Origin of the sequence: Roseovarius ramblicola, from assembly GCF_042430665.1 — a bacterium.
In the GTDB taxonomy this organism is placed as follows: Bacteria; Pseudomonadota; Alphaproteobacteria; order Rhodobacterales; family Rhodobacteraceae; genus Roseovarius; species Roseovarius ramblicola.
In genome coordinates, this window is record NZ_JBHMEC010000011.1 from 51159 (window position 1) to 132199 (window position 81041).

82 protein-coding genes, 6 tRNA genes and 1 pseudogene (1 of these 89 only partly in view) are annotated in these 81041 nt (G+C 67.6%); 31 read left to right on the plus strand and 58 right to left on the minus strand.

Features of this window, described 5'->3' with window-relative positions; all coding sequences use genetic code 11:
• Positions 1-160, plus strand: partial view of a DUF1638 domain-containing protein gene (locus tag ACFFU4_RS07380; RefSeq protein WP_377068614.1) — the 3' end only. It extends 485 nt beyond the left edge of the window; only the last 160 of its 645 coding nucleotides appear in the window; the start codon falls outside the window, past its left edge; the stop codon is at positions 158-160.
• Between the two features lie 283 nt (positions 161-443).
• Here ACFFU4_RS07380 and ACFFU4_RS07385 read toward each other — a convergent pair whose 3' ends face one another.
• On the minus strand, positions 444-1148 hold the full coding sequence (locus ACFFU4_RS07385) for a DUF1223 domain-containing protein (RefSeq protein WP_377068616.1): 705 nt from the start codon (positions 1146-1148) through the stop codon (positions 444-446).
• Positions 1149-1375: 227 nt separating this feature from the next.
• Between ACFFU4_RS07385 and acnA the strand changes: the two genes are divergently transcribed.
• Positions 1376-4123, plus strand: coding sequence for an aconitate hydratase AcnA (gene acnA, locus ACFFU4_RS07390; RefSeq protein WP_377068618.1), 2748 nt, complete (start codon positions 1376-1378; stop codon positions 4121-4123).
• 386 nt (positions 4124-4509) lie between these two features.
• On the opposite strand, the gene ACFFU4_RS07395 is transcribed toward acnA, so the two are convergent.
• Positions 4510-5157, minus strand: coding sequence for a hypothetical protein (locus ACFFU4_RS07395; RefSeq protein ID WP_377068620.1), 648 nt, complete (start codon positions 5155-5157; stop codon positions 4510-4512).
• An 82-nt stretch (positions 5158-5239) separates the two neighbouring features.
• A complete protein-coding gene (gene thyX, locus ACFFU4_RS07400; RefSeq protein WP_377068622.1) occupies positions 5240-6154 on the minus strand; it encodes an FAD-dependent thymidylate synthase in 915 nt (304 codons plus the stop codon).
• Between the two features lie 197 nt (positions 6155-6351).
• On the opposite strand from thyX, the gene ACFFU4_RS07405 reads away from it, so the two are divergent.
• Both ACFFU4_RS07405 and ACFFU4_RS07410 read left to right on the plus strand, forming a co-directional pair.
• The gene (locus ACFFU4_RS07405; RefSeq protein WP_377068624.1) at positions 6352-6780 is read left to right on the plus strand and encodes a VOC family protein; all 429 of its coding nucleotides are present in this window, start codon (positions 6352-6354) and stop codon (positions 6778-6780) included.
• The gene (locus ACFFU4_RS07410) at positions 6774-7451 is read left to right on the plus strand and encodes a DUF1194 domain-containing protein (protein ID WP_377068775.1); all 678 of its coding nucleotides are present in this window, start codon (positions 6774-6776) and stop codon (positions 7449-7451) included. The genes ACFFU4_RS07405 and ACFFU4_RS07410 overlap by 7 nt, the downstream gene beginning before the upstream one ends.
• On the opposite strand, the gene ACFFU4_RS07415 is transcribed toward ACFFU4_RS07410, so the two are convergent.
• The 3 genes from ACFFU4_RS07415 to ACFFU4_RS07425 all read right to left on the minus strand — a co-directional run bounded on the left by ACFFU4_RS07415 (position 7445) and on the right by ACFFU4_RS07425 (position 8697).
• Positions 7445-7951 (minus strand): MarR family winged helix-turn-helix transcriptional regulator, encoded by a 507-nt coding sequence (locus ACFFU4_RS07415; RefSeq protein ID WP_377068626.1) that lies wholly within the window; start codon positions 7949-7951, stop codon positions 7445-7447. The genes ACFFU4_RS07410 and ACFFU4_RS07415 overlap by 7 nt on opposite strands.
• A gap of 85 nt (positions 7952-8036) precedes the next feature.
• Positions 8037-8261: an FAD assembly factor SdhE gene (locus ACFFU4_RS07420; protein ID WP_377068777.1), complete on the minus strand. Its 225-nt coding sequence runs from the start codon at positions 8259-8261 to the stop codon at positions 8037-8039.
• Between the two features lie 34 nt (positions 8262-8295).
• Entirely contained in the window at positions 8296-8697 is a 402-nt protein-coding gene (locus ACFFU4_RS07425) for a helix-turn-helix domain-containing protein (RefSeq protein ID WP_377068628.1), read from the minus strand.
• A gap of 85 nt (positions 8698-8782) precedes the next feature.
• On the opposite strand from ACFFU4_RS07425, the gene ACFFU4_RS07430 reads away from it, so the two are divergent.
• Complete coding sequence (locus tag ACFFU4_RS07430; protein ID WP_377068630.1) at positions 8783-9985, plus strand: pyridoxal phosphate-dependent aminotransferase; 1203 nt, start codon at positions 8783-8785, stop codon at positions 9983-9985.
• A 9-nt stretch (positions 9986-9994) separates the two neighbouring features.
• Complete coding sequence (locus ACFFU4_RS07435) at positions 9995-10399, plus strand: hypothetical protein (RefSeq protein ID WP_377068632.1); 405 nt, start codon at positions 9995-9997, stop codon at positions 10397-10399.
• Here the strand turns inward: ACFFU4_RS07435 and ACFFU4_RS07440 are convergent.
• Together ACFFU4_RS07440 and ACFFU4_RS07445 are read right to left on the minus strand one after the other, a co-directional pair.
• Entirely contained in the window at positions 10382-11593 is a 1212-nt protein-coding gene (locus ACFFU4_RS07440; protein WP_377068634.1) for a pyridoxal-phosphate-dependent aminotransferase family protein, read from the minus strand. The two genes, ACFFU4_RS07435 and ACFFU4_RS07440, sit on opposite strands and share 18 nt — an antisense overlap.
• Positions 11594-11775: 182 nt before the next feature.
• Complete coding sequence (locus tag ACFFU4_RS07445; RefSeq protein ID WP_377068637.1) at positions 11776-12459, minus strand: TIGR04283 family arsenosugar biosynthesis glycosyltransferase; 684 nt, start codon at positions 12457-12459, stop codon at positions 11776-11778.
• A gap of 63 nt (positions 12460-12522) precedes the next feature.
• Here ACFFU4_RS07445 and ygfZ point away from each other — a divergent pair, with 63 nt between their 5' ends.
• From ygfZ to ACFFU4_RS07460, 3 genes are all read left to right on the plus strand, one after another.
• The gene (ygfZ, locus tag ACFFU4_RS07450) at positions 12523-13254 is read left to right on the plus strand and encodes a CAF17-like 4Fe-4S cluster assembly/insertion protein YgfZ (protein WP_377068639.1); all 732 of its coding nucleotides are present in this window, start codon (positions 12523-12525) and stop codon (positions 13252-13254) included.
• 122 nt (positions 13255-13376) lie between these two features.
• On the plus strand, positions 13377-13790 hold the full coding sequence (locus ACFFU4_RS07455; RefSeq protein ID WP_377068641.1) for a hypothetical protein: 414 nt from the start codon (positions 13377-13379) through the stop codon (positions 13788-13790).
• On the plus strand, positions 13760-14305 hold the full coding sequence (locus ACFFU4_RS07460; protein WP_377068643.1) for a Hint domain-containing protein: 546 nt from the start codon (positions 13760-13762) through the stop codon (positions 14303-14305). The genes ACFFU4_RS07455 and ACFFU4_RS07460 overlap by 31 nt, the downstream gene beginning before the upstream one ends.
• Here ACFFU4_RS07460 and efp read toward each other — a convergent pair.
• Positions 14268-14831 carry an elongation factor P gene (gene efp / locus ACFFU4_RS07465; RefSeq protein WP_377068645.1) on the minus strand — a complete coding sequence of 188 codons (564 nt, stop codon included), beginning with the start codon at positions 14829-14831 and terminating at the stop codon, positions 14268-14270. The two genes, ACFFU4_RS07460 and efp, sit on opposite strands and share 38 nt — an antisense overlap.
• Positions 14832-15046: 215 nt before the next feature.
• Here efp and ACFFU4_RS07470 point away from each other — a divergent pair, with 215 nt between their 5' ends.
• Positions 15047-15367, plus strand: coding sequence for a DUF6280 family protein (locus tag ACFFU4_RS07470; protein WP_377068647.1), 321 nt, complete (start codon positions 15047-15049; stop codon positions 15365-15367).
• 79 nt (positions 15368-15446) lie between these two features.
• A complete protein-coding gene (locus ACFFU4_RS07475; protein ID WP_377068649.1) occupies positions 15447-16925 on the plus strand; it encodes a cobyric acid synthase in 1479 nt (492 codons plus the stop codon).
• Here the strand turns inward: ACFFU4_RS07475 and ACFFU4_RS07480 are convergent.
• The 3 genes from ACFFU4_RS07480 to ACFFU4_RS07490 all read right to left on the minus strand — a co-directional run bounded on the left by ACFFU4_RS07480 (position 16910) and on the right by ACFFU4_RS07490 (position 20051).
• Positions 16910-17896: a hypothetical protein gene (locus ACFFU4_RS07480; protein WP_377068651.1), complete on the minus strand. Its 987-nt coding sequence runs from the start codon at positions 17894-17896 to the stop codon at positions 16910-16912. The two genes, ACFFU4_RS07475 and ACFFU4_RS07480, sit on opposite strands and share 16 nt — an antisense overlap.
• A 72-nt stretch (positions 17897-17968) precedes the next feature.
• On the minus strand, positions 17969-19372 hold the full coding sequence (locus ACFFU4_RS07485; protein WP_377068653.1) for a TolC family outer membrane protein: 1404 nt from the start codon (positions 19370-19372) through the stop codon (positions 17969-17971).
• A gap of 25 nt (positions 19373-19397) precedes the next feature.
• A complete protein-coding gene (locus ACFFU4_RS07490) occupies positions 19398-20051 on the minus strand; it encodes a protein-L-isoaspartate O-methyltransferase family protein (RefSeq protein ID WP_377068655.1) in 654 nt (217 codons plus the stop codon).
• A gap of 148 nt (positions 20052-20199) precedes the next feature.
• Here ACFFU4_RS07490 and ACFFU4_RS07495 point away from each other — a divergent pair.
• Positions 20200-20273 (plus strand) — tRNA-Cys (locus ACFFU4_RS07495).
• A gap of 120 nt (positions 20274-20393) precedes the next feature.
• Here ACFFU4_RS07495 and tnpA read toward each other — a convergent pair.
• Positions 20394-20699: pseudogene (gene tnpA / locus ACFFU4_RS07500) on the minus strand (IS200/IS605 family transposase); the annotation flags it as partial.
• A 178-nt stretch (positions 20700-20877) separates the two neighbouring features.
• Between tnpA and ACFFU4_RS07505 the strand changes: the two are divergent.
• Both ACFFU4_RS07505 and ACFFU4_RS07510 read left to right on the plus strand, forming a co-directional pair.
• A tRNA-Asp gene (locus ACFFU4_RS07505) sits at positions 20878-20954 on the plus strand.
• 481 nt (positions 20955-21435) lie between these two features.
• A tRNA-Asp gene (locus ACFFU4_RS07510) sits at positions 21436-21512 on the plus strand.
• 8 nt (positions 21513-21520) lie between these two features.
• On the opposite strand, the gene ACFFU4_RS07515 is transcribed toward ACFFU4_RS07510, so the two are convergent.
• The 3 genes from ACFFU4_RS07515 to ACFFU4_RS07525 are packed head-to-tail and all read right to left on the minus strand — an operon-like array spanning position 21521 to position 24254.
• Positions 21521-22006 (minus strand): flavodoxin family protein, encoded by a 486-nt coding sequence (locus tag ACFFU4_RS07515; RefSeq protein ID WP_377068657.1) that lies wholly within the window; start codon positions 22004-22006, stop codon positions 21521-21523.
• Positions 22003-22821 (minus strand): alpha/beta fold hydrolase, encoded by an 819-nt coding sequence (locus ACFFU4_RS07520; protein ID WP_377068659.1) that lies wholly within the window; start codon positions 22819-22821, stop codon positions 22003-22005. The genes ACFFU4_RS07515 and ACFFU4_RS07520 overlap by 4 nt, the downstream gene beginning before the upstream one ends.
• A gap of 44 nt (positions 22822-22865) precedes the next feature.
• Entirely contained in the window at positions 22866-24254 is a 1389-nt protein-coding gene (locus tag ACFFU4_RS07525) for a M20/M25/M40 family metallo-hydrolase (protein WP_377068661.1), read from the minus strand.
• A gap of 218 nt (positions 24255-24472) precedes the next feature.
• On the opposite strand from ACFFU4_RS07525, the gene hemA reads away from it, so the two are divergent.
• The 3 genes from hemA (at position 24473) to ispG (ending at position 28235) form a co-directional block, all read left to right on the plus strand.
• Positions 24473-25702 (plus strand): 5-aminolevulinate synthase, encoded by a 1230-nt coding sequence (gene hemA, locus ACFFU4_RS07530; protein WP_377068779.1) that lies wholly within the window; start codon positions 24473-24475, stop codon positions 25700-25702.
• Between the two features lie 114 nt (positions 25703-25816).
• Complete coding sequence (locus tag ACFFU4_RS07535) at positions 25817-27040, plus strand: RodZ domain-containing protein (RefSeq protein ID WP_377068663.1); 1224 nt, start codon at positions 25817-25819, stop codon at positions 27038-27040.
• Positions 27041-27110: 70 nt separating this feature from the next.
• Positions 27111-28235, plus strand: a complete 1125-nt coding sequence (ispG, locus tag ACFFU4_RS07540; protein WP_377068665.1) for a flavodoxin-dependent (E)-4-hydroxy-3-methylbut-2-enyl-diphosphate synthase — start codon at positions 27111-27113, stop codon at positions 28233-28235.
• Between the two features lie 135 nt (positions 28236-28370).
• Here the strand turns inward: ispG and ACFFU4_RS07545 are convergent, their stop codons facing one another.
• The 9 genes from ACFFU4_RS07545 to ACFFU4_RS07585 form a co-directional block, all read right to left on the minus strand.
• Positions 28371-28613, minus strand: a complete 243-nt coding sequence (locus ACFFU4_RS07545) for a hypothetical protein (RefSeq protein ID WP_377068667.1) — start codon at positions 28611-28613, stop codon at positions 28371-28373.
• A 40-nt stretch (positions 28614-28653) separates the two neighbouring features.
• Positions 28654-29016, minus strand: a complete 363-nt coding sequence (gene grxD / locus ACFFU4_RS07550; protein WP_377068669.1) for a Grx4 family monothiol glutaredoxin — start codon at positions 29014-29016, stop codon at positions 28654-28656.
• Complete coding sequence (locus ACFFU4_RS07555; RefSeq protein ID WP_377068671.1) at positions 29013-29270, minus strand: hypothetical protein; 258 nt, start codon at positions 29268-29270, stop codon at positions 29013-29015. The genes grxD and ACFFU4_RS07555 overlap by 4 nt, the downstream gene beginning before the upstream one ends.
• The gene (locus ACFFU4_RS07560) at positions 29270-29506 is read right to left on the minus strand and encodes a BolA family protein (protein WP_377068673.1); all 237 of its coding nucleotides are present in this window, start codon (positions 29504-29506) and stop codon (positions 29270-29272) included. The genes ACFFU4_RS07555 and ACFFU4_RS07560 overlap by 1 nt, the downstream gene beginning before the upstream one ends.
• Positions 29507-29572: 66 nt before the next feature.
• Complete coding sequence (locus ACFFU4_RS07565; RefSeq protein WP_377068675.1) at positions 29573-30160, minus strand: type III secretion system chaperone; 588 nt, start codon at positions 30158-30160, stop codon at positions 29573-29575.
• Positions 30161-30566: 406 nt separating this feature from the next.
• Positions 30567-30642, minus strand: a tRNA-Val gene (locus tag ACFFU4_RS07570).
• Positions 30643-30701: 59 nt separating this feature from the next.
• Positions 30702-31388: an SOS response-associated peptidase gene (locus ACFFU4_RS07575; RefSeq protein WP_377068677.1), complete on the minus strand. Its 687-nt coding sequence runs from the start codon at positions 31386-31388 to the stop codon at positions 30702-30704.
• Positions 31389-31450: 62 nt separating this feature from the next.
• Positions 31451-31525: transfer RNA gene (locus tag ACFFU4_RS07580), tRNA-Val, on the minus strand.
• 13 nt (positions 31526-31538) lie between these two features.
• A complete protein-coding gene (locus tag ACFFU4_RS07585) occupies positions 31539-31979 on the minus strand; it encodes an HU family DNA-binding protein (protein ID WP_377068679.1) in 441 nt (146 codons plus the stop codon).
• Here ACFFU4_RS07585 and ACFFU4_RS07590 point away from each other — a divergent pair.
• Together ACFFU4_RS07590 and ACFFU4_RS07595 are read left to right on the plus strand one after the other, a co-directional pair.
• Positions 31978-32319 carry a hypothetical protein gene (locus tag ACFFU4_RS07590; protein WP_377068681.1) on the plus strand — a complete coding sequence of 114 codons (342 nt, stop codon included), beginning with the start codon at positions 31978-31980 and terminating at the stop codon, positions 32317-32319. The genes ACFFU4_RS07585 and ACFFU4_RS07590 overlap by 2 nt on opposite strands.
• 206 nt (positions 32320-32525) lie before the next feature.
• Positions 32526-32993 (plus strand): tail fiber domain-containing protein, encoded by a 468-nt coding sequence (locus tag ACFFU4_RS07595; protein WP_377068683.1) that lies wholly within the window; start codon positions 32526-32528, stop codon positions 32991-32993.
• A 55-nt stretch (positions 32994-33048) separates the two neighbouring features.
• Here the strand turns inward: ACFFU4_RS07595 and lon are convergent, their stop codons facing one another.
• The 3 genes from lon to ACFFU4_RS07610 form a co-directional block, all read right to left on the minus strand.
• Positions 33049-35463 carry an endopeptidase La gene (lon, locus tag ACFFU4_RS07600; RefSeq protein WP_377068685.1) on the minus strand — a complete coding sequence of 805 codons (2415 nt, stop codon included), beginning with the start codon at positions 35461-35463 and terminating at the stop codon, positions 33049-33051.
• A 222-nt stretch (positions 35464-35685) separates the two neighbouring features.
• Positions 35686-36408, minus strand: coding sequence for a heme-dependent oxidative N-demethylase family protein (locus ACFFU4_RS07605; protein WP_377068687.1), 723 nt, complete (start codon positions 36406-36408; stop codon positions 35686-35688).
• Positions 36405-36809, minus strand: a complete 405-nt coding sequence (locus tag ACFFU4_RS07610; RefSeq protein WP_377068689.1) for a DUF6314 family protein — start codon at positions 36807-36809, stop codon at positions 36405-36407. Before ACFFU4_RS07610 ends, ACFFU4_RS07605 begins: the two co-directional genes overlap by 4 nt.
• 86 nt (positions 36810-36895) lie before the next feature.
• On the opposite strand from ACFFU4_RS07610, the gene purB reads away from it, so the two are divergent.
• Positions 36896-38209, plus strand: coding sequence for an adenylosuccinate lyase (purB, locus tag ACFFU4_RS07615; protein ID WP_377068691.1), 1314 nt, complete (start codon positions 36896-36898; stop codon positions 38207-38209).
• Positions 38210-38230: 21 nt separating this feature from the next.
• Here the strand turns inward: purB and ACFFU4_RS07620 are convergent, their stop codons facing one another.
• A complete protein-coding gene (locus ACFFU4_RS07620; RefSeq protein WP_377068693.1) occupies positions 38231-38656 on the minus strand; it encodes a cupin domain-containing protein in 426 nt (141 codons plus the stop codon).
• 106 nt (positions 38657-38762) lie between these two features.
• On the opposite strand from ACFFU4_RS07620, the gene ACFFU4_RS07625 reads away from it, so the two are divergent.
• Positions 38763-39686, plus strand: coding sequence for a LysR substrate-binding domain-containing protein (locus ACFFU4_RS07625; protein ID WP_377068695.1), 924 nt, complete (start codon positions 38763-38765; stop codon positions 39684-39686).
• Between the two features lie 470 nt (positions 39687-40156).
• Here the strand turns inward: ACFFU4_RS07625 and ACFFU4_RS07630 are convergent, their stop codons facing one another.
• The 3 genes from ACFFU4_RS07630 to ACFFU4_RS07640 all read right to left on the minus strand — a co-directional run bounded on the left by ACFFU4_RS07630 (position 40157) and on the right by ACFFU4_RS07640 (position 44380).
• Positions 40157-41317: a M20 aminoacylase family protein gene (locus tag ACFFU4_RS07630; RefSeq protein WP_377068697.1), complete on the minus strand. Its 1161-nt coding sequence runs from the start codon at positions 41315-41317 to the stop codon at positions 40157-40159.
• A 76-nt stretch (positions 41318-41393) separates the two neighbouring features.
• A complete protein-coding gene (gene argE, locus ACFFU4_RS07635) occupies positions 41394-42557 on the minus strand; it encodes an acetylornithine deacetylase (protein ID WP_377068699.1) in 1164 nt (387 codons plus the stop codon).
• Between the two features lie 2 nt (positions 42558-42559).
• Entirely contained in the window at positions 42560-44380 is a 1821-nt protein-coding gene (locus tag ACFFU4_RS07640) for an ABC transporter ATP-binding protein (protein ID WP_377068701.1), read from the minus strand.
• Positions 44381-44630: 250 nt separating this feature from the next.
• Between ACFFU4_RS07640 and ACFFU4_RS07645 the strand changes: the two genes are divergently transcribed.
• The 3 genes from ACFFU4_RS07645 (at position 44631) to ACFFU4_RS07655 (ending at position 48358) form a co-directional block, all read left to right on the plus strand.
• Entirely contained in the window at positions 44631-46337 is a 1707-nt protein-coding gene (locus ACFFU4_RS07645) for a peptide ABC transporter substrate-binding protein (protein ID WP_377068703.1), read from the plus strand.
• Between the two features lie 76 nt (positions 46338-46413).
• Entirely contained in the window at positions 46414-47421 is a 1008-nt protein-coding gene (locus ACFFU4_RS07650) for an ABC transporter permease (protein ID WP_377068705.1), read from the plus strand.
• Positions 47414-48358: an ABC transporter permease gene (locus tag ACFFU4_RS07655; RefSeq protein ID WP_377068707.1), complete on the plus strand. Its 945-nt coding sequence runs from the start codon at positions 47414-47416 to the stop codon at positions 48356-48358. The genes ACFFU4_RS07650 and ACFFU4_RS07655 overlap by 8 nt, the downstream gene beginning before the upstream one ends.
• A 344-nt stretch (positions 48359-48702) precedes the next feature.
• Here the strand turns inward: ACFFU4_RS07655 and ACFFU4_RS07660 are convergent, their stop codons facing one another.
• The 20 genes from ACFFU4_RS07660 to ACFFU4_RS07755 all read right to left on the minus strand — a co-directional run bounded on the left by ACFFU4_RS07660 (position 48703) and on the right by ACFFU4_RS07755 (position 67903).
• Positions 48703-52704 (minus strand): baseplate multidomain protein megatron, encoded by a 4002-nt coding sequence (locus ACFFU4_RS07660; protein WP_377068709.1) that lies wholly within the window; start codon positions 52702-52704, stop codon positions 48703-48705.
• A 2-nt stretch (positions 52705-52706) separates the two neighbouring features.
• Entirely contained in the window at positions 52707-53150 is a 444-nt protein-coding gene (locus tag ACFFU4_RS07665) for an NlpC/P60 family protein (protein WP_377068711.1), read from the minus strand.
• On the minus strand, positions 53147-54034 hold the full coding sequence (locus ACFFU4_RS07670; protein WP_377068713.1) for a phage/gene transfer agent baseplate hub protein: 888 nt from the start codon (positions 54032-54034) through the stop codon (positions 53147-53149). Before ACFFU4_RS07670 ends, ACFFU4_RS07665 begins: the two co-directional genes overlap by 4 nt.
• A complete protein-coding gene (locus tag ACFFU4_RS07675) occupies positions 54031-54663 on the minus strand; it encodes a phage distal tail protein, Rcc01695 family (RefSeq protein WP_377068715.1) in 633 nt (210 codons plus the stop codon). Before ACFFU4_RS07675 ends, ACFFU4_RS07670 begins: the two co-directional genes overlap by 4 nt.
• 13 nt (positions 54664-54676) lie before the next feature.
• A complete protein-coding gene (locus ACFFU4_RS07680) occupies positions 54677-55339 on the minus strand; it encodes an RcGTA-type gene transfer agent tail tape measure protein (protein WP_377068717.1) in 663 nt (220 codons plus the stop codon).
• Complete coding sequence (locus tag ACFFU4_RS07685; protein WP_377068719.1) at positions 55332-55541, minus strand: rcc01693 family protein; 210 nt, start codon at positions 55539-55541, stop codon at positions 55332-55334. The genes ACFFU4_RS07680 and ACFFU4_RS07685 overlap by 8 nt, the downstream gene beginning before the upstream one ends.
• Complete coding sequence (locus ACFFU4_RS07690; RefSeq protein WP_377068721.1) at positions 55538-55861, minus strand: gene transfer agent family protein; 324 nt, start codon at positions 55859-55861, stop codon at positions 55538-55540. Before ACFFU4_RS07690 ends, ACFFU4_RS07685 begins: the two co-directional genes overlap by 4 nt.
• A gap of 8 nt (positions 55862-55869) precedes the next feature.
• Complete coding sequence (locus tag ACFFU4_RS07695; protein ID WP_377068723.1) at positions 55870-56283, minus strand: phage major tail protein, TP901-1 family; 414 nt, start codon at positions 56281-56283, stop codon at positions 55870-55872.
• Positions 56284-56411: 128 nt separating this feature from the next.
• Entirely contained in the window at positions 56412-56825 is a 414-nt protein-coding gene (locus ACFFU4_RS07700; protein ID WP_377068725.1) for a DUF3168 domain-containing protein, read from the minus strand.
• Positions 56822-57160: a head-tail adaptor protein gene (locus ACFFU4_RS07705; RefSeq protein WP_377068727.1), complete on the minus strand. Its 339-nt coding sequence runs from the start codon at positions 57158-57160 to the stop codon at positions 56822-56824. The genes ACFFU4_RS07700 and ACFFU4_RS07705 overlap by 4 nt, the downstream gene beginning before the upstream one ends.
• Positions 57160-57759 carry a head-tail connector protein gene (locus tag ACFFU4_RS07710; RefSeq protein WP_377068729.1) on the minus strand — a complete coding sequence of 200 codons (600 nt, stop codon included), beginning with the start codon at positions 57757-57759 and terminating at the stop codon, positions 57160-57162. Before ACFFU4_RS07710 ends, ACFFU4_RS07705 begins: the two co-directional genes overlap by 1 nt.
• Positions 57760-57911: 152 nt before the next feature.
• Positions 57912-59090 carry a phage major capsid protein gene (locus tag ACFFU4_RS07715; RefSeq protein ID WP_377068731.1) on the minus strand — a complete coding sequence of 393 codons (1179 nt, stop codon included), beginning with the start codon at positions 59088-59090 and terminating at the stop codon, positions 57912-57914.
• A gap of 29 nt (positions 59091-59119) precedes the next feature.
• Positions 59120-59671, minus strand: coding sequence for an HK97 family phage prohead protease (locus tag ACFFU4_RS07720; protein ID WP_377068733.1), 552 nt, complete (start codon positions 59669-59671; stop codon positions 59120-59122).
• Between the two features lie 17 nt (positions 59672-59688).
• Positions 59689-59931, minus strand: a complete 243-nt coding sequence (locus tag ACFFU4_RS07725) for a GTA head formation protein, RCAP_rcc01685 family (protein WP_377068735.1) — start codon at positions 59929-59931, stop codon at positions 59689-59691.
• The gene (locus ACFFU4_RS07730; RefSeq protein WP_377068737.1) at positions 59924-61120 is read right to left on the minus strand and encodes a phage portal protein; all 1197 of its coding nucleotides are present in this window, start codon (positions 61118-61120) and stop codon (positions 59924-59926) included. Before ACFFU4_RS07730 ends, ACFFU4_RS07725 begins: the two co-directional genes overlap by 8 nt.
• Before the next feature lie 201 nt (positions 61121-61321).
• A complete protein-coding gene (locus ACFFU4_RS07735) occupies positions 61322-61867 on the minus strand; it encodes a sarcosine oxidase subunit gamma (RefSeq protein WP_377068739.1) in 546 nt (181 codons plus the stop codon).
• Positions 61860-64790, minus strand: a complete 2931-nt coding sequence (locus ACFFU4_RS07740; protein WP_377068741.1) for a sarcosine oxidase subunit alpha family protein — start codon at positions 64788-64790, stop codon at positions 61860-61862. The genes ACFFU4_RS07735 and ACFFU4_RS07740 overlap by 8 nt, the downstream gene beginning before the upstream one ends.
• Positions 64787-65047, minus strand: a complete 261-nt coding sequence (locus tag ACFFU4_RS07745; RefSeq protein ID WP_377068743.1) for a sarcosine oxidase subunit delta — start codon at positions 65045-65047, stop codon at positions 64787-64789. Before ACFFU4_RS07745 ends, ACFFU4_RS07740 begins: the two co-directional genes overlap by 4 nt.
• Before the next feature lie 58 nt (positions 65048-65105).
• Positions 65106-66359 carry a sarcosine oxidase subunit beta family protein gene (locus tag ACFFU4_RS07750; RefSeq protein WP_377068745.1) on the minus strand — a complete coding sequence of 418 codons (1254 nt, stop codon included), beginning with the start codon at positions 66357-66359 and terminating at the stop codon, positions 65106-65108.
• Between the two features lie 113 nt (positions 66360-66472).
• Positions 66473-67903 carry a Glu/Leu/Phe/Val family dehydrogenase gene (locus ACFFU4_RS07755; protein ID WP_377068747.1) on the minus strand — a complete coding sequence of 477 codons (1431 nt, stop codon included), beginning with the start codon at positions 67901-67903 and terminating at the stop codon, positions 66473-66475.
• Positions 67904-68220: 317 nt separating this feature from the next.
• Between ACFFU4_RS07755 and ACFFU4_RS07760 the strand changes: the two genes are divergently transcribed.
• The 3 genes from ACFFU4_RS07760 to ACFFU4_RS07770 are packed head-to-tail and all read left to right on the plus strand — an operon-like array spanning position 68221 to position 71074.
• A complete protein-coding gene (locus tag ACFFU4_RS07760) occupies positions 68221-69945 on the plus strand; it encodes a pilus assembly protein TadG-related protein (RefSeq protein WP_377068749.1) in 1725 nt (574 codons plus the stop codon).
• A gap of 20 nt (positions 69946-69965) precedes the next feature.
• Positions 69966-70478 (plus strand): TadE/TadG family type IV pilus assembly protein, encoded by a 513-nt coding sequence (locus ACFFU4_RS07765; protein ID WP_377068751.1) that lies wholly within the window; start codon positions 69966-69968, stop codon positions 70476-70478.
• Positions 70478-71074, plus strand: a complete 597-nt coding sequence (locus ACFFU4_RS07770; protein ID WP_377068753.1) for a TadE/TadG family type IV pilus assembly protein — start codon at positions 70478-70480, stop codon at positions 71072-71074. Before ACFFU4_RS07765 ends, ACFFU4_RS07770 begins: the two co-directional genes overlap by 1 nt.
• Before the next feature lie 31 nt (positions 71075-71105).
• Here ACFFU4_RS07770 and ACFFU4_RS07775 read toward each other — a convergent pair whose 3' ends face one another.
• Both ACFFU4_RS07775 and ACFFU4_RS07780 read right to left on the minus strand, forming a co-directional pair.
• Positions 71106-71609 carry a hypothetical protein gene (locus tag ACFFU4_RS07775; RefSeq protein ID WP_377068755.1) on the minus strand — a complete coding sequence of 168 codons (504 nt, stop codon included), beginning with the start codon at positions 71607-71609 and terminating at the stop codon, positions 71106-71108.
• 101 nt (positions 71610-71710) lie between these two features.
• Complete coding sequence (locus tag ACFFU4_RS07780) at positions 71711-73360, minus strand: site-specific DNA-methyltransferase (RefSeq protein ID WP_377068757.1); 1650 nt, start codon at positions 73358-73360, stop codon at positions 71711-71713.
• Between the two features lie 380 nt (positions 73361-73740).
• Here ACFFU4_RS07780 and murD point away from each other — a divergent pair, with 380 nt between their 5' ends.
• Positions 73741-75168 carry a UDP-N-acetylmuramoyl-L-alanine--D-glutamate ligase gene (murD, locus tag ACFFU4_RS07785; RefSeq protein ID WP_377068759.1) on the plus strand — a complete coding sequence of 476 codons (1428 nt, stop codon included), beginning with the start codon at positions 73741-73743 and terminating at the stop codon, positions 75166-75168.
• 71 nt (positions 75169-75239) lie between these two features.
• Here the strand turns inward: murD and ACFFU4_RS07790 are convergent, their stop codons facing one another.
• Positions 75240-76031, minus strand: coding sequence for a crotonase/enoyl-CoA hydratase family protein (locus ACFFU4_RS07790; protein ID WP_377068761.1), 792 nt, complete (start codon positions 76029-76031; stop codon positions 75240-75242).
• 112 nt (positions 76032-76143) lie between these two features.
• On the opposite strand from ACFFU4_RS07790, the gene ACFFU4_RS07795 reads away from it, so the two are divergent.
• A complete protein-coding gene (locus tag ACFFU4_RS07795) occupies positions 76144-77256 on the plus strand; it encodes a pyridoxal phosphate-dependent aminotransferase (RefSeq protein WP_377068763.1) in 1113 nt (370 codons plus the stop codon).
• Between the two features lie 45 nt (positions 77257-77301).
• Positions 77302-77472, plus strand: a complete 171-nt coding sequence (locus ACFFU4_RS07800; protein WP_377068765.1) for a hypothetical protein — start codon at positions 77302-77304, stop codon at positions 77470-77472.
• A gap of 15 nt (positions 77473-77487) precedes the next feature.
• On the opposite strand, the gene ACFFU4_RS07805 is transcribed toward ACFFU4_RS07800, so the two are convergent.
• Positions 77488-78843 carry an MATE family efflux transporter gene (locus ACFFU4_RS07805; RefSeq protein ID WP_377068767.1) on the minus strand — a complete coding sequence of 452 codons (1356 nt, stop codon included), beginning with the start codon at positions 78841-78843 and terminating at the stop codon, positions 77488-77490.
• A gap of 568 nt (positions 78844-79411) precedes the next feature.
• Here ACFFU4_RS07805 and ACFFU4_RS07810 point away from each other — a divergent pair.
• Positions 79412-79499 (plus strand) — tRNA-Ser (locus tag ACFFU4_RS07810).
• Between the two features lie 106 nt (positions 79500-79605).
• On the opposite strand, the gene ACFFU4_RS07815 is transcribed toward ACFFU4_RS07810, so the two are convergent.
• Positions 79606-80643, minus strand: a complete 1038-nt coding sequence (locus ACFFU4_RS07815; RefSeq protein ID WP_377068769.1) for a tyrosine-type recombinase/integrase — start codon at positions 80641-80643, stop codon at positions 79606-79608.
• A 106-nt stretch (positions 80644-80749) separates the two neighbouring features.
• Complete coding sequence (locus ACFFU4_RS07820) at positions 80750-80893, minus strand: hypothetical protein (protein WP_377068771.1); 144 nt, start codon at positions 80891-80893, stop codon at positions 80750-80752.
• Between the last annotated feature and the right edge of the window lie 148 nt (positions 80894-81041).

The window sequence follows — 81041 nt, forward strand, 5'->3', positions numbered from 1 at the left end:
CAACTACACCAGGCTGGTCTATCAGGCGCAGACCGACAACGCCGATCTGCGCGCCCGCGCCGAAGAGTGTGCGCGCCGCCTCGGGCTCGACTACGAATACCGCTTCACCGGCTACGGCGACCTGAAGACCGCCCTCGCCGATCAGGCGGCGCGGGTCTGAGGGGGCATTCGGGGTACGCGTGATTGGCCTTTTGCGGACATTGCAGTGAGCCGCGCGAGGGCCCGACCGCGGGTGGGCGCTCCAACGATGAAACGGCGCGCTTTATGGTGCCATATACTCCCGCGTTATCAATAACTTGAGGCGTAGAAAAGCGCCCGCCCGGGGGGCGGGTCATGCCGGAGGCATGCCTCTGGCATGACCGCTCGCGCGGCGGCGTGCAAGCACGCCTTGATTCCGCGCGGGGTGGGTGGCGAATGGCAGCTTCAGGCCATTCACGCCCCCCTCAGCGCAGACGCGCCACCGCCTCGATGGTCCCCTGATCGGGGTATTGCAGCAGCACCACCAGCGGCGCGCTTTCGGGCCAGTCCTCTTCGAGCACCAGCGGCGCCTGCGTGTCCCACTCGGCCACCTTGGCCAGCTCGGTCACGACATTGGTATAAGTGATCGTTCGCCCGGCATTCTCGCCACGGCCGATCTGCACCGTGGCTCGCGGCATGTAGCGCGCGAATTGCACCACCAGCGGCATGTCACGCGGCGGATCGCTGCGCGCCTCCAGATGCACCTGCCCGCCCTCGCGCCGCAGCGTCACATCGATCCCGTTGTCACGCGCATGGAGATGCTTGTCGATAACATCGGTCACATCGCGATAGCGCGAACCGACGACATGATCCTCGCCGTTGACCACCATCTGCGGGGTATAGACCATCTTCTGCCCCGCCGCCGCGGCATAGCCGCGTTGCCGCGCGGTGTGGGCGGGGCTGCCGAACGTGTCCTTCCAGCCGATGTAATCCCAGTAATCAACGTGCAGCGACAGCGCCAGCACGTCGTCGCGCGCGGCAAGCTGCTCGAAAAAGCCGTCGGCGGGCGGGCAGGACGAGCAGCCCTGCGAGGTGAACAACTCGACCACGACGGGCCGGTCGGCGGCAGGTGCCGGCGCGGCGAGCATCGCCCATCCCGCCGCCAGGCTGCAAAGAAGGTGTCGCTTCATCGGGTCTTACGCCTCCGGGGCCGGTGTGGTCGGACACCGCAAACCTAGGCCCTGACGCCGCCCCTGCCAATTCAAGGTTTCGCGAGATCGGGGATCTGCCGCTGTAACAGCCATCAAATTGTGTGCAATAGTATACAAATTGGGCCTCCACCTCTTGATTGGCGCGGGAATATCGGTCAGAAGCGGGACAAACGTCATCCAGCCCTGACATGAAAGGACGGCACCCCATGCCTATCACAGTCGGCCAAGACAGCGCAAAAACCCGCAAGACCCTCACCGTCAGCGGTCGGACCATCGCCTATTACTCCATCGACGCCGCCGAAAAGGCGGGGCTCGGCGATTTCTCGCGCCTGCCCGCCGCGCTCAGGGTGGTGCTGGAAAACATGCTGCGCTTCGAGGATGGCAAGACCGTCACGCTCGACGACATCAAGGCGTTTTCCGAATGGGCCGCGAATGGCGGCCGCGCCAACCGCGAGCTGGCCTACCGCCCCGCCCGCGTCCTGATGCAGGATTTCACCGGCGTCCCGGCGGTGGTCGATCTGGCCGCGATGCGCGACGGCATCACCGCCCTCGGCGGCGACGCGCAAAAGATCAACCCGCTCAACCCCGTCGATCTGGTGATCGACCACAGCGTGATGATCGACGAGTTCGGCAACCCGCGCGCCTTCCAGATGAACGTGGACCGCGAATACGAACGCAACATGGAACGCTACCAGTTCCTCAAATGGGGTCAGGGCGCGTTCAACAATTTCCGCGTCGTGCCGCCGGGTACCGGCATCTGCCACCAGGTCAACCTCGAATACCTCGCCCAGACCGTCTGGACCGACGAGGACCAGTCCGGCGAGACGGTGGCCTACCCCGACACGCTCGTGGGCACCGACAGCCACACCACCATGATCAACGGCGTCGCCGTGCTCGGCTGGGGCGTCGGCGGCATCGAGGCCGAGGCGGCGATGCTCGGCCAGCCCATCTCGATGCTGATCCCCGAGGTGGTGGGGTTCGAGCTCACCGGCGCGATGGTCGAGGGCACCACCGGCACCGACCTGGTGCTCAAGGTCGTGGAAATGCTGCGCAAGAAGGGCGTGGTGGGCAAGTTCGTCGAATTCTACGGCTCCGGCCTCGATCACCTGCCCCTGGCCGACCGCGCCACCATCGCCAACATGGCCCCCGAATACGGTGCCACCTGCGGCTTCTTCCCCATTGACGACGAGACCCTGCGCTACCTGCGCCAGACCGGCCGCGACGAGGACCGCGTCGCGCTGGTGGAATCCTACGCCCGCGAAAACGGCTTCTGGCGCGGGCCCGATTACGCGCCGGTCTATACCGACACGCTGAGCCTCGACATGGGCACGATTGTTCCGGCCATCTCCGGCCCCAAGCGCCCGCAGGACTACGTGGCGCTCGACCAGGCGGCGTCGAAATTCTTCGACGTCGTGTCCGAATATCGCGGCGAGGACGACTGTGCCGACGCCACCGACATGGCCGCCGAGGGCCCCGCCCCGGACGCGGCGCAAGACCCGCGCAAATCCGTCCGGGTCGAGGGCGAGGAGTATGAGCTGCGCGACGGCTCTGTGGTGATCGCCTCGATCACATCGTGCACCAACACGTCGAATCCATACGTGATGATCGGCGCGGGCCTCGTGGCGAAAAAGGCGCGCGAGCGCGGCCTCACCCGCAAACCCTGGGTCAAGACCTCGCTCGCCCCGGGCAGCCAGGTGGTGACCGAATACCTGGAGGCCGCCGGCCTGCAGGACGATCTCGACGCCATCGGCTTCAACCTCGTGGGCTATGGCTGCACCACCTGCATCGGCAACTCGGGCCCCCTGCAAAAGGAGATCTCCGAGGCCATCGCCGAGGGCGACCTGATCGCCACCTCCGTGCTCTCCGGCAACCGCAACTTCGAGGGCCGCATCTCCCCCGACGTGCGCGCCAACTACCTGGCCTCGCCGCCGCTCGTCGTCGCCTACGCGCTCGCGGGGGACATGAACATCGACCTCGCGCGCGACCCGCTCGGCCACGACCCGGACGGCACCCCCGTCTACATGAAGGACATCTGGCCCACGCAAAAGGAGATCGCCGCGATCGTCGAGCGCACCGTGACGCGCGAGGCGTTCCGCTCCAAATACGCCGACGTATTCAAGGGCGACGACAAGTGGCAGGCGGTCGAGACCTCCGGGGGCGAGACCTACGATTGGCCGCCGCACTCCACCTATGTCCAGAACCCGCCCTATTTCCGCGACATGTCGCCCGAACCGGGCACCATCGCCGATATCGAGGGCGCGCGGATGCTGGCGCTGCTGGGCGACATGGTCACCACAGACCACATCTCCCCCGCCGGATCGTTCAAGCCCGACACCCCGGCGGGCCAATACCTGACCGAGCGGCAGGTGCCGGTGCGCGAGTTCAACTCCTACGGCTCGCGCCGCGGCAACCACGAGGTGATGATGCGCGGCACCTTCGCCAATATCCGCATCCGCAACGAGATGCTCGACAGCACCGAGGGCGGCTACACCCTCGGCCCGGACGGGCAGGAAACCTCGATCTTCGACGCCGCGATGGCCTGGCAGGAGCAGGGCACCCCCCTCGTCGTGGTGGCGGGCGAGCAGTACGGCGCCGGCTCCTCGCGCGACTGGGCGGCCAAGGGCACCGCGCTCCTGGGCGTGCGCGCGGTGATCGCCGAGAGCTACGAGCGCATCCACCGCTCCAACCTCGTCGGCATGGGCGTCATCCCGTTCGAGTTCACCGGCGGCGACACGCGCACCTCGCTGGGGCTCAAGGGCGACGAGAGCTTCTCGATCACCGGGCTGGCGGACATCAAGCCGCAGCAGGAGGTGGGCTGCACCATCGCCTACCCCGACGGCACGACCAAGGAGATCACCCTCAAGTGCCGCATCGATACCGCCATCGAGAAGGAATATGTCGAGCATGGCGGCGTGCTGCACTACGTGCTGCGCGACCTCGCCAAATCCGCGTGACCTTCCGGGGGCCGGTCCCGCCCGGCCCCCTGCCCCGTCGTCCTCGGGCTCGACCCGAGGACCTCCCCCGTCAAACCCGACACCGAGGCACCGCGCATCGACGGGCCGCGGCGCGGCGATCCAACGCCGGGGCTGCGCGCTTTATGGCAACCAAATCCGCAAAAGACCCAAGCGACTCGCAGGTGGTAGCCAAATCGCCGGGCCGGGGGGCGGCCCGTCGATGCGCGGCGGCGCGCCAAGGCGCGCCTCGATTCCGCGCAGGGGGGAGTGGGGTGGTGGGTTGGCACCCATCCTACGCTGGCTGCCCACCAAACGAGGGCATTGTTTATGCAAAGCAGCCCCCACATTTAAACAAGCCGATTTCGGAATGAGAGTCGCTTATTTATTCATCTCAGTAAAAGCGCAAATATTGCCAAGCCTAGCGGTAAAAGAAGGTACCACCCAAAAAAAAGAATTTTCGCGAAAGCAGAAACTTGACTGAAGTTAGGACCAAGATCACCCAGCAAAGCCTTCAGGTCGCCTACTTGACTGTTCATCAATTCTAACGTGCTCTTATTGCTCGAGGTGGTTGATCGTAGTGTCTCAAGATCCTGCGAAACATTTCGATCGCCTTGCACTGATTGAAGGTCGTCTATTGAGAACGCTTCCAACTCGAGGATGCGATCCTCCGCATTTTCGTTGCTTTCCTCAAGTTGTCTCAGACGCCTTTTAAGCCCCTCCAAGGGACTCTCCGTATTTTCTGCCGCCCCGCTCTCCTCTATTGAGTTCTTAACCACATGGGCCCGCTTAAACCACCTCGCGAAGCCAATGTAGTCCCCGTACCAATTAACCAAAAATGAAACAGCCAGAAACGCCACAGTGACCGAGGAAATTATCTCAAATTCGTTTGGTGCAATGTTTTTGCCCAAAAGCGGCCAAGCCTCGTTATTGTAGTCAAAGAACTTGACAGCAATCAACGTAGTGCTCGCAAAAACTAATAGTCGCCATGAAGCAACCGTCTGACGCGAGAAGACTTCGTAGCCGTTTAGTTTCAACTACTCCACCTCCCTTTTTGGCCGCGCCATGGGCGCGCCCGTTTTTCACTCAAAACGCTCCACCGGAGCGTTTTGCCCCCGCTTACGCGGGGTCGTTCAAAACCCCCACAAACTCCCGCCATTCCCCCTTGGACATGCCGGAGTTTTCCTGCGTCACCTCCTCACCCTTCACCATCCGCCGCACACAATCAAGGGCGGTGGCCGAGAGCGTCGCTCCCCCCATGCGGTAATCCTCGAAGGCGCGGTAGGCCGCCGGCACCCAGTCGGCGACGATACGACAGATCGCATCGGCATAGACGCGGATTTCGTATTGCGCGTGCGCATCCGCCCGCAGCCGCAGGAAATGCAGCAGATTGTGCAAATCCACCTTCCAGTACCATTGCGTATAGATGTTCGCCGGCAGGTTCATCCGGGCCAGTTCCCGCGCCAGCCCCTGTTGCCCCTCGTCGGAAATCATCGCCTCGTAATGGTCGTAGCACCGCATCGCGTCGTCGCGCAGCGTGCGCAGCACGCGCTCGGCTTCCTCGCCCTCCAGCGCGTCCCCCCGCCCCTGATTGTTGGTGGTCGATTGCGCCGCCAGCGCGTCCGGTTCGGGGATATAGAACTCGCGGTCGAGGATCGAATACCGCGCCGAATATTCATTCACATTGGCCGTGCGGTGCCGGATCCACTGCCGCGCCACGAACACCGGCAGCTTGACGTGCAGCTTCACCTCGCACATCTCGAACGGGGTCGAGTGCCAGTGCCGCATCAGATACCGGATCAGCCCCTCGTCATTGCTGACAGACTTGGTGCCCCGCCCATAGCTGACCCGCGCCGCCTGACAGATCGCCGCGTCGTCGCCCATGTAGTCGATCACCCGCACGAATCCGTGATCGAGCACCGGGTGCGCGGTATAGAGGTGGCGCTCCATTCCCGGTGCCGTGGCACGCAGCGTCTGCCGCGTCTCGGTGCGGGCGGCGTCGATTTCGGCCTGTTGGTCCGGGGTCAGCGGCATGGCGGCACCTTTCGGGGAGGGGTGAGTCGATTGCTACTATATCTTGCGGGTGGGGCCGCCGCCAAGCCGATATCGGGTGTGACGGCGCGCGCAGCTTTGCCCTCGACACCCGGCGCACAGGCCCTATCCTGCACCCGTGCGATCGCACCGACGCGATACCGACAGGATACCGACGCGATACCGACAGGAGAAATCCCATGAAAATCCGCTACCTGCACACGATGATCCGGGTCAAGGACCTCGACGCCACGATGCGATTCTTCTCGCTTCTCGGCCTGCGCGAGACCCGCCGCTGGGACAACGATGGCGGGCGTTTCACCCTTGTTTTCATGGCTCCCGAGGGACAGGAGGAATGCCCGGTCGAGCTCACGTATAACTGGGACGGCGACGAGGGCCTGCCCTCGGACAGCCGCCATTTCGGCCACCTCGCCTACTCGGTCGGCAATATTTATGATATGTGCCAACACCTTATGGACAACGGCATCACCATCAACCGCCCCCCCCGCGACGGCCGCATGGCCTTCGTGCGCAGCCCCGACAACATCTCGGTGGAGCTGTTGCAGGAGGGCGACGCGCTCGCCCCCGCCGAACCCTGGGCGAGCATGGAGAACACGGGCCACTGGTGAGGTGGGCGGCGCTCATTGCGGGTCTGTTCGCAGCCCCCGCCGAGGCCGCCTGCCGCCTCGGGCTGGTGCTTGCGCTCGACGTGTCATCCTCGGTCGATAACCGGGAATATGAGTTGCAAAGCAAGGGCTTGGCGGCCGCCCTCGACGCCCCCGACATCCGCCACGCGATCCTGTCGGGCCGGGGCGAGGTGGCGCTGGCGGTCTACGAGTGGAGCGGACGCCACCGGGAAAAGCTGCATCTCGACTGGAAGCTCCTGCGCAGCCACGCCGACATCACCCGCGCCGCAGCGGCGCTGGCCGACATGGAGCGCGCGACCGCCGAATTCCCCACCGCGCTCGGCTCCGCGCTAGGCTACGGCGCGCAGGTGATGGCCCGCGCCCCGGACTGCGCGCGCCGGGTGATCGACGTCTCGGGCGACGGGGTCAACAACCAGGGCTTTGGCCCGGCGCTGGCCTACCGGCATTTTCCGTTTCAAAACATCACGGTGAACGGATTGGTGATCCTCGGCCATGACGAGGACGTGCTGCGCCACTACCGCGAGGAGGTGCTGCGCGGGCCCGGCGCGTTCCTCGAAGTGGCGGACGGGTTCGAGGATTTCCGGCGCGCGATGGAGCGCAAGCTGTTTCGCGAAATCAGCGATATCGTTCTGGGCGCGCTGCCTGCTCAATAGATATAGCGGATCTGGTCGCTCCAATAGCGTTCCACCCGCCTGAGCGCACCGGTCACTTGGTCGAGCCCGTCATTTCCCAGCACCCCGCGCGCCTGCAAGCCTTTGGCGTGGCGCTCGAACAGCGCCGCGACCACATCGCGGATGCCGCGTCCCTTCTCGGTCAGGCGCACGCGCACCGCGCGCCGGTCCGCCTCGCAACGCTGGTGGTGCATGTACCCGGCCTCCACCAGCTTCTTGAGGTTATAGCTGACGTTGCTGCCCTGGTAATAGCCCCGGGTCTTGAGCTCGCCCGCCGTGACCTCGTGATCGCCGATATTGAACAGCAGAAGCGCCTGAACGGCGTTGATCTCGAGAACGCCTACGCGCTCGAATTCGTCCTTGATGACGTCGAGCAGCAGGCGGTGCAGCCGCTCCACCAGCGTCAACGCATCGAGATACCCGGCGATGAAGGCACCGGGCGCGAGCCGTGGGCCAGGGGGGCGGTGAAAGCTCATGGACATCTCCCTCGCGAACCATTCGCGGGGCAGACTCAGGCAAAACCGCCAATAATCGGTTAAATCGCGCGCTGAACGCCTAAAATCCGCGCTATTTCCCGACGCAGGCCACCTGCGCGATGTCCTCGACCAGCGGCGCAAGGCGACCGGGCGGCGCGCTCTGCCCGGTTACCCACTGGTAGAGGTCCTGATCGTTCTCGGACAACAGCGCGTCGAAGAGATCGAGCGTTTCCTCGTCCAACGTCTCCAGACGCGCCCCGGCATAGCGCCCGAGGATGATATCCATCTCCTTGATTCCGCGCCGATTGGCGCGCATGGCGAGGCGACGCAAGCGGTGCTCGCGCGGCTCGTCACTCACCGGCCTGCTCCATCAGTCGCGCGCGCAGCGTCTTTTCCAGCCGCCCCAGCCGGTCGGTGGAGTAGGCGATCTGCGTGCGGATGTCGCGGATCTCGGTCAGAAGCCCGGTGATGTCGGGGTCCAGATCGCCCATCTCGGGCGAATCCGGCCCGTCGCCCTCGCCCGAAAGCAGCCACAGGAGCGACACGTTCAAAAGCCCCGCCATCATCGACAGCTTGTTGGCGCGCGGCTCCGAGAGGTCCTCCTCCCAGCCCTTGAGCGTCTTGAGCTTCACGCCGAGCCGCTTGGCCAGTTCGCCCTGGCTCATGCCCGCACGCTCGCGCGCGCCGGCGACGCGGTCCCCGAAGGTGGTCGCCTCGGGGTCGAACCAGGTCTCGTCTTGCTCGGTGGTCATGCTCTTCCTTTCCGGTGATCGTTCTTGAACGGAACTCGCACGCAGCCTATGAGATCTGGCAGGTGAATTCAAACCGGAGTCGACCATGTCACGCCTCTCCGCGACGCTTGGGCGCGTCAAGCCCTCGCCCACCATCGCCGTCACCACCAAGGCGCAGGAGCTGAAGGCGGCGGGGCGCGACGTGATCGGGCTCGGCGCGGGCGAGCCGGATTTTCCGACGCCTTCGCATATCGCCGCCGCGGGCATCCGCGCGATCGAGGAGGGACGCACCAAATATACCGCCGTCGATGGCATTCCCGAGCTGAAAGCAGCCATCTGTGCCAAGTTCAGGCGCGACAACGGGCTCGACTACACCCCCGCGCAGGTCAGTGTCGGCACGGGTGGCAAGCAGATCCTCTACAACGCACTGATGGCCACGCTCAACCCGGGCGACGAGGTGGTGATACCCGCGCCCTACTGGGTGAGCTATCCCGACATGGTGCTGCTCGCCGGCGGCGAGCCGGTGATCGTCGAGGCGGGGATCGAGACCGGATTCAGGCTGACCCCGGAGGCGCTGGAGTCGGCGATCACACCACGCACCCGCTGGCTGATCTTCAACTCGCCCTCGAACCCCACCGGCGCGGGCTATTCGCGCGACGAACTCAGAGCGCTGACCGACATCCTGATGCGCCACCCGCATGTCCAAGTGATGACCGACGACATGTATGAACACCTTGCCTATGACGGGTTCGAATTCTGCACGCCCGCGCAGGTAGAGCCGGGCCTCTATGACCGCACGCTGACCTGCAACGGCGTGAGCAAGGCCTATTGCATGACCGGCTGGCGCATCGGCTACGCCGCCGGGCCCGAGGACCTGATCGCCGCCATGCGCAAGATTCAGTCGCAATCGACGTCGAACCCCTGCACCATCAGCCAATGGGCGGCCGTCGAGGCGCTCAATGGTCCCCACGATTTCATCGCCGCCAACAACGCCGTCTTTGTCCGCCGCCGCGATCTCGTGGTGGAGATGCTCAACCAGATTGACGGGGTGGAGTGCCCGGTCCCCGATGGGGCGTTTTACGTCTACCCGAGCGTCAAGGGGCTGATTGGCAAGGTGAGCGCCGGCGGCGCGCGGATCGACACGGACGAGGATTTCGCCACCGCGCTGCTGGAGGAACGGGGCGTCGCCGTGGTCTTTGGCGCGGCCTTCGGGCTTTCGCCGCATTTTCGCGTCAGCTACGCTACCGACGACGCGGCGCTGCGCGAGGCTTGCGGCCGGATACAGGCGTTCTGCGCGGGGTTGCGGTAAGGGGGACACATGGCGGGCGATCTGCCGGACTACTATTTCCGCGTGCGCGAGAATGGCGCCTTCGTCTTTCGCGTGGACACCGAGAACCGCCAGCGCCGCATCGACATGGACCAGATCGCCGTGGTCAACATCCGCAAGGGCGAGATCAAGCCGCATGGCGACCGTGACCTGAACGAGGCCGACCTCGCGGCGATCCGCGAGTGGATGGCGGAGCGGCAGGCGATCCTCGAGCATCGCGATATCGACGACATCCTACGCGCGGTGGATTACCTCAACACCACCGCCCATTGGGCGCAGTCGCGCGCCACCGACGAGCAACTCGAGCAGGTGACCGACGCGCTGCTCCTGGCGATGCATGACCTGCGCACCGTGCTCGTGCGCAAGAAGGCCGACCGCCTAACCCGCGACGGCTGAGCCGCGGGCCACCTCCGCCGCCGCGGCGGCAAGGCCGCCCTGCCCGTGCGGGATATCGAGCGCCTGCATCCCCGCCTCGATCGCGCCGAGTGCACCGAGGATCATGTGCGCGTTGACATGCCCCATATGGCCGATGCGGAAGAAGCCGTGCCATGCCGGGTCGCCCGGCTCGGCCATCCCCAACCCGATGCCGAGGGTCACGCCCGCGTTGTCCTGCACCCATTGCCGCAGCGCCGAGCCATGCGGCGCGCCGATCCTGAGCGCGGTGACCGCGCGGCTGCGCAAGGCCGGGTCGGCGATGTTGAGCTCCAGCGGCCCGCGCTCGCCCCAGGTCTCGCAGGCGGCCCAGATGGCGCGGGCCAGCACCTCGTGCCGGTGCCAGATCGCCTCGATCCCCTCGCCAGCTATCAGGTCGAGCGCCGCGCGCAGGCCATAAAGGTGATGGGTGGGCGCGGTGCCGCCGAAATACTGATAAAACACCTGCGGGTCTGCGCGGTTCGTCCAGTCCCAGTAACGGCTTACCCGCTCCATCCGCGCCCGCGCCGCCGCCGCCCGCTCCGAGAAGAATACGAAGGCGAGCCCCGGCGGTACCATCAGCCCCTTCTGGCTGCCCGCCACCATCACGTCCACACCCCAGGCATCCATCTCGAACCGGTCGCAGGCCAGCGAGGCGATACAATCGGCCATCAGCAGCGCCGGATGCCCGGTGGCGTCGAGCACCGCGCGCAGCCCCGCGATATCGTTGAGCACCGAGGTCGAGGTGTCCGCGTGGGTGGCCAGCACCGCCCGGATCGCGTGGTTCTTGTCGGCGCGCAGCGCCGCCTCCACGCGGTCGAGGTCCACCGCCGAGCGCTTGCCGAAATCGAGGATCTCCGCCTCGATCCCGCGCAGTTCCGCCACCTCGGCCCAGCCGTGGCCAAACCGCCCCGTGGCCGGCACCAGCACGCGCTCACCGGGGGCCACCGTGTTGGCCAGCGATGCCTCCCACGCGCCATGCCCGTTGGCGATGTAGATCGCCACGTTGCCCTTCGTACGCGCCACAGCGCGCAGGTCCGGGATGAGGCCCGCGGTCATTTCGATCAACGCGCCCTCGTAGATGTTGGGTGCGGCGCGGTGCATGGCGCGCAGCACTTCCTCGGGCATGACCGAGGGGCCGGGAATGGCCAGGTATGCGCGACCGCTGGCAAGGCTCATGGTTATCTCCCCTGTCTGTCGGTCGCGACATTACCCCCCTGCCCGGCGGCGTCAATCGTCTGCTCGGGAAGTGTCATCATTCGCCCCCGGTCCGGGGCTGATCCTGCGCAAGGGTTCGGGTCCTGTCGTGCGCGGACTCTGCGATGTTGCCGGTATCGCCCCGCGACACGAGACCCCGCCCATCACCCGTGCCGCCGATATCGCGCCGCCAGCCGCGCCGGGTCGGCCCCGCATAGGTAACGCACCAGCAGCCACAGGTTCCGCGCGCCCCGCCACAGCCATCCCTCGCCGCGATAGCGCGCCGCCGAGGTCGTCACAGCCAGCGGCAGCAGCGCGATCCGCCCCCCAAGAGCCCGGGCCAGCGCCACGTCTTCCATCAGCGGGATGTCCGGGTAGCCGCCGGCGGCGTCATAATCGCGCCGCGAAACCAGCAGCGCCTGATCGCCATAGGGCAGGCCGAACACCGCCGTGCGCAGGTTGGCCCAGCCCGCCACAAACCGCGGCACCGCCCCATCCGCGTCGAACCGCAGCCGGAATGCCGCCGCCCCGCCCGTTTCCATCCGCGCGCGCACCACCTCGGCCCAGCCCTCGGGGAGTTGCGTGTCGGCGTGCAGCACCAGCAGCCACGCGCCACCCGCCACCACCACCCCGCGCCGTAACTGCGCCCCGCGCGAGGGCGGGCCGGTCACGATCACCGCGCCCGTCTCCTCTGCGATCTCGCGGGTGGCATCCCGCGATCCGCCATCGCTCACGATCACCTCGCGGATGAGCCCCGCCTGCACCCCTTCGAACAGCGCGGCAAAGCAGGCGGGCAGCTCGTGCCCGGCGTCAAGCGTGGGAATGATCACGGATAGTCCGGCGCGCATTACGCCCCCTTTCGTGTCCCGATCCTCGCCCTATATTACGGGTTCACGGGCAAGGGAACGGGCATGGCACGGCGCATTCTGGACATCACCGGCAGCGAGGCCGAAAGCTTTCTGCAGGGGCTCGTGACCAGCGATCTCGCCCGGCTCGACAGCGGGCTCGTCTATACCGCGCTGCTGACACCGCAGGGCAAGTATATCGCCGATTTCTTTCTGCTGCGCCACGACGGAGGCATATGGCTCGACGTGGACGAGAGCCTCGCGGCCACGCTGTTGCAGCGGCTCTCGCTCTACAAGCTGCGCGCCGATGTGCAAATCAGTGAGACGGACATCCGCGTGCGCCGCGGCACCGCCCCCGCGCCCGAGGGCGCGCTGGCCGATCCGCGGCACCCCGATCTCGGCTGGCGGCTCTACGGTGACGAGGCGGGCGATGACGGCACCGATTTCGACCGCATTCGCGTGGCTCATTGCATCCCCGAAACCGGGGTGGAACTCACCCCCGACACGTTCATCCTCGAAGCCGGTTTCGAGCGGCTGGGCGGCGTCGATTTCCGCAAGGGCTGCTATGTCGGTCAGGAAGTGACCGCCCGGATGAAGCACAAGACCGAGTTGAAGAAGGGCCTCGCCCTCGTCGCGGTCCATGGTGCGGCCCCGACCGGCACCGCCATCACAACCCCCGCGGGCAAACCCGTCGGCACCCTCTTCACCCAGTCGGGCGGTCGCGGAATCGCGTACCTGCGCCACGACAGGGCCTGCCCCGGCATGACCGCCGGCGAGGCGTGCGTCGATCCGCTCTGAGCGCGGGAACAGGCCCTGTGCAGATCGCCCGGCTTGCGCCATGCTCCTGCCAAGTCATACCGACAGCCGCGCCAAAACGGCCCAGAGACGTGTGACACCAGAGGCAGAGCAGGCAAGCCCCGATGGCGAATTACGGCGTCTGGATGCTCGAGGCATCCAACATAACCGTCAGCGGCGGGCAATCGCTGAGTGGCTTCGCGCAAGGGGCGGGCTCGAACCTGATGGGCGAGACCATCCGTCTCGAAACCAACGACTGGCTCGAGACGTACCTCCGCGACAGCGGCAGCGATACGCGATTCGACGACAACGACGATCAGCGCCTTGACGGGTCCCAGACCATCGACGGCACCGTCTATGGCGACGGCACGAAGGTCGAGGCCGAGTATCGCGTCACCCTGCGCGACCATGCCACCGGCGAGACATGGGACGTGCTGGGCTACAATGTCAGCAATTCCAGCCCCGCCTTCGGCACCATCGAGGGGCTGGCCTTTGTCGGGCCGCCGGGTTGCAACCGCTTTGCTGGCTGGGGTCGGTGACGCTCTCGGGCGCGGATCTGCGCCGCCGCCCGGAGTTTCGGCCGGTGCGCATCCGCGCCCACGCGTTCGGTCCGGGCCGCCCGGCGCGCGATCTGCTCGTGTCGCCGCAGCACCGCGTGCTGCTGCGCGACTGGCGGGCAGAACTCTATCACGGCGAGGCCAAGGTGCTGGCGGCGGTGGTCCACCTTGTCGATGGCGGGCGGGTGCTACGCGCGACCGCCGCGGATGGCATCCGCTACCTGCACATCATGTGCGACAGCCACCAGATCATCCGCGCCGAGGGGCTGGAGACCGAGACGTTCCTGCCGACGCAGGGCGCTCGCGGGCGTGCCGCGCGCGGCGGTGAACGAGTTGCTCGCCCTCTTCCCGGAGCTGGCCGCGCCGGATGCCGAACCGATTGCCGCGCGCCCGATCCTGCACGCATGGGAGGCGCGCGTAATGCGCCCGTGGCCCGAAGCGGCCTGAGCCCGGCACCCCTCAGGCGCGCTCGGCATACTCCATCGACTCGGTGTTGATGACGATGTCCTCGTCCTGCCCCACGAAGGGCGGCACCATCACCTTGACGCCATTGTCGAGCACCGCGGGCTTGAAGCTGTTGGCCGCGGTCTGGCCCTTGACCACCGGTTCGGTCTCAACCACGCGGCAGGTGACCTTCTGCGGCAGTGACGCGTTCAGTGCCTCGCTCTCGTGGAACTCCACCGTGATGGTCATGCCGTCCTGCAGGAACGGGCGGCGCTCGCCGAGGATCTCGGCGGGGAGCTGGATCTGCTCGTAGGTCTCGGTATCCATGAAGATCAGGTTCTCGCCCTCCTGGTAGAGGAACTGCTGATCCTTCTGTTCGAGGCGCACGCGCTCGACCTTGTCGGCGCTGCGGAACCGCTCGTTGAGCTTGGACCCGTTGCGCAGGTTGCGCATCTCGACCTGGGCAAACGCCCCGCCCTTGCCGGGCTTGACGTGGTCGACCTTGACCGCGGCCCAAAGGCCGCCGTTATGCTCCAGCACATTGCCGGGGCGAATCTCGTTTCCGTTGATCTTGGGCATGGGTCCGAACCGTGGCAAAAGGTTGATCTGGTGTCTTGCGTCCCTATATCTCGCGTAATGCACGGGGGCAAGACACCCATATTTCGTTTCAGGACAGCGCCAGCCATGCGCCTATTGCATACATGCTATGCATATATGCTCTATCCGAATCGATCAAAACGCGTCATAACCGCCGTCACGCCCGAAACGCAAGAGCAATAAGAACAGGACGAAGCATGAAGGATTTCGTTGACGGCACGGCTTTCAACGCCGAACAGGGCAACCGTGCGCGTAAACTCTTTGCGGCCGTGGTTCTGGCCGCGCTCGACGACGCCATCGCCGATGACAAGAAATACGGCAATGGCCCCGAGCAGATCGCCCGCTGGGCGCGCTCGCGCGACGGGCGCGAAGTGCTGTCCTGCGCGGGTGTCGATCCCAACGAGCGGGTGGTCGAGGGGCTGATGGAATTCGTCTCCAAGGGTGTGCGCACCTCGGTCGCGCTGTCGCGCGAGGAAAGCGAGCGCCGCCACGCCGCCGCGCAGGCCGAAGCCGCCTGAGCGCTACCGCGCAAGATCGCCGATCCGGCCCCGTCGCACGCGGCGGGGCCTTTGCTTTCCCGCAGGCGGGGATGGCCGCATGACGCACGCGATCATGATCCAGGGGGCCGGCTCGAATGTCGGCAAGTCGCTCTTGGTGGCGGGGCTGGCGCGCGCCTGCCTGCGACGCGGGATCAACGTCGCGCCGTTCAAGCCGCAGAACATGTCCAACAACGCCGCCGTGACCGGGGATGGCGGCGAGATCGGGCGCGCGCAGGCGCTCCAGGCCCGCGCGGCGGGATGCACCCCCCTGACCGACATGAACCCCGTGCTGCTCAAGCCCGAGGGCGCGCACGGCGCACAGGTTATCGTGCAGGGCCACCCGGTGGGGCGTCTCGGCGCGAGCGGCTACACACAGGAAAAACCGCGCCTGATGGGCGCCGTTCTCGACAGTTTCGCCCGCCTTGGGCGTGGCGCCGACCTGATCATCGTGGAGGGCGCGGGCAGCCCCGCCGAGATCAACCTGCGCGCCGGTGACATCGCCAATATGGGCTTTGCCCGCGCCGCCGACGTGCCGGTGATCCTAGTGGGCGATATCGACCGTGGCGGGGTGATCGCGCAGATCGTCGGCACGCAGGCGGTGCTCGATCCCGATGACGCCGCGATGATCCGGGGCTTCGCGGTCAACAAGTTCCGAGGTGAGATCGCGCTTTTCTCGGACGGCGAGCACGCCATCGCCGCGCGCACCGGCTGGCCCTCGCTCGGCGTGGTGCCGTGGTTCGAGCACGCCTGGCGCCTGCCACCCGAGGACGTGCAGGATCTCGCCTCATCGCGGGGCGGGGCCTGCCATATCGCCGTGCCTCAGCTTGGCCGCATCGCCAATTTCGACGATCTGACACCGCTTGCGGGAGAGCCGGGCGTCACGCTCGACATCGTCCCGCCGGGCCGCCCCCTGCCCGCCGATGCCGACCTGATCCTGCTCGCGGGCAGCAAATCCACCATCGCCGATCTGGAGGATTTCCGCGCCAATGGCTGGGATATCGACCTGGCCGCGCATGTCCGGCGCAGGGGCGGGGTGCTGGGCGTTTGCGGCGGCTACCAGATGCTGGGCCGCCGCATCGCCGATCCCGACGGGATCGAGGGCCCGCCCGGTGCGGTCGAGGGGCTGGGCCATCTCGATGTCGAAACAGTCCTGCAACCGCGCAAGCGTCTGGGCCTCACCGAGGCGCGGCACGAACCATCGGGCACGCCGGTGCGCGGCTACGAAATCCATCTGGGCGAAACCGCCGGTCCCGATTGCGAACGCGGCTGGCTGCGCGTGGGCGACCGGCGCGAGGGCGCGCAATCGCCCGACGGGCGGGTTCAGGGCACCTACCTGCACGGGCTTTTCGCCGAGGACGCGTTTCGCGCCGCTTACCTGGCAGAACTCGGCGCGGTATCGGATTTGCTGTATGACGATGCGGTCGATGCCACGCTCGACGCGCTCGCCCGGCATCTGGAGATGTATCTCGACGTGGATCGGCTGCTGTCGCTCGCCTCAGAGCCGGTGATCCCGCCCAAGGATCAGTCGAAATCCTGAGAATTGAGGGCGCGGTGTATCTCGCGGCGCACCAGCTTGCGCACGTTGCGGGTGATCCGCTCGCCCAGCGTGCCCATGAGCTCCTCGCGCACGATCTCGGCCACGAGATCGCGCAGCGCTGCCTCGTCGAGCACGGCCTCGTCATCGACGGCAAAGGCGTTTTCCTGATCCGGATGCGCCCCGGCGTCCTGGTCGCGCAGAGGGGCGCGGCGTTGGTCATCCGTGCCCCGCCCTCCACCGTGATCCGTCCCGGCCATGTCCGGGGCGTCCCCGTCCGCCTCGACGGTCGCATCCAGATCGCGCCAGTCCAGCGCCGGTGAGGATGCACCATCGGCAAAGGCGTCCTCGTCATCGCCGTCGGGTTCCCACGCGCTCGGCGCGGCAGATTCGTGCCGCGCGAACATCGCTGCGATCCCTTCGAGCGCGGGATCCTCTTCGGCATCCCCGGCATCGATTTCTGCATCGGAACCGGTCTGGTCCGCCGCGCCGGTGCCGCGCGCGCTCTTCGACCCTACGGGGCCAGGCGTATCGGGCCCGGCGTCGCCCTCCACGTCGGGCAATTCCGGTGACAGCGGCACGAGCGTCGCCTCGTCCTCCGTCTCGGGGGACGGTCCAGCGCCGGTTTCCGCGTCCCCGTGTTCGTCCCCTTGTTCTTCTCCGTGTTCTTTTCCGGCGATGTCAGCGGGACCGTCCCCTCCGCGGTCGGACCCGGGCACCGGCGCCGGGTCGATCTCGGGTGGATGCGCCTCGGTTACACCGACCGCCCCGACCGTCGCGCCTTCTGTCGGCACGCACTCATCCGCCGGAGCGGGGTCAGACTCATCCACCCTCTGCGACGGTGTCAAAACCAGCCGCTCGTCCTCGGGCTTTGTGCGCGATGTGCCGCCGTCTTTCTCCGACCCGTTCGACACGAGTCGGCGAATCGACGACAGAACGTCCTCGATATCCACATTTGCGACCGGGTCAGACATGCCTGTCACCACTTTTGCCTCGATTTCAGTTTACCCGCGTGGTTGTTTTCGCACAACCTGTTCGGAAAGTTTTCAGTTCTTTCCCAGCGCGCGCAGCACCCGGTCGAGCTTGCGGCCCCGCGGGCTCGACGGCACCGGCGCATCCTTCACCAGGTCATAATACGCCGCCGGATCGTAAGTCTGGACCGTAAGACCGAGGTCGCGCGCCGTCAGATCACCCAGCGACGCCAGCACCGAGTAGGCCGCGATCACCACATCGGCATTGGCCGAGATCAGGTTGGCCTCGGCATCGAGCAGGTCCTGCTCGGCATCGAGCACGTCGAGCGTGGTGCGCGCGCCCAGCTTGGCCTCCTCGCGGGTGCCCTCGAAGGCCACGCGCGCGGCGCGCACCGCCTCGCGGTTGGCCTCGCGCCCGGCGCGCGCGGCGCGCAGGTTGGCAAAGGCGTTGCCCACGTCCTGCTTCACCTGCAGTCCGGCGAGATGAAGCTGCGCCAGCCGCTGATCGCGTTGCGCCCGCGCCTGCCGCTCCAGCGAGGTCAGCCGTCCACCCTGATAGATCGGCCCACGCAACTCCAGCGCCACACTGCCCGAGCGCGAGAAATCCGAGCCGCTCAGGTCCTCGCCGTCGCTCAGCCGCCCGGTGAGGCTCAGCGTCGGCCGCCTTGCCGCCGCCGCGGCCCGCAGGTTGAGCCCCGCCGCCGTGACATTGCGCTGCGCCTCGAGGATGTCGGGGTGGCGCTGCATCGCCGCCGCCTTCGCCGCCGCCACATCGCCGCCGAGATGCGTCAGGTCACCGGGCGCGCGCAGATCGCCGGGTGCCCGCCCCACCGCCTCGCGAAACTCCTCGATGGCGCGCGCGAGATCGCCCTCCGCCACCGCCAGCCCGCTCTGCGCCAGTGCCACCGCCGCCTCGGCCTGCGCCACGTCCGTGCGCGTCACCTCGCCCACCTCGAACCGGTCGCGCGCGGCGCGCAGTTCCTCTTGCAGAAGCCGCAGGTTGTTGCGCCTCAACGAAACGAACTCGCGGTTGCGGATCACGTTCATATAGGCCTGCACCGCAGTCAGCAGCACCGCCTGCTCGACGCTGCGCAGGGTTTCACGGGTGGCCAGCACTGTCTCCTTCGCGGCCTCGGTCAGGAAATCGCTACGCCCGAAATCATAGAGCAGCAGGCTGCCGACAATACCGAGATTGCCGGTCGTATCGGTGGCGGTGCGCGTGATCCCCGCGCTGCGCACCCGCGAGAAATCGCGCCGGATATCCGCCGTCCAGTCGATGATCGGCCGCAGATTGGCCACCGCCTGTGCGACATCCTCATCGGCGGCGCGCAACAGCGCGCGGTTCTGCTCCAGCAGCCCGCTGTTGACATAGGCGTCGGCGAGCGCGTCGGCGAGCGTTTCGGCGCGGGCAGGCCCGGCCAGTACAGCCGCGCCCAGCACCACGCCGCAGGTCCAGAGCAATACCCGCCTCAGCGTCATGCCGGATGCCTCCCGCCGCGCCCTGTCACAGCGTGAACGCCGCGTGCCGCTCGAAGCCGGGCAGCACCGGCGCCCCCGCATTGAACGCAAAGCGCCAGTTCATGTGACCGTCGATCTTGTAGCCGATGCGTACCACGCCGAGGGCTCCCTCGACGAACATGCAGCCGATGCGCCCGCCTTCCTTGAGCTGATCGATGATCGCCCCGGGCAGATGTTCCACCGCGCCCTCGACGAGAATCGCATCATAGGGGCCGTGATCCGGCGCGCCCCCGGAGAGCGCGCCCTCGGTCATCACCACGTTGTCGGCACCCGCCTCGCCCAGCGCGCGCTGCGCCTCCTCGACCAGCGCGGCGTCGTCCTCGACGCCCACCACAGCCTCCGCGAGCCGCGCGATCACCGCCGCCGAATAGCCGTGGCCCGGCCCGATATCGAGCACCAGGTCGTCGCCCTCGATATCGAGCGCGTCGAGCATCTTGGCCAGCGTGCGCGGTGCCAGCACGGCGCGCCCGCCCCCGAGATCGAGATTCTCGCCCAGATAGGCGACCTCGCGCAGCCTCTCCGGCACGAAGGCCTCGCGCGGGACGCGCAGCATGGCATCGATGATCGGAAACTTGGTGACGTCGGAGGGGCGGACCTGCGTGTCCACCATCATGGTGCGGCGAGCGGCGAAATCGGTCATCGGCAGAACTCTCGTCTGGATAGGGCCATGTCTGAGGTTCTGACACATCTGCCGGGTGGCGGCAATCTCCCAGCACGCCCGCGGGCAAAACACCGCGCCGCCCCTTGCACTGCGCGAGCGGATCGGATAACCGACACTTCACCACACAGGCGAGTTGGCGGAGTGGTGACGCAGCGGATTGCAAATCCGTGTACACCGGTTCGATTCCGGTACTCGCCTCCATTTATATCTAAATCAGAGGGTTAGCGGCTGGACGGTCGGGTGTGACACAAAGTGGGACACACACCCTATGATGCTGTCATCTTACCTAAGCACCTCAAGACACGGCATTTACTACTTCCGCTAGCCAAGCCCCCGCGCCCAAGAGCGCCTGCCCCGGTAGCGTTTGCGCGGCTCGGGGAACTCCATCCGGATGCGCTGCGACGGGCGCCCCGTGATCCGCTGCATGTCGTCCGACAGCGACAGTTTCGGCGGGATCAAGAGGAACATGTGGACATGACCCCGCGCCAGCACGGCGCGCGTGATGCGCACGCCCGGTTCATCGCAGGTCCGGCGGATGATCTGGCGGAGGGGTACGGGCATCGGACGTCGCAACACCGTGCACCGGTATCCGGTGACCTGCACGACGCGGAGCCTGTGGGAAAATCGGGTGTGCGCGGACCGGCCGGGCGTCGGTGGTTTATCCCCGGCAGGGGAAGATCACCCACCATTCCTGCCGCATGCCGACCGCTTGTGAAAACCGCGATTTGCCGTGCCAAAGCCGCTTGACGCGGGCGCGGGCGGCGCTTAGAAGCGCGACACGCCCGGGCGACCGGGCAGGCAGCGGGCGGTTGTAGCTCAGTTGGTTAGAGTGCCGGCCTGTCACGCCGGAGGTCGCGGGTTCGAGCCCCGTCAACCGCGCCACGCTGCATGTTCCCCCCCGTGTCGAGCCGTCGCCACGCGCCGCCGCGCGAATCGTTGGTTAACGCGCTGGAATCGCCGGATTTTCCTGCTCTGTATCGCGTCGGCATTACGTCGGTATCGCGTCGGTGCCGAACCCGCCCCCGCGCCCGATCAACGCCGCGTGCGGTGGGGCAAGGGCGGGGTAACGGTGACGGGAAGGAGCGCCGGGCGACCCCGGCCTACGCATATACCCGATGCCTGCCTGGACAGAATCCTGGAGGTCGCCGCAGTGACCGCCGTTCGCGGGAGTCGAGCACCACATTCCGTTCCGCGAGGTACCGCTTTATTTGCAATCGGGTGAACCACAGCAGAACGGTCAGGAGCGTCAGGGTTGCGGCGGTCACGCTCACGTCGCGCAGGCCAATGCGCAAGCGGGGGAAATCGGAATTGACGATTTCGGGATTGACGGGGGCGCGGGGCTTGCCTAATCAGTCCGCCACGCGCGGTTGTAGCTCAGTTGGTTAGAGTGCCGGCCTGTCACGCCGGAGGTCGCGGGTTCGAGCCCCGTCAACCGCGCCATTCCCCCCTCAGAACGCGCCCATCTCCAGCCCCGCGGCCAGCGCCTGGCCAAGCTCGCGGCATTGGGCGAGATCGTCCTCGGGGATGGTTTTCTGCCCGAGGATCTGCTCGGGCGTCTGGGCATGGGTGCACACGATCATCGGCTCCTGCACCGGTTTGAGCCGCCAGCCCTGGGCGATGCGCGCCGCCTGCCGCACGGCATTGCTGCCGTCCGAGCCTGCGCAGATCATCAGCGCGTAAGGCCGCCCCTCGATGCGGCCCAGCACCTCGTAGTAGCAGCGGTCGAAGAATTCCTTCATCGCGCCCGAGAGGGCCGCCAGGTTTTCGGGTCCGCAGAAGATGTAGCCGTCGGCGCGCAGGAGGTCATCCGGCGTCGCGTCGTCTGCGGGCTTGAGCGTGGTTCGGCATTCCTCCTGCGCGGCGGCAAAGGCGGCCTCGGCCATCTTGCGGCTGCCGCCGGTGCGGGAGTGCCAGACGATCAGCAGTTCGGTCATGCCCGCGCCTCGTTGCGCAGCATGGCCTGCAGCGCCGCAAGCGTGGCCTCGGGGGTGGTGTCGGGAAAGAAATGCCCGCCGGGGATCGCCCTGGCGCGCATGTCGGTGCAGCGCGGGGCCCATGTGGCGGGCACGTCGTAGTGCTGTGCCATCGCGCCCTCTGCGCCGTAGAGGATATGCGCGGGGCAGGCGATGCGGGCATCCGCGTCGGCGCCGTCGTCGGCCATGTCATGGGCCAGCGTGGCGCGGTAATCGTTGCACATGCCGCGGATGGTATCGGGGTCGCGCCAGGCGGCACGGTACTGTGCCAGTTGATCCGCGTCGAAATCCGACAGGTGCGCCCCGCCCCAGCCCAGCAGGCAGGATGTGAAATAGGCGTCCGGGTCGGCGGCGATCATGCGGTCGGGGAACGGCTCTGGCTGGGCGAGGAAGAACCAGTGGTAATAGGCGCGGGCCACCTGCCAGCGCAATTCCGACAGCAGGGTATGGGTGGGGATGATGTCCATCAGCGTGACGGTCCGCACCCTGTGGGGCGCATCCAGCGCCAGCCGGTGCGCGACGCGCGCACCCCGGTCATGGCCCGCAAGGTCAAAGCTGGTGTGGCCGAGGCTGTCCATCAGGGCCAGTATCTCGCGCGCCATCGCGCGGAAGCTGTAGGCGGCGAGGTCCTGCGGCTTGGCCGAGGCCCCGTATCCGGGAAGGTCGGGGCAGATGACGGTATGGGTTTGCGCCAGCACAGGCGCGATCTGCGCCCACATCGCGCGGGTCTGCGGGAAGCCGTGCAGGAGCAGCAGCAGCGGGCCCTCGCCACCCATGCTGCAGGCGATGGGCCCGATGTGGTGATTGGAAAAACCGGGGATCATTTGGCGAGCGCATCGAGCACCCGCGCCCAGCTTCGGATGCCCTTGTGGAAGCTTGTCACGTTGTATTTCTCGTTGGGCGAGTGGATGGCGTCATCCTCCTGCGCGAAGCCGATGAGCATGGCGTCGAGCCCGAGGATGTCCTTGAAGAACCCCGCCACCGGGATCGAGCCGCCCATGCCGGTGAACACCGCTTCGCGGTCCCATTCGTCCGAGAGCGCCTGGCGGGCGGCCTCGAATTCGGGGCGGCCGGTGTTCATCACCGCCGCGGGCGATCCGTCGAGGTCCTGGTTCCAGGTGATCTTCGCGTCGGGCGAGAGGCGATCCTCCACATGCTTGCGGATGCGCGCGCGCAGCGCGTCGGGGTCCATGTCGCCGACAAGGCGGCAGGTGAGCTTGCAATGTGCCTCGCTCGGGATGACGGTCTTGGTGCCGGCCCCCTGATAGCCGCCCCAGAGGCCGTTGATCTCCAGCGTCGGGCGCGCCCATTGCTGCACCAGCGTGGAATAGCCCGCCTCGCCATGCGGCCGTGTCATGCCGACCGAGGAGAGGTATTCGTGCTCGTCGAAGCCGCAGTTTTCCCATTGCCGCAGCAAGTTGTCGGGCACCTCGTGCACACCCTCGTAGAAGCCCTCGACCGCGACGCGGCCAGTCTCGTCATGGAACGACGCGATGATGCGGGAAATCTCCCTGAGCGGGTTGAGCGCGGGGCCGCCGTAATGGCCCGAATGCAGGTCGATGGCGGGGCCCTCTATGGTGAACTCGTCCTTGAGCATGCCGCGGAGCTGCGAGGCGATGGACGGCACGCCGGGGGCCACCATCGAGGTATCGCAGATCAGCGCGAGGTCGGCGGAGAGCTCGTCGGCGTTGTCGCGCAGGAACGGGATCAGCGACGGCGAGCCCGATTCCTCCTCGCCCTCGAAGAAAAAAGTGATCCGGCAGGGCAGGCTGCCGTTCACATCCTTGTAAGCGCGGCACGCCTCGACGAAGGTCATGAGCTGCCCCTTGTCGTCCGAGGCGCCGCGCGCGCGGATCACTTTTCCGTGGGGCGTGTCCTGGATCTCGGGGGCGAAGGGATCGGTGTGCCACAGGTCGGGCGGGTCCACCGGCTGTACGTCGTAATGGCCGTAGAACAGCAGGTGCGGGCCGGTGGCCGCCTCGGGTCCGTCGATATGGCCCACCACCATCGGGCGGCCCGGCGTGGCGCGCTTTTGTGCCCGCGCCCCAAGGCTTTGCAGGTCGGCCACGAGCCAGTCGGCGGCGGCGTCGCAATCGGCGGCATGGGCCGGATCGGTCGAGATGGAGGGGATGCGCAGCAGCCCCGCGAGCCGGTCGAGCGCCGCGTCGAGGGAGCTGTCGATCTGCGCGAGCGTTGCGTCAAGGGTCATGGGTCCGGGCCTTTCGGGTTGCGTGACGATACCGTTGGCGGGAAACGTAACAGGCGCGGCGGTACTGTCCAGACGCTTGACCCAGGTCAAGGAACGGGGTCGCGGCGTTTTGTAGCCTGTTCCCATCCCGGTGAGGCGGTATACAAGCTGCGGGAAAATGACTAGATAACGGGCAGAGGGTCAAAGCACCCGCGGCTCTCGAAGGGAAGGATATGCCAGTGGATTACGCGGCAAGGCTGGATGAGGCGATCGGGCGTCTGCACGAGGAGGGGCGGTATCGCACCTTCATCGACATCGAGCGCGAAAACGGCAACTTTCCACATGCAACGTGGCGCAGGCCCGATGGCGAGGCGCAGCCGATCACGGTCTGGTGCGGCAACGATTACCTCGGCATGGGACAGCACCCGGTGGTGCTGACGGCGATGCACGAGGCCATCGACGCCACCGGCGCGGGATCGGGCGGCACGCGCAACATCTCCGGCACGACCGTCTATCACAAGCGGCTGGAGGCGGAACTGGCGGACCTGCACGGCAAGGAGGCGGCGCTGCTCTTTACCTCGGCCTATATCGCCAATGACGCGACGCTTTCGACCCTGCCCAAGCTGTTTCCCGGCCTGATTATCTATTCCGATGCGCTCAACCATGCGAGCATGATCGAGGGCGTGCGCCGCAATGGCGGGGCCAAGCGTATCTTTCGGCACAACGACGTGGCGCATCTGCGCGAGTTGCTGGCGGCCGACGACCCCGATGCGCCCAAGCTGATCGCGTTCGAGAGCGTCTATTCGATGGATGGCGATTTCGGCCCGATCGAGGCGATCTGCGACCTGGCCGACGAGTTCGGCGCGCTGACCTATATCGACGAGGTGCACGCGGTGGGCATGTACGGCCCGCGCGGCGGCGGCATCTGCGAACGTGACCGTCTGATGCACCGGCTGGACATCATCAACGGCACACTGGCCAAGGCCTATGGCGTGATGGGTGGCTATATCGCCGCAAGCGCGAAGATGTGCGACGCGGTACGCTCCTACGCGCCGGGCTTCATCTTCTCGACCTCGCTGGCCCCGGCGCTGGCGGCGGGGGCGCGGGCCTCGGTCGCGTTTCTCAAGACCGCCGAGGGCGCGAAGCTGCGCGAGAAGCATCAGACGCAAGCGACGATTCTCAAGACCCGGCTGAAGGCGCTGGGCCTGCCGATCATCGACCACGGCAGCCATATCGTGCCGGTGATCGTGGGCGACCCGGTGCATACCAAGGCGCTCAGCGACATGCTGCTCGAGGGGTATGGCATCTACGTGCAGCCGATCAATTTCCCCACCGTGCCGCGCGGCACCGAACGGCTGCGCTTTACCCCCTCGCCGGTGCACGGCCCGCGCGAGATGGATGCACTGGTGCGCGGAATGGATGCCCTGTGGAGCCAATGTGCGCTGAATCGCGCCGAAATGACCGGGTGAGCCGCCCGCGCGTGCAATGCTCCTTGCCTTGTGTTAAAGTGTGATAAAGAAAAGGCTGACGTCGAATCGTGAATTCGGCTTCGTAGGCAGGTACATGCGAGAGGCTCGTGGCGTATGATAGGTCGCCGTCGCACGCTTGAGACGACCATCGAAGAAGCCGATATTCGCGGTTTCGATGCGTATGACCTGCGCTTGGGTGATCTGATGCGCGGCGAGCGCGCCACCCTTGGAAAATCGCTTCTGGATGTCGAGCGCGAGTTGCGCATCCGCGCCAATTACGTGGCCGCGATCGAGAACGCCGATCCTTCCATTTTCGACACCCCCGGCTTCATCCCCGGCTATGTGCGCTCTTACGCGCGCTATCTCGGCATGGACCCGGACCGCGCCTTTGCCGCGTTCTGCGCGGAATCCGGATTTTCCATTGCGCACGGCATGTCCGAGCAGGCCTCGTCGCGTTACCGCCCCGAGCGGAAGTTGGCGCCCAGGGCCAGGCCCGCGGCGGGCGATGCGCTGGCGGGCAAGGGCACGCCCTTTGCCCCGGTGCGCGAGAGCGTGTTTTCGCGCATAGAGCCGGGGGCCATAGGCTCGGCGCTGGTGCTGGTGGCGCTCATCGGGGCCATCGGCTATGGCGGCTGGAGCGTGCTGCGGCAGGTGCAGCAGGTGCGCCTCGCGCCGGTGGAGAACACGCCGCTGGTGCTGGCCGATCTCGACCCGCTGGAGCAGGCGGGCAGCGCAGACACGGCGCGGGCCGGCTTTGTGGCTCCGCGCGAGGACCGGTTGAGCCGGCTCTACCGTCCCAAGGCGCTGGACGTGCCGGTGATGGTGGCGCGCGATGCGCCGATCTCGATGCTCGATCCGCGCGAGGTGGGTACGCTCAGCAGCCCCGCGCCGCCCGAGGCAGGCCGCACGGCGGACCGCGACAGCGCCATCGCGCGCGCGATCCTGGAAGCGCAGCAGGCATCCGACGAAACCCCGGCGGTGCCACAGGTGGTCGAGGGCGCGCGCGACAAGGTGCGGGTCGTCGCCGTCCGACCGGCATGGGTGCGGGTGCGCGCCGCCGATGGCAGCGTGATCTTCGAGGGGATCATGAACGCGGGCGACACCTACGAGGTGCCGGGCACCGAGGAGCCGCCGACCCTCCGGGTAGGCGAATCCGGCGCGGTCTATTTCGCGGTCAACGGGCAGCATTACGGCCCGGCAGGCCCGCGCGGCGCGGTGACCGCCGACCTGTCGCTGACGCCGGACGCGCTGACCGGGCGCTATGCGCTGGCCGATCCGGGCGCGGATGACGACCTGCAGAGCGTCGTCGCCGAACTGTCACAGGAACCGCAGCAATAGCCCCGGTTGTCCGGGGCGGCGCGACGGGCTATCTCTGGTGCAACAGCATCGGACCGCAGCGGGGCCTGCCATGACGCACAATCCCATCCGCCCGTGGCGCAATATCGAGCGCCGCCAATCCCGGCAGATCATGGTCGGGCCTGTCCCGGTGGGGGGCGGCGCGCCGATCACCGTTCAGACCATGACCAACACACCCACCACCGACGTGGCCGCCACCGTTCGCCAGGTGCAGGCCGCTGCCGAGGCGGGGGCCGACATCGTGCGCGTCTCGGTGCCTGACGAGCCGTCGTCGAAGGCGCTGCGCGAGATCGTGCGCGAAAGCCCCGTGCCGATCGTGGCCGACATCCATTTCCACTACAAACGCGGCATCGAGGCGGCGGAGGCGGGCGCGGCCTGCCTGCGCATCAACCCCGGCAATATCGGCGACGCGCGGCGCGTGCGCGAGGTGATCGCGGCGGCGCGCGATCACGGCTGTTCGATGCGCATCGGGGTCAATGCCGGCAGCCTCGAAAAGCACCTGCTCGACAAGTATGGCGAGCCCTGCCCCGACGCGATGGTGGAGTCGGGGCTCGACCATATCCGCATCCTTCAGGACAATGATTTTCACGAGTTCAAGATCAGCGTGAAGGCGTCGGACGTGTTCATGGCCACGGCGGCCTACATGCAATTGGCCGACGCAACCGACGCGCCGCTGCATCTCGGGATCACCGAGGCGGGCGGGCTGCATTCGGGCACGATCAAGAGCGCCATCGGCCTTGGCAACCTGCTCTGGGCGGGGGTCGGCGACACGGTCCGCGTGAGCCTCTCGGCCGACCCGGTCGAGGAGGTGCGCGTCGGCTACGAGATTCTCAAGTCGCTGGGGCTGCGGCATCGCGGCGTCAACATCATCTCCTGCCCGAGTTGCGCGCGTCAGGGCTTTGACGTGATCGCCACGGTGGCGGAACTGGAAGACCGGCTGGCGCATATCAAGACGCCGATGAGCCTCAGCATCATCGGCTGCGTGGTCAACGGCCCCGGCGAGGCACTGATGACCGATGTCGGGTTTACCGGAGGGGGCGCGGGGCACGGCATGGTGTATCTCGCGGGCAAGGCGAGCCACAAGATGTCAAACCTCGCGATGATCGACCACATCGTTGAAGAGGTCGAAAAACGCGCCGCCGAGATCGAGGCCGGCGCGGCGCAGGCGGCGGAGTAAAGTGCAGACCTGGACGTATGGTCATGCGACGGCCGCGCTGGCACCGGTCGTTCCGTTGCCCCGGTTCCAGCATGCGAACGGCCGCCGAAATCCCGTCATGCCACGAGACGCGCGCCGCGGGCTCTCTGCCACCGCTTACGTCGTTCTGTCCGCTTCGGCGTCCCCGCCGGCGGCCTCTGTGCTCTCGGTTTCCGGGTCGTAGCCTGTCTCACCCTCTTCGAGCAGGGTGACGTGGGTGCTGTCGGTCTCGGGGTCGTAGGCGAGGCCGTAATTGCTGTGCCCGTCCTCGCGCACGCGATGCCATTCGTGCCACGCCGCGTAGGCAAAGATGGCGACGAACGGGGTGAGGATCAGCAAGGCGAGCGCGCTGGTGGGCATGATCAGCTTTCCTGGCGGTCGTGTTCGGGGCGGGCCACGCTCATGCGTTGGCTTCGCGGATCTTCTCGGCGGCGGCCTTGTCGTAGGTCACGCCGTTCTGTTCGAGAAGCTGGTCAAGCTCGCCCGAGAGCGTCATCTCGGTGATGATGTCGCAGCCGCCGACGAACTCGCCCTTGACGTAGAGCTGCGGGATGGTGGGCCATTCGGAGTAATCCTTGATCCCCTGGCGGATTTCCTCATCGGCGAGCACGTTCACGTCGGCGAAATCGACACCCATGAAGTTGAGCACCCCGGCCACGCGGCTGGAGAAGCCGCATTGCGGCATGTCCCTCGTGCCCTTCATGAACAGCACCACATCGGAGGTGCTCACGGTTTGCTGGATGCGGGTCGTGACATCGGTCATTTCTTGCGGTCCTTGGGTATGAAGAGTTTCGCGTAGGTTTGCGGGTCGCGGGAGATGCGGTAGCTCATCGACTGGCCGCCGCTGACGCCCGAGGAATAGTGCGATTCGACGATGCTGTCGCCGGGGCCCGGCTCGGTGCCGCGCCCGGTCTCGCGCGGCGTGCCGCGCTCGTGGTGCAGAACCTGGGCGGCGCGCAGCACGGCGAGCAACAGGACGAGGCCCGACAGCACCGTGATGATCGCCGCGCCCGACATCAGCCGGGGGCCTTGGTGGTCAGCGCGAGCGCATGGATCGCGCCGTCCGGCCCGTCCATCTTGCCCTTGAGCGCGGCGTAGACGAGGCGCTGCTGCTGCACGCGGTTGAGGCCGCGAAAGCGCTCGTCCACGACCTCTGCCGCGAAATGCACGCCGTCGTCGCCCTCGACGGTTATGCGGGCGTCGGGCAGGGCCTCGCGGATGAGCGCCTCGAGATCGGAAGCGAGAAGGGCCATCGGCTTGTCTCCCTTATGTCCTCTGGGGCAGATGTAGACCGCACGGGGGCCGCGTGCAAGGGACGCTCAGATTTCCTCGCCCTTCTTGAGCAACTCGTCGATCAGGGCGCGCTGCAACGCGCCGCTGTCGCCACCGCCAAAGAGCAGCCCGCCCGAGGAATAGAGCGTGCCGAAGCTCTGCACCAGGTTGACCACCTGGCCGATGCCGGAGATGAGCTGATCCTTTTGCAGGGCTGCGAGCGGGTGGATATAGGCCGACCACAGCACGTCCCTGGCGATGGCGTAGCGGGCGTCGAGCGCGCTGTCGAAATTCGCCTGCATCATGCGCGTCATCTGCTCGGGCGTGACCTCGGCGCTGCGCGCGACCGGGGCGATGGCGCGCATCCGGTCGGCGCGCGCGTCGGTGACGACAAGCACCTGCACGCCGTCGATGGTGAATTGCCAGACCTTGCCGTTGCCCTGCGCCTCCGGGTCAAGCGCGCGGATGACGGCGTCGAGCCGCTCCAGGGTCATGGCGGGTTCGGGTTCGGGGGCCTCGGTTGCGGGGATCTCGTCCGCGGAAAGCGTATAAAGCGTATCCGGCACGGGGGCCTCCTGCGCGGCGAGGGCGACCGGCAGGACGAACAGGGCAGCGAGAAGTGTCAGGCGGGGCATGGCGTGTCCTTTGTCCGGGCTGTGCTCAGCCTGCCACAGCGCCCGCGCCCGCGTCACGCGGCTCGCCCAAACGTGAAGAGGAGAGGCACACCATTCGACCTGCCCGGTGCGTTTCCCGGAACGTATCGCGAACAGTCATTCGCATTCGCGCGATCCGCTCTGCCCTGTTGCTCCCGCTTTTCCGAAACGCTCAAAACCGGCACCCGCCTTCGCGCGACGCACCCTCTCCGAAACGACGGGGCGGGATCGGGGCGGGTCCGGCCGCACTCCCTGACATATGCACGCCCGCAGCCGACCCCCGCCCCTTCGGATGCAGCAGTCCGGGCCACGTCCGGCCTCAGCCGACAGGATCACCCAAGCGACAAGCGCGGCGCATGAATACGAGTGAACGCGACACGCTGTAGCGTGGTGGGTGATGAGAGACTCGAACTCCCGACATCTTCGGTGTAAACGAAGCGCTCTACCAACTGAGCTAATCACCCTGTCCGCGCCTGATAGCCAAGCGTCCGACCGCGCGCAAGGGCCTCTGCGCAGCCCGGCCTCAGGGCGCGCCGGGGCGGTCCTCCCTGGCGCCTTCGCCGCGCCGCAGCTCGCGCATGCGCGCCTCGGGATAGGGCCGCAAAAGCCGCTGCGCCGCTTCCGCGCTGCCCGTTAGCCAGGTTTCGTGGGCGTCCGGGTCGAGGATCACCGGCATCCGGGCGGGATGGACGCGCGCCACCAGCGGGTTGGGCCGGGTGGTGATGATCGCGTATTGCTCCAGATCGATCGCCTCGCCGCGCATCTCGCCGCGCCAGCGCCGCCAGATCGCGGCCATCGCGAAGGGCGCGCGCGCCTCGCGCGTCTCCGCCGTCAGCCCGAACCAGTGATAGACCGCCGGTGCGCGCCCCTTCGGCTCGCAAAAGGCCGAGGCAGGGGCAAGGCAGCGCCGTGTCTCGAAACTGTCGCGCCAGAACGGCGACGCCGCGAGCCGGTCATCGCGGGCATTGGTCACGGCCTTGGGCAGGATCGGCCGTCCGGTCCGCTTCGAGACCTGCGGCAGGGCGAATCCCCACTGCATCGCCAGCATCTCGCGCGCGCCCTCCGGCGTCAGCCGCACCACCGGCGCGTCGTGGCGCGGAAAGATCGCCGGCTGCGGCGCGGCATTGCCCAGCCGGTCCCGCGCGGGCGGGACGGCGAACAGCCGCCGCATCTCCTCCTGCGCGGTGACATTGGCATAGAGATTGCACATCCCGTCCTGCCCCGCTCAGCTCGTCCGGCGCGCGCGCCGCGCATCGGACACGAAAGGGGAAATGGTGGGTGATAAGAGATTCGAACTCCTGACATCTTCGATGTGAACGAAGCGCTCTACCACTGAGCTAATCACCCGCCGAGGCGCTGTTTAGCGCCCCTCCGCCGGGTCTGCAACACCCTCTTTCGCAGCTTTGTCATCCGCCGTGTCGCCGCCTGCGTCGCGCGGCGCGTTCTGCCGGATGCGGGCGACGATGACACGGCCGTTGGCCATCTGCTTGGTGCGGTTGATCTTGACCTTGCCCATCGGCGCGAGGTTAAGCTCGCGCCCCTCGGCGAGCGCCTCGCCGATGACGGCCAGCGCCGCCTCGAGCGCCGGCTTGGCGTATTTCTTCTTCACCTCCGAACGCGCCACCACCTGCGCCAGCAATTCCTGCCGCTTGAGGTCGGGTTGCGTCGGCTCGGGCGTGCTCTGCTCCACCACCACGGGCCGCGGCGCGGGCGCTGCGGGCCTCGCCGGGGTGGCCGCGCGCTTGCGCGGTGCGGGGGCCGCGTCGGACGCGCTGCCGCGCGAACTTGCTTTGCTTGCCATGAAATGCCTCGATCCTTGTGGTCAGGTCAGCGTGCCTGCATGCAACAGCGTAACGCTCAAACGACGACATTTCCACCGGACAGTTGACGCCGCCTCCGGCACCGCCCTACCTTGGGTGGGTTCGCAATACCATATCGGGGGAAAAGCATTGAAAAATCTTGTCTGCGCCATCGCCTGCGCCACCACATTCGCGGCATCGCCCGTGCTCGCCGGGGCGCTCAGCGATCCGGTGGTCGAGCCGGAGGTCATCGTCACCGAGACCACCGAGACATCACAGGATGTCAGCCAGCTCATCATTCCGCTGATGCTGATAATGATCATCGTCGGGATGGGCGTCTGACGGGCGACCGATGGTTTCGCGCGCGGGCGGCGGCCACCGACGCCCGCGCGGTTTTTCCGGTCAGAACCAGGGCCACCCGGAAGCGGGGCTGTTTCGCCGTGGGTGTCACACGCAAATGGCGTTGGCCCCTGCCCGTCAAATTCTCACCGCAAATGACGGTTTTGTGATATCATGGTGACCTGTCGTTGTGACACACGGGGAATATCATGAGAAAAATAATTTGTGGAACAGTGCTTTGCACCTCGATCACGCTGGCGGGGATGGCCCATGCGGCCGAAACCGCGCGGATGAGTGCCAACACGATCCGTCAGGCAACGGTCTCGACCCAGAGCAGCGGACCGGCCAGCGCCAGACCCGAAATCGTGGTCTGGATCCTGCTCGCCATCTTTTTCATCGCCGCGCTCGCCATGACCGGCGGCAGCAGCGGGGCCATGATGAGCCACTACTACGTTGCCAGCGACGAGGCGCTCAAGACCGATATCAAGCGCGTCGGCACGTCTGAACAGGGCTTCGGCATCTACGAATTCCGCTACAAGGGCCAGCCGCAGCGTCTTCGCGGTGCGATGGCGCAGGATGTGATGCGCCTGCGCCCCGAGGCGGTGCGTCGTCATGAGAACGGCTACCTGATGGTCGATTACGGCCAGATCGACGTGCGCCCGGCGCTGATCGACTGAGACGAAAACGGCGCGGGGGAATGCCCCGCGCCGCGCATGTCGTCTGCGGTGGCGCTCAGTGCGCCACGGTGCCGCGCGCCTCGTCATCGCCCGATTTGAGCGCCGCCTCGGCGGCGGCGGCCTCGTGCGCCTCCTGATCCCAGTCCACCGGCTCGGGCTGCCGCACCAGCGCCAACCGCAGCACGTCGCGGACGTGATCGACGGGGATGATGTCCAGCCCCTGCTTCACGTTATCGGGGATCTCGGTGAGGTCCTTCTCGTTTTCGCGCGGGATCAGCACCGTCTTGATACCGCCCCGCAGCGCCGCGAGCAGTTTCTCCTTCAGCCCGCCGATGGGCAGCGCATTGCCGCGCAGCGTGACCTCGCCGGTCATGGCGATATCCTTGCGCACCGGGATGCCGGTCAGCACCGACACAATCGACGTCACCATCGCCAGCCCCGCCGAGGGCCCGTCCTTGGGCGTGGCCCCTTCGGGGACGTGGACGTGGATGTCCCACTTCTCGAAGCGCGGCGGCTTGACTCCGATCGTCGGCGAGATCGAGCGGACATAGCTTGACGCGGCGTCGATGGATTCCTTCATCACGTCGCCCAGCGTGCCGGTGGTCTTCATCCGGCCCTTGCCCGGCAGGCGCAGCGCCTCGATGTTCAGGAGCTCGCCCCCCACACTCGTGTAGGCGAGCCCGGTGACCACGCCCACCTGATCGCTCTCTTCTGCGAGGCCGAACTTGAACTTCCGAACGCCGAGGAAATCGCTCAGATTGTCGGGCGTCACCTCCACCGTCTCGGCCTCTTTCTTGATGATCTTCGTCACCGCCTTGCGCGCGATCTTGGCGATCTCGCGCTCCAGGTTCCGCACGCCGGCCTCGCGGGTGTAATACCGGATGATGTCGGTCAGCGCCGCGTCTGTCAGCGTGAACTCGCCCTTTTTCAGGCCGTTGTTCTTCACCTGCTTGTCCAGCAGGTGCTGCCTGGCGATCTCGCGCTTTTCATCCTCGGTATAGCCTGCCAGCGGGATGATCTCCATCCGGTCGAGCAGCGGCGAGGGCATGGTGTAGCTGTTCGCCGTGGTCAGGAACATCACGTTGCTGAGGTCATACTCCACCTCCAGATAGTGATCGACGAAGGTCGAGTTCTGTTCCGGGTCGAGCACCTCGAGCATCGCACTTGCCGGATCGCCCCGGAAATCCTGCCCCATCTTGTCGATCTCGTCGAGCAGGATAAGCGGATTGGTGGTCTTGGCCTTTTTCAGCGCCTGAATGATCTTGCCCGGCATCGAGCCGATATAGGTCCGGCGGTGGCCCCGGATTTCGGATTCGTCGCGCACACCGCCCAGTGAGATGCGGATGAACTCGCGCCCGGTCGCCCGTGCCACGGATTTGCCCAGCGAGGTCTTGCCCACACCCGGCGGGCCGACCAGGCACATGATCGGCCCCTTCAGCTTCTTCGAGCGCTGCTGCACGGCTAGGTATTCGACGATCCGCTCCTTGACCTTCTCCAGCCCGTAGTGATCGGCGTCGAGCACATTCTCCGCGCGGCTCAGGTCCTTCTTGACGCGGCTCTTGGTGCCCCACGGGATCGACAGCATCCAGTCGAGGTAATTGCGCACCACCGTGGCCTCGGCGCTCATCGGACTCATGTTCTTGAGCTTCTTGAGCTCGGCCTCGGCCTTGTCGCGGGCCTCCTTGCTGAGCTTGGTCTCGGCGATGCGGTGTTCCAGTTCGGCGATCTCGCCCTCGCCGTCCTCGCCGTCTCCCAGTTCCTTCTGAATGGCCTTCATCTGCTCATTCAGGTAGTACTCGCGCTGCGTGCGCTCCATCTGGCTCTTGACGCGGGTCTTGATCTTTTTCTCGACCTGCAACACGCTCATCTCGCCCTGCATCAGGCCATAGACCTTCTCCAGCCGCTCGCTCACGCTCAGCGTCTCCAGAAGCTCCTGCTTGCGCTCCACGTCGAGGCCCAGATGCCCGGAGACGAGATCGGCCAGCCGCGCACCGTCCTCGGCATCGCTGACGGCGGCCAGCGCCTCGTCGGGGATGTTCTTGCGCACCTTGGCATAGCGCGCGAATTCCTCGGCCACCGTGTGCAGCAATGCCTGCGTGGTGGTCGGATCGCCCGGCATCTCGTCCAGCGGCTCGGCGCGGGCGGCAAAGAAGTCCTCGTTGTCGAGGTATTCGAGGATGCGCACCCGGTGCACCCCCTCCACCAGCACCTTCACGGTGCCATCGGGCAGCTTCAGCAGTTGCAGCACGTTGGCCAGCACGCCGACACGGTAGATTCCATCCTCGGCGGGGTCATCATCGGCGGGGTCGATCTGGCTCGACAGCAGGATCTGCTTGTCGTCGGCCATGACCTCCTCCAGCGCGCGCACCGATTTGTCGCGCCCCACGAAGAGCGGCACGATCATGTGCGGGAACACCACGATGTCCCGCAGCGGCAGCACCGGATAAGAGGCGTTGAGTTGGTCAGTCATGCTCGGCTTCCTGTTCTTGGCAAGAGGGCCGGCCCCGGCTCGGCGGCAGCGCGGACCCTCTCCGTTGCGTTACCCCCTCATTTGGGGCGCGGCACACCGGGTTTCAACGAATTGGCGCGCAGAATGCCCTGACAGCCCTCGCCACACAAGGGCGCATCCGGCCGCGCGGGCCGAATTGCCGCGGTCGGGGCCGCGGAACCGCCTTGCTGAAATGGCCGCCCCTCACCGCGCGATCACCCAGGTATGGATTGAGAACACGCAGGCGCGCGTCTCGGGCAGGCGCAGCACGCTTTGCCGTTCGGAGCGCAGATAGGGCAGGTCCGCCGTCTCGCCCGGCTGCACGCGCGAGCGCGGCTGGTGCAGCGCCGGATCGGCATAGTTGAGCGCGTTGAACCGCCACAAAGGGCGCCCCGGCTGCACCCCGTCAAAGAGCCGCTGCACGCGCCGCGCGATCCCTTCGTCATACTCCGGCACCGGCACATGGATCGCGGTCAGCGGGCGGCTGATTTTTTCCGCCAGCCGCCAGCTTGCCGGAAAGCACAGCACGGCGGCGGTGAGAACGTGCTCCTCGCCGCGCCGTTCCATCAGGCACAGGTCCTCCTGCACCAGGTGGCCCAGCGTGCCCATCGGGTCGGCGCGGTCGATGGCCACCGTCACGCCGTCGGGCCGCCGCACCTCTTTTGCGCCGATGGCATAGCCGTCGCCGTGCGCGGTCAGCCAGTCCAGAACGAACTGCAAAAGCTCGTCCATCGCCGGACCGGCCCCCCCGGTGACGGCGATCACATCGTCGCGCCGCTCCGACAGCAGCCGCGCCCGCTCCGCCATCTGCGCGGCGAACGCCTCGTCCACCCGCAGCCATGCCGCCGGGTCGAGCGGCACGATGCCGGGCAGCTTGCGGCGCTCGGCCATGTCGGTGGGCAGGCTCCGTTGCAGGATCGCGGTCATCTGTCCTCCCTCGTGTAGGTCGTTACCATGCGATAGTCCTTGCGCGGCCCGCGCACCGCCCATGTGACGGTGAATTCGGGCCAGCGGCTGAAATCATAGGTGCCGTCATACTGGTCGGGCTCGCACCAGTGGCGCGTCTCGCCGCCCTCGGGCGGCACGTCGTGAAAGAACCGTCCATCCGCGAAATACACGCGCGGTCCCTCCTCCCAGCGATAGCGCCGCTCCACCCGGATCGGGGCGGCCCCCGTCAGGCGCATCTCGCCGGTTTCGACATAGTCGAGCCCGGTTCCGTCCCGCGTCCAGATGGCATGGCCCGTCACCTCGGCCTCCTGCCCGGCGGCATGGGCGATCCGGCGCGCGAACGCCCAGACCCCCTCGAAATCCTGCAATCGCCGTGCCACCGTCGCACTCCGCCTTGCCGCGCCCTGCCCCGCGCTCTACAAGCGCGCCGAGACCGATACCACCCCTTCCGATCGAGGACGACAAGATGATCCCGCGATATTCCCGCCCCGAGATGACCGCCATCTGGGAGCCCGCCACCAAGTTCCGCATCTGGTACGAGATCGAGGCCCATGCCTGCGACGCGATGGCCGATCTCGGCGTGATCCCGCGCGAGAATGCCGAGGCCGTCTGGACCGCGAAAGACGTCGAGTTCGACGTCGCCCGCATCGACGAGATCGAGGCCGAGACGCGCCACGACGTGATCGCCTTTCTCACCCATCTGGCAGAGCATGTGGGCAGCGACGAGGCCCGCTTCGTGCATCAGGGCATGACATCCTCGGACGTGCTCGACACCTGCTTCAACATCCAGCTCACCCGCGCCGCCGATATCCTGATCGCCGACATGGAGGCGCTGCTCGCCGCCCTCAAACGCCGCGCCTATGAGCACAAAGACACGATCCGCATCGGGCGCAGCCACGGCATCCATGCCGAGCCCACCACCATGGGCCTCACCTTCGCGCGATTCTACGCCGAGATGGACCGCAACCTCGCCCGCCTGCGCACCGCGCGCGCCGAGATCGCCACCGGCGCGATTTCCGGCGCGGTCGGCACCTTTGCCAATATCGACCCGGCGGTGGAGGAGCATGTCTGCGCGCAGCTTGGCCTCAGCCCCGAGCCGATCAGCACGCAGGTCATCCCCCGCGACCGACACGCGGCATTCTTCGCCGCGCTCGGCGTCGTCGCCTCGTCGGTCGAGAACGTGGCCGTGGAAATCCGCCACATGCAGCGCACCGAGGTGCTGGAGGCCGCCGAATTCTTCTCGATGGGGCAGAAGGGCTCGTCGGCCATGCCGCACAAGAAGAACCCGGTGCTGACCGAGAACCTCACCGGGCTGGCGCGCATGGTGCGCTCGATGGTGATCCCGGCGATGGAGAACGTGGCGCTCTGGCACGAGCGCGACATCTCGCATTCCTCCGCCGAGCGGATGATCGGGCCGGATGCCACCGTCACCCTCGATTTCGCCCTCGCCCGCCTCACCGGCGTGATCGACAAGCTGATCGTCTACCCCGAGAACATGATGCGCAACATGGACCGCTTCCCCGGTCTAGTGATGAGCCAGCGCGTCCTCCTGGCGCTCACGCAGGCGGGGGTCAGCCGCGAGGACGCCTACCGCCTGGTGCAGCGCAACGCGCTCAAGGTCTGGGAGACGGGGGCCGATTTCAAGACCGAACTGCTGAACGACGCGGAGGTGACGGCAGCACTCGGCCCGGCGCAGATCGAGGAGAAATTCGACCTAGGCTACCACACCAAGCATGTGGACACGATTTTCGGCCGGGTTTTCGGCGACGCCGCTTGCTGAACCCTGCGCCGCCCGCCCCGCTCAGCCTGCTGGGTTGAGGTCGCAAACGATCGCCGTCGCAGGCGTGTCGCCACGGTTGTAGAACCAGTGGTCGGTCTCGGCATCTTCGCGGATACCGTCGTTGCGGTCCGCGCTGTAGGTGACTTCGCCCTCGGGGCTGCCCTCGACCCATTCGCCAGAGATCACCTTCACCAGACCGGGGCGGTTCGCGTGGTCGTGCTGCGCGATCTGCCCACCCGGCTCGATGGTGATTGCGCGAAGCTGCATCATATAGCCCTCCAGCCCGACCTGCCGTTCGATCATCCCCGCCTCGATCTTGCCAAGCGCCTCGACCGACAGGCCCTTGTGCTCGGTCGGGCCCTTGGCGGCCGCCAGTGCCATTCCGGCGGCGATGCCGAGGCCGCCCGCCAACGCAACCAGACCGTGTTGTGCGCTCTTGCAGTTCATCTCTGGACCCTCCGAGTTTTGAAATTCCGTCGATTCAGCGTAGAATCGGGGCAATGCCGCGACAAATGAAACGAATTCGCCAAAGGATGAGGGGAATTCACCCAAGATGAAACGCAAGCTGCCACCCTTTCCGGCCCTGCGCGCGTTCGAGGCAGCCGCGCGTCTCGGGTCATTCCAGGAAGCCGGGGCAGAGCTTTGCGTCACCGCCTCTGCCATCAGCCACCAGGTCCGCACGCTAGAGACCTTTCTGGAGCGGCGTCTGTTCGAGCGCGGCACACGCCAGATCACGCCAACCGAGGAAGGCCGGCTTTACCTCGCCCGCGTCGGACCGCTCCTGGATGAGCTCGATGCCTCCACGCGCCTGATCGCGGGAGAAGCCTGTGCCGGCCCGCTGCGGGTGAAGGCGACCGAAGGATTCACCAAGCGCTGGCTCATCCCCCGGCTGTCCGACTTTCTGGCCCGGTATCCCGAAATCGAAGTGAGGATCGAGACCGGCGTGCCGCCCACCGATTTCCACGACGGCCAGCGAGACGTGGTGATCCACTGGGGCGACGATCCGATGCCAGGGGTTGAAGTACAGCCCTTCATGAGTTCCTCCCGCACCCCGATGTGCTCGCCGCGCTACCTCGCGCGGAACCCGGACCTCACCGACCCCAAGGCGCTTCTCGGCAAGACGCTGATCCGCGATCAGGTCGGAGATGGGTGGGAGGAATGGTTCTCGCTCATTGGTGCCGGGGACGTGTGCCCCGCTGGGGGACCGGAATTTGCGCATTGCGAACTCGGCATGACAGCCGCCGAAAGCGATCTGGGCGTGACGCTTGGCTATATCGCGATGATCGGCGAAACCCTTGAGCGCGGCACGCTCGTGACCCCATTCGGAATCGAGTCGCCCACCCGCACCATCTATTCCGTGGCTTACCCGCCCGAACGTGCGAAAGACGCGCGCATCGTAGCCTTTCGCGACTGGCTGTTCGAGCGCATGCTCCACAACACCCTGCCAGAGTCACAGGATTTGCGCGCCGCGCAATAGCCCAGCACCCTCACACAGGCACGCATTGATAAAAATGCGGCTTCGACCGCCGCACCCGATACGAGAACGCTCAAGTCGAACGGCTTTCGAGGGAATGATGGTAATATCAGTTTCTGATGTAGAGTATGTTGCTCAGAAGCGGGCCCCGGTTCTGAGCCCCCGAACATGCGAAATCAGGCAGTTGGAGCGCGTCGCGTGACTGCGAATGAACGCGGGCACGTTCCAAAGGGAGACATTTTCATGAAATTGACAGCCGGACTTGCCGCCCTCACCCTCGTGGCCATACCCTCCCTCGCCGCGGCGGGATGAAGCTATGGCAAGCAGAAACAGGAGATGTCATGCAACGAGAACTCCGTCTATGACAACGCCTTGCAAAGCTGACACGACATGGGTTGACGCCACACGGGGCGGGATCACCCCCGCCCCCGGCGTCATCTTGCCAGAAATACTCGGGCTCCAACGCCGCCCGCTCAGCCCGGCATGCGTTCCTCGACGATGCCCGCCCACCAGCTACAGCCGGCGGGAATGGCCTCGTCGTTGAAATTGTACTCGGGGTTGTGGACCATCGCCGTGTCGCCGTTGCCGACAAGGATATAGGCCCCGGGCCGTTCCTCGAGCATGAAGGCGAAATCCTCGCCGCCCATGACCAGCGGGGCCTCGCCGCAATCGCCGGCGATCCTGCGCGCCACATCCGCCGCGAAATCGGTCTGGTCCTCGTGGTTGACCATCACCGGGTAGCCGCGGTGATAGGTCACCTCGGCCTTGCCGCCGAAGCCCGCCGCGACGTGTTCGCACAATTCGCGGATGCGGCGCTCGGCCAGGTCGCGCATTCCGGTGCTCATGGTGCGCACCGTGCCCTTGAGATGAACCGAGGCGGGGATCACGTTGAAGGCGTTGGACGAGGTCTGGAACGAGGTGACCGACACCACCACCTGATCGACCGGGTCGGCGTTGCGGCTGGCGATGGTCTGCAGCATCGTTACCAGGTGCGCGGTCATCACCGTGGGATCCACCGTCTCGTGCGGCTTGGCGGCGTGGCCGCCGCGGCCCGTCACGTCGATGTCGAACTGGTCGGTGGCGGCAAAGAAACTGCCGGGGCGGATGGCAAAGCTGCCCACCGGCTTGCCCGGCCAGTTGTGCATCCCGTAGACCTCCTGGATGCCGAACCGCTCCATCAGCCCGTCATCGCACATCTCCTTGCCGCCGCCGCCGCCCTCTTCGGCGGGCTGGAAGATGACCACGGCGGTGCCGTCGAAATTGCGCGTCTCGGCGAGGTAGCGCGCCGCGCCAAGCAGCATCGCGGTGTGGCCGTCATGACCGCAGGCGTGCATCGCGCCGGGGGTTTTCGAGGCATACTCCACCCCGGTCGCCTCGTGGATGGGCAGCGCATCCATGTCGGCGCGCAGGCCGATCACCTTGCCCGATCCGGTGGACCGCCCGCGAATCACGCCGACCACGCCGGTGCGGCCGATGCCGGTCACCACCTCGTCGCAGCCGAATTCCTTCAGCTTGTCGGCCACCAGCGCGCTGGTGCGGTGGGTCTCGTAGAGAATCTCGGGGTTCTGGTGGATGTCTCGTCGCCATGCGGTGATCTCGTCGTGCAACTCGGCAAAGCGGTTCCTGATGGGCATAAGCCTCTCCTGTTCGCATATTCGGAAATGCGCGGAGGGTGGACCAAAGCGCGGGCGGCGGCAAGGGGCCGCGACCTCACCCCGCCGCGAGCCGGTCCACGAGGCTGCGCATGAAGCCGTGGCCGGCCTCGAACTGCGCGCGGCTAATGAACTCGTCGGGCTGATGCGCCTGCGCGATGTCGCCGGGCCCGCAAATCGCCGCCGAATAGCCGGCCTGCTGGAACTGCCCCGCTTCGGTGCCATAGCTGACGACATGGGCCGCGTTGTCGCCGGTGACCTGCCGGATCATCGCCTCGGCGGCACCGTCCTGCTCGGGGCGCAGCCCCGGCACGGTGAACCGGCGCGTCGCCTCGATGCCCGTCTCGGGGCGCACCGCCTGCATGTCGGCCTCGGCCTTGCGCACCTCGTCGAGGAAACGCGCGCCCCACGCCTCCGGGTCCTCGCCCGGCACCACGCGGAAATCCATGCCGAAGCGGCAATCGGCGGCGGTGATGTTATGCGCGGTACCACCCTCTATCTGGCCCACATGCAGCGTGGTCCAGGGCGGCTCGAACATGGCGGCGAGGTCCGAGGGCTCTTTCGCCCGGTTCCCGGCGTTCATCCGGTTGGCCCAGTCGATCAGCGGGGCGGCGGCCATGATCGCGTTGACGCCCCGGTGCATCAGCGAGGAATGCACCTCGTAGCCGTGCACCTGCACGTTATAGCCCAGCCCCCCCTTGTGGCCCGTGACCGCCTGCATCGTGGTGGGCTCGCCGATGATGGCAAGCCCGGCGCGCGGCACCACGCCCTGCATCGCGTCGATCATCGGCGGCGCGCCGAGGCAGCCCACCTCCTCGTCATAGCTCAGCGCCAGTTGCAGCGGGCGGGCGACACCGCGCCGCTTCGCCTCGACCAGCGTCCAGATGGCCAGCGCGTCGAAGCCCTTCATGTCGGCGCAGCCGCGCCCGTAATAGCGGCCGTCGCGCTCGGTCACGGTGAAGGGGTCGCTGCTCCACGCCTGCCCGTCCACCGGCACCACGTCGGTGTGCCCCGACAGCACCACGCCGCCCTCGACCTCCGGCCCGACATGGGCGAAAAGCGCCGCCTTCTGCCCGGTCTCGTCGGGGTGGCGATGCGCCGTGATGCCATGCCCGGCAAGGTAGTCCTCGACCCAGGCCACCAGATCGAGGTTGCTGTCGCGACTGACCGTGGGAAAACCCACCAGCCGGGCCATGATCGCCTCGGGCGAAAGGTGCTCCATGCTCAATACCCGCTTTCGGAGGTGAGCACGAAATGGCCCGGATCGACCTCCTCGTAGACCGACGGCCCGGGCTCGTATCCGACCGGGTGGATCGGCGACGGGATCGGCTTGAAATTGAGATCTTTCTCCGACTTGCGCTGGCGCGGATCGGCGATCGGCACCGCCTTCATCAGCGCCTGCGTATAGGGGTGCTGCGGATTCTCGAACACCGCCGCGCGCGACCCCATCTCGACGATGCGGCCGAGATACATCACGCCCACGTCATGGCTGACGCGCTCGACCACCGCCATGTCGTGGCTGATGAACAGGTAGCCGAGGCCCAGATCGGCCTGCAATTCCATCATCAGGTTGACCACCTGCGCCTGCACGCTCACGTCGAGCGCGCTGACCGCCTCGTCCGAGACGATCAGCTTGGGGTTCAGTGCCAGCGCCCGGGCGATGGCCACGCGCTGCCGCTGACCGCCGCTGAGTTCGTGCGGGAACCGCCGCAGGAACGAGCGCGGAAGCTCCACCCGGTCGAACAGCATCGCCACCCGGTCGTCCATCTCCGAGCGGCTGACGAGGCCGTAATTCTTCATCGGCTCGGCCACTTGCGCGGCCAGCTTCATCTGCGGGTTGAGGCTGGCGAACGGGTCCTGAAAGATCATCTGCATGTCCACCCGCGCACGCCGCAGCCCGCGCGGGGACAGCGACATGATATCGGTGCCATCCAGCACAACCTCGCCTGCCAACGGCTCGACCAGCCGCAGGATCGAGCGCCCGGCGGTGGACTTGCCGCAACCCGATTCTCCCACGAGGCTGAGCGTTCGCCCCTTTTTCAGGGTAAAGGACAGGTCCTCGACCGCGTGGACATTGGCCACCGTGCGGCGAAAGAAACCGCCGGCGACCGGAAAGCGCGTGGTCAGCCCCTTGACCGTCAGCAGCGTCTCATCGCTGCCCTTGATCGGCTTGATCTGCTGCGCTGCGGTGCCCAGCAGCTTCATCGGCTCGGGGTATTGCTTGCCGCGCATCTCGCCCAGTTTCGGCACGGCGGCGAGCAGCGCACGGGTGTAGTCGTGCTTGGGGGCCTCGAAAATCTCCTCGACCGGGCCCTCCTCGACCTTGTTGCCGCGGAACATCACCACCACCCGGTCGGCCATCTGCGCGACCACGGACATGTCATGGGTGATGAAGATGACGGCGGTGCCGGTCTCGCGCTTCAGCCGGTCCATCAATGCCAGGATTTCCGCCTGAATCGTCACGTCCAGCGCGGTGGTGGGCTCGTCCGCGATCAGCAGACGCGGCTTGCAGGCGAGCGCCATGGCGATCACCACGCGCTGGCGCATGCCGCCCGACAATTCGTGCGGATACTGGTCGAGGCGGCGCTCGGGCTCGGGAATGCGTACCTCGCGCAACAGTTCGAGGGCGCGGGCACGCGCCTGGCGCTTGTCCATGCCGCGATGCACGCGCAGCCCCTCGGAGAGCTGCCGACCGACGGTAAACACCGGGTTGAGCGCGGTCATCGGCTCCTGAAAGATCATGCCGATCTCGTTGCCGCGGATGGTTCGCATGAGGCTCTGGTCGGTTTGCGCGAGGTCGATCTCGCCACCCTCGCGGCGGTCGAACAGCATCCGCCCGCCCGCGATCGTGCCGCCGCCATACTCGATCAGCCGCATCAGCGACAGCGACGACACCGACTTGCCCGATCCTGATTCGCCGACGATGCAGACCGTCTCGCCGGGATTCACGGCAAAGGACACGTCCTCGACGCCCACGACGCGGCCATCGCGGGTCTCGAATTCGACGCGAAGATTCTCGATCCTCGCCAGCGGTGTGTCGAGCATGGCGCGCCTCGCTTTGCATATCGCCCAAGCCTGAACGCTACGCATAACCGCCGCAGCCTGTCAAACGCCGAACGAAAGCGAACCGCAAGCGCGTTCCATTCGTGTGCGCGCTCTTGCTTTTTGACGCAATCCAGTCTGTGATGGTCGGACCGGTTGGGGCCGGGGCGGGCAACGCTCACCCGGCTGCCCCGACAAAACGGAACCACAGGTGGCCGCAGAGCCATCGCAACAGCGGAGGAAACGCACCGTTATGACCCTCAAACCGATTCTTTTGGGCGCGACCGCACTCGCAGGTCTCGCCTCGATGGCAATGGCCGAGCGTGGCTCGGACGGCCATGTGAACCTGATCTACTGGCAGGCGCCGTCGATCATGAACCCCTATCTGACCGGCGGCACCAAGGAGCGCGAAGCCGCGAGCCTCGTGATCGAGCCGCTCGCACGCTATGACGAAAAGGGCGCGTTGGTGCCCTACCTGTCAGACGGCATTCCGACCGTCGAGAACGGCGGCGTGGCCGAGGACCTCAAGTCGATCACCTGGAAGATCAAGCCGGGGCTGAAATGGTCGGACGGCACGCCGTTCACCGCGAAGGACGTGAAATTCACGGCTGAATACTGCATGAACCCCGAGGGCGGCTGCGCGCAGCTTGCCAAGTTCGAAGGCGTGTCCGAGGTCGAGGTGGTCGATGACCTGACCGTGACCGTGCATTTCGACGGGCCGCAGCCCAACCCGTATGGTCCGTTCACCGGCGGGACATCGCCAATCATCCAGGCCGCACAATATGCCGAGTGCACCGGCGCGCGCGCCTCGGAATGCGCCGAAGAGAACTTCTATCCCGTCGGCACCGGGCCCTTCGTGGTCGATGAGTTCCGCCCCAATGACGTGATCTCGCTCTCGGCCAACGAGAACTATCGCGATCCCGACAAGCCGGCCTTTGCCACCATGACCTTCAAGGGCGGCGGCGATGCCACCTCGGCGGGCCGTGCGGTGCTGGAGACCGGCGAATTCGACTATGCCTGGAACCTGCAGCTTGCCCCCGACGTGATCGCCAACATGGAAGAGGCAGGCCAGGGCGAGGCGATCGCAGCCTTCGGCACTCTGGTCGAGAGGCTCGAAATGAACCTCACCGATCCCTCGGCCGACCTGCCCGATGGCGAACGCGCCACCACCGAGCATCCGCACCCGTTCCTGACCGATCCGGCAGTGCGCAAGGCGCTGTCCATGGCCATCGACCGCGTGTTGCTCACCGAGATCGGCTATGGCAAGGCGGGCAAGCCGACCTGTGACTGGGTGCCCGCCCCCGAAATCTACGCTGCAAATAACACCCATTGCCTCGAGCAGGACATCGCGGGGGCCAATGAGCTTCTGGATGAGGCCGGCTGGGTCGACAGCGATGGTGACGGGGTGCGCGACAAGGACGGGGTGGAGCTTTCGATTCTCTACCAGACCTCGACCAACGCCGTGCGCCAGGATTTCCAGGCGCTCATCAAGCAGTGGTGGGGCGAGATCGGCGTCGAGACCGAGCTGCGCAATATCAACGCGAGCGTCTTTTTCGGCGGCGATCCGGGCAGCCCCGACACCTTCGTCAAGTTCTATGCCGATGTCGAGATGTATGCCAACAACTTCGACGGCACCGACCCGCAGAGCTATCTGGCGTCGCGCACCTGCGAGAAAATTCCGCGCCCCGCGACGCAATGGCAGGGCGAGAACATCAACCGGTATTGCAACCCGGATTATGATGCGCTGGTCAAGGAGCTGGGCGGCACCGCAGAACTGTCGAAGCGGGGAGAGATCGCCATCGAGCTCAACAACATGGTCACAAAGGACAGCAACGTGATCATCCCGCTGGTCCATCGTGGCCGCGTTTCGGCCAAATCCAACACGCTCGGCGGTGTGGTGATGAACACCTGGGATACCGAGCTGTGGAACGCGGCCGACTGGTACCGCATCGAGGAGTGATCCGGCTCGCGCCGGATACGGGCCGGGCATTTGCCCGGCCCCTCTTGTCCCGAGATACCCCGTTGAGGCGCCGCGCATGCTGACCTATACGATCCGACGGCTCGTGCTCTCGATCCCGACGCTGCTGTTCATCAGCCTCGTGATCTTCCTGCTGCTGGAGCTGGCCCCCGGCGACCCGATGGCGCAGGTGCCGCTCACCGTGCCGCCCGAGGTCAAGGAGCGGATGCGCGAGGCACTGGGCCTTGGCGAGCCGACGCATATCCGCTTTTTCAAGTGGATGTGGCAGTTCTTCGTGGTCGAGCCGATGATGCTGACCGACCACATCTTCGGCACCGCGCTTGCCGAGGGGCAGCAGCGCGTGCTGAGCTGGCAGTTTCGCTCGCCGGTGATGGACGTGATCGTGCAACGCATGCCGCAGACCCTCTGGGTGGTGGCGATGTCCTATGTGGTGGGGATCCTCATCGCGCTGCCGATCGGCATCTATTCCGCATACCGGCAGTATTCGCTGTTCGATCAGGCGGGCACCTTTGTCACCATGGTGGGCTATTCGGTGCCGCCGTTCTTCTCTGGCGTTCTGGTGATCGTGATCTTCTCGGTGCAGCTTGGCTGGCTGCCGTCGATCTACGACACCACGCTGGAGGTGGTGGGCTGGGCCACGTTCAAGCAGCAAATGATGCAGATGGTCATGCCGGTGATGGTGCTGGCGCTGCAGACCACGGCGCAGATCAGCCGCTTCATGCGCGCCTCGATGCTCGACAATCTGAACCAGGATTACGTGCGCACCGCCCGCGCCAAGGGGCTGTCGGAATGGACCGTGGTGATGGTCCACGTACTGCGCAACTCAATGATCCCGGTCATCACCGTGATCGCGCTCGGCGTGCCGTATATCTTCGGCGGCGCGATCATCACCGAGCAGATATTCAAGGTCAACGGGCTCGGCCAGCTTCTCATCACCGCCATCCAGGCCAACGACCTGCCGATGGTGCAGACCGTGACCTTCATGATCGCGGTGCTGATCGTCATGTTCAACATCGTGGCCGACGTCCTCTACGGCGTGCTCGACCCGAGGATCCGCTATGACTGACACCGACACCCAAGACCCCAAGCCGATCGCCGCGCTGGCCGACGAGGGGCCCACCGCGCCGCCGCGCAGCCAGTGGCGCGATGTCTGGGACCAGTTCAAGACCCATCGCGGCGCGCTGGCGGGTGGCATCGTGCTCTTGCTCATCATCCTGGCGGTGTTCATCGGGCCCTACCTCTGGCCCTACGACGCCACCTATATCGACATCCAGGCACGCAATCAGGGCCCGAGCCTCGCGCATCCCTTCGGTACCGACCAGCTTGGCCGCGACACGCTGGCGCGGATGATGGCTGGCGGGCAAACCTCGATCTCGGTGGGGTTGACGGCGATGCTTCTGGCGCTGGTGCTGGGCTCGCTGATCGGCGTTCTGGCGGGGTTCTTCCGCCGCCTCGACGGAGCGCTCATGCGCTTCACCGACCTGTTCCTGTCGCTGCCACTGCTGCCCTTGCTGCTGGTCATGGTGCTGCTGTTCCGCGAGGCGCTCAACAGTACGTTCGGCCCCGAACAGGGCATCTTCATCCTGATCGTGGTGGCCATCGGCGTGACAAGCTGGATGCCCACCGCGCGGATCGTGCGCGGCGACGTGCTGGCGCTGAAGGAACGCGAGTTCATCCTTGCCGCGCGCTCGATCGGGACGACGAATTTCAACCTGATCACCCGGCACATCCTGCCCAACGTGATGTCGCCGATCATGGTCTCGGCAACGCTGGGCATCGCCAACGCGATCATCACCGAGAGCGCTCTGTCGTTCCTCGGCCTCGGCTTTCCGCCCGATTTCCCGACATGGGGACGGCTCCTGAACGACGCGACGCAATACCTGCAGGATTACCCCGAACGGGTGTTCTGGCCAGGCCTCGCCATCTCGCTCACGGTGCTGGCGATCAACTACATGGGCGACGGGCTGCGCGACGCGCTCGACCCGCGCATCCGGGGGCGCTAAAGGGGGCATGCCCGGCACGGGGTGAACGGCAGCGAGCGCGGTTTGGTTCTGGCCTGTTGCGGCCGTTCGCCTCTCTGGTCCCGGCGCGGAGTCAAGGGCGAAGCCCGCCGCGCCATCGCATGTCCGCCCCGTCGCACCGGAGGTGCGCCGGAATACGCGGCACGCCTTCGGCGTGACGGACAGGCGATATGGTCAAGCCAGCGCGCCGAATGCATGTTTTGCGGGTATGCAGGGATAAAGCGCACTGAAAAGACGGTCGGGTCGCCTGCCCGCGGACATGCGATGGCGCGGCTTATCTCAACGTCCCCTTCAAGCCAAACATGCCTCCAAACCGGCACCCCAAATCACAGATCGCGCCCCGCGAACCGACCCGGCCCGAAACTGGCCGAGATCTGCGCCACCTCGATCCGCTTGCCCATGTCCGGCCCGTCCTCGGCGCGGGCGCTCGCGTCATAGGCCCAGTCCGGCACCGTCACCACCTCCTCGCGCAGCACCAGCGCGCCGCGACGCACCCGCACGACATAGCGCTCGCTCTCCTCGCCCAGCGGCACCTCGGGCGTGTCCCATCGGTCGCCGCCTGCGCGCGTGCGCCTGATCCACGTCACCCGCAGATCGCCGCCCGCCCCGGACACCCGCAGATGCACCGGCGCATAGGGCCGCAGCCCCAGCCCGTCGAAGGCCAGCACCGCGTGGCCAAAAGAGGGATCGTCCACCGGACGCCCGCCCGGCCCGATCCGGTAATGCCGCGCCTGCCCGCGCTGCGCCTCATTGAGGCCGATCTGCCCCGGCACCCCGTCGAGCCGCACGAGGATCGAGCCTTCGGGCCACGGCCCTGCCCCTTCGGTGCCCAACTGCCCGCGCAGCCGGTGCCGCAGGATATAGGTATCGGGGGCCACCAGTTCGGCGTCGCGGAACTGCAACAGCTCCCACCCGTCCGGCGTGCCGTCGCCGATGGCGCACAGATTGCCGCCATTGAGGAACGCCGGATCGCTCACGCTCTCCAGCGTGCCGTGGCGCATCCGCACGAAGAGACCATCGCCCCGGTCGATCCGCCCCGGTGCGGCGGGCAGAAGCGGCGATTGCGTCTCCCCCACCGTGGCCTGCGCCGCAATCAACGTGTCGAGCGTGTAATCCGCGTCCTCGTCCGAGGCATAGAGCGCCACGGTCCCCGGCCATGGATCGGCGATCACCGCCAGATGCGGCGCGTGCGGCACCTCCTCGCCGGTCATCAGCGGGAGGTCGAGGAACAGCGGCGTCACCGGCCCCGGTGCCACGAAGGGCCGCAGCCGCGAGGGCGCATCCCCGATCAGGATGGGGCGAAAGCTCTCGGGGTCGGTGCGCGTGGCCTCGATGCGCTGCACGCCCCCCATCTGCTCGGCCCGGTCGATGCGAAACCGCCCGCCGCCCGCCTCCGACGGCAGTTCGATCACGTCGCCCGCCCCGCGCGCGATCTCCGACGGCGGCAGCGTCAGGCGCAGCGTATCGACCGACAGCCGCGCTTCCGACAGCCAGCGCTCCACCACCTGCCGCCCCTCGGCCCGCGTCAGCGACAGCGGCACCTCGGACATTGCCACGGCGTGGGTGGCCTCGTCGGGCAGGATCGCCTCCTCGGCCACCGCCCCGTAATCGCCATCCGCCTCGACAAAGCGCAGCCGCACCCGGCCCGCCAGTTCCAGATCGCTACCGCGCGTCTCCTCGATCACGCCACCAAGATCGGGGTCGCGCACCAGCCGGTCATGAACGAGCGAGACATCCGCCCGCCCGTCGCGCGCGCGAAAGCCCAGCGTGGCATCGCGCTCCACCGTGTCCACGCCATAGGCCAGCAAGAGCGGCTGAAGCGCCGCGCGGGCGGGCCCCACCTCGTCCACCACGTAGCCACGGACAAGGCGCGGCGCGCGCCCGGCCTCGATCCCGGTTATTCCGGCGCGTCCTGCGACCTCCGCCAGCACCTCGGCCAGCCGCCGCCCGCTCGCCCGGCCCGTGATCCAGTGCCCGCGCGCGTAGTTGGCCCCATCGGACCAAAGCGCCGTGTTGCCCGGGAACCACGGGTAGGGCCGCGCATCCCAAGCCCAGACATACGCATGATCCATGTCGATCATCCGCCCTCCGAATGCCTCCGACACCGGGTTGCGCGCCGGATCGCGCCAATAGCCCGTCATCGCGCGCAGGTATTGCAGTTGGATCATCTCGTCGCGCGCGCCCGTCGAATGGCGCGGCAGGCGCGACTCCGACGACTTGGGGTCGAGGAACCTGTTGGGCTCGTTGGTGCCTTTGTCCACCGCCGCGCAGCCATACTCGGTGAACCGGACGGGCTTCGATTGCGGCACCCAGGCCGTCGGCTCGGGCGCGCGCACGCCCCCCACCCGGTCGTGGTGGCGGCTCTCCCACCAGCCCCGCAAGTCCTTGAACCGCCACACCCAAGGCTCACTATAGGCGGCATCGGTGATCGGCACCCGGCGTTGCGCCGCCCGCGCCTCCTCCGAGGGGTAGAACCAGTCATACCCCTCGCCGCCCTCGATATTCGATTGCAGGTAATCAAGATCGTGGATCGACGGCCAGTCCCGCGCGTCGAGATGGTCATACCCCTCGCGCCAGTCGCTGAGGGGCATGTAATTGTCGATGCCGATGAAGTCGATGTTCTGGTCCGCCCACAGCGGATCGAGGTGAAAGAACCGGTCGCCAGTCCCCGGCTGGTAGCCGAAATATTCCGACCAGTCGGCGGCATAGCCGATCTTCACCTCCGGCCCCAGCAGGGCGCGCACCTCCGCCGCCAGCGCGATCAACTGCGCCACCGCCGGAAAGCTGTTGCCCGGCCCCCGGATCTCCGTAAGGCTTCGCATCTCCGAGCCGATGCAAAAGCTCTCGACGCCCCCCGCCGCCGCACAAAGCGCCGCCTGATGCAGGATGAACCGGCGAAAGCCCCACTCGGCGGGGCCGTGGTAGGCGACCGGGCTCGCCTTGACCGCGCCACCAAAGCTCAGCAGGTCGAGCGCGCCGGTGCCCGGTGCGTCCACCGGCACCGCCGCCACCGGCGTCACCGTGAAATCCGCCGCCCGCGCCGTGCCGAAGAATGCGGCCACCTCGTCCGCCGCAGCCGCCGTGCCGTCGGGGCTGCCCGGCTGTCCCGGTGCCGTCGATGTGGTGATCCGCCCCCGCCACGGCAGCACCGGCTGCGTCTCCGCGTCGCTCCACGGGTCGGGTAGGGTATTGCCCTCCATCTGCGTCATCAGGATGAACGGATAAAATAGCACATCCTGCCCCGCCTGCCGCAGCGCGAGGATCGCCTCCACCACCGCCTGATCCGCGGGCGTGCCGCCATAGACCTCGCGGTCCTCGCCGTCGCGCGGTACGACCTCGGCCGCACCACGCCCGAGGCTCGACACCGTCCACGGCATGTTGGCCGAGTCGAACGCTTTCTGCTCCACCATCGGGCGGATTTGACAGTCGGCGCAGCGCAGGTCGTCCCCGAACCAGCTCACCACCAGGGACGTGGCCCGCACCTTGGGCAACTCGGCCCCAAGCGCCTCCAGCGCCACCGCGAAATCGCTGCGCGCGCCGGGCGTGTTGACATTGGCCAGCCCCTTGGAGCCAAAGCCGAAATTCATCGTCACCGGGCTCGTGGCCAGCGCGTATTCGCCGGTGCCGGGCAGCATCGCCACCCCCCGCAGGGCGTGCACCGGATCAAGATCGGCACCCGGATTGCCCGCCTGCGCCGGGCGGCACAGCTCAAAGCTGAATTGCGGCACGCGGGTGCCAAAGGGCGTGAGGTCCAGGTCCTCGATCACCACATAGGCGGTGCCGCGATAGGCGGGCACGGTGCCCGCCCCCTCCACCGCCTCGATCAGCGGATCGGGAAGCTGATCGCGGCTGCCCGGATAGACCCGCATGTTCAGGCTGTCGGGCGCGATCTCGGTGCCGTCGGCCCAGATGCGCGCGACGCGGGAAATCTCGCCCTCGCACAGCGCCAGCGCCAGGCTCACCGAGTAGCTGATCTCGCGCACCGTGGGGGTGGCGGGGCGCGGACTGCCCTTGCCGCCGCCGCCGCGCCCCGGCGTGACGGTCACGGTCTCGCGGAACTCGGTGGCCCAGATCACCTGCCCGCCCACGCGCATCCGGCCATAGACTTGCGGAATCGCGTCGCCCTCGCCCGATCCGGTCAGCCGCAGCCGGTTCACGCGCCCGGTCTCCACCACTTCCGAGCCCTGCCCCAGAAGCCGTTGGTCGATCGACCGCCCGATGACCGCGCCCGCGAACCGGCCCAGTGCCACCGACGACAGGCCCAGAACCGAGCCGCCGACCGCGCCACCGATGGCCGCGCCGGCGGCGGACAGAAGAATCGTTGCCATGCTTATCCCTCCTCAGGAAAGGCGAACCGCGCCACGATCCGCCGCCGCCAGGGCGCGCTCAGCGCGCTTTCCACCACGCCATGCCCCGAATAGGCATGGACAAAACGCGCGCGCCGCCCCGCGCGCGTGACGATCCCCAGGTGCTTGGCCACCGCGCCCGCGCGCATCCGAAAGAGGATCACGTCGCCGGGGGTCTCGGCGGTCACGGGACGCACCCGCAGATGGCGCAGCGCAGCGGCCCACAGCGCCTCCTCGCGCGCGGGCTCGGACCAGTCCATCGAATAGGCGGGCGGGCGCTCGGGCTCATTGCCCATCACCTCGCGCCAAACGCCGCGCACCAGCCCCAGACAATCGCACCCCGCGCACCGGCACGCCGCCTGATGGCGGTAGGGCGTACCGATCCAGCCGCGCGCGGCGGTCACGACCGCGTCCCGCCGCGCGCTCATCGGCGGCGGCTCCCGCCATCGAGGCGCGGCGATTTGGCGGGGTCGGCAATCACCCAGTCGTCGCCGGGGATATCCGGGAAGCCTTGGAAATTCAGCAGGTTGTCGAACTTGACTTGACAGGTCTCCCGGCGCTTGTCGCAGCCCGCCTCGATCCGCAGCGCGTCGCCGGGCAGAACCTCTGCCCCCAATGGATGCCACAGCTCGATCACCCGCGCGGCCCCCTCCACCCGGTCCCGCTTGATCATCCCGCTGAGACCCCGCGCCGCGCCGCTTTGCACCTTGAGCACTCCGTGCCGGAACCAGTCCTCGTCAAACCCGGCCATATCGGCAAAGCGGAACACGCGGTTATGCGTGACCTCCTCTGCCGCGCGCTCGGAAACATACCCCGGCGTATCCAGATCGAAGGTGCAGTCGGCATCCCCCAGCACGGCGCTGCAACTCTTCTGAAACACGCGCCCCAGCGGCACGTTGAGCGCGTCCGTCAGGCCCCGCAGCTCGGCCTCGAATGCACCGCCCGCGCGGCGGATATCGCCGATCGTCCCGGCAAAGATCGCCGCCCGCTGCGTCACGTCCTGCCAGTTGACGATCCACGCCCGCACGCCCGCGCCGTCATAGCGCCCGGCCTCGATATCCGCCTCGCTGATCGCCCCGTCCGACAGCGCACCCAACGCCTCCGTATTGTTGACGGCCAGCCCGGTGCCCGCCGCCACGGCGCGCGCACTCATCCCCGTCTCGGCGCGAAAACCGATGCCCTCGAAATGCAGCGCGCGGTCGTGATCCGTAAACCCCATCACAACCCCGTCGCGCCGCGTCAGCGCCCACGCCCGGCAGGTGGTGCTCACCCCTTCCCCGAGATGCGCGGCCAGCGCCTCCGCCCCGGTCATATCCGGATCTCCACCACCGGCACGCTCGGCACCTCGCCGGCCTGGAAACTCGCAAGACTGACCTGGATGCGGTCGGTATCGAACCGCACCGGCACGTCGAATTCATACCCTGCGGTCACCGCCACGTCGCGATTGGGCGGCTCTGAAAACGTGACGATGCCGGTGCTGTCGTCCACCTCGTAATGCACGCCCTCGCGCATCTCGACACCGCCGAGCCCCATGCGCACGCTGCCCCTGACCGGCTTGATCACGGGGCGCACGGCCTCCTGCGCGCCCGAGCGATAGGTCTTGAAAAGCTGGAACGCCACCCTGGCATCGTCGCCCACCCCGATCCGCTGATCGTCAAACGCGGGCGCGGCACCCGCGCGGCCCGACCTGAAATCGCTCCAGTCCTTCCAGCGAAAGCCGCAGAGCTGCCCCTGCCGCGCCTCGAAGAACGCAATGAGCGCCTCGATATCGTCGAGGCTGCGCAGCGCCACACCCGCGTCATAGCGCCTGCGCGCCTGCGCCCAGGGGGTGTTGCGCGCCTCAAAGCCGCTGGCCAGCGTGACGATCTCGGTCAGCCGCTCGGGGCCGCCCACCGAGCCAAAGCTCAGGCTGGCCGGAAATCTTACCTCGTGAAATCCCATTGTTCCCTCCCTCTCAGCGGTTGCGCGCGCCGCGCCCGATCACGCGGCCAAGCTGTGCTGCGATCTGGCCCTGGCTGCGGCGGAATCCCTCGACATCCGGCGTGCTCACGTTCATCACCACGCTGACATTGCCGCCGCCCTGCGCGCGCACGCCCAGCCGCCCGTCGGCCCCGCGCGACAGCGGCAGGATCGCCTCCGGCCCCGCCTCGCCCATCAGCCCGGCACGCCCGCCGCGCATCGGAAACGTCACCGGCCCGCTCACCACCCCGCCATTGGCAAAGGGCATGACGCGCCCCTGCGCAAAACCGCCGCCCCTGCCAAACGGCAGCAGCCCGCCCACCAGCGCGCCCACGCCCTGCGACAGCAGTCCGCCCACCTGCTCGGTCACCGGCCGCACGGCGTCGTTGAACGCGGTGTTGACCATCGTCGTCGCCAGCCGCCGCAGGCTGTCGGACAGGCTGTCGCCCTGCACCACCGCGCCGCGCAGCGCCCCGCGCAGGCCCCGGCTCAGCCCCCGTTCCAGGCTCTGCACGTCCTGCCCCGCGGCGGCAAACCCGCCGCGCACCCGGGCCAGTTCCCCGGCAAAGGCGGCGGCCATCGCGCCTGCCTGCCCCATCGCGTCGACCAGCGCCGCGACCTGCGCCTCAAGATCGTCGGCGCGCTCCAGTTCATCCATCGCTCATCTCCTCAATCTTGTCGGGAAAGGCCGCCAAGAGCGCCTCCAGCCCGTCGCGCGCCATCGGGCGCGGCCCGCGCCCCTCGCCCAGCATCAGCCGCAGTTCCACCGGCGTCAGCGCCCAGAACTCCGCCGGTCGCAGGCCCAGCCCCTGCACCCCCGCGCGCAAAAGCGCGGGCCAGTCGAAGCGCGTATCGCTCATCCCGCCTCACCCGGCAGGGCAAAGGCCCGCGCCAGAAGCTGCGCCGCCGCGCGGGCGGCGGCCACCGGCCCGCCCTCGATCCCGGCGGTCAGCAGATCCGAGGGCTGCCCCTCCCAGCCACCGCCGCGCAGCCCCCCGACGATCACCGCCAGCAGGTCGCGCGAGGAAAACCGCCCCTCCTCGAACCGCGTCACCAGATCGACGAGCGACTCCGCCCCCATGGCCGCCTCCATCTCCGCCAGCGCCCCCAGCGTCAGCCGCATCACCCTGGCCTCGCCGTCCAGCACCAGCGCCACCTCGCCCGCATACGGGTTGGCCATGCCGCCGCTCACAGCGCCACGAAATCGAGCCGCCCGGCCGAGGCGAGCGACATCTCGTAGGTCGCCTCGCCGTCATGGGTGCCGCCATACTCGATGCCCGTGACCTGAAACGGCCCCTCGATGGTGCCGAAATCGGGAATGACGACCTGGAAATCCGGCATTTCCCCGTCAAAGAAGATCTGCCGCATCCGCGCATCGCTCGCGGCATCCCGGAAAATCCCCGAGCCGCTGATGGCGGCGGATTTGACGCCCGCCCCGGCCAGCAACTCGCGCCAGCCGCCCGCGGATTCGAGGCTGGTGACATCCACGCTTTCGGCATTGAAGCTCACCCGCGTCGCGCGCAGCCCCGCCACCGTCTGGAAATTGCCGCCGCCATTGAGATCGACCTTGATGAGAAGGTCCTTGCCGTTCTGAACTGCCATGTCTCGTCTCCGTTCTGCCAAAGCATGTTGCTCAAAAGTGGGAACCGGTTTTGAGCTTCTCGAACATGCGAAATCAATAATTCAGAGTGTGCCGCGTGAATGCAGATGAACCCGACACACTCTAGGGATCAGGCATCGTCATCCACGCGCGCCCGAAAGGTCAGATCGATCCGCCGCCGCTGCGCGTCGCGGCTGCGCCGCGCGCGGGCACGCAGAAAGTTGAGCGACACCAGCCGCCCCCGGTCGAGGCCCAGCGCCGCGCCCTCCAGCGCGTCGCTCACCGCCCCCGCCGTCCGCTTGGCGGCGAGAAAGCCCGCCGCCGCGCTCACCACCGAGACGGTGACGCGGTGTTCGGCCCCCGCGCCGGTGCCGTCGCCGCGCCCGCGCGCCTCCTCGGGGCCGAGGGCGACATAGAGGTCGGGCACCGCGCCCTGCGGCGCCGCGTCATAGATCGCGCCGCCCACCAGCGCGGCCAGCGCCGCATCGCCCGACAGGCGCTGCCAGATCGCCGCCTGAAGCGGTGCCGCCATGCCATAGCTCATGCCACCACCTCCTCTTCGGCCCAGAGGGTCAGGTATCCGGCCCCCGCATCGCTCTCGGTGACGGCAAGGATGTGAAACAGCCGCACGCCGTCGCGCAGCCGCTGACCGGGGTTGGGCCGCGACGGCGCACCCTGCGGCGCGGCGCGCACCGTGATGCGATATCCCGCGCGCCCCAGACGCAGCGCCTCGCCCCCGGCGTCGCGCCCGGTCCGCACGTCGAGCGCCGCCCAGAGCGTGCCGCGCACGGCCCACGCCTGCGCGAACCCGCCCGCGCCATCGGGCACACGCTCGGGCACCTCCAGAACGAGTGGACGATTGAGAACCGGCCGCGCCATCACCGCGCCCCCCCGCCCAGCAGCCGCACCTTGCGGTAGCGCTCGATCAGGCTGGCCACGCCAAACGGCATACATCCTTCGCGCAGCGCGGTCTCGGTCCGGTGCTCGTAGTAATGCGCCGCCAGCAGCAGCACCGCCTGCGCCAGATCGGCGGGCAGGTCGCTCCAGCCCGCGCCATAGCCCGCGCGAAACACGATCTCGGCCACCCCGCCCGTCGGCACCAGCGGCAGGCCTTGCCCCGCGGTCCGCAGCACCGGGCGGTGCGCGTCGCGCTCCAGCCGGTAGAGCGCGGGGTCGATCACCTCTTCCTCCTCGGCGAGGTCGCGCAGCATCAGGCTCTGGACAGCCGCCACCGGTGCCACCGGCAGGGGCTGCGCCGCAGGGTCCTGCCAATCGTGCAGCACCCAGGAAAACACCCGCTCGATCAGCACCTTGCCGGTGCGCCCCTCGATCGCGGCCAGCGCCGCGCGCAGAAATCCCACCAGCACGGGATCCTGAATATCGTCATCCGCAAAGCCGGTGCCCAGCCGCAGATGCGCCTTGAACTCCGCCAGCGGCAATGCGGTGTCGGGCACCACGGTCTCTTCCATCAGCAGCATGGACCATCTCCATCATCCCGGACCCCTCCGGCCTTGTCGGCGCGCACCGCCCGGCCCTGCCCGGACGGAGGGGGAGTTGAGCAGCGCCGCATCGTGCGGCGCGCGCCTTTCGGACGGGGGCAATGCGCCCCCGCCCGTCGTCGCCGCCCGCCTCAGGCGGCGGCGAACCGCAAGAGCTTGATTGCCTTGAAATCGCTCACGTCGCCGCCCACGCGCTTGGTGGCGTAGAACAGGACATGCGGCTTGGCGCTGAACGGATCGCGCAGGATGCGCAGGTCCGGGCGCTCGGCCACGGTGTAACCGGCGCGGAAAGCACCAAAGCCGATGGCATCCGCACCGATGGCGATATCCGGCATGTCCTCGGCAATCAGCACCGGGTAGCCCATCAGCCGCGCGGGCTCTCCGGCGGCAAGGCCGTCGGACCACAGGAACCGGCCATCGGCATCCTTGAGCTTGCGCACCACGCCGGCGGTGCGCGAATTCATCACGAAATTCGCACCCGCCCGGTACTCGGCCCCCAGCGCGTAGACCAGATCGACGATCGGATCGGGGCCGTTCAAATCGCCGTCGACGCCGGTCGGCACGTATCCGAGGTTGCCCCAGGTCCACACACTGTTGTCCACCGCAGGACGGCTGAGAAAGCCGCGCGGCTTGTCCACCCCGTCGCCCGAGATGAACGCCGCCGCCTCGGCGCGGGCGAACCGGTCGGCGATGCGCGTGGCCAGCCACCCCTCCACGTCGAAGGCGCTGTCATCCAGCAGCCGCTGGCTCGCCTTCGGCAGCGCGCTCAACTCGTGCAGCGGGATGGCGATGCGGTCGATCTGCGGCGTGTCGCTCTCCGCCACCGGGCCGGTCTCGGTGGCCCAGCCATGACCCAGTTCGGTGTGGTCCACCAGCACGTCAAAGGACGTGGCCTCGACCTGCACCACATTGGCGACCGACCGGATCGAGGCGGTGGAATTCATCACCGACAGGATCGTCTCCGAGGTCTGCGGATCGACCAGATAGCCGCCCTCGGCGGCCACCGCGGTGTTGAGCGCCTTGCCCTCCATCTCCAGCCCGCGCAGCGCGTCATCGTCGCCCGAGCGCAGATAGGCGTCGAACGCCTTGCGATGCGGCGCGTGGATGTCGGAGGTGCCGGCCAGGTGCGGGCGCGCCTGCGTCAGGGTCTTGCGTTCGATCATGGTCATCTTGTCTTCCTGCTGTTGAATCCGCGTGGTGATCCCGGCCCGAAAGCCGGTGAACTCGTCGAGAAAGCCGCGCAGGGCCTCCCCCATCTCGGCGGCCGGAGACACATCTTCCCCGGTCCGAGCCTTCGTCTCGGTCGTCATCGTCAACTCCTCTCGGTTGCGGGCCGGCGCTACTGCTGCGCCATCTCCCGGCGCGCCGCCCGCAGCACGGTCGCCATCTCGCGCAGGGTCTCGTCCAGCGGGCTCCCGCCCTTGGCCGCCACCCGCGCACTGGGCAGCATCGGAAAGGTCACCAGCGACACCTCCCAAAGCTCCAGTTCCTGCAAGAGCCTCTGGCCCTTCTCATTGCGGTGCGCGCGCACCGTGCGATAGCCGATGCTCAGCCCGTCGAGCGCGCCTGCCGTGATGAGCGCCGCCGCCTCGCGGGCGCGCGCCACCCCGTCCAGCAGCCGCCCCTTGACCCACAGGCCGCGCCCGTCCTCGCGCACCTCGTCCCAGATGCCGATCGGCTCGCGCGGGTCGTGCTGCCACAGCATCCGCACGCGGCGCCCCTCCGCCGCCATCCGCTTGAGGCTCGCCGCATAGGCGCCGCGCGCCACCACGTCGCCACCCTTGTCGGGCGCATCGAACAGGCTCGCATAGCCCTCGATCCCGCCCGCATCGGTCACGCGCAGCCCCTCGGCCCCGCCCTGCATGAATTTCCGCTCCAGTTCCGTCTCCATCACCTCGCCCTTTCCGTTCACCCCGGCAACGCCGCCAGGATCGGCTGAAACGCCTGCACCAGCACCGCCGCCACCACGCCGTAGACCGCCAGCCACAGCCGCCGCTCCAGCCGCTCGACCGCCGCTTCCAGCCGCTCCAGCCGCTCGGCCATCGCCCGCTGTTGCAGCTCCGAGACCCGCTCATGCGCCTCCAGCCGCAGCGCGGGCGCACAGTCGAACGCCTCGAAGCCATAGCGCGGCGGCGGCGCACCTTCAGTCATCCGCGCCCTCGCCCGGCAGCTCGGGCAGCCCCAGCAACGCCCGCTTCTCCGCCGCCGTCAGGAAATCCGCGCCCGCCACGCGCGCCCATTGCGCATCGCGCTCGGCGGCAAGCGCCGGCACATGGTCGAGATCGGGCGCGAGATCCAGCGCCTCGCCGGTAAAGGCGTTGAGCCACGCCGCCACCTTGGCGCTCACCCGCGCCACCAGCGGCAGCACCGTCAGCCGGTAAAACGCCCGGTTCGCCTCCTGGTAATTGGCATAGGTCGCATCGCCGGGAATCCCCAGCAGCATCGGCGGCACACCGAACGCGAGCGCGATCTCGCGCGCCGCGGCCTCCTTGGTCTGCTGGAATTCCATGTCCGAGGGCGAAAACCCCATCGGCTTCCAGTCGAGCCCGCCTTCCAGCAGCATCGGCCGCCCGGCATTGCGCGCCCCCTGATGATGCGATTCCATCTCGGCGACCAGCCGGTCATACTGATCGGTGCTCAGCGCCCCCTGCCCCTCGGCGCCCTTGTAGACGATCGCCCCCGAGGGCCGCGCGGCATTGTCCAGCAGCGCCTTCGACCACCGGCTCGCGGCATTGTGCACGTCCACCGCCTGCGCGGCGGGCTGCATCGGCGACAGGCCGTAATGGTCGTCCTGCGGGTGAAAGCTCTTGATATGGCAGATGCAGGGCACGCCGGTGCCCAGATGGAACCGGTGCTTGCGCCCGGCGACGCTGTATTCATACGCCACCGGCCAGCCATCGCCGCCGGGCACCACGCTCATCCGGTCGGAGCGCAGGACGTGCAGCTCCAGCGGCAGACCATCGCCCGCGCCCACCGCCTCGACATAGGCGTTGCCGCTCAGCAATAGCTGGCCATAGAGCGCCTCGAACAGCTCCGCCCGCCCCTGCGCCGGGTTGGGCGCGGCGACAAGTTCGAGCAGCGGATGCACCGCATAACGCCGCCCGGTATCGCGCAACACCAGCGGCAGCGCCGCCGCCGCCTCGGCGATCATCTTGACGGCGCGAAAGCCCACGGGATTGCCCGCGAACCCGGTGCGCGTCAGGCTCACCGCGTCGCGCGGGCTCCATGCCACACGCCCCGCGCCGCCCCAGGCGATCACGCGGCCCGCAGCACTCGCCTTGCGCTCGGGGGGCTCCGTCGCCTCCGCCCCTCCTCCCTGCCGGAAGAAATCCAGTATCATCGCTCGCTCCTTCACCTCGGCGCTCGATGGGCATCAGACGGGCAAAGGTTTAACAAAGATGAACCGCACCGCGCGCCGCACGCGCGCGGACAGGCCGTGGCCCGTGTCTCTCTCCGGCAAGGATGTCAGTCAGTTACGGCGTACCGCTCCGCGCGCCCGAGGGCCGCCGCAGGGGGCGCATTCATGGCGCACCCGCGCAGTTTACGCCCGCGCCGCGACCCGGCGCATCGCCAGCGTCACCTCGTGCACGAGGCTCGCCGCCATCGACCGGAACGCCATGATCTCGAACGCCTCCGCGCCCGTCCGCGTCACCGCGCCGGCCATGTGCGCCACCTCCGTGCGCGCCGTGCGGCCCACGCCAAAGACGCTCTCGCGCACATCCAGCGGCGTCAGCCGCGCCATCGCCGCCGCGGCCCCGGCCCCTTCGAGCCGCAGCACCGCCCAGGCATCCGACTGATCGGTAAGCGCGGCATGTTTCGCCAGCCCCTCGCCGGGCTCCGGCCCGATGAGCAGCGCCATCTCGGGCCCGAACCACCGCACCGCGCCGCCCGCGCCCGCGATCACCTCGCCCGGCGCGGGCCAGCCCAGCCCGTGCGCCTGCGCCAGCGCGCGGCCCAGCGCCGCGCCCTGCCCGTTCAGCGCGGCCAGCACCGTGACGCGCCCGGGGCTCTCCTCGGTCAGCCGCATCGCGCCCGCCGCCACCGGCACCAGCCCCGCGCAGGGCGTCGCTTCAGCCAGATCAACCACGCATCCGCCCTCCCTCGGGATCGACCCATCCGGGCGCGCAGACCTCGCAGACCGTCTCCGACCCGCGCAGGTGATCCACCGCGCGCACCCTTTCCCCGATCCGCGCGCGCCCGCGCGCAAGGAACCCCAGACCGATCACATGGCCCATCGCGGGCGAGTAGCACGCGCTCGTGATGTAGCCCTGATCGTTCCCGGCCACCGCCTCCGCGCCCTCGTCGAAGAGATGCGCGCCGGACAGCAATTCCTTGACCGCGCCCACGACCCTGAGGCCGACAAGCTGCTCGCGCCCTTCGTCCATCAGGCCCTCGCGGCCCGCCGCCGGCTTGCCGATGAAATCCTTCTTGCGGCTCATCATCCCCTGCATTCCGACGTCCAGGGCCGTCACCCGCCCGTGGATCTCGGCATGGGTGATGAACCCCTTCTCGATGCGCAGCACGTTGAGCGCCTCCATCCCGTAGGCACCGCCGCCCAGGCCCTCGGCCCGGCCCACCAGCTCCTCGAAGAGCGCCGCACCGTACCGCGCGGGCACCGCGATCTCGTAGCCCGTCTCGCCGGAGAACGAGATGCGAAAGAGCCGGGCCGCCACGCCGCCCACCGTCACCGGCCCGCAGCCCATGAACGGCAGATCGTCGAGCGCGCCCGGCGCGTCGAGCACCTGCGCCAGCACCTCGCGCGCGCGCGGCCCCGCCACGGCGAACTGTGCCCATTGCTCGGTCACCGACACCGCCCGCACGTCCCATGAGGGCCTCAGCACCTGTGCGGCAAAATCCACATGGCGCATCACCGCACCCGCCGCCGCCGTGGTGGTGGTGACGAGGAAATGATCCTCGGCCACCCGCGCGCAGGTGCCGTCATCCATGACATGCCCGTCCTCGCGCAGCATCAGGCCATAGCGCACCCGCCCGGGGGCCAGTTTCGACATCATGTTGGTGTAGAGGAAATCGAGGAATTGCGCCGCATCCGGCCCCTGCACGTCGATCTTGCCGAGGGTCGAGACGTCGCACACCCCGACCGTCTCGCGCACCATCCTCGCCTCGCGGTCGCAGGACTGCCGCCAATTCGTCTCGCCCTGCTTCGGGAAATAGCTTGGCCGGTACCACAGCCCCGCCTCGATCACCGGCGCGCCGCGCCGGATCGTTCCCGAATGACTGGTGGTGAACCGCTCGGGCGCAAAACTCTTGCCCTTGCCGCCCGCGCCCATCGCCGCGATCGGCACCGGCACGTAGGGCGGGCGGAATGTGGTGGTGCCGGTCCCCGGAATGCTCCGCCCGGTGGCCTCGGCCAGCACGGCGAGCGCGGCGACGTTGGAATTCTTGCCCTGATCGGGGGCCATGCCCTGCGTGGTATAGCGCTTCATGTGCTCGACCGAGCGGAAATTCTCCTTTGCCGCCAGCGCCACATCCTTCACCGTCACATCGTTCTGGAAATCGAGCCAGGCGCGCCCGCGCCCCTCCACCTGCCACAGCGGCAAGATGTCATAGGCCCCGTCCGAGGCCGGCGGCACGTCCGGCGCGGCAGGCTTCAGCCCCAGATCCTCCGCCGCGCGCCGCCCCTCGGCCAGCCCGCTTTCCAGGCAGGCGCGGGTCGAGAAATGCCCGGCGGCTGCCCCGGCTGCCGACATCCCCGGCACCGCCCCCTCGGGCGGCAGGAACGCCGCGCGCGCCTCGTCCCAGACCGGCCGCGCGCCGGTGTGGCAGGCCAGATGCACCGTCGGGTTCCACCCGCCCGAGACGGCGACGGTATCGGCGGCGATGCGCTCCTCGCCGCGCGCGGTGGCGATGCACACGGCCTCGACCCCGCGCCGCCCGCTCGTGCCGGTGACCTGCGCGCCGGGATAGAACGCCACGTCATGCGCGCAGGTGGCGTGCGCCCGCGCATCCACCAGCGCGGCGACGTGCACCCCCGCCTCCTGCAGATCGGCCACCGTGCGGTGGGCGCTGTCGTTGTTGCCAAAGACCAGAACGCTGCGCCCCGCCGCCACGCCCCAGCGGTTGAGATAGGCGCGCACTGCACCCGCCATCATCACGCCGGGGCGGTCGTTGTTGGGGAATGCCACGGGCCGCTCCAGCGCCCCCGCCGCCAGCACCGCGCGCCGCGCCGCGATCCGCCAGAAACAGCCTGCGGGCGCGTCCGGGCGGCGCTCGATATCGGGCGCGATCCGCTCCAGCGCGCCGAACGTGCCGCCGTCATACGCCCCCGTCACCGCCGTCCGCGTCATGATCCGCACGTTGGGCATGGCCGCCAACCGCGCCGCCATCTCCGCCGCCCAGTCGGCCACGTCCTGCCCGTCCACCTCCCCGGTCTCGGCCAGCAGCCGCCCGCCGGCCTGCACATCCTCTTCGGCGAGGATCACATCCGCCCCCGATTCCGCCGCCGCGAGCGCCGCCATCAGGCCCGCAGGCCCCGCGCCGATCACCAGGATGTCGCAATGGGCGAATGCGCGCTCCCAGCGGTCCTCCGCCGGCTCCCCCGACAGCGCGCCGAGGCCGGCGGCGCGCCGGATCGCGGGCTCATAGACCTTCTCCCAGAACGCGCGTGGCCACATGAAGGTCTTGTAGTAGAACCCGGCGCCAAAGAACGGCGCCATCAGGTCGTTCACGGCCAGCACGTCAAGGCCCAGCGACGGCCAGCGGTTCTGGCTGCGCGCCACCAGCCCCTCGCGCAATTCAGTCGTGGTGGCGCGGCAATTGGGCACCTGTGCTGCGCCCTTGCCCAGCGTCACCAGCGCGTTGGGCTCCTCGCTGCCGGCGGTCATCACGCCGCGCGGGCGATGATACTTGAACGACCGGCCCATCATGCGCACGCCATCGGCCAGCAGCGCCGAGGCCAGCGTGTCGCCCGCGAACCCGGCGTGGCGCACCCCGTCAAAGGAAAACGCCACGGGCCGCGTGCGGTCGATGCGCCCCTTGCCTTCGATCCTCATGACGCATCCTCCGCACCCGCAAGCTGCGCGCCCGCGATCTCGTGGCTCACCGTGTCGCGCGTCACCACCAGCCACGCGCCGCAGCCCTGCCCGTGATACCAGAATTCGCGGGACGCGCCCGCCGGGTTGTCGCGGGTGTGCAGGTAGTCGTCCCACGCCGCGCTCCATTCGGCACCGCCGGGCTCGGGCAGCGCCGCGCCGCGCACGCTGAACTCGCGCAGATCGCGCATCCCGCAAAGCGGACAGGGTATCCTCACGCGCCTCGCTCCTTCATCTTGCCGAAAATATCCATGCCCACGCCCCGTCCCTCTCGCGTCAGTGCAGGTTGTGCTGGCTGCCGGTGGCTTCCTCGTCCATCAGCCCGGCACCGGTGGCGAACCGGTCGAGCCGCAGCCGCGCCGCCGCCGGGTGCGGGCTGTCGGTGGCGATCAGATGGGCCATCGCGTCGCCCGATCCCGGCACCGCCTTGAACCCGCCATAGCACCAGCCGCAATTGAGGTAGAGCCCGTCCACCGGCGCGCGGTCGATGATCGGGCTGCCGTCGGGGCTCATGTCCATGATCCCGCCCCAGCTTCGCAGCATCCGCGCCTGCCCGATCATCGGCACCATCGCCATGCCCGCCTCCATCACGTGCTCGGCCATCGGCAGGTTGCCGCGCGCGGCGTAGGACGGATAGAAATCGAGATCGCCGCCGAACACCAGCCCGCCCTTGTCGGACTGGCTGATATAGAAATGCCCCATGCCGAAGGTCACCACATGATCGAGGCAGGGCTTCAGCCCCTCGGTGACGAACGCCTGCAACACGTGGCTCTCGATCGGCAGGCGCAGCCCGGCCATCGCCGCCACCTGGCTCGAGCGTCCGGCCACGATGATCGCCACCTTTTTCGCCTTGATCGCCCCGCGCGAGGTCTGCACGCCGCGCACGCGGCCATTCTCCACGTCGATCCCCGTCACCGCGCAGTTCTGGATGAGATCCACGCCCCGGTCGCTGGCCGAGCGGGCAAACCCCCAGGCCACCGCGTCGTGCCGCGCGGTGCCGCCGCGCGCATGGTAGAGCCCGCCGTGGACCGGGAACCGCGCATTGTCGAAATCGAGGAACGGCACCAGCTTGCGCACACCCTCGCGGTCGAGCAGTTCGGCATCGTCGCCCTGGTTGCGCATGGCGTTGCCGCGCCGCGCGAAGGCGTCGCGCTGGCCGTCGGAATGGCACAGGTTGATCACCCCGCGCTGGCTCATCATCACGTTGTAGTTGAGGTCCTGTTCCAGCCCCTCCCACAGCTTCAGCGAATGGCTGTAGAATTCCGAGTTGCCCGGCAGCCCGTAATTGGCGCGCACGATCGTGGTGTTGCGCCCGATATTGCCACCGCCCAGGTATCCCCTCTCCAACACCGCCACATTGGTGACCCCGTGCCGCTTCGCCAGGTAATGCGCGGTGGCCAGCCCGTGACCGCCGCCGCCGATGATGATCACGTCATAGGCCGGTTTCGGCTCGGCGTCGCGCCAGTGGGCCTGCCAGCCCTTGTTGCCGGTGAGCCCCTCTTTCAGAATCCGCAGCGCCGAAAATCGCATGTCGCCCCTCTGATGGCCGGTCCGCCCGGCCCGATAGCCAAGAGCTAGCAGCGCGGACGCCCGCGGACCACCCCGCTTCGCGCCATTTTCTGTCCAATGCGCGACGCGTGGCCCTAAAGCCCCATCGCCCGATAGCTCTCGGCCACCCGCGCGATCGCCACCAGATAGGCGGCGGTGCGCAGGTCGGTCACGTCCTCGCGGCCCCGCCAGACCTCGCGCATCGCCTGATAGGCCGAGCGCATGGTATCGTCGAGCCCCGAGCGCACCAGCTCCAGCTCGCCCGCGCCGCGCAGGTATTTCTGCTTGAAATCGGGCGACATTTCCCAGACGTCGCCGATCCCGCGGTTGAGCCGTTCCAGCTCCCTGACGATCAGATCGTGGCGCGCCTCCTCCTGCCGCCGCCCGATCCGGCCAAAGCGGATATGGCTGAGGTTCTTGACCCATTCGAAATAGGACACGGTCACACCCCCGGCGTTGGCATACATGTCGGGGATGATCACCGTGCCCTTGTGGCGCAGGATGTCGTCGGCCCCCGCTGTCACCGGGCCGTTGGCCGCCTCGATGATCAGCGGCGCCTTGATCCGTTCGGCGTTCTCGAGGTTGATCACCCCTTCGAGGGCCGCCGGGATCAGGATATCGCAGTCATGCTCGAGATATTTCGTCCCGTCGCGCACATAGCGGCCCTGCGGGTACCCGTCGACGCCGCCGTGCCTGGCGATCCAGTTGCGCACCTCTTCCACGTCCAGGCCGTCTTCGTCCAGCAGCCCGCCGTCGCGCTCGATGATCGCGACCACCTTGCAGCCATCCTCCTCGCTGAGGAACTTGGCCGCGTGATAGCCCACGTTGCCAAGGCCCTGCACCACCACGCGCTTGCCATCGAGGGTGCCCGACAGCCCCGCCTCGGCAACGTCCTCGGGATGGCGGAAGAACTCGCGCAGCGCGTATTGCACGCCGCGCCCCGTCGCCTCGGTGCGGCCCTGGATGCCGCCGCCATTGACCGGCTTGCCGGTCACGCAGGCGCGGTAGTTGATGTCGGTGGTGGCCATGCGCTTGTACTGGTCGGCGATCCACGCCATCTCGCGCTCGCCGGTGCCCATGTCGGGGGCGGGCACGTTCTGCGCCGGGTGAATGAGGTCCCGCTTGATCAGCTCATAGGCAAAGCGGCGGGTGATCATCTCCAGCTCATGCTCCTCCCACTCGCGCGGGTCGATGCGCAGCCCCCCCTTGGAGCCGCCGAACGGCACCTCGGCCAGCGCGCATTTATAGGTCATCAGCGCGGCGAGCGCCTCGACCTCGTCCTGGTTGACCCCCATGGCGTAGCGGATGCCGCCCTTGACCGGCTCCATATGCTCGGAATGCACGCTGCGATAGCCGGTGAAGGTGTGGATCTGCCCGCGCAGCCGCACCCCGAAGCGCACCGTGTAGGTGGCGTTGCAGACCCGGACCTTCTCCTCCAGCCCGGGCGCGAGATCGGTCAGCGCCACCGCCCGGTTGAACATCAGGTCGACGCTTTCGCGGAATGTCGGCTCCCTTTTGGCTGCCATCGTTACACCCTCCCTTTTTATCCTGCGGCCAGCCGCCGCATGTTGCGCGATGGTTACGGCATGAAACCGCGATGTCCAGCGCGAATCAAGGGTTTGCGCGCGCGGCCGGGGCATGACATGCCGGGTGGCCAGGGTACTTTTTGTCACCGGATCGGAGACAATCGGAACCATTCTTTTCCATTGTCTTTCCATTAAGTTAGCGCCTCTCCGGTGCCTCCGCCGCGCCATAATTCAACCATAATCCGGCGGGATATTCCGGCGTTGATGCTCGACCGGTCCGTTCAGGGATCGGAGCAGGGTACCGAAAGGCAAACGACATGGGTGACTGCATCGCACGAACGCAACGGACGGGCGCGACAGGCCGTTTCCTCCGCGACGAGGGCGGCGTGGTGACGGTGTTCTCCCTCTTCATCCTGATGATGATGCTCATCGTGGGCGGCCTCGCCCTCGACTCGATGCGCCACGAAATGACACGCGCCCAGTTGCAGACCACGCTCGACCGCGCGGTGCTCGCCGGCGCGAAATCCGCCACGCCCGAAGAGGCCCGCGCCACCGTCGAGGATTACTTCGCCAAGGCCGACCTGTCCTCCTATCTCGCCGGCGAGCAGGAGGGCGATATCGAGATCTACCTCAACTCCGCCAGCGTCACGGCGCGCGCCTCGCGCACGATCGACACCCACCTGATGAGGCTCGCGGGGGTGGAGACGCTCACCGCGGGCGGCATCTCGACCGCGGAGGTGCGCGTCCCCAAACTCGAAATCTCGCTCGTGCTCGACGTCTCCGGCTCGATGGGCGGCACCAAGATCTCGCGCCTGCGGGGGGCGGCCAAGCAATTCGTCTCGACCATCCTCGACACCTCCGAGCCAGGCAACGCGGTGATCTCGGTCATCCCGTTCAGTTGGTCGGTGACACCGCCGAAATCGGTGTTCGACGCGCTGGCCGTGGATGTCAGGCACGACAACTCCACCTGCCTGCGCTTCAACGCGAACGATTTCCACCACGCAACGCTGACCTCGGGCAAATCGGCCTTCAGCAGCGGCAAGCCGGTGGACCAGATGATCTATACCTCGCTCTACGGCGATTTCGACAATCTTCAGAGCACCTCGCGGTCCTGCTTCACCGACGACTACATGAAGTTCCTGCCCTACTCGATGAACGAGGGCACGCTGCACGCCAAGATCGACTCGCTCCAGGCCAGCGGCAACACCAGCGGCCACGAGGGCATGAACTGGGGCGCGGCGCTGCTCGATCCCAGCTTCCGGCAGGTTTCGGTGCAACTGATCGCCAAGGGCGAGATGGACGCGGCGCTGGCGCATGTCCCCGCCGACTACACCGAGCCGGAAACGCTCAAGGTCGTGGTGATGATGGGCGACGGCGCCAACACCACCTCCTATTTCTTCGACCGGAGCCCGCCGAAATACCGCGGCAAGCATTCCAACCTCTACCGTGTCACTCAACAGGGGCAGAGATTCGACCACGCCTTCGACCGCACCAACCCGTCGCGCCAGTGGCACGAGCAATGGGTCGAGCAATACTGTTATCTCGATTGGCTCGAATGCGTCTACGAGGACGACGGGCCGGTCACATCGTCCTACTACCTGCGCGATCCCAGCCCCCACCGGTATTACGATATCGACCGTGACGACTGGCTGTCGCGCAATGAATTCGAGGATCTGGAGAACCGCGACGGCTTTGTCTCCAAGGAGCGGCTCGACTGGGAAGAGGCGTGGGGCCACATGTCGCCGCGCTACTATTCCGAGATCACCGGCGACTGGAGCGCGTGGAACGACTATGTCGGCTCCGAGAGACTCGACGGCAATGACAAGGACGCGCGCATGCGCGATGTCTGCGGGGCAACCAAGACCCACGGGGTGGTGGTTTACTCCATCGGCTTCGAGGTGTCCAAGGGCGGGCGCGCCGAGCGGGTCCTGTCCGATTGCGCCTCCTCCACCAGCCATTACTACCGCGCCAACACCACCGATATCAGCGCGGTGTTCAACTCCATCGCCGCCAATGTCCAGAACCTGAGGCTGACCCAATGACGGCACGCCTCTCCAGGTGCATGCGCCGTTTCGCCCGCGACCCGCACGGCTCGGTCACGGTGGAATTCACGATCGTCGCGCCGCTGCTCATCGGCTTCATCGTCTTCGCGGTCGAACTGGGGATGCTGGCGATGCACGCGGCGATGCTCGAACGCGGGCTCGACATCGCGGTGCGCGAGGTGCGCCTCGGGACCGGCACCGCGCCCGGGCATGACGATATCAAGCGCATCGTCTGCGACAACGCCCCGGTGATCGCCGATTGCGGGACCAGGCTGCGGCTGGAGATGATCCCGACCGACCTGCGCAGCTTCGCCACGCTCGACACCACGCCCGACTGCACCGACACGTCCGAGCCGTCGAGGCCGGTGCGCACCTTCATCCCCGGCGGGCAGAACCAGCTCATGCTGCTGCGCGCCTGCCTGAAATACAAGCCGCTCTTTCCCGAAGCGATACTGGGCGACACGCTGACCAAGGATTCCGCCGGCGATGTGGCGCTCACCACCGTCTCCGCCTTCGTGCAGGAGCCGATCTGATGCGCCGGCTCGCGTCCAGCCTTGCACGGCACCTGCGCCGCATCCGCGGCGACGAGCGCGGCGTCGTCGCCGTCGAGACGCTGATCATCGCGCCGCTGCTGATGCTCGGGCTGCTGTTCTCCTACGAGGCTTACAGCATGTTCCGCCAGCAGAGCCTGCGCGAGAAGGCGACCTATACCGTCGCCGACATCCTGTCGCGCGAGACCGCGGTGGTCACCGACCTCTATCTCGACAACATCAAGCGCGTCTTCGACCTGATGAGCGGCACCGACGACGCGCAATTGCGCATCTCGGCGGTGCGCTACCGCAAGGACAGCCACGATGACATCGACGAGTTCGACCTGCGCTGGTCGAAGGTGCGCGGCGAGGGCGCGATGACCGCCCTCACCGACGGCGAGGTGCGCAAGGCCCATGGCGTCTTCCCGGTCATGGATGACGGCGAGGAGATCATCCTTGTCGAGAGCAGCGGCCGCTTCACGCCGCCGGTGAGCACCGGCTACTTCACCGGCCACCCGCTCGAGACGCAGATGTTCGTGATCCCGCGCTTCGCGCCGCAGCTCTGCTTTACCGACACCTGCGTGCCCGGCACCGGCTGACGCCCGGCCGCCGCCGCTCAACCACCGCCGCTCAGCCCTCGTCGCGCCGCGCGATCCGCTCCTGCATCAGCTCCGCCATCAGCCGCGCCGGCGAGCCGGGGGTGACGCCGCCCACGCCCACGCGCCGCCCGATGCGCCACCACAGCCCCGGCTCCCACGCGACCGGCCCGCCGTCACGCAGCGTCACGGTAAACCCGTTGGAGGGCTTGAAGGCGAACGCGCCGCGCGCCACCGACACCACGTCCTCCATCCGCGCCAGCACCCGTCCGTCGCTGCTCATCAGCGCGTCGCGCTCCAGCACCAGCCAGGCGGAGGTGGCGCGCCACATCCGCCACGCCAGCCACAGCGCGCCCGCGCCCATCGCCACCATGGCCACCTGCCATTGCGGCGCGAGCGGCTGGCTCAGCGTCACCCACAGCATCAGCCCTCCCAGCACCGTCACCGAGCCGACGCCGATCAACCGCCGCCCCGGCGAAGCCGCCAGCACCAGCCGCGGCCCTGTGTCGGGCGGTTCGGTGTCGTCATGATCGCGCATCGCTTCCCCCTGCCCTGTCCGTCCTGCGCCCCCTTAGCGCATGCCGCGCCAAAGCACACCCGCTTTCGCAGCCCAAGGGCGCGCGCGGCCCGGCACCGGCGTCACAGGTCGAGCGAGCCCTGCGCGCGCGCGTCCTCCTCGCGCGCGGCTTTCTTGTAGGGGCTGCCGTGGCGCAGGGGCGTGTTGACGGCGCGGGGGCCGTTTTGCATTGCCTCCTCGACGGTGATGATTTGCAGCCGCGGTACCGGGTCGAACCCGTCCACCTGAAAGGTGCCCGCACCGCGCGCCCAATCGAGCATGGGTTTGGTCGGCGGGGTGAGGGTGAGGAAAACGCCGATCTGCGCGTTTTGTTCGGTCACGGTGGCGTCGAGGTCCTTGACCATCGCCACACCCACGTTCTTGCCGCCCTTGACGCTGACAATGGCGGTGTGTTCCCTGGCGGGGCCAAAGCGGAACAGGCCGTCAATGCCGCCATCCGCGCCCTTTTTGCCGCCGCCCTGCGGATAGGCCTTGATCAGGCCGCAGGCCCATTTCTCGAATTCCTTCTTGGTCTTGTCGTCGCGGTCAAAGAAATCGCGCGCCCCGCCGATATCCTGCGGCACGCCGTGGACGGTGAACGCCGCCTGCCCCTCGAAGGCGTCGTAAAGCCGCGTCTCGATCAGGTTGATCGCCAGATGGGTGATGTCGATGCCGATCCATTGCCGGCCCAGCTTTTGCGCCGCGTGGACGGTGGTGCCGCAGCCGCAGAACGGATCGAGCACCACGTCGCCCGGGTTGGACGAGGCGGCGAGGATGCGTTCCAGCAGGGCCACGGGTTTCTGGGTCGGGTAGCCGAGGCGTTCCGCTGCCGATGCATGTATGGGGCGCGGCTCATCCCAAACGTCAGTTAACGGAACCCCCGGACTTTCATCGAGATAGATTTTCTTTCTAAGACGGGCGTTCTCCTTTTTTGGGAAGAAGAGACGACCCTCTCGGTCAAGTTGTTCCATCACCTCTTTGGACACCTTCCACCCATTCTGGTGCGGCTGGTATGTTATGCCGTTGCTCGCGGTAAATTCATATCTGAGGTTTGGGCGAACCGCCGGGTTCACCAAGTCACTTCTACGAAAACGTCTGCCATCGGGATCGAGGTGGACAAAATGTTCGTCGATGTATTCTTGGGAGTAAGGCCCGTAGCTTTCGTTATGTAGAAAACCTTTCGTTTTCGAAAAAAGAAGGAGAACGTCATGAACGGCGGCGAAGTTCCTCTTCGCGTTTGCGTGAGCGGACGTGCGCTTCCAAATAATCTCACTTCTGAAGTTAGACGCCCCAAACACCGCATCCAGCAGGATCTTCAGGTAATGGCTCGCCGTCGGGTCGCAGTGCAGATAAAGGCTGCCCGTGGGCTTCAGCACCCGGTGCAACTCGACCAGCCGCACCGCCATCATCGCCAGATACGCCGTCATCGGGTTCTTGCCCAGAAACCCCACCATGGCGTCGAGCATCTTCGCCGCCTCCTGATGGGGGCTGTCGCGCAACTCGATCAGCGCCTGCCCCGACACCATGTCATCCCAATGCCAGGTGTCGTCGAATGCCGCGATCTGCGCGCCCGAGACCTGCCCGCTCTCATCCTTGAAGAGGTGGCTGTAGGTGGCATTGGAGTTGAACGGCGGGTCGAGATAGACGAGGTCCACCGATGCGTCCCCGATGCCCTCGCGCAGCACGCTCAGGTTGTCGCCGTAATAGAGGTGGTTGCCGCCGCTGCCGCTCATGCCGCCCGTCCCTGCTGTCCGGCCATTGAAGCCGGTTTTCGTTAACATCGAGTGTAGGCGCGCCGGGGGGCGGCTGTCCATGACCGCCGGGGGCGGAGGTCCACGGGTCCGGCCGGAGGATGACCCCCGCGCCCGCCCGGACGACCGCCCGCCGCATTAACCACCCCCTCGCCGCCCCCCGGCACCGTCGCGATACCGCCGGAATACCGACGCGATACCGACGCGCCAAATCCCCCCATCCCCCTTGTTAACCTGCCGATTCGCCCCGCCCCGCCGATCCCCCCGCACGCCCCGCGCAACCTCTCGTTAACCCGCTTGCGCGCGCCGCCCCGCCGGGGCACTCTGCCCGGCGCTGACAACCATGAGGGGGCAAGGCCGCGATGATCGAGGTTCAGGGCGTATCCGGGCGGCGCGTGGCGGTGCTGGGGCTGGGCCGCTCCGGCCTCTCGGCGGCGCGCGCCCTGATGGCCGGCGGCGCCGAGGTGGTGGCCTGGGACGACACCCGGGCCCCGCGCGAGGACGCCGCTTCGGAAGGGTTTGAAATCAAGGACTTGTCCCGCGACGAGGCCCTCGACGGTGTGGACCGGCTGATCGTCTCGCCCGGCATCCCGCATCTCTACCCCGCGCCCAACCGGGTGGTCGCCGCCGCCCTTGGCCTTGGTATCCCGGTGGACAACGATATCGGCCTGTTCTTCCGCTCGCTCGCCACCGAGGCGTGGCACCGGTTCGACACCGCGCCCAGGGTGATCGCGGTGACGGGAAGCAACGGGAAATCAACCACGTCCGCCCTCATCCACCATGTCCTGGCGGAGGCGGGGCGCGACGTGCAGCTTGCCGGCAATATCGGCCGCGGCGTGCTCGATCTCGACCCGCCGGGCGATGGCGGGGTGGTGGTGCTCGAGCTCTCCAGCTACCAGACCGAGCTTGCCCGCGCGCTGACCCCCGATGTTGCTGTTTTCACAAACCTTTCTGCCGATCATCTCGACCGCCACGGCGGCTTGGGGGGCTATTTCGCGGCCAAGCGGCGGCTGTTCTCGGAGGGCGGGCCGGACCGCGCGGTGATCGGCGTGGACGAGGCCGAGGGCCGCTTTCTCGCCGGACAACTGAGCGAAGGCCCCACCGACGACCGGGTGATCCGCACCTCCTCGGGGCAGAAGCTCGGCGGGCCGGGATGGGCCGTGGTCGCGCGCAAGGGCTTTCTCGCCGAGACCCGCAAGGGCAAGCAGGTGGGCGCGATCGACCTGCGCGAAATCAAGGGGTTACCCGGCGCGCACAACCACCAGAACGCCTGCGCCGCCTACGCCGCCTGCCGCGCCACGGGGCTCGCCCCCCGGGTGATCGAGCGCGGCTTTCACAGCTTCGAGGGCCTGCCCCACCGCAGTCAGATCGTGGCCGAGACGGGCGGTGTGCGCATCGTCAACGACAGCAAGGCCACCAATGTCGACGCAGCACTCAAGGCGCTGATGGCGTTCCCCCGCATCCGCTGGATCTGCGGCGGGCTGGAAAAGGAGGGCGGCCTCGCCAATCTCGCCCCCGGCCTGCCCCACGTGGTCAAGGCCTATGTCATCGGGCGCGAGGCGGCGCGGTTCGCGCTCGGGCTCAACGGGGTGGAGGCGGCGATCTGCACCACCATGTCCGCCGCCGTGGAGGCCGCGATGGCCGAGGCGCAGCCCGGCGAGGTGGTGCTGCTCGCGCCCGCGGCGGCGAGCTTCGACCAGTACGACAATTTCGAGCGGCGTGGTGACGATTTCATTACCGAGGTGCGCGCGCGGATCGGGGCGGATGGCGGCACGGCAGCAGACGCGTGACGCGGGATCGGGCGCTTCCCGGCAACGCGCCATAACAATCTGGAAAACAATAAACTTTTATGTGCGCGCCATCACCCGCCCCCAAAGTCCGGCACGCGCCCGGCCATGTTGGCGGCGATCTGTTCCATCTGCTCGGGCCCGCCGATGAGCGCCGCCTGTTCGCGGCTCTCCGCCATCAGCACATCGGCCACCGGAGCGCCGCTCTCGGCCACGCCGATCAGCCGCTTGGCGGCGCGGATCGCCGCCGGGCTGCGGCCGGCGATGTCGCGGGCGAGGTCGTGCGCCGCGGCCCACGGGTCATCGGCCAGCTCGGTCACGAGGCCCCACGCCGCCGCCTGCGCCGCGTCCACCGGCGCGGCGCTATAGGTCATCCGCCGGATCACGTCCGACCGGGTCAGCCGCGGCAAGAGCGCCATGCCGCCCATGTCGGGGATGAGGCCCCATTTCATCTCCATTACGGCGAGCCGCGCGTCGGGCGACGCGATGCGGATATCGGCGCCGAGCGCGAGCTGGAACCCGGCGCCATAGACCGCCCCGTGCAGCGCCGCGATCACCGGCACCTGCAGCCGGTGCCAGACCATTGCGACCTCCTGAAACAGGTTGGCGTCGCCATGCGTGCGCGTCAACACGAGCGCCTCGGGGTCGCCCTTTGCCAGCGCGGCAAAGCTCATCACGTCAAGCCCGGCGCAGAACGCGCGCCCCGCGCCCGACAGCACCACGGCGCGGATATCCGCATCGTGCAGGGCGTGGCCCGCGGCGACGATGGCCTCGGCCATCTCGGGATCGACGGCGTTCCGCTTCTCGGGGCGGGTCAGGGTGACATGGGCGATGTGATCCGTGATCTCGGTGGTGACGCGGGGCATGAGCGGTCCTCCTTTGGCGGGCAGTGAACCACGCCCGCCACACACCGCGCCAGCGGAACGTGGCGGCATCGGGGTCTTGCAGCCCGCGCCGTCCTCCCGTTAACTGACCGCCATGACCGGACCCCGCCTGACCCCGCTCGCCGCCTCCCTGCCCGCCACCGTGCCCTTCGTCGGCCCCGAGGAGCAGGAGCGCGCGCGCGGCGCGCCCTTCGCCGCGCGCCTGGGCGCCAACGAGAACCTTTTCGGCCCCTCTCCCGCCGCGCTGGATGCCATGCGCGCCGAGGCGGCGGAGGTGTGGAAATACGGCGATCCCAAAAGCCATCATCTGCGCGAGGCGCTGGCCGGGCACATGGGCGTGGCGCCGCAAAACGTGCTGGTGGGCGAGGGGATCGACGGGCTGCTCGGCAATCTGGTGCGGTTGCTGGTGGCACCGGGGGATGCGGTGGTGACGTCCCAAGGGGCCTATCCGACGTTCAATTACCATGTCACCGGCTTTGGCGGGGTGCTGCACAAGGTGCCCTACCGGGATGATGCCGAGGACTTGCCCGCGCTGATCGACCGCGCGCGCGAGGTCGGGGCAAAGCTGGTCTATTTCGCCAATCCCGACAACCCGATGGGCACTTGGGCGCGCGGCGTCGATGTGACGGCGGCGCTCGACACGCTGCCCGATGGCTGCGTCTTGTGCCTCGACGAGGCGTATACCGAGTTCGCCCCCGAAGGCACCGCCCCGAAGATCGCCGCCGACGATACGCGCGTGATCCGGATGCGCACCTTTTCCAAGGCTTACGGCATGGCCGGTGCGCGCATCGGCTACGCGGTGGCGGATACGGGGCTGATCGCCGCCTTCGATCGGGTGCGCAACCATTTCGGCATGACGCGGATGGCGCAGGCGGGGGCGCTGGCCGCCTTGCACGATGGCGCGTGGCTGGCTCATGTGCAGGCAGAGGTGGCCCGCTCGCGCGACGTGATCGCGGGGGTCGCGGCGGAGAACGGGCTGCGCGCCTTGCCCTCTGCCGCCAATTTCGTGGCCGTGGATTGCGGGAAGGACGGCGCGTTCGCCCGCGCGGTTCTGGCGGCGCTGGTGGAGCGGGGCGTGTTCGTGCGGATGCCCTTCGTGGCACCGCAGGACCGCTGCATCCGCATCAGTTGCGGCCCCGCGCCCGAGATGGCGGTGCTGGGCGAGATGCTGCCGCAGGCGCTGGCGGAGGCGCGAGAAAACACCTGACAGACGCCCGATTCGCGGTAAACTGCGCCCATGCGCAGAGGCCAGATGGACGCCGCACCAAACTATACCACCGCCGCGCTGGTGATGGGCGCGGTCAACCTGCTTTGGATTTTGATGGTGATCCGGGCGGTGTTCGGCTTTGGTGCGGTGGTTGCGGTAGGCTACGGGATCGACCGCCTGATCGTTTGGCGCGCGCGGCGGCGGCGGGTCGGCTGAGAGACCGGAAACCGGTCAGACCGGCACGGCGCGCACCGACCAGCCCCAGAAACGCCAGAGCATGAACACCCCCGCGAGCGCCAGCCCCAGCGCCAGCCCCAGCCAGATGCCCGCCCCCCCGAACCCGAGGGGGAAGCCCAGGACATAGCTGGCCGGGACGCCCACGGCCCAGTAGCTCAGCGCCGCGATCACCATCGGCACGCGGGTGTCCTGCACCCCGCGCAACAGCCCGAGCGCCATGACCTGCGCCGCGTCCACCACCTGGAAAAGCGCCGCCGCCGCGAGCAGCATCACCCCGATCGCGACGACCGCCGGACGGTCCGGGTCGTCGGGGCTGAGAAACAGCCCGATCAGGGTTTCCGGCACGCTGAGGAACACGACAACCGTGCCGAGCGCCACAAGCCCCGACACCGCCAGCACCACCCGCGCGCCCGCGCGCAGCCCCGGCCCGTCGCCGCGCCCCTGCGCCTGCCCCGCGCGCACCGTGGCCGCGTTCGACAGGCCGACATGCACCATGAAGATCACCGAGGTGACCTGCAGCGCGATGCCATGTGCCGCCAGTGGCAAGGTGCCCAGCCAGCCCATCATCACCGACGAGGCGGCGAAGAGACCGACCTCGGCGAGGTTGGTTATGCCGATGGGCCAGCCGAGGCGGAACACCTGCGCCAGCGCCTCCCAGTCGGGCCGCCAGAGCCGGGCGAACATGGTGTGCTCGGGCATGCTGTGCTGCACGTAGACGGCCAGAACCAGAATCGAGGCAACGTTGACCGAGACCGAGGCGATGGCCGCGCCGCGCACACCCAGCTCGGGCATCCCCAGATTGCCGAAGATGAGCGCATAGTTGACCAGAATGTTGAGCGCGACCGCCGCCAGCGTCACCCACAGCACAACGCCGGTCCGCTCCAGCGCGGCGAGCGCGGACTTGAGCACCATCACCATCAGCCCGGGCAGGATGCCCCAGCCCGCGATGACAAGGTAGTCGCCAGCCAACGCCGAGGTGCCCGGGTCCTGCCCCAGCGCAAGGAACAGCGTGGCAGAGCCCAGCGTCACCGGCAGGCAGGCGAGCCCGAATATCGCCGACGCCCAGAGTCCCATGCGCGTGACGCGCCGCACCTGCGCCTCCTCGCCCGAGGAGGCGGCGCGCGCCACCATCGGCATCACCGCCCAGGCAAAGCCCGAGCCCATGATGAACAGCACGAAAAAGAGCGTGCCGCCCAGCACCTCGGCGGCCAGCGCCTCGACCGAGTACCAGCCAAGCATCACCGCATCGGTGAGCGTGATCGCGAACTGCGCAAGATGACTGCCGGCAAGCGGCAGGCCAAGGCCGAGCACGGCGCGCAGGTGCTGGCGATATGAGAGGGGCTGCGGCATGGCGTTGCCTTATGCCGGTGGTCATGCGGGCGCAAGAGGGGCCCGGCTATCGGCCTGGCGCGAACCCCAAAGCATATTGCTCAAAGGCGGGACCCGGTCTTGAGCGCCGCGACCATACGAAATCAAGCAGTCGGAGCGGGGCGCGGGACTGCGAAGGAACGCGAATGAACGCGGGCACGTTCCAGCCCCCCACCCCGCGCGGGACAAGGTGTGCTTGCCCGCCACCGCGCGAGCGCCCGCCCGCCCCGTCTGTTCGAATCGTGGCATGATGGCTCCGACGGCGATCCCGTGGGCCGCCCTGGGCCGTCGGGCCCGGTCCGGGTGATCGGGACGCCGTCGGTCGGTCTTACCTGGAGCTATTCCCGGCAACCCGGAGGTGGCGGGGTTCGCCGAGCGGCTCCGCAACCGGTGACAGACGTCAAGAGCCATCATCACGACCGCCATCGAAAGGCTCTTCATCACCGCGAGGACCGGGCCTCGACCCTGACATCCGCTCGGCCAGACAAGGATACTTTCAGAATCGCGCGTATCAGGTTACGGAGCGGAACTCGCATCCGCGCGCGGTTCCGGAAGGGTGGCAGAGTGGTCGATTGCACCGGTCTTGAAAACCGGCGATGTGCAAGCATCCGTGGGTTCGAATCCCACCCCTTCCGCCACGTTTTTCCGCTATACTACTGCCCTTAAACGATAAAATTTTTACTCGCTTGGGCTGTTCCCACGCTTGTTCCCACGGCTCCGGCTTGGTGAAGCCCCGGCTACTTTTCATTCGATCACGTCGTCGTCGGTCAGGCCGGTGATGAGGGCGCGCTGGCGGTCGCGGTCGATCTGGCCGTAGCTGCGCAGGGTGGTCAGCACGTCGGTGTGGCCGAGGTTCTGTGACGTGGCGACCAGTTCGGCGACCGATCCTGCGGTTTTCGCGGCGTGGCGCGCCAGCATGTGACGGAAGGAATGCGGGCCATAGTTCGGCAGGCCCGCCGCTTCGAACGCCTCGCGCACGATCTTGCGGACGGGTTCGGTGCTACGCCAGGGGCGACGGGCAAACCCGCTCGCCTTGAACCCGGCATTGGCGCGCGGGGCGATGGCGGTGGCAGGGAACAGCGGGTCATCAGGCCCGTAGAGTTCGACCTCGTCAAGATGTGCCAGCCACGCTGCCAGCGCGGTCTCGGCGTCGTCGAAGCCCCTGGCAAAGAAGGTTTCCATCCGCTTGCCGAACTTGGTCGCGACCTCGCGCGGGTTCTGCGTCACGGATTTCTCGGAAAGATCGACATGCTTGATGCGCAGCGACACCAGCGCCGACACGCGGATGCCGGTCAGGCACAGCAAGGCGACGACAGCCCGGTCGCGCAGGTCGCGCGGCGTCGTGGCAGGCATCATCGCCAGCGCGCGCCTGGCCTGCCGCACGCTCGGGGCCGGCCGCCCAGGGGCCGCACGGGCCTCGGCCTCGTCGCGGCGGGAGAGGCGGAAATAATCGGCGTCGCCCGGCTTGATCCGGCTGCGATAGCCGTCCTGCTGCGATAGCCAGAGCGTGAACTCGCGCAGCGTGGCCATGATCGTGCGGGCGGTAGATTTGCCGAGCGGCTTGCTGTTCGCGCCCCTGGCCTGTTCCAGATGCGCACGGAACCCCATCGGCCATTCGATATGGAACCGTGCGAAATCCTTGCGTCCGTTCCAGACATCGAACCGTTCCAGCGCCGCCAGCTCCTTGTCCAGAGACTTCTCCGACAACTGCCGCGCGTGTTTGCGATACTCCATGAACCGGCGTTTGATCCGTTCGTTCTGCTCATTGGGGCGCTTGCGCATCCTGACCTCCGATAAGGCTTGATTTTGGGTGCCCGAAATCGTGCCGGGCGGTGGTGGCCTGAAGTGGAAAAACACGGGGGCGCCTCTCCGCCTCCTTAATGTGCTTTCACGCTTCCTTTCCCATTGGGCCTTTCGAGGGCGGATGCCGCGTGATTGTGAGGTCCAGCAGGCGTTCGAGATCGGGGATGCGGGCCACGGACACGGGCTTGTGGACCACATTTTCGCAGACGGCGCACATGGCAATCAGCATCGCGCGCCCATCCTTGACGGTGCAGTCGGCAAAGCCCCCGGCGGCCTTGCGTGCTTTCTGGCAGGCGAGGCAATAGAACTCTGAGCTACTCCCCGTCTCTTGGACAGGATCTGGCGTAAATCAAGCTACTCTTTGCACCTGCTGATCG

What these genes read in the sequence shown, in the direction of transcription:
- ACFFU4_RS07650 (WP_377068705.1), top strand. Translation starts at nt 46,414, where the DNA reads ATGCTGACCTATACGATCCGACGGCTCGTGCTCTCGATCCCGACGCTG.
- ACFFU4_RS07750 (WP_377068745.1), bottom strand. Translation starts at nt 66,359, where the DNA reads ATGCGATTTTCGGCGCTGCGGATTCTGAAAGAGGGGCTCACCGGCAAC.
- ACFFU4_RS07645 (WP_377068703.1), top strand. Translation starts at nt 44,631, where the DNA reads ATGACCCTCAAACCGATTCTTTTGGGCGCGACCGCACTCGCAGGTCTC.
- ACFFU4_RS07740 (WP_377068741.1), bottom strand. Translation starts at nt 64,790, where the DNA reads ATGAGGATCGAAGGCAAGGGGCGCATCGACCGCACGCGGCCCGTGGCG.
- grxD (WP_377068669.1), bottom strand. Translation starts at nt 29,016, where the DNA reads ATGACCGATGTCACGACCCGCATCCAGCAAACCGTGAGCACCTCCGAT.
- ACFFU4_RS07385 (WP_377068616.1), bottom strand. Translation starts at nt 1,148, where the DNA reads ATGAAGCGACACCTTCTTTGCAGCCTGGCGGCGGGATGGGCGATGCTC.
- lon (WP_377068685.1), bottom strand. Translation starts at nt 35,463, where the DNA reads ATGACTGACCAACTCAACGCCTCTTATCCGGTGCTGCCGCTGCGGGAC.
- ACFFU4_RS07455 (WP_377068641.1), top strand. Translation starts at nt 13,377, where the DNA reads ATGGCGAATTACGGCGTCTGGATGCTCGAGGCATCCAACATAACCGTC.
- ACFFU4_RS07490 (WP_377068655.1), bottom strand. Translation starts at nt 20,051, where the DNA reads ATGACCGATTTCGCCGCTCGCCGCACCATGATGGTGGACACGCAGGTC.
- ACFFU4_RS07640 (WP_377068701.1), bottom strand. Translation starts at nt 44,380, where the DNA reads ATGCTCGACACACCGCTGGCGAGGATCGAGAATCTTCGCGTCGAATTC.
- ACFFU4_RS07520 (WP_377068659.1), bottom strand. Translation starts at nt 22,821, where the DNA reads ATGGGTGGCGAGGGCCCGCTGCTGCTGCTCCTGCACGGCTTCCCGCAG.
- murD (WP_377068759.1), top strand. Translation starts at nt 73,741, where the DNA reads ATGATCGAGGTTCAGGGCGTATCCGGGCGGCGCGTGGCGGTGCTGGGG.
- ACFFU4_RS07440 (WP_377068634.1), bottom strand. Translation starts at nt 11,593, where the DNA reads ATGAGCCTTGCCAGCGGTCGCGCATACCTGGCCATTCCCGGCCCCTCG.
- acnA (WP_377068618.1), top strand. Translation starts at nt 1,376, where the DNA reads ATGCCTATCACAGTCGGCCAAGACAGCGCAAAAACCCGCAAGACCCTC.
- ACFFU4_RS07515 (WP_377068657.1), bottom strand. Translation starts at nt 22,006, where the DNA reads ATGACCGAACTGCTGATCGTCTGGCACTCCCGCACCGGCGGCAGCCGC.
- ACFFU4_RS07535 (WP_377068663.1), top strand. Translation starts at nt 25,817, where the DNA reads ATGATAGGTCGCCGTCGCACGCTTGAGACGACCATCGAAGAAGCCGAT.
- purB (WP_377068691.1), top strand. Translation starts at nt 36,896, where the DNA reads ATGATCCCGCGATATTCCCGCCCCGAGATGACCGCCATCTGGGAGCCC.
- ACFFU4_RS07725 (WP_377068735.1), bottom strand. Translation starts at nt 59,931, where the DNA reads ATGACTGAAGGTGCGCCGCCGCCGCGCTATGGCTTCGAGGCGTTCGAC.
- ACFFU4_RS07770 (WP_377068753.1), top strand. Translation starts at nt 70,478, where the DNA reads ATGCGCCGGCTCGCGTCCAGCCTTGCACGGCACCTGCGCCGCATCCGC.
- ACFFU4_RS07795 (WP_377068763.1), top strand. Translation starts at nt 76,144, where the DNA reads ATGACCGGACCCCGCCTGACCCCGCTCGCCGCCTCCCTGCCCGCCACC.
- ACFFU4_RS07420 (WP_377068777.1), bottom strand. Translation starts at nt 8,261, where the DNA reads ATGCGCGCCAATCGGCGCGGAATCAAGGAGATGGATATCATCCTCGGG.
- ACFFU4_RS07605 (WP_377068687.1), bottom strand. Translation starts at nt 36,408, where the DNA reads ATGACCGCGATCCTGCAACGGAGCCTGCCCACCGACATGGCCGAGCGC.
- ACFFU4_RS07820 (WP_377068771.1), bottom strand. Translation starts at nt 80,893, where the DNA reads ATGCTGATTGCCATGTGCGCCGTCTGCGAAAATGTGGTCCACAAGCCC.
- ACFFU4_RS07685 (WP_377068719.1), bottom strand. Translation starts at nt 55,541, where the DNA reads ATGAGCGATACGCGCTTCGACTGGCCCGCGCTTTTGCGCGCGGGGGTG.
- ACFFU4_RS07800 (WP_377068765.1), top strand. Translation starts at nt 77,302, where the DNA reads ATGGACGCCGCACCAAACTATACCACCGCCGCGCTGGTGATGGGCGCG.
- ACFFU4_RS07760 (WP_377068749.1), top strand. Translation starts at nt 68,221, where the DNA reads ATGGGTGACTGCATCGCACGAACGCAACGGACGGGCGCGACAGGCCGT.
- ygfZ (WP_377068639.1), top strand. Translation starts at nt 12,523, where the DNA reads ATGGCACGGCGCATTCTGGACATCACCGGCAGCGAGGCCGAAAGCTTT.
- ACFFU4_RS07585 (WP_377068679.1), bottom strand. Translation starts at nt 31,979, where the DNA reads ATGGCAAGCAAAGCAAGTTCGCGCGGCAGCGCGTCCGACGCGGCCCCC.
- ACFFU4_RS07805 (WP_377068767.1), bottom strand. Translation starts at nt 78,843, where the DNA reads ATGCCGCAGCCCCTCTCATATCGCCAGCACCTGCGCGCCGTGCTCGGC.
- ACFFU4_RS07480 (WP_377068651.1), bottom strand. Translation starts at nt 17,896, where the DNA reads ATGTCTGACCCGGTCGCAAATGTGGATATCGAGGACGTTCTGTCGTCG.
- ACFFU4_RS07555 (WP_377068671.1), bottom strand. Translation starts at nt 29,270, where the DNA reads ATGTCGGGCGCGGCGATCATCACGGTGCTGTCGGGCCTCGTCCTGTTG.
- ACFFU4_RS07730 (WP_377068737.1), bottom strand. Translation starts at nt 61,120, where the DNA reads ATGATACTGGATTTCTTCCGGCAGGGAGGAGGGGCGGAGGCGACGGAG.
- ACFFU4_RS07630 (WP_377068697.1), bottom strand. Translation starts at nt 41,317, where the DNA reads ATGCCCATCAGGAACCGCTTTGCCGAGTTGCACGACGAGATCACCGCA.
- ACFFU4_RS07625 (WP_377068695.1), top strand. Translation starts at nt 38,763, where the DNA reads ATGAAACGCAAGCTGCCACCCTTTCCGGCCCTGCGCGCGTTCGAGGCA.
- ACFFU4_RS07475 (WP_377068649.1), top strand. Translation starts at nt 15,447, where the DNA reads ATGACGCACGCGATCATGATCCAGGGGGCCGGCTCGAATGTCGGCAAG.
- ACFFU4_RS07430 (WP_377068630.1), top strand. Translation starts at nt 8,783, where the DNA reads ATGTCACGCCTCTCCGCGACGCTTGGGCGCGTCAAGCCCTCGCCCACC.
- ACFFU4_RS07765 (WP_377068751.1), top strand. Translation starts at nt 69,966, where the DNA reads ATGCGCCGTTTCGCCCGCGACCCGCACGGCTCGGTCACGGTGGAATTC.
- ACFFU4_RS07780 (WP_377068757.1), bottom strand. Translation starts at nt 73,360, where the DNA reads ATGAGCGGCAGCGGCGGCAACCACCTCTATTACGGCGACAACCTGAGC.
- ACFFU4_RS07560 (WP_377068673.1), bottom strand. Translation starts at nt 29,506, where the DNA reads ATGGCCCTTCTCGCTTCCGATCTCGAGGCGCTCATCCGCGAGGCCCTG.
- ACFFU4_RS07470 (WP_377068647.1), top strand. Translation starts at nt 15,047, where the DNA reads ATGAAGGATTTCGTTGACGGCACGGCTTTCAACGCCGAACAGGGCAAC.
- ACFFU4_RS07675 (WP_377068715.1), bottom strand. Translation starts at nt 54,663, where the DNA reads ATGGGATTTCACGAGGTAAGATTTCCGGCCAGCCTGAGCTTTGGCTCG.
- ACFFU4_RS07485 (WP_377068653.1), bottom strand. Translation starts at nt 19,372, where the DNA reads ATGACGCTGAGGCGGGTATTGCTCTGGACCTGCGGCGTGGTGCTGGGC.
- ACFFU4_RS07575 (WP_377068677.1), bottom strand. Translation starts at nt 31,388, where the DNA reads ATGTGCAATCTCTATGCCAATGTCACCGCGCAGGAGGAGATGCGGCGG.
- ACFFU4_RS07680 (WP_377068717.1), bottom strand. Translation starts at nt 55,339, where the DNA reads ATGGATGAACTGGAGCGCGCCGACGATCTTGAGGCGCAGGTCGCGGCG.
- ACFFU4_RS07525 (WP_377068661.1), bottom strand. Translation starts at nt 24,254, where the DNA reads ATGACCCTTGACGCAACGCTCGCGCAGATCGACAGCTCCCTCGACGCG.
- ACFFU4_RS07405 (WP_377068624.1), top strand. Translation starts at nt 6,352, where the DNA reads ATGAAAATCCGCTACCTGCACACGATGATCCGGGTCAAGGACCTCGAC.
- ispG (WP_377068665.1), top strand. Translation starts at nt 27,111, where the DNA reads ATGACGCACAATCCCATCCGCCCGTGGCGCAATATCGAGCGCCGCCAA.
- ACFFU4_RS07445 (WP_377068637.1), bottom strand. Translation starts at nt 12,459, where the DNA reads ATGCGCGCCGGACTATCCGTGATCATTCCCACGCTTGACGCCGGGCAC.
- ACFFU4_RS07705 (WP_377068727.1), bottom strand. Translation starts at nt 57,160, where the DNA reads ATGGCGCGGCCGGTTCTCAATCGTCCACTCGTTCTGGAGGTGCCCGAG.
- ACFFU4_RS07415 (WP_377068626.1), bottom strand. Translation starts at nt 7,951, where the DNA reads ATGTCCATGAGCTTTCACCGCCCCCCTGGCCCACGGCTCGCGCCCGGT.
- ACFFU4_RS07655 (WP_377068707.1), top strand. Translation starts at nt 47,414, where the DNA reads ATGACTGACACCGACACCCAAGACCCCAAGCCGATCGCCGCGCTGGCC.
- ACFFU4_RS07665 (WP_377068711.1), bottom strand. Translation starts at nt 53,150, where the DNA reads ATGAGCGCGCGGCGGGACGCGGTCGTGACCGCCGCGCGCGGCTGGATC.
- ACFFU4_RS07695 (WP_377068723.1), bottom strand. Translation starts at nt 56,283, where the DNA reads ATGGCAGTTCAGAACGGCAAGGACCTTCTCATCAAGGTCGATCTCAAT.
- ACFFU4_RS07715 (WP_377068731.1), bottom strand. Translation starts at nt 59,090, where the DNA reads ATGACGACCGAGACGAAGGCTCGGACCGGGGAAGATGTGTCTCCGGCC.
- ACFFU4_RS07435 (WP_377068632.1), top strand. Translation starts at nt 9,995, where the DNA reads ATGGCGGGCGATCTGCCGGACTACTATTTCCGCGTGCGCGAGAATGGC.
- ACFFU4_RS07755 (WP_377068747.1), bottom strand. Translation starts at nt 67,903, where the DNA reads ATGGCAGCCAAAAGGGAGCCGACATTCCGCGAAAGCGTCGACCTGATG.
- argE (WP_377068699.1), bottom strand. Translation starts at nt 42,557, where the DNA reads ATGGAGCACCTTTCGCCCGAGGCGATCATGGCCCGGCTGGTGGGTTTT.
- ACFFU4_RS07595 (WP_377068683.1), top strand. Translation starts at nt 32,526, where the DNA reads ATGAGAAAAATAATTTGTGGAACAGTGCTTTGCACCTCGATCACGCTG.
- ACFFU4_RS07660 (WP_377068709.1), bottom strand. Translation starts at nt 52,704, where the DNA reads ATGGCAACGATTCTTCTGTCCGCCGCCGGCGCGGCCATCGGTGGCGCG.
- ACFFU4_RS07775 (WP_377068755.1), bottom strand. Translation starts at nt 71,609, where the DNA reads ATGCGCGATCATGACGACACCGAACCGCCCGACACAGGGCCGCGGCTG.
- ACFFU4_RS07720 (WP_377068733.1), bottom strand. Translation starts at nt 59,671, where the DNA reads ATGGAGACGGAACTGGAGCGGAAATTCATGCAGGGCGGGGCCGAGGGG.
- efp (WP_377068645.1), bottom strand. Translation starts at nt 14,831, where the DNA reads ATGCCCAAGATCAACGGAAACGAGATTCGCCCCGGCAATGTGCTGGAG.
- ACFFU4_RS07565 (WP_377068675.1), bottom strand. Translation starts at nt 30,160, where the DNA reads ATGCCCCGCCTGACACTTCTCGCTGCCCTGTTCGTCCTGCCGGTCGCC.
- ACFFU4_RS07790 (WP_377068761.1), bottom strand. Translation starts at nt 76,031, where the DNA reads ATGCCCCGCGTCACCACCGAGATCACGGATCACATCGCCCATGTCACC.
- ACFFU4_RS07620 (WP_377068693.1), bottom strand. Translation starts at nt 38,656, where the DNA reads ATGAACTGCAAGAGCGCACAACACGGTCTGGTTGCGTTGGCGGGCGGC.
- ACFFU4_RS07425 (WP_377068628.1), bottom strand. Translation starts at nt 8,697, where the DNA reads ATGACCACCGAGCAAGACGAGACCTGGTTCGACCCCGAGGCGACCACC.
- ACFFU4_RS07815 (WP_377068769.1), bottom strand. Translation starts at nt 80,643, where the DNA reads ATGCGCAAGCGCCCCAATGAGCAGAACGAACGGATCAAACGCCGGTTC.
- thyX (WP_377068622.1), bottom strand. Translation starts at nt 6,154, where the DNA reads ATGCCGCTGACCCCGGACCAACAGGCCGAAATCGACGCCGCCCGCACC.
- ACFFU4_RS07590 (WP_377068681.1), top strand. Translation starts at nt 31,978, where the DNA reads ATGAAATGCCTCGATCCTTGTGGTCAGGTCAGCGTGCCTGCATGCAAC.
- ACFFU4_RS07710 (WP_377068729.1), bottom strand. Translation starts at nt 57,759, where the DNA reads ATGCTGCTGATGGAAGAGACCGTGGTGCCCGACACCGCATTGCCGCTG.
- ACFFU4_RS07670 (WP_377068713.1), bottom strand. Translation starts at nt 54,034, where the DNA reads ATGACCGGGGCGGAGGCGCTGGCCGCGCATCTCGGGGAAGGGGTGAGC.
- ACFFU4_RS07700 (WP_377068725.1), bottom strand. Translation starts at nt 56,825, where the DNA reads ATGAGCTATGGCATGGCGGCACCGCTTCAGGCGGCGATCTGGCAGCGC.
- ACFFU4_RS07545 (WP_377068667.1), bottom strand. Translation starts at nt 28,613, where the DNA reads ATGCCCACCAGCGCGCTCGCCTTGCTGATCCTCACCCCGTTCGTCGCC.
- ACFFU4_RS07690 (WP_377068721.1), bottom strand. Translation starts at nt 55,861, where the DNA reads ATGGCCAACCCGTATGCGGGCGAGGTGGCGCTGGTGCTGGACGGCGAG.